A 115,343-nucleotide genomic window follows, 5' to 3' on the forward strand; every position below is an offset into this window, starting at 1 on the left:
AAACACGATGTTGAATGTGCCACGGTGATTATATATGCAAAACCTGCTTTGTCATGTTACTTAGCAAGCGTAATATGAAACCAAGTCCCCTCAGTCTGAGAAGTACATAAAAACTATAGTGTCCGCCACTTAAAAAACATTTTTCAAAATGGTTCATTCCGCAACAAGACACATGTGCGATGCATAAATTTGGCCCATAAGAAAAACTGCAATATTCGCAAAATCACGCCATGTGTATACTGGAGGCCACAGCAGGGGGGATGGCGACCCACCAAAACAAACTGTGAATGGTAACAAATCCTTACTTGAAAAATTACAAAAATGGTATAGAATAATTTAGGATTGCATTATTTCTGCAATCCTAAATTAAGTTTGAGAGGATTTACAATGAGTAAAGTAAGAACACGTTTCGCACCATCACCAACTGGTCGTATGCACGTAGGTAATCTTCGTACAGCTCTTTATGCATATTTAGTAGCAAAGCATGAGGGGGGAGATTTCCTTCTTAGAATCGAAGACACAGATCAGGAGCGTCTTGTTGAGGGTGCTGTTGATATTATCTATAGAACACTTGCAGCTACAGGTCTTATCCATGATGAAGGCCCAGATAAGGACAAGGGCGTAGGACCTTATGTTCAGTCTGAACGTCAGGCTGCCGGTATTTATCTTGAGTACGCTAAGAAGCTCGTTGAAAAAGGCGAGGCATATTATTGCTTCTGTGATGATGAGCGTCTTGCAGAGTGCAAGCAGGTAATTGGCGATAAGGAAATCCATATCTATGACAAGCATTGCCTTAATCTTTCAAAGGAAGAGGTAGAGGCTAATCTTGCAGCTGGAAAGCCTTATGTTATCCGTCAGAACAATCCACGTACAGGCACAACTACATTCGTAGATGAGCTTTACGGAGAGATTACAGTAGATAATGCTGAGCTTGATGATATGATTCTTATCAAGTCTGATGGATATCCTACATACAATTTTGCCAACGTAGTAGATGATCACCTTATGGGAATCACTCACGTTGTTCGTGGTAATGAATACATTTCTTCTTCACCAAAATACAATCGTCTTTATGAGGCATTTGGTTGGGAAGTACCTAAGTACATTCACTGCCCACTTATCACAAATGAGGAGCACCAGAAGCTTTCTAAGCGTTCAGGTCACTCTTCATACGAGGATTTAATCGAGCAGGGCTTCCTTACAGAGGCTGTTGTTAACTTCGTTGCTTTACTTGGTTGGTCACCAGAAAATGATAACGAGATTTTCTCTTTAGAGGAGCTTGTTAAGGAGTTTGATTATCACCGTATTTCAAAGTCACCTGCTGTATTCGATATCACAAAGCTTAAGTGGATGAACGGCGAGTACATGAAGGCTATGGACTTTGATAAGTTCTACGAGATGGCTGAGCCATATCTTAAGGAATACATCAAGGGTGATTATGACCTTAAGAAGATTGCGAAGATGGTTCAGACAAGAATCGAAATCTTCCCAGACATCAAAGATCATGTTGATTTCTTTGATGCTGTACCAGAGTATGACAGCGCAATGTATACTCATAAGAAAATGAAGACAAATGAGGAGTCTTCCCTTGCAGTTCTCAAGGAGCTTTTACCAGTTCTTGAGGCACAGGATGATTATTCAAACGATGCTCTTTACGCACTTCTTTCTGGATTTGCATCAGAGCATGAATATAAAAATGGATACGTTCTCTGGCCAGTGCGTACTGCAGTTTCAGGAAAGCAGATGACACCAGGCGGTGCAACAGAGCTTATGGAAATCCTTGGTAAAGAGGAATCTATTAAACGTATCAAAGCAGCTATTGAAAAGCTTTCTTAATTAAATAATAAGGCTTGGGAACCTTAGATTTACTTTGAGTGCGACTATTAGGAGGAAAATGGAGCTTAATAGTAGCCAATCAGAAGCAGTGAAGCATGTTGATGGACCATGCTTAGTTTTGGCAGGTCCAGGAAGTGGCAAGACTGCCGTTTTAACTACACGAGTATTTGAACTCATCAAATCTGGTATCCCAGCTCACGAGATTTTAGTAATCACATTTACTAAAGCTGCAGCTATTGAAATGAAGGAACGTTTCGATAGGTTATCAGATGATATTTATTCTGTGACCTTCGGAACGTTCCATTCTTTGTTTTGGGGGATTTTACAGAAGGAGAAAGGTTATAGGTCTTCTGATATTTTAATGGGAAGCGCCAGAAGTAAGCTTCTAAAACAGGCAATGAGCATTGCTGGATTTGCAGAAGATGATAATGTCCTTTTGAATGGACTTTCCCAAGAATTATCTAGATACAACAACGCTAGCTGTAGCTTGGCTGAGTATATGCCTAAATATGTTGATAGAGAAGAGCTGAGAGCCTTTGAAAAAGCCTACGAAGGACTAAAAGAAAAATATAGGCTGATTGATTTTGATGATATGCTGACAAAGGCATATCACATGTTTGTCACGCAACCTGATGTTCTTGCAAAATGGCAGGAGAGATATAAGTATTTTCTTGTTGATGAAATGCAGGATATGAATGATATACAGTTCAAGCTGATGATGCTAATTTCGGCTAAGACTAGAAATATATTTGGAGTTGGTGATGATGATCAATCCATTTATGGTTTTAGAGGCGCTAATCCAAGGCTGATGCAAAGATTTTTGGAAGAATATCCAGATGCTAAGCAAATCCTGCTTGATTACAATTATCGCAATCCCTTAAATGTAGTGAAAACTGCGGGAAATCTTATATCTAACAACAAAAACAGATTCCAAAAGATAATAAAAGGAACAGCAGCTGATGGACTCATAGAGATTAATGAGTATAAAAATGAAGAAGAAGAGGCAGAAGCTATTTATATTAGGATAAAAAAGCTAATTGATGAAGGCGTGCAATACGATGAAATAGCAATATTGTATCGAAATCATTCAGATGCCAGGTTTTTAGTTAATAAAATGCTTACTTCTAAAATGCCTTTCTATTTAAAGGAGCAAATGCCTAATATTTATACCCATTTTATTATTAATGATTTGGAGGCTTATTTTCAGATTGCTATAGGAAATTCCACTAGAGCGAGGCTTTTATCGATAATAAATAGACCCAACAGATATTTGCACAGGCGAAGTGTGGAAGAAGGAAATGATTTTAGGGGGATGCTTGATTTCTACAGGGATAATCCATCTTGTTACAGAGCTGTCGAGGCTTTGGCTTCCGATATAAGACTGATTTCTAAAATGTCGCCATGCGCCGCAATTAATTATATTAAAAATGTAATGGGATACGGTGCCTTTTTGAAGGAGGAGGCTTATAGAAATGAGGCTGATTTTAGCGAGTATCAAATGATTTTAGACTTTATTCTCACAGTATTTAAGGGGCTTAGGACTATCAAGCAGGCTATAGATTTATTGAATGAGCTGAGGCTTAAAATTGATTATGAAAATAAAACAAGAAATGTTGATAAAGGCGGTAAAATCGGCATGTACACACTGCATTCCAGCAAAGGACTGGAGTTTAAAAACGTTTTTATTGTAGAAGCTAATGAAGGAATAATTCCTACAAATAAAGTGGAATCAAAGGATGATATAGAAGAGGAGCGACGATTGTTTTATGTTGGCGTTACCAGGACTAAGAGAAACCTGTTTTTGGGCTATACAAACAAAAAAAATCGGGATAAATCCCGATTTTTAGATGAGCTAAATTATTCATCAGCTAAGTCTTCGCCGTAGATTTCGTCGAATTTAGCAGAAACTGCTGCGTATTCTTCATCAGACTCGATGTTATCGAGAGAAGGAGCACCTGTTTCATCTTCGAAATAGCGATAGATATAAACCTCTCCGTCAGCATTAGGCTCGCCGTTTTTATCAAGAGGTAATAGTACGATATAGTCCTGATCCTCTAAATCAAATATTGTGAGAATTTCGCAGGTGACTTCAGAACCATCGTCAAGATTAAGTGTTACAACTACATCATCGTCCTCGTTGTCAACTGGGAATACTTCGTTTTGATCCATTTTTATAATCCTTCCTATTATTTTATTTGTTTAAGACATGTCCTTATGATATAATTCATCAGGAATATTGTCTAGTATTAAAATAGTTTAGACCTATATTTTATCAAAAATCACACAATTTATCTGAAGTGAGGCATATTATGAAAATTTCCAAGGGCGATTTTAGAGAATATGGACCAAGAATTATAAGTAAAAATTCTGTCGTTCTTACAGTTTCAATTAAGTCATATACGAGGGATGCATCAATTCTTGTATACAATAAAACCACAAAAAAACAGCTTCAAGAAATAAATCTTACTAGCGAATATGGAATTGGTCGTGTGTATTCGGTAGTTCTTTCAGATGTGGATGTTGATAATATATGCTATTTGATTAAGGAAGATGAGAATATTTACGTTGATCCATTTGCTACAGCCATTGTAGGCAGGGACAAATGGGCTGATGTTAGTGGCAGAGAGAAGCATGGTTTTAAGATATACTCTGGTATCTCTCATCTCAGTGAAGATTGGAAAGATGAAAAGGTGGAGATAGCACCTTCAGATATGGTTCTTTACAAGCTGCATATGAGGGGCTTTACTGCTGGAAGTGGTGTTACTAAGGCAAAGGTAGGCAGCCACAAAGGTCTTATTTCAAAGCTTCCATATATTAAAGAATTGGGCATTACCAGTATCGAGATTATGCCTGTTTATGATTTCGAGGAGCTTTTCCTTGATAAAAAGATGAATATTTCCCCTAAAGGAAAAATTACAGAGGCTTTAGAATACTCTGGCAAGAAGAACTATTGGGGCTTTGGAGAAGCCTTTTATTTCGCACCGAAGGCATCTTATTTTGGCGATGCTAAGACACCCGCAGATGGCATGAGAGACATGATTGCCACTCTCCATTCGAATGGAATCGAAGTAGTTATGGAGATGGCTTTTGCTGTTGAGACATCTGATGAGGTCATTATTGAGTGTCTCAAGTACTATGTTAGATATTTCCACGTAGATGGTTTCCACATTGTTGGCTGCAATGCACCAATCAAAAGAATTGCTGAGGAACCATATCTTGCAGATACCAAGATTTTCTATGAGTACATTCCAGAGGAAGTTCTTGTAAATGAAAAGGGCAAGAAGCACTTATTTGTTTACAACGATTCCTTCATGAATGTTACAAGACAGATTGAAAACCATATGAATGGAAGCATGGTTCAATTTGCTAATCACATGCGCAGACAGAACGCTTCCTATGGTTTTGTTAACTATATGGCAAATGTTAATGGCTTTTCTTTATGGGATTCTTACTCATATGGAGAAAAGCACAATTTTGACAATGGTGAAGACAACAGAGACGGAACCAATAATAACTATTCTTTCAACTATGGAATTGAAGGAAAGACTACAAATAGAATCATAAATTCTAACAGATTTAGAGAAATGAGAAATGCTTTCACAGCACTTCTTATGTCTCAAAGTGTTCCTCTATTCGTAGCAGCAGATGAAGCGGCAGCTACCCATTTAGGAAACAACAATCCATATTGTCAGGATAATAAAGTAGGATATACTGTATTTTCCAAGACAAAAAATAAAGAAGCTTTAACAGGATTTGTTAAACAGCTTGTTGAATTTAGAAAGAACCACAAGTGCCTTAGAATCGAAGAGCCATTTTATATGAATGACTACAGACATTTGGGGCTCCCAGATATGTCATTCCACGGAACAGAGCCTTGGATGATGTCTATTGGAGAGGAGCAGAAGGCTCTTGGTGTGCTATATAATGGCGCTTATGTTGACGAAGATGAAGAGGTATTCGTTTGCTACAACTTCCACTATGACAGTGTTAGTATGGCACTTCCTCTTTTAGCGCCTGGAAAACGATGGCGTCTATGCTTTAACACCGCAGATTACGTGGATGAAGATTTTTCACCAAAGCCAATACATGATCAGCAATCCATCATTGTGCCTGGCAATTCAATAAGTGTTTTGGTTGGTTTAAAGCTAGTAAAGGGTAAGAATTAATGAAAGCCTGGCAGCATTTTAAAACTATTACACATCACAGACATCTTGTTATGAAGGGGTGCTTTGCAGTAGGACTCTACAAGCAAGGCTTGCTTCACGATTTGTCAAAGTATTCGCCAGTTGAATTTTTGGTTGGTGCTAAATACTATCAGGGCGATAAGAGCCCAAATAACGCTGAAAGAGAAGCTACAGGCGTTTCTCTTGCTTGGTTACATCATAAAGGACGTAATAAGCATCATTTTGAATATTGGATTGATTATGGGCTGGAATCAGGTCATCAGATGTGTGGCATGAAGATGCCTGTAAATTATGTGGTTGAAATGTATTGCGACAGAGTTGCAGCGTGTAAGAACTACCAAAAGGAAGCTTACACCGATTCCAGTGCACTTGAATACTACAACAAAGGCAAGGGCAAGTATCTTATGCATGAGGAGACAGCCGCCCTGTTAGAAGATATGCTTAACCACTTGGCTAAATATGGTGAAAAAGCTACAAATGAATATATTCGTAGAAATATTTTACATAACAAATAATGGAGACAGATAAATGGAAAAGGAAAGAAAAGTATTATATTCTGGTATGCAGGCTACAGGTAAGCTTACCATTGGAAACTATATTGGAGCACTTAAAAACTGGGTTAATTTACATGAGGACTACGATTGCTTCTTTGGCGTAATGGATTTACACTCACTTACAGTTCGCCAGAACCCTACAGAATTCAAGCAGAACGCAAGAAGAATTTACACACAGTATGTTGCAGCTGGTCTTGATCCTAAGAAAAACTGCATTTACTTCCAGTCTCACGTATCTGCACATGCAGAACTTGGCTGGATTTTAGACTGCTTTACATACATGGGCGAGCTTAACCGTATGACACAGTTCAAAGATAAATCAGCTAAGCATGCAGATAATATCAATGCTGGTTTATTTACATATCCAGCGCTTATGGCCGCAGATATTCTTCTTTATCAGTCAGATCTAGTTCCAATCGGTTCTGATCAGAAGCAGCATCTTGAAATCTGCCGTGACGTTGCAGAGCGTTTTAACAACATTTATGGCGATGTATTTACTATTCCTGAGGGATATTTCCCTAAGGCTGGTGCAAGAATTATGTCTCTTGCTGAGCCTACAAAGAAGATGTCAAAATCAGATGAAAATGTTAATGCAACAATCTACCTTGTAGACGACAGAGACACAATAATCAGAAAGTTTAAGAAGGCTGTAACTGACTCTGATGCAGAGGTTAGATACGATGTTGCTAACAAGCCAGGCGTTTCAAATCTTATGGAAATCTATGGCGTTGTAACAGACAAATCTATGGATGAAGTAGCAAAAGAATTTGAGGGAAAAGGCTATGGCGATTTCAAGCTTGCTGTAGGTGAGGCAGTAGCAGATATGCTCGCTCCATTCCATGAAAGATGTGCAGAGCTTGAAAAAGATAAGACATTTATCAATGAATGCATTAAAGAAAATGCTGAAAAGGCATCATATTTTGCTAATAAGACATTACGTAAGGTTCATAAGAAGCTTGGGCTTACAGAGCGTATTCGTTAGTCGCATTACAATTTAACTTGAATATCGAAGACGGGTGTGATAATATAACACTCGTCTTTTTTATTTAATCAATATAAATTCCCCAAGGAGTTAAATTGTATAGTGTTATTAATACCGCTACCATTTATGGTATCGATTCTAAAATGATATCTGTTGAAGCAGATATTTCTGAAGGTATGCCCATTTTTGAGATGGTGGGATATCTTTCATCGGAGGTGAAGGAGGCAAAGGAACGGGTTCGTTCTGCTATGAAAAATGCAGGCTATGCACTTCCAATCAAACGTATTACCGTTAATCTATCCCCAGCAAGCATCAGAAAAACAGGAGCAGGCTTTGATTTGCCTATTGCAGTAGCCATTTTATCGGCCATAGGAATAATTGAATGCGAAAGGCTGGCTTCTATATGTATTTGCGGAGAAATTGGCTTAGATGGCAAAATTCAGCCAATAAACGGTGTTTTATCTATGGCTATAGAGGCAAAACGTAATGGACTAGAGATAATCATGGTTCCAAAGCAGAATTTGGTGGAGGCTAAATTGGTTTCTGATTTAGTTTGCATTGGAGTGGAAAATGTAAGTGAAGTTATAGAAATTTTGAATTCAGGTGATTTTCAGACTAATGGAGAGCTGCTAGCTGAACCTTGTGTTTCAGAGCTTCATTATCAATATGATTTCGAAATGATTAATGGCCAGCAGGCGCTAAGAAGAGCTTGCGAAGTTTCTATTTCAGGTATGCATAATATGCTTATGGTAGGGCCTCCAGGAGCAGGTAAATCAATGATTGCAAAGTGCATCCCATCTATACTGCCGCCGATGGATAGTGATGAACAGCTTGAATTGTCAAAAATATATTCAGTCTGCGGAATGTTTGATGAAAGACAGGGGCTGATAAAGGCGCGTCCTTTTAGAAGTCCTCATCATACAGTGTCTCCACAAGGCCTTGTGGGAGGTGGCCAAAATCCTCATCCAGGAGAAATATCCCTGGCGCATAGAGGTGTTTTGTTTTTAGATGAGCTTACAGAATTTAATAAGAGCACTCTTGAAATCCTAAGGCAGCCTCTTGAAGATAAGAAGGTTCATATTTCCAGGGCCGCAGGAAGCTTTACATATCCAGCGGACTTTGTAATGGTGGCGGCAATGAATCCATGTTCATGCGGATATTATCCTGACTTAAATAGGTGCCACTGCACAAGACAGTCTATCCAAAGATATTTGTCTAGGATATCTCAGCCGCTTTTAGACAGAATTGATATTTGTGTTGAGGCGCCAACCCTTAATTATAGCCAGATAGTCAGCAAAAATAAGAACGAAAGCTCTAAAGATATTAGGGACAGAGTAATGGCCTGCCATAAAATGCAAAGGGACAGATACTTAAACTATGATTTTAAATTTAACAGTCAGATTCCAAGCAGCCTGATTGATAAGTTTTGCAAGTTGGATGAGGAAAAGAGCATCTATATGTCTGCAATGTATGAAAAATACTCATTAACTGCCAGAACGTATCATAAAGTCCTTAGAGTAGCAAGGACTATAGCTGATTTGGACAGCAGCGAAGAAATCGGGTTTGATCATCTTAATGAGGCATTGTGCTATAGAGGATTAGATAAAAGATATTGGGAGGCAGGGGTATAATGGAAAACTATTTATATGAGTTTTGGCTTCTTAAAAACGAGGACATTTCATATGGAAAGAAAGCTAAACTAGTGGATTATTTTTATGACAGCTATAATCTTTATCATGCATCAAAGAGTGAGCTTATTAATTCCAATCTGTTTGAACCTGCAAATCTCGAAGCATTTCTGGCAAATAAAGCAAAATTTGATATAGAAAGTGAATACGAGCTATTTGCCAGCACACCATTTTCCTATATAACAATTGAAAATCCCGCTTATCCATCAAAACTTAAAAATATTTATGACCCACCATATGGGCTGTTTTATATTGGAAAACTTCCAAGCTTTTATAAAACGGTATCTATAGTCGGTGCCAGAAGATGCAGTGCTTACGGCAAGCGAATGGCCCTTGAATTAGGCGAAAAGCTTGGAACTAATGGATTTACAGTGATTAGCGGCATGGCAAGAGGAATTGATTCATACGCCCATAGGGGATGCCTTGACAAAAATGGTATTACCGCGGCAGTTTTAGGCAGCGGATGTGATGTGATTTATCCTACAGACAACAGGCAGCTTTATTCGGATATTATATCTGGAGGAGGTGCTGTTATCTCAGAATATCAAATTGGGACAAGTCCAGTGGCAATGAATTTTCCTCGAAGAAACAGAATTGTTTCAGCACTTTCTGATGTGGTGATAGTGATAGAGGCAAGAGATAAATCCGGCTCCCTTATTACTGCAGATTTTGCGTTAGAACATGGAAAGGACATCTATGTGACACCAGGAAGAATTGGAGACTCATTGAGCCTTGGCACTAATAGATTGATTTCTCAGGGGGCAGGGGTAATATATGATACTGATGCTTTTGTAGGAGAAATGCTTGAAAGATATGGTGAAAAAGCAAATGCTGTGACTAAATCTAGCTCTAATAAGTGCATCCTTAGCCCGGAGCAAAAGAAAGTGTATGATTTGTTTGATGATTATCCAAAAAGTATATCTACAGTATTGGAAGAGAGCGGCATGGATTATCTGAAGCTTCTATCCCTCGTGTTTTCCCTAGAAAAGCTGGGAATGTTAGCGGAAGTCTTCAAAAATAATTATACGAAGGTGGCTTGATTTGTACCTAGATTTTATAATCTTTTTTGAATTGTTTCTTCAATAAACATAATTTTTTCTTGAAAATACAAAAATATTGTTGTATAGTGAAGAACGATTTCTATTTACATCTGATTTATCACGGTTTGATATTTCTTTAGAGATTTACATATATAGATGTTTTATAGATGGCTTAATATAAGTTATTAGGAGCGATTAAATGGCAAAGAATCTAGTTATTGTTGAGTCGCCTGCAAAGGTGCACACTATTAAGAAATTTTTAGGAAGCAGTTATGAAGTTATGGCTTCCCAAGGACATGTTAGGGATATGCCAAAAAGTCAGCTTGGTTTTGATCCTGAAAATGATTTTGAGCCTAAATATATTACAATTCGAGGAAAGGGAGAACTTCTTGCTGCTCTCAGAAAAGAAGTTAAGAAAGCAGATAAAATATATCTGGCAACTGATCCCGACCGTGAGGGAGAAGCTATTTCATGGCATCTTACTCACGCCCTCAATTTGCAAGATAAAAAGGTATACAGAATTACATTTAACGAAATTACAAAAACTGCTGTTAAGAATTCACTTAAGAATCCACGTGAAATTGATATGGATCTTGTTGATGCGCAGCAGGCAAGACGTATGCTCGACAGAATGGTAGGTTATAAGATCTCGCCACTTCTATGGGCAAAGGTTAAGCGCGGCCTTTCAGCTGGTCGTGTTCAGTCAGTAGCTCTTCGTATTATTTGCGACAGAGAAAAAGAGATAGAGCAGTTTATTCCGCAGGAATATTACACATTAGATGTTCTTCTTGATACAAAGGGTGCGAAAAAGCCTATCGTTGCCAAATACTATGGTGACAGCACTGGCAAGAAGGATATTTCTGATAAAGCTAGCCTTGATAAGATTATGGCTGAGCTTAAGGGCGCAGATTTCTCAATTGCCTCTATTAAGAGAGGAACAAGAGAGAAAAAGGTTCCACTTCCTTTTACAACTTCAACTATGCAACAGGAAGCATCAAAGGCTTTGAATTTCTCTATTCAAAAGACTATGAGTGTTGCTCAGCAGCTTTATGAAGGTGTTAGCGTAAAGGGACATGGAACTATCGGTTTGATTACATATCTTCGAACTGATTCTACAAGAGTTTCTGATGAGGCCAGAGCAGCAGCAGAGGAATTCATTACAAATAATTACGGCGAGGAATATCTTTCTGTACAGGCTGGTTCTTCAAAGAAGAATAGCGGCAAGGTTCAGGATGCCCATGAAGCAATCAGACCTGCCAATATCGAGCTTATTCCTTCTGAGATTAAGGATAGCTTAACAAGAGATCAGTTTAGACTCTATCAGCTTGTTTGGAAGCGTTTTGTTGCCAGCCAGATGGCAAATGCTGTTTATGATACAGTGTCACTTAGCGTTGAAGCTAAGAATCATGTGTTTACTGCATCCGATTCATCAATCAAGTTTGATGGATTTATGATGATTTATGTTTCTGCAGATGATGAGGAAGAATCAAAGACTCATCCACTTGCAAAGCTTACAGAAGACACAAAGCTTGAATTTAACAGCTTTGAGGAGAAGCAGCACTTTACACAGCCTGCACCTCACTTTACTGAAGCTTCACTTGTAAAGACTTTAGAGGAGCTTGGAATCGGTCGTCCAAGTACTTACTCACCAACAATCACCACATTGTTGAAACGTCATTACATTACAAAAGAAGCTAGAAACTTGTTTGTGACTGAGCTTGGAGAAGTAGTTAACTCTATTATGGTTGCTTCTTTCCCAATCATCGTTGACGATAAATTCACTGCTAACCTTGAGAAGCTTCTTGACGGAGTTGAAGAGGGAACTGTTGAGTGGAAATCTGTTGTTAGAAACTTCTATCCGGATTTGGAACAGGCGGTTGAAGTAGCAGAGGAAGAGCTTGCCAAGGTAGAAATCCACGATGAAGTAACTGATGTTATCTGCGAGGAATGCGGACGTAACATGGTTATTAAATTTGGTCCACATGGTAAGTTCCTTGCGTGCCCAGGCTTCCCTGAGTGCCGCAACACAAAGCCTTTCTTAGAAAAGATTGGCGTGCCATGTCCAAAGTGTGGCGGTGATGTGGTTATCAGAAAGTCTCAGAAGGGACGTAAATTCTTTGGATGTGCTAATCATCCAGAGTGTGATTTTATTAGCTGGTCACGTCCAACTACTGAAAAGTGCCCTAAGTGCGGTACTTACATGGTAGAAAAGGGCAATAAATTAGTTTGTGCCAACGACGAGTGCCGATTTGTGGAAAATCAGAATAAATAGTTATAATATTCTGAATTTTATTGATATTTACACAACTCGGTGGTATAATACACTCAAATGTCGCAAAATAATGTTTTTTTAATTTATTTGATTTGATTTAGGAGGAAATGATTTTTCATGAGCGTACAATTATTAGATAAGACAAGAAAGATAGGAAAGCTTCTACACAATAACAACTCTTCAAAGGTTGTATTCAACGATATCTGTTCTGTTTTGACAGAGATTCTTGATTCTTCAGTGCTTGTTATTTCAAAGAAGGGTAAAGTACTTGGCTTATCACATCTTCCAAATACTACAGAAATTGGAGAGCTTATTGTTGATGAGGTTGGTGGTTTTATTGATCCACTTCTTAACGAGAGATTACTTTCAATTCTCTCTACAAAGGAGAATGTAAACCTTAAGACATTAGGATTTGAAAAATCTGATATTGATATGTATTCAGCAATCATTGCTCCTATTGATATTGCAGGTGAGAGACTTGGTACTCTTTTTGTTTACAGATTTGACAAGCAGTATGACATTGATGACATCATTCTTACAGAGTACGGCACAACAGTCGTAGGTCTTGAAATGATGCGTTCAGTAAATGAGGAGTCAGCTGAAGAAAACCGTAAGCTTCAGGTAGTTAAGAGTGCTATTTCAACTCTTTCTTACTCAGAGCTTGAAGCTATCATCCACATCTTTGATGAATTAGATGGTAACGAAGGGGTATTGGTTGCATCAAAAATTGCCGATAGAGTAGGTATAACAAGATCAGTTATTGTAAATGCTCTTCGCAAATTTGAATCAGCAGGTGTTATCGAGTCACGTTCTTCAGGTATGAAGGGTACATACATTAAGGTATTAAACGACGTTGTATTTGATGAGCTTGATGAGATTAAAAAGAACAAATAATATAATGGATTTGTGTTTTAAAGGGACTTACAATCGTAGGTCCCTTTTTGTTTATATAAATTAGTATATAAGTCACTTTTTTCATAACTTGTTCACATTATTTGGTTAGAATTAATACAAGGTACAAAATTCACAAAAATGACACTATTTCTAGTGGGTTATTATTTCAGAATATACAATATGATGTAAAAAATACCTTGTGTTTTTTCCTATATAATTTATAATTAAAAGTAATCTAGGAGGGGTGTAAGTATGATTAGTTCAGATGCTTTTGGATTTATAAACATGCTTGATAACACTGCTGATGTCAGTTGGCAGCGTCAAACATTGATTATGAACAATATTTCAAATGATGATACACCTGGCTACAAGAGACAGGATATCGAGTTTGAAAGCGTCCTTAGAAATGAACTTATGGCTACCCATGAGAGGTCATTGGAGCGTGCTGTTAACAAGCTCGACGACGATGATAATCATGTAGAGGGTATAGAATACACAGATTATGAGAACTATTCATACAGGCTAGATGGCAACAATGTTGATATGGATACGGAAAATGTGGAGCTTGCTTCCGAGCAGCTTAGATATCAGACGTTGACCACTAGCGTTTCAAACGAAGTTAGCAGGTTTAAATCAGTACTCCAGTAATTAGTTACTATTTGATGGGGTTTTTAGGAGGTTAGCTATGGGATTATTTCAACCTTTTGATATTGCAGCTTCAGGCATGACAGCACAGCGTTTCAGGATGGATGTCATTTCAGAGAATATCGCTAATGTCAGTACAACACGTACTGAAAATGGTGGGCCTTACAGACGTAAAATTGTTACATTCGAGGAAAAACAGCTTAAAGCAGGTGTTCCTTCGTTTCGTCATATACTAAAGGATAGTACAGCTGCCTATAATGGCAATGGTGTTAAGGTTACAAAGGTTTCAGAGGATACCGAGACTGATTTTATCATGGAATATGATCCTTCGCATCCAGATGCTGATGAAAATGGCTATGTATCATATCCAAATGTTAATACAGTCACAGAAATGACTAACCTTATTGATGCCAGCCGTTCTTATGAGGCTAATGTTACAGCTTTTTCAGCTATTAAATCTATGGCACAGTCCGGAATACAGATTGGACAGTAATTGTATCAGGGCGACCTTGATTATAGGATTTAGGGGAGGAATTAGATGGACGTTACTTCAATTCAGAGCTTATACGGTAGTACACCAATCACAGCAAGCGAAACAAAGGTTGATTCCGAAAAGGGTTTTCAGAGCATGCTGAATTCAGTTATGGGGCTTTTGGATGATACCAATTCACAGATACAGGCAGCACATAAGGAAGAGGTTGCTTTTATGCTAGGTGAGACAGATAACACTCACGACCTTATGATTGCTGAACAAAAGGCTAATATAGCGCTTCAATACACTGTTGCAGTTAGAGACAGAGTAATAGAGGCTTATAACACAATAATGCAGATGCAAGTATAGTTAGGCAGGCGCTTTGCGCCGGGAGACAGTAGTGTATTTACTAACAAAGGGGAGATTATATGCCAGAACAAATTCAAGCGATACTAAATCGAATACTTGAATGGTGGAGGAAGTTTACACGGCGACAGCAGGTTTTGATTATATCAATCACTGCTGTTGTTATTGTGTCGTTCATTATTTTGGCGGTGGTTATTACTCGTCCAAATTACGTTCAGCTGATTGAATGTCAGGACGGAGCCCAAGCTGCTGCTGTCAAAGAGCTTCTTGATGGTGAAAACATAAAATACCAAACAAGTGACGACGGCTTTACATTTTATGTTGAGGACAAGGACTATGGCGATTCAAACGTAGTTTTAGGTTCCAACTCAATCCCTGCTTCTGGCTACACAATCAACGATGCTATCGACGGAAGCTTCTCTACAACAGAGGCTGATAAGCAGAAAAAATATAAGTTATATCTTGAAAATAAATTCGAAGAAGTCTTAGAGACACAGAGTATGGTTGATGATGCAACTGTTACTCTTAATATCCCAGAGCAGGATGGCACATTAATTGCAAAACAGGAGCCTTCATGGGCAACAGTCACCCTCGCCCTCAATTCACCTATCAGTGCAGAAACATCTGCAGGTCTTGCCAGATACGTTGCTACAATGCTTGGCAATGAAAACACCGAAAACATCGCTATCATGGATACTGATGGCAACATGCTTTTCTCCGGTGATGACGAGACCATGACTCTTGGCACAGCCAGTGCAAATCAGGACACTCGCGAAAAAGCCAGCACAGAAATTGCCAACAGAGTTCACACAGTTTTAGATGGAACCAATCTATACGACGATATTTCTGTCGGAGTCAATCTTTCAATGAACTTCGATGAAAATAGTTATGTTAGCTATGATTATTCTGTTGATGAGGGCCGTACAGAAGGCTATCTGGACAGCGAGTCGGGATCCAGTTCCAATTCAGTTGGTGGAGCAGGTGGTGTGCCTGGTACAGATACAAATGATGAAGACACAACATACGTAATGGACGATGGCAGCCAAACCGAAACATCTACAGAAGAATATTTCAGAGATTATCTTCCAGACGAAACAATCACTACTCACAAGGATGAAATGGGTAAGCGTGCCTTAGAAGAATCATCAATCTCTGTTACATGTAAGACATATGCTATCTACAATCAGGATAAGATGGAAGATGATGGCACCCTTGATGAACTGGGACAGACATTCGATGAATTTGTAAAAGCTAATTCTGATCCAGTGCAGATGGAAGTTTCAGATGATATTATTGAAGTAGTTGCAAGGGCCACAGGATTCCCTACTACAAGTGTTAAGGTTGTTGCTTATGAAATTCCAATGTTCCAGTATTCAGAGGGACCTGGAATCAGCATTACAGATATATTACAGATTGTTCTTGCGTTTCTTATTTTCCTTATGCTTGGCTTTGTTGTATTCAGAAGCCTTCGTACAGAGCAGGAGGAACCTGTGGAGCAGGAGCTTACAATTGACGATTTGATTGCTTCTACTCAGGAAGAGGAGGAAGAGGAATTAGAGGATATTGGCTACACTGAAAAATCAGAGGCTCGTATTCTTATTGAAAAATTTGTTGATGAAAAACCAGAGGCTGTTGCACAGCTTCTTAGAAATTGGCTAAACGAAGATTGGGGAGCATAATTTATGGCGACTGAAGATTTAAATGGCGTACAAAAAGCAGCTATACTTTTAATTGCCCTTGGTCCAGAGAAATCAGCTCAAATATTTAAGCATCTCAAGGAAGACGAAATCGAAGAATTGACTCTAGAGATAGCAAATACTAGAAGCATTTCTCCAAATCTCAAGGAAGAGGTAATTGAGGAGTTTTATCAGGTTTGTCTTGCACAGCAGTATATTGCAGAAGGTGGTATTGGCTATGCCAAAGAGCTTTTGGAAAAGGCTTTGGGCGACGACCGAGCACAGGATGTTATCACAAAGCTTACTGCCAGCTTGCAGGTTAGACCTTTCGAATTTATTCGTAAGACAGAACCTTCTCAGGTGCTTAACTTTATACAGGATGAACATCCACAGACTATCGCGATGATTCTTTCTTACCTGTCAGCAGGTCAGGCATCACTTATTATTGGAGCCCTGCCTCCTGAAAAGCAGGCTGATGTTGCAAAACGTATAGCGATGATGGATAGAACTTCGCCTGAGGTAATCAAGGAGGTTGAGCGAGTGCTTGAACGTAAGCTATCATCTCTTATCAATCAGGATTACAGTATCGCCGGAGGTGTTGATGCTGTAGTAAATATCTTGAACACCGTAGACCGTGGTACAGAAAAACGTATCATGGAGTCTTTGGAAATTGAAGAGCCAGAGCTTGCTGAAGAAATCAGAAAGAAGATGTTCGTATTCGAGGATATCTTGCTTCTTGACGATAGAGCTATTCAGCGTGTTCTTAGAGACGTTGATAACTCAGATCTTGGTGTTGCTCTTAAGGGCGCTAATGATGAAGTTCAGGCAGCTATCTTCAAGAACCTTTCATCACGTCTTGCAGCCATGATTAAAGAAGATATGGAATTCATGGGTCCTGTACGTATGAAGGACGTAGAAGAAGCACAACAGAAGATTGTAGGTATTATTAGAAAGCTGGAAGACTCTGCAGAGATTGTAATTTCAAGAGGTGGAGGAGACGAACTTGTTGTCTAGTAGAAATGTTATTTACGGATTTACTGTTGCACCTGATTCCGTTGATGAAGAAGGGGAACGCGAGAAAGCCGTAATTGACTCAAATGAGCTTGCTAAGCAAATCATTTTAAAACAAGAAAATGAATATAAGGCTAAGCTATTAGACGAGGAAAGAGAAAGACGCCTCGCAGCCATGAGAGAATCTGGAGAAGAAATCCCTGAAGGGGTGGATGCCGATGAATTCTTAGGCTTAGTGGATACCATCACTCAAACTGAGGAGCAGCCGGATATGTCTGGCCAGATTGAGGAGATGTTGGCTGAAGCCAGAGAAGAGGCTGAAAGGATTATAGCCGATGCAAATGCTCAGGCTGATGAGATTCTTTCTGCTGCTCAGCTTAATGCTGATGCCATGAAAAATCTGGCCCGGCAGGATGGTGAAAAAGCAGGCTATAACGAAGGTACCCAGCGTGCTGCGATGGAGCTTCATGATGCTCAGACTAACATGCAGGCTGAAATCGACAGAATACAGAATGAATACATGGAGCGTCAGCTTCATATGGAAAGAGAAATTTTAGACATGTGTTTGCCTGTTTTTGAGCATGTTTTTTCAGCTGAGCTTTCCGGTAGAAAAGATGTAATTTATCATCTTTTAGACCATTGTATTATGAAAATTGAACGCACTGGCCAGATGCAGATTAAAGTCAGCGATGCTAATGCGGAATTTATCAAAAGTAAGAAGGATGAAATTCAAGGAAAAATTGGCGCTGAAGTAGGGTTAGATATTATTGCTGATCCTCTTTTAAATGACAGCCAATGCATTATAGAAACAGATGGTGGCATTTTTGATTGTAGCATAGACACAGAGCTAGATAATCTCATTAGAGAGATTAGAGCCTTGAGCTAAGGAGAGAAAATGGACTCGAATTCACTGATGCAGCTTATTGAAAAGGATTATTTTAAATCCCTTGGCAAGGTTGTTAAGGTCGTAGGACTTACAATTGAATCAGTTGGACCGGAGGCAAAGCTTCGCGATTTGTGCGAGATTATTGTGGAAGGCTCCCATGAAAGAATTAAAGCAGAGGTTGTCGGATTTAAGGATAAACGTCTGCTTTTGATGCCTTATGAGAATGTTGAAGGTATTGGAGTAGGCTGTATGGTTGAAAATACTGGACATCCTCTCGAGGTTGCTGTTGGGGATGAACTTCTAGGACATCTTGTGGATGGCCTAGGTGTGCCTTCTGATGTTGATGATTTTTCTGGATTTGAGAATCTTGTTGGGTATCCTGCAGAGGCGGATCCACCTGACCCAATGTCCAGAGTTATCATAAAAGAGCCTTTATCACTTGGCGTAAAGGCTGTGGATGGCCTTATCACTGTTGGTAAGGGGCAGAGAATTGGTATATTTGCAGGCTCAGGTGTTGGTAAATCAACACTTATGGGTATGTTTGCAAGAAATACAAAGGCGGAGATAAATGTTATTGCGCTTATTGGCGAGCGTGGTCGAGAAGTTAGAGAGTTCGTTGAAAACGACTTGGGACCAGAAGGTATGGCTCGCTCAGTGGTTGTTTGTGCCACAAGCGATAAACCAGCACTTATCAGAAAAAAAGCTGCGTTGACTGCGACGGCTATAGCTGAATACTTTAGAGACCAGGGAAGGGATGTTCTTCTTATGATGGATTCCCTCACTCGTTTTTCTATGGCACAGCGCGAGATAGGCCTGGCATCAGGCGAGCCTCCTGTTACTAGAGGTTATCCACCGTCAGTATATTCTGAAATGCCTCGCCTTTTAGAGAGAGCTGGAAATGCTGCTGTTGGCTCTATTACAGGGCTTTATACAGTCCTTGTAGATGGTGATGATTTTAATGAGCCTATCACCGATACAGCTCGTTCTATTTTAGACGGACATATTATGCTAAATCGTAAGTTGGCACAGAAAAATCATTATCCTGCTATTGATGTGCTTCAGTCTATTTCCAGAGTTATGTCCGCTGTGGCAACCCCAGAGCATAAAGCTGTTGCTGGAAAGCTGAAAAATGTTTTGGCCACTTATCAAGAGGCTGAAGATTTGATAAATATTGGCGCATATAAAAATGGTTCAAATAAATCTATTGATTACGCTATCAAAAAGATAGACGCTGTTAATGCTTTCTTGTTACAGCAAACCCATGACAAATTTGAGTATGACGATATCATTGCTCAGATGACTGCTATTTTTGAGGATTAGAGGTAGCTTATGGCAAAGTTTGTTTATAGGATGCAAAATATCCTGGAATTAAAACAAAAGCTCGAAGAGCAGGAAAAAGCAAACTTTGGCATGGCAACTGCGCGCTTTAACGAGGAGCAGCAAAAGCTTCGAGAATTAATGGTTAAGCAGGCGGGGTATGAAAAAAGGCTCAAGGAATTGTCCGTTGGAACAATTGATATAAAAGAGATTAAGACCTGTAAAAATGCAATTACATCTATGAAGGTAGCTTTGAGGGACCAAATGATTGTCTTATCAAAGGCGCAAAAAGCAATGGAGCTTGCTAGAAAAAAGCTTAATGAAGTGATGATGGAAAGAAAAATGCATGAAAAGCTTAGAGAGCATGCCTTTGAGGAATTCTTAGATGAAATTGATTATGAAGAAAGTAAGATCACTGACGAATTAGTTAGTTACTCATATTTTAATGCAGAAAAAGAGGAAGAATAGTTATGGCAGATGTTACAGAAGAAGTAAAGGAAAGTCCTGAGGACAAAAAGGCTGCGAAAAAGGCTGCCAAGGAGGCTAAAAAAGCTGAAAAACTGGCTCGTAAGGAAGCAAAAAAGAATGGTGAGGCATTACCTGAAGATGAGGAGAGCCTGGGTGTTGTAGGGCATCTTATCATGGGCTTTGTTGTACTTCTCATTCTCTTAATATGGCTTGTCATATTTGCATTTCTAGTAAAAATGGATGTGGGCGGTTTTGGTTCGACCGTTCTTTTTCCTGTGCTTAAAGATGTTCCATACGTTAATAGAATCCTTCCTGGTATAGAGGAATACATTCCTGAAGAAGAGGAAGAAGAATTGCCATATAAAACTGTTGAAGAGGCAGTTGATAGAATAAAAGAGCTTGAGGTGGAAATAGAACAGCTTAAGGCTGACGGTTCTGCCAACAGCGATTATATTGCTGAGCTTGAGGCGGCATCTGCGGAGCTGGCTGAATATAAGGCAAACGAGGCTGCATTTGAGGAAGAAAAAGAAAAATTTTACGAAGAGGTTGTTTTTTCGGACAATGCACCCGATATAAAAGAATATAAGACATACTATGAGTCTATTGCGCCCGAAAATGCAGAGGCAATCTACAAACAGGTTGTTTCTCAATTGCAGACAGATGCTGAAATCGAGGATTATGTTAAGACATACTCCAGCATGAAGCCTAAAAATGCAGCTGCCATATTTGACACTATGACAGATGATTTTGATCTTGTATGTGAGATATTAGCATCAATGGACGCTGCTACAAGAGCAGATATTCTTTCTGCCATGAGCGAAGAAAATGCAGCAATTTTAACAAAGATGATGGAACCTTAGATTCTTAGAAGTCTTATAGTAGCTTGAAAACAAAATAGGTGAAAGGAGGAAAATACATGACAAGTAGCAATGTTTCCAACTTGCTCATTCAGGTAAGCAACATCAGTGTAGAGATGCCAGATTCGAAAATGGCTTCCCAGCCTGCTGGTGGCTTATTTGAAAAGACTTTGCAAAACGTTGCTGATTCTAATGTATCTGTGAAGACTACTCCAGGAGACACAGTTTCTAAATCTGGCAAAAGCGAGATAGAAACTGCAGCTGCAAAGCTAAGTAAGACCAAAGAAGCTACAGGAAAGCCACAAGAGGAGCAACCATCTACGGATGCCGAAGTTGTTTCTAAGGTTGAAGAAGTAGTATCTGAGGTGAAGGAAATCATCGAAGAAGAGCTTGGAGTTACTGAGGAAGATATTGAAAATGCAATGGAAACCTTAGGGCTCACAATTATCGATTTACTTAATCCACAAAACTTGGCAGAGGTAGTAGCGAACCTTACAAATCAAGAGGATTCTATTTCTCTTGTAATGAGTGAGGAATTCAAGAACATTTTAGATGCAGTAACAGATTTGTCAGAGCAGTTATTTACCGACACCGGCTTAGATTTTAAAGCTATCAAGGAGATGTTTTTAGAAGCTGGCCAATTACCAGTGCAAGAACCTGTTGAAATGACAGAAGTGATGCCACAGGTAGAAATTCCTAATACTGAGATAGAATCGGAAACTACAATCACAGTAGAGGAAATTACAGATGAGCCGATTTTAGAAGCTATTCCGATACCTGTAGAACCTAAGAAAGCAGATGAGACAAAAGCTGTAGATGTTAAAACAGATGACATAGAGGCGACATCTTCTAAGGAAGAGGAACCTGTTTCAGTTTTAACTAAGACAGAGGACAAACAGGATGCTCCAAAAAAGGAGAATCAAGAATTTACAAACAACAAAGACTTTAATCAGCAGTTAAAGAATACAAAAGTTGAGATTAAAGGCGATTCTGAACCTGTAATTAGAGCGGAAAATGCTGTATTTACACAGCCTAGGGAGGACGTACAGTTCTTGCCAAAGGAACAGATTGTAGCTTTACCAACTGGTGAAACAGTTACAACTGAAGAAATTGTAAATCAGTTTATTGAGCAGGCCAGAGTATTAAACGACGCCGAGACAACCACAATGGAAATGACACTTAACCCAGAAGGTTTAGGAAAGATTTTCATGGAGGTTACTCAAAAGGGTGATGAAATTACTGCAAAAATCTTTACAGAGAACGATGCAGTAAAGCAGGCTCTTGAAACACAAATGGCTAACCTTCGATTCGAGGTTAATCAGACTTCTACTAAAGTTACTTCCATCGAAGTTTCAGTAGGAGCCCATGAATTCGAAAGAAATCTTGAAGAAGATGCCAAAGGTGATGAGAGAAGAGAAAATCAGACAGAGCAGTCTCAGAAGAGAAGCTCTAGAATCAATCTTAACAGCTTAGACGATTTAAGCGGATTGATGTCTGACGAAGATATGCTTATCGCTCAAATGATGAAGGATAATGGAAATACATTAGACTTCCAGGCGTAAAAGGAGAGGAGGAAATTAATGGCGGGATCACTAGTAGGTCAGATTGTTAATGGTGAGTATAAGAAGACAGCGGCTTCCAATGATGCTACAAAAGCAAATAGCACCACTAGCACATCGAAAACGGCCTCAAAAGAGGGGACTCAGTACAACGAAGAAATGTTTTTACAGCTTCTTGTAGCTGAAATGCAATATCAAGATCCACTAGAACCAACTGACAATGGTCAGTATGTTCAACAGCTTGCTTCATTTACACAAATCGAAGCAATTCAGTCAGTACAAAGCGATATGGCTACAATCCAGGCTAATAGCCTAGTTGGTAAAGTAGTTATTATCGACGCAGATAATGAAGAGATACACGGTGTAGTTGATTACGTAACAACAGATGATGATGGCAAAATGTTTGCATCAGTTGATGGTAAGGAATACGAAATCGACGATATCAAATCTGTAGTGAATGAAACATATTACAATGCAGTAATGACAATAGACGCATTTAACACAATGGTAGCAAAACTTCCAACAACAGAAACAGTTACATTGGGAGATGAAAAGGCTATCACAGATGTAATGAATGTCTATAATGCAATGGATTCATATACACAGGGATTTGTATCTAAAGAGACAGTGGATTATATAAAAGCATTGGCAGCTAAGTTTGCAGAGCTAAAGAAAGCAAAGGAAGAGTCCGATAATAATAACGAGACAGTTTCTGAAACGGCTGCAACAAGCAATACTAACACAAATGAAGAGACTACAGAAAGTGCAGAAGAAGAGACCTCAGAGGAAGTTGCCCCTACAGAAACAGAAGGAGCTTAATGAATTAGGAGGTATGCATGAATAACATCAATTTTAATCCGAATTTCACCTCCATTGAGCAAGTAGCTGGAACTTATCTCAATCCAGCAGCTGAGTCTAGACCACTCGGCAACATTAACGGAGCAAGCTTCGAAGATATATTTAAACAGAAGTTACAAAGTGCTTCTGATTTAAAGTTTTCAAAGCATGCAACTCAGAGATTAGATGATAGAAACATCGAACTTACTGAGGAACAATCCCTTAGACTTTCAGAAGGAGTTCAGAAGGCTCAGGAAAAAGGGATTACTGATTCGCTTGTACTTGTAGATACATTGGCTTTTATAGTTAACGTACCTAATCAAACGGTTGTAACTGCAATGGATCAGACAGAATCAGATGAGAACATTTTTACAAATATTGACGGTGCTGTAATAGTTTAGCTGGACCTTATGGAAGCTAATTGCCCCTGACTGACAGATGGGGCAACACAGTCACCTCAATAGCACTATGCTTTGAGGAGGTCATTCATTATGATGAGATCACTTTTCTCTGGTGTAGCAGGTCTTAAGACCCACCAGACAAAGATGGATGTTATTGGTAATAACATCTCTAACGTTAACACAGTTGCGTTCAAATCATCTTCAACAACTTTTTCTGATATTATGTATCAGACCACTTCACAGGCTTCAGGAGCAACAGCTACTCGAGGCGGTACAAATGCTAAGCAGATAGGTCTTGGTGTTACTAATGGTGCAACCAAGATTTCCATCACATCCGCTGGTGCTGCCCAGTCTACTGGTGATGCTCTTGATATCAGACTTACAGATACAAACACAACAAACTTTTTCATCGTAAATAATGGTTCTGAGAACGTATTTACAAGAGCTGGATCTTTCTATCTTGATGGAAATGGTAACCTTGCCATGACAACAACTGGTTATTTAGTTATGGGTTGGCAGGTAGATCCAGGAAATCCTAAGGAAGTAGTAAAGGATACTGTTACACCTCTTAGAGTTATGAAACCTGAGAATCTAACAAGTGCGCCTGAGGCAACAACACAGGCTAATTTCTCTGGTGTAATTGATAAGACTGACAGCCAGTTCAGCTCAACAGGTGGATATGTTCGTTCATTCACATTCTATGATAACCTTGGTTATTCATATACAGCTAAGTTTGCTATTAAGCGTGTTGGCGATGGTACTTCAGGTGAGTATACAATCGGTTTAACAAACGTTTATGATTCCAACAACAAAGATATCCTTGCTGATTATGTGGCAGATGGTGGTACAATCCAAAATATCTTTGGTGAGACAAACCCAACTACATCAGCTTATTCCCTTGCCGAAGGCTTTAAAACACAACAGCAGGGTAACCTTACATATGAGCTTGTAGATGCCAACAACAATGTATTAACATACGATGCAGCTACTAAGACATTTAAGAATGCTGCAGAAACAGTAAGTTATACATTGGCTCAGGTTTGCGGTGCCTCAGGCGACAATGTTACCGGTGCAACAATTGGCAATGGTGTAATCAATGTCACAGAGACCACCATAAGCTATGACTTAAAGTTTGATACCAAAGAGGGTACATTGACAGCTGCTGGAGAGGATGGACAGACACAGCTTCAGTTTAATGCTTCATTGCTTGGACCATACAGAGAAAATGTTCCTGTTACAAACGCTATTTCTAATATCACAATTGACTTTTCACAGCTATTAAACTATGACAATGGCGGAACATCTACTGCAGTAGCAGATGCAGGTGCTACAGATGGAACAACTGGAAGAGGTAAAAAGCTTGGTACTATGACTGGTCTTTCAGTTCAGAATGATGGTAGAATTTACGGATCTTACAGCAATGGTAATACAGTTCTCTTAGGACAGATTGCAGTAGCACAGTTTGCAAATGCATCAGGTCTTGAAGAACTTGGTGACAATTGTTACAAGACAACACTTAACTCTGGCGAATTCGATGGTATTGGTATAGATATTTCTGCTGATGGTTCTTCAATGAACACAGGTCAGCTTGAAATGGCTAACGTAGACCTTTCATCTGAGTTTACAGATATGATTACAACACAGCGTGGATTCCAGGCAAATTCAAGAATCATTACAGTATCAGACACAATGCTTGAAGAACTTATAAACCTCAAGCGTTAATGACAATTTAAAGGATTAAAAATACCCGCTCAGCTTTTAAACTGGGCGGGTATTTTGTGTTATACAGATTGATTTTTAATTATTTCAAAGCCTAATTTCATTGCTTTATCAGGTATATCAGGCTTAGCTATTTTATCAAGCAAAAATGTTGCTCCTTCCATACCGCATTCTCTGTAATAAAAATGTACGGTAGTAAGGCTAGGTGAAAGAATAGAAGAAGGTTTACTTTCGCCAAATCCTGCAACAGCAATATCCTCAGGGATTTTTATTTTGTATTCGTTTAAATATTTGATGGCACCTAAAGCTATAGTATCTGTTGCGCATAAAATAGCATCGATGTTTTTATTCTCACTAAGCAAAGCCTTTGTATTTTCGTAGCCATTATCCATGTAGAAGGAACCGGATTTGATTGTACCTTCAGGAAGCTTGATATTATTCTTTTCTAAGGCATCTAAAAAGCCTTTCTTTCTGTTAACACCTACAGCAATATCTTGTTCTGTAACGCCGATATAGCCAATATTTTTATGGCCTTTACTTAGAATGTAATTTGTTAATTCGAAAGCTGCCGTGTAATCATCGTGGAATATGCAGGTAGATATATCAGTCTGCTGTCCAAGCACCACGTATGGGATAGTAAGGTCCTTAAGAGCTTTTTTGTGCTTTGGAGTAAGTACAGTTCCAAGCAGGATAATTCCATCAACGATGTTCTGTTTGAAGGTGTTAATGAATTCTATTTCTTTTTCATCATGGTTATCAGTGTTTGCCAAAAGCATTTTGTAGCCCTTTTCATTTAGAACATCACCGATACCTGCAACAACTTGTGAAATTGAATCGGAATCGATTTTGGGGATAATTACACCGATGATTTTAGTCTTTTTGGTCCGCAGGGTCTGGGCCTGGGTAGATGGAATATATCCGGTCTCATCTATTACTTTTGCTATGGCTTGCCTCTTTTCTTGGCTTAGGTATCCGTTGTTTAGATATCTGGAAACAGCAGCAGGGGAAACACCAGCAAGCTTTGCTATTTGATTAATATTCATGGTTTGCTCCTAAAATATTATTGAAATCGTTTTCACTACTCATATTATATTTATAAGGGACGACGAAATCAAAGATTTGGGGCAATTATAAGATAATTACAGACTTTTTTGTGAAAAACATATAAAAAACATGTGTAATCGTTATCACACATTACTAATAGGAATTTTTTTCTAAGGGTTATATAATGTCACTATGATATGAAATCGATTTCACATCTTTCACAATCGATTTCAGTTTTATTTAACAAAAGAAAAAATAGAAAGGGAAAAACATGGACTACAGATCATGTGCAAGCCAAATCTACGAGCAGATTGGTGGAAAGGATAATTTAATCTCAGCTGCACACTGTGCAACTAGACTTAGATTAGTAATTGCTGATAACAGCAAGGTAAATGTACCAGCATTAGAGGAGATTGATGGAGTTAAGGGTGTATTTGATGCATCAGGTCAGCTTCAGCTCATCATCGGTACAGGTACCGTTAACAAGGTTTATGATGAGTTTATCGATATAGCAGGTATCGAAGCATCTACAAAGGAAGAGCTTAAGCAGGTTGCTGCAAGCAAAGCACCTTGGTGGAAGCGAGCTATTAAGACTCTTGGTGATATTTTTATCCCAATCATTCCAGCTATTGTTGCAACTGGTCTTTTAAATGGTTTACTTGGCGGCCTTGTACAGGTTTGGCCATCAATGGCTGATTCATATTTCTATAATCTAGTAAATATGTTCTCAAACACAGCACTTACATTCTTGCCAATTCTTATTGCTATTTCAGCAGCTAAGATTTTTGGAGGAAATATTTATCTTGGCGCTGTAATTGGTATGATTATGATTCATCCAAGCTTAGTTAATGCCTGGACAGTGGCAAGCGGAGCAGAGACATCTACACTTTGGTCTTGGTTTGGAGCTTGGAACATTGATAACGTAGGCTACCAGGGACACGTTATTCCTATCGTACTTTCTGTATGGTTGATGTGCGCTATCGAAAAGAAGCTACACAAGATTGTTCCAGAGATGTTTGATTTATTCGTAACACCTCTTTGTTCAGTTCTTGCAGCTGGTTTCATTGCTATGACAGTTATTGGACCAATCTTTGCACAGATTGAAACATGGGTTCTTTCAGGAGCTAAGGCACTTATCGCTATTCCATTTGGTATCGGTGCATTCCTTATGGGTGGTTTCTATGCTCCAACAGTACTTGCTGGTGCTCACCACATGTACAATGCAATCGAGATGATGATGCTTTCAGATAACGGCATGAACATCTGGATGCCAATCGCTACAGCAGCAAATGTTGCACAGGGTGCAGCTGCTCTTGCAGTATCATTAAAGACAAAAAATAAGAAAACAAAGTCAATGGCCCTTCCAGCATCGCTTTCAGCCTTCATGGGTATTACAGAGCCAGCAATCTTCGGTGTTAATATTCGTTACGGAAAGCCATTTATCGCAGGTATGATTGGTGGTGCAGTAGGTGCATGTATTGCTTCTATTGCAGGAGTTTACGCTACAGCAAACGGTATCACAGGTTTATTCGGACTTCTTATCGTAACTGATTGTTTACCAGGATATTTACTTTCATTTGCAGTTGCATCAGTTGTTGCATTTGCAGCATCATGGCTTCTTTACAAGGACGAAGAGAAGGCTGCTTCAGCACCAGCTGATTCAAAGCCTGCTATGAACTTAGAGCCGAATACAGTATATGCTCCTCTTAAGGGTGAAATCATTCCTCTTACAGAGTCTACAGATCCTGTATTTGCAAGTGAGGCACTTGGAAAAGGTATCGCTATTAATCCTTCTGAAGGTAAAGTAGTTGCACCTTTCAACGGTACAGTTGCAATGCTTTATGATACAAAGCATGCTATTGGTCTTGTAAGTGATGATGGCATTGAGGTTCTTATCCACATCGGTCTTGATACAGTTAAGTTAAACGGAGAGCACTTCACAGCCCATGTTGCTCAGGGAGACAAGGTTTCTTGTGGACAGACACTTGTAACATTTGATATGAATGCTATCACAAAAGCTGGATATCCACTTGTTACACCAGTTATCGTTTCTAACACACCAAATTATTCTGAAGTTAACAGCATTAAGATGGGTGAAACAGATTTAAGTGAAAAGATTTTAGCAGTAGCAAAATAAAAGGTGTTTAATAGATGAGTTTAAAAGACAACAAGTATTTAACTCCTAGATTTCATCTTTTTCCAAAAAGCGGCTGGCTTAATGACCCTAACGGCCTTTGCCAGCTTGGTGGCATACATCACATATTTTTCCAGTATTCACCAGATCAGCCTAAGGGCGGCGAGAAAACCTGGGGGCATTACTCCACGAAGGATTTCATCAATTATGAATTTACTGGAGTATTTATGAAGCCTGACATTCCAGAGGATGCAAGTGGTGTTTATTCAGGATGTGCCTATGTAGAAAATGACACGATGTACATTTATTACACAGGAAATGTAAAGCATGCTGGAGACTACGATTACATCCTTGATGGAAGAGAGAGCAATACAACTTTAGTAACTAGTGAGGACGGCATTAACGCCAGCGGAAAAAGAGTATTGCTGAGAAGCCAGAATTATCCTGATAGTCTTACACTTCATGTCAGAGATCCAAAGGTATTATGCCATGATGGTATTTATTACATGACACTTGGTGCAAGAACAAAAAAGGATGAAGGATGCGCTATTGTATTCAAATCTAAGGATAAGATTAATTGGGATTTTAGCCACTTCATAGAAAAAGCAGATTATGGTTATATGTGGGAGTGTCCGGACCTGTTTTATGTAGATGGCAAGCAGTTCCTTTCGATATCACCACAGGGATTGGAAGCGCAGGAATATTGCTTCCAGAACATTTACCAGTCTGGTTATTTTAATACAGATAAGGATTTGCTTTTAGATGGCCAGGGCTTAGGTGAGTTTACAGAGTGGGATTATGGATTCGATTTTTATGCACCACAGACATATGTGGATGAAAAGAAAAGGACAATCCTGATTGCATGGATGGGTATGCCTGATGCAGAATATGGCCATGACGCGTCGATAGAGGATGGCTGGCAGCATATGTTGACACTGCCTAGGGAATTGGTTTATGACAGCGAAACAGGAAAGCTACGCCAGTTGCCTATAGAGGAAATCAAGGGATTAAGAGATAAAAAAATAGATATCAAAGACATTGAAGACACTGAAATTTATGAGTTGGATTTGTCGGACTTCGGAGAAAATGATTTCTCTATTCAGTTAAATAAAGGATTTGATATCAAATTCAGCAAGCTTAAACATGATCTGGTATTTTCTTTTACTGACAAAGAGCTTGGATGTAATAGAACATGCAGAAAGTTAAAGCTGGCTGACGGGGAGAGAGTTGAAAATATGAAGATTTTTGTGGATACATGCAGTATCGAAATCTTCATAAATGATGGTATTTATACATATACAACTAAATATTTTAAGGCTAAGGAAATTAAGAATTGGGTTTCTTTTGAGGGGAGTATCGAAAGTATAAAAGCTTATAGTCTTAGGCCTTTTAATATAAATATATAGTTGAAAAAGGATGACACTTGCTTGTAATGCGAGGGTCATCCTTTTTTATACTTCTTGTTTAATATATAAAAAATGAGCGAAAATTCTAAAAATTTTGTGAAAAAACTATATTTTGTGGTTTGGACATGAAAAAAACACAATAATATGAGACGATTTTACTTATAAAAGTGGACATTAATTTATAAATCTAGTAAAATATACACAAAAGTTAAAACGCGTAATTCATTGACTTTGCTAGGTTTTACTAAAATTTTGCGGAGGTGGTGATAGCTTTGGATATAGCTTCTTTAGCTGGTTTGGTACTGGGTGTTGTAATGGTCATCTTCGGTATCGTTTCTTCAGGTGGTGTAGCAGCCATGGCCAACTTCATAGACGTTCCATCTGTTATTATCACAATCGGCGGTTCATTGTCGTCTTGTATGGCATGTAATAAAATGCCTGACTTCATCGGAGGTCTTAAAGGTATTACTTTAGCTATTAATGAACCAAAGGTCGGTAGTCCAGCAGATAGTATTAGTCAGATTATTAATCTAGCAAATATTTCTAGAAAAGAAGGTATTCTGGCACTTGAAGAAGCTTCCCACAGCATTGAGGATGATTTCCTGAAAAAGGGTATCAACCTTGTAGTTGATGGTACAGATCCAGAGCTTGTTAGAGCGATTCTTGAGACAGATTTGGACTGTATGGAAGATAGACATAAAGTTACAATTAACTTCTGGTCAAAATGGGGTGAAATGGGACCAGCCTGGGGAATGATTGGTACCCTGGTTGGACTTGTAAATATGCTTAAGAACCTTGAGGATGCTTCCACAATCGGACCTAACATGGCCGTAGCGTTACTTACCACACTTTATGGTTCGCTAATCGCCAACTGGCTTACTGGTCCTATCGGAACAAAGCTTGGTGTTAATCATGCCCTGGAGGTTATGACAAAGAGTATCACCGTAGAAGGGTTGCTTTCAATACAAGCTGGTGAGAACCCACGAGTTATTGAAGAAAAGCTTAAGTCCTTCTTACCACCTGCAGCACGTGGTGCTATTGGTGAAGGAGGAGGTGAGGGCTAATGGCAAAGAAGCAAAAGCAAGAAGAAGCTCCTGCTGGTTCTCCTGCCTGGATGGCCACTTTCTCCGACTTGATGAACTTGCTACTATGTTTCTTCGTGTTGCTTTTCTCTATGAGTAGTACCGATACTGAAAAGTTTCAGGAAGTAATTGCAAGTATCCAGTCAAGCTTTAGTATTTTTTCTTCAGGCGGCACCTCTATTGGAGAGGGACAGATGATTTCATCTGGTATTAGCCAGCTTGAAATGTTTGATGATTATTTTAACAGCGTTCATGATGGTGATGATGAGCAATACGAAAAGGAAGGCTCAACAGATACCCAAAATGAAGGTGAACAACAAACTGACGGTTCTGCAACAAATGAAGGAGATCAAACCTCTAACGGAATATCCGTAGAAGAGGCGCAAGAAGCTCTTGAAGAGGCTGGCGCATCAGAAAGCGAATCAATCGCTGAGCGAGTAGAACAAAAGCTTCAGGAATACGGATTGCAGGATCAGGTTGAAGTTGATTTTAATGCAAATTACGTAATGATTACCATAAATGGTGCATTACTTTTTCAATCAGGAAAGGCCGAACTTACAGAAGACGCACTTACAATAGTTGATAACCTTTCAAAGATTTTAGTTGAATACGATAATAACATTATCGAAATTGAGGGCCACACCGATAATGTTCCGATGTCATCTGGCAAATATGCCAACAATGATGTCTTATCTATGTACAGAGCACTTTATGTTGCTGATCGTATTAGGCAGGTGACAAATCTTAATCCTGCTTATATCAAATCAGCTGGTAGAGGTGAATATGTTCCAATAGCTGATAATAGTACAGCCGAGGGACGAGCTAGAAATAGACGTGTCGAAATTAAAATTTACAACTCATATTCATCTGATCTGGGTGAATAAGAAAGGCAAAACATGAAAAAGAATTTGATTACAGTAATAATTCTAGCACTTGTAGTTGTCAATCTTGTTTTAACGGCTGTTTTGACAATCACAATCATACCAGAGACACAAAAAGCTAATGAGCTTATCACAAAGGTTTGCTCAGCCATAGATTTAGATTTGGTAGCTGGAGATACAGCAGGCTCTCTAAGTATCAATGTTGCCGATATGGTTGATTACGCTGTTAATGACGGTGCAAGCATGACAATCAACCTTGCTGATAGTGGTGATGGCAGCTTACACTATGCAGTGCTTGTTATTTCGCTTTCTCTTGACAGTACTAGCGAAGATTACGCTACATTTGGCGATGGCGCTGGAAACTTAGCTGCTCAGGATAATATCATTAGTGATACAATCAAGACAGTAGTTGCAAGTCACACAATTGAAGATATGAGACAAAATGAAGATGCTGTTAAGGAAGAAATTCTTGAAGCACTTCAGGGATTGTTTAAGTCAGCGTTTATTGTAAGAGTTAACTTCTCAAGCGCTACATATCAATAAAGTTGACAAAATAAGGGACGAATGGTGGTGAGAAAACATTGGGTGACGTTCTTTCACAAAACGAAATAGATAACCTCTTAAATGCGTTAACTAGCGGTGAATTAGACGCGGAAGAGATTAAAAACAACAAAGAGAAGCCCGTAAAGAACTATGATTTTGCCAGACCATCCAAGTTTTCGAAGGAACACCTTCGAACCATGGAGATTATATTTGAACATTACGGTCGATTACTTTCAACCAACTTACCAATCTTTTTACGTAAGAACATTCAGGTTGAGGTAATGAACTCCGAAGCAGTTACCTACATGGAGTTTTCAAATTCTCTATCAAATCCGGTATTGCTAGGAGTTGTAGATTTTGCACCTCTTGAGGGCAACATAATAGTTGAAATGGCATCTAATCTTGGCTTTGCCATGGTAGATAGAATGCTAGGCGGAGAGGGCGAACCTCTGGACAAGATTAGAGATTTTTCAGAAATTGAGCTTTTGCTTATAGAAAGAGTCATGAATTCCTGTGTAGAGCTTTTAAGAGAGCCTTGGGAGAACGTTTTAGATGTTCATCCTAGACTTGAAAGAATTGAGACTAATTCTCAGTTCGCACAGATTATATCACCTTCAGAAATGATTGCTATTGTTACAGTCAATATAAAAATTGGTGATGTAGAAGGACTCATGAATATTTGTCTACCTTTTATTACTTTAGAGCCAGTCATGGACAAATTAAACACAAAGTTCTGGTATAGTAGTCAAAAGGAGAAGGCAGGAGAAAGTTATTCCGACACTGTGGAAGCACTTATTAGTCACGCTAAGATTCCAGTTACAGCGGTTTTAGGAAACAGTACTATTACAGTTGCAGATTTTTCACAGCTACAGGTAGGAGATGTGGTTAGACTTAACACAAAGGTTGATCAAGAGCTAGATGTTTTCGTGGGAGACATAAAGAAATTTCAAGCCCTTCCGGGAGCATCAGGTAAGGACTACGCAGTTAGAGTGACACAAATCATAAGGGAGGAGCAGTAGAATGGGCGACGGTGTATTATCACAGGATGAGATAAATGCACTACTTAGTGGGGGCATTCCCGACGCGCCAGCAGGTGAACCTTCATCTGGAGGGGGCGGCGGAGGAGAACTTTCGGAACAGGAGATAGACACAATTGGTGAGGTTGCCAACATTAGTATGGGTTCCGCGGCCACCACGTTATTCTCTCTTGTAAACCAAAAAGTAGAGATTTCAACTCCGGTTGTTAGTGAGACCAATTGGGACGAGCTGGCGGCCAATTATGATAATTCTTGTGTAGTAGTTAGAATTGGCTACACAAAGGGCCTTGATGGTAGTAATATCCTGGTCTTAAAGGAAGACGATGTAAAGGTTATTACAGACCTGATGATGGGTGGAGATGGAACCAATATTGAAGGCGAAATCTCAGATTTACATCTATCAGCTATTTCAGAGGCTATGAACCAGATGATGGGTGCTTCGGCGACATCCCTATCATCAATGCTTAACAAAATGGTCGATATTTCACCACCTACAGCCACACTTACAGATTTGGCTACTATAGATGCTGGTGAAATTGATGAATTCCTAAAGAGCAACTTCGTAAGAATTGCCTTTAAGATGCAGATTGGAACACTTGTAGACAGTGAAATGATGCAGTTGTATCCAATCACGTTGGCTAAGGAGATGTGTGGTTCCGTACTTAATAATATGGAATCGGATTCCAACTCGACTGTTGATGATGGAGCCTTTGATTCGGCAGCACCAGCATCTGAACCAGCACCAGCTCCACAGGCGGCGCCACAAGCGGCAGCTCCGCCACCAGCACAGCCAGCAATGGACCCGAATATGATGGCAGGACAGATGCCACAGGGTCAGCCAATGATGATGCCTCAGTACATGTATCCGCCTCAGCAACAGGTGAATGTACAACCGGCACAGTTCTCACCGTTTGGACCAGGCTTCGCGGCTCAGTTCGCACAGGAGAACATAGACTTGATTCTTGACGTACCTCTCGAGGTTACAGTAGAATTAGGTCGTACCAACAAAACAATCCAAGACATTTTGGATTTTGCTCCAGGTACCATCATCGAGCTAAATAAAATAGCCGGTGAACCAATAGATGTACTTGTTAATGGCAAGTACGTGGCAAAAGGCGAAGTAGTAGTAATCGAAGAGTCTTTTGGTGTACGAATTACAGAAATCATCAAAGAATAAACAATATATTTTTAAGGAGATGAAGACATGGCAAAAAACATTTTAATCTGTGATGACGCTGCTTTCATGAGAATGATGATTAAGGACATTCTCACAAAGAATGGCTACAATGTAGTCGGAGAGGCTGAGAACGGCAAGATTGCTGTTGATAAGTATTCAGAGCTTTCTCCAGATCTTGTTCTTCTTGATATCACAATGCCTGAGATGGATGGTATTGGCGCCCTTAAGGCAATCAAGGAAAAAGATCCTAATGCATGTGTAATTATGTGTTCTGCTATGGGTCAGCAGGCAATGGTTATCGAAGCCATTCAATCAGGCGCAAAAGATTTTATTGTTAAGCCTTTCCAGGCAGAGCGTGTTCTCGAGGCCGTTAAGAAGGTTATAGGTTAGGCATGCTTACTCTTTCGGCAGCGGGAGAGAGTCTTTTCCAACTATTATTTGCGATATTTGTATTTATTGGCGTACTTGCCCTCACTGCGTTTGTTACAAAGTGGATAGCAGGTTACCAAAAGATGCAGGGCCTTAATAGAAACCTTGAGGTTATTGAAGCTATTAGGCTTGCAAATAATAAATATATTCAAATTATTCGAGCTGGTGAGGATAAATACTTCGTCATAGGTGTAGGTAAAGATGAAATTACTAAGCTTGGCGAATTATCCTCATCCCAGCTTAAAGAGATTGAACAGGCTGATTCCTTAATGCAGCCTCAGATGGATTTTAAATCCATATTGGAAAAGCTTTCAAAGAAAGAAAAATAATAATACGGACAAGAATGTTATGAATAAGTTGAAGAAGGCGTATGTTATTTTTAGCTTGATTTTTTCAATCACTGTAATAGCAGTATCGCTTTTTGTTGGTTCTACCACTGTATATGCAACTGAATATAGTACAGAATATGGGGCAGGCAACGAGACTTATGGAGCCACTGAAAATGCGCCAAACGGTTCTGATGAAGTCGTTGGTAATAGGGATGGTTTCACTGTGACATTCGATGGAGAGGATGGTAATTTCTCTGCAACTTTAAGAATGTTGCTGGTTCTCACAATTATCACTTTGTCGCCATCGATTCTGATAATGCTAACATCCTTTACCAGATGCGTCATTGTGCTGCATTTCACACGCGCTGCTATTGGAACCAATACAGCGCCTCCAAATCAAATTTTGATTGGGTTGGCGTTGTTTTTAACATTATTCATTATGTCGCCGGTTTTTACTACCATCAAAACGGAGGCTATTGATCCATTTGATGCGGGGGAGATTACTCAGGAAGAAGCTATTGATAATGCAATTGCTCCTGTCCGCGAGTTTATGTATGGCCAGACTCAGACAAAGGATTTAGATCTTTTCTGCGATATATCTGGCATCACTTATGAAGCAAATGATTATGATTCGGTACCATTTACGGTTATTGTTCCAGCTTTTATTTTATCAGAGCTTAGAACAGCCTTTATCATCGGTTTTTTGATTTACGTACCATTTATCGTAATCGATATGGTTGTTGCATCGGTACTTATGTCAATGGGTATGATGATGTTACCGCCTACTACTATATCTTTACCATTTAAGATTCTTCTGTTCATCCTTGTTGATGGATGGAATTTAGTTATTGGCGGGTTAGTAAAGACTTTTTACTAGTACACAAGGAGAGGATAGGTTATGACTGAAGGACAGGTTTTAGATATCATAAGAAATAGTATCTATATTCTTTTGATTACATCTTTACCACTTTTATTGGTATCGCTTATCATTGGTCTAATTATTAGTATTTTTCAGACAGTCACATCTATTCAAGAGCAGACTCTTACTTTTATTCCAAAGATTATAGGCGTATTTTCAGCGCTTATGTTTTTTGGACCTTGGATGCTTACAGTTCTTACTGAATACATCACAGAACTATGGGCAAATTTCAGTATATACTTAGGCTAGAAATAGATGTTTAGTATTGATTTCACACTACGAAATTTTGAATATTTTTTGCTTCTCCTTACCCGCATATCCATGTTTGTAGTAGTGGCGCCGTTTTTCAACACGAGTAATACACCTGCAAGGGTGAAAATTGGGTTTTCTGCAATAGTAGCCCTGCTGTTATACTTTGTGGTTGATTTTAGCGCGCTGGATTATTCTACAGTAACAGGATATGCTTTTTTAGTTGTTAGAGAAGCAGTTACAGGATTGATAATAGGATTTTCTACATTTTGCTGTAACTTTATCGTTCTTTTGGCAGGTCATATGATTGATATGAACATTGGTTTATCAATGGCGCAGGAATATGATCCAGCCCTCAGAACAGAGACTTCAGTTACAGGTACCTTGTACAACAACTTTATTATGATTTTGCTGATTCTATCGGGAATGCACAGATACATTTTTCAGACTTTCTGTGATGCTTATAAGTTGATACCAATAGGCGGCACAATCTTTAAATGGGATTCGTTATTATCATCGACAATAAAGTTTATTACAGATATTTTTGTTATTGGTTTTAGAATCATTCTACCTGTGTTTGCTGTTATTATGCTTTTAAATGCAATCCTGGGTATTATGGTAAAAGTTGCACCTCAGATTCATATGTTCTCTGTTGGTGCGCAGCTTAAAATCATAGTAGGATTTGTTATTTTATTTTTGACAGTGTTCCTACTTCCTGACATAGCAGCATTTATCTTCAAGGAAATGAAGCTGATGATGTCACTTTACTTACAGGGGCTATATTGATGTATGAAAAATATCCATTGTTAATTCCATATAATCTGCAGTTCTTTGCTCCTGATGGAGAGGGCGGAGAAAAGACAGAGGAACCTACCAGTAAAAAGCTTTCTGATGCCAGAAAGGAAGGTAAGGTTGCCAAAAGTAAAGAGATTGTTAATGGTGTTTCTTTACTTGGATTTTTCTTCTGTCTAAGGGTGTTTACATCCTTTGCTGGCATCCGTCTGGAGGAAATATTTGCGTGGATATATGCTATAATTCCAGATGTAGCCACTATGAATGGAGGCCTTACAATTCAGGCTTTTCATATTATTTTTAAAGATGTTTTAGTTAAAGCGTTAATTATACTTTTGCCCTTTTTTGCAATTGGTTTTATGGTTTCCTTTGTGGGAAATCTTATACAGGTAGGTTGGAAACCTACTTTGAAGCCTTTGGAGCCTAAGCTTTCTAAGTTTAATCCAATTAGTGGTTTTAAAAGAATTTTTTCAAAGCAGTCACTAGTAAATTTAGCTCTTGCTATAGCAAAGATTTTTTTAATTTGCTATATAGCGTATACTAGTATTAAAGATCAGGCGAATAATTTATTTATTCTATATGATGTTAGTTTAAGACAGGCTCTTAGCCTTATTTTCAGGATAATTGTTGATACAGGTCTTAAGATTAGCATAGTGTACATTGTCCTTGGATTTATCGATTACGCCTACCAAAGATGGAAGTTCAGAGACGATATGAAGATGACCAAACAAGAGGTTAAGGACGAGTACAAGAACACTGAAGGAGATCCACAGATTAAAGGTCAACAGAGACGAAGAATGATGGAAAGCTCCCAGCGTCGAATGATGAAAAATGTGCCTCAGGCTGATGTAGTTATTACAAACCCTACACACATCTCTGTGGCTATACTATATGATAATACAAAAGACGATGCGCCTCGCGTTATCGCAAAAGGTGAAGATTATCTGGCTAAAAAAATCAAGGATGTTGCAAAAGAAAACAATGTCCCTATAGTTGAAAACAAGCCTTTGTCCAGAGCATTATATGCTACAGTTGAGATAGATGAAGCAATTCCGCCTGAGTTGTATCAGGCAGTTGCTGAAATCCTGGCAGTAGTCTATACCGAAAGAAATAAAGCGGTAGTCTAAATTTTACGGAAAGGGGGATGACTTATGGATTTAACTGCTTCTGTAAAAAAAGCGGATGTTGGTATTGCGTTGTACTTGCTTGCTGCAGTTACATTCTTTGTAGTCCCAATTCCTAATTTTATATTGGATATAATGATTGCGTTTAATATTTCAATAGCACTCATTATTATGATGAACGTATTGTTTGTTCAGGAAGTTTTGGATATGTCATTCTTCCCGACATTACTTTTGTTTACAACCATTTTTAGAATTTCACTGAACGTATCATCAACAAGACTTATTCTTTCTACTGGAGACCCAGGAAACGTTGTCAGCACATTCGGTAGTTTCGTTGGTGGAAATAATCTTGTTATTGGTGCAATCATTTTCCTTATTCTGATTATCATTCAGTTTATGGTAATCAATAAAGGTTCTGAGCGTGTAGCTGAAGTATCAGCACGATTCACATTGGATGCTATGCCTGGTAAACAGATGGCTATTGATGCCGATCTTAATACCGGTGCCATAGATGATGCAGAAGCCAAAAGACGAAGAGATAAGATTCAGGAAGAATCAGCATTCTTCGGAGCTATGGACGGTGCTACTAAGTACGTAAAAGGAGATGCGACAGCCGGTCTAATCATCACTGCAATCAACCTTGCCGGTGGAACCGTAATGGGTATGATGAACCAAGGCTTACCTGCTGCAGAGGCTATCCAACAGTTCGGCATCCTTACAATTGGTGATGGACTTGTATCTCAGATTCCATCTCTTTTGATTTCACTTTCAACTGGTATTCTTGTAACAAAGGGCTCTAAAGCAGCTGATTTTTCTGGTACACTTGTACGTCAGCTTTTTGGTATACCAAAGGTTCTTTATATCGTTGGCGGTGCCATGGCATTCCTTGGAATTGCAACACCTCTTAACTGGGTGCTTTTTGTAGCTTTTGGTGCAGCATTTATCGTATCCGGCTACTCAATGTCAAAAGCAATCGGTGAAGATGAAATTGAGCAGGAGGTTGCGGCAGAGGAGACAGAAGCAGAAGAAATCAGGAAGCCGGAAAATGTTGTATCCCTTCTACAGGTTGATCCAATAGAGCTCGAATTTGGATACGGAATTATTCCTCTGGCGGATGTAAATCAGGGCGGCGATTTGCTGGATCGAGTGGTTATGATAAGGCGTCAGATAGCGTTAGAACTTGGTACTGTGGTACCGATTATACGACTGCGTGATAACATCCAGCTGAATCCTAATCAGTACATTATCAAAATCAAAGGAATTCAGGTTACAGAAGGAGAAATCCTTTTTGATCATTACATGGCTATGAATCCAGGCTACGTTGAGGAAGAAATAACAGGTATTCCTACCTTTGAACCATCCTTCCATCTTCCAGCTTTATGGATTACAGAAAGCCAAAGAGAGAGGGCGGAATCACTTGGCTATACAGTTGTTGATCCACCTTCAATCATTGCAACACATCTTACTGAAATAATCAGAAGCCACATTGCAGAGCTTCTTACCAGACAGGATGTGCAGAATCTTATTGATAATCTTAAAGAGACAAATCCAGTTATTGTGGATGAGTTGGTACCAAAGCTACTTGGACTTGGGGATGTTCAGAAAGTACTTCAGAATTTGCTTTCAGAAGGTGTATCTATCAGAGATTTGCTTTCAATCTTTGAAGTTTTAGCAGACCATGCTACCACAACCCATGATACTGATGTTTTGACAGAATATGTCCGTCAGGGATTGAAACGTGCAATCTCCGGCAGGTACTTCGCACCTAATGAGGTGACCCAGGTAATCACTGTTGACCCGAAGGTGGAACAGGATATCATGGCATCTATTAAGCAGACGGAACAGGGAGCATACCTTACCCTTGATCCTGAACGAATAAATGCTATCATTGCTTCCCTTGAGGAAGAGATTAAGAAACTGGAAGAGATGGGCAAAACACCTATTGTTGTTACATCTCCAATAGTTCGAATGTATTTCAAGAGTATGACACAAGATTATGTAAAGGACCTTATCGTAGTTTCTTACAACGAAATTGACTCAAATGTAGAGCTTTCTTCAGTAGGCATGGTAACGGGGTAGAATAAATGACAATTAATAAGTACACAGGAAAAACAGAAGACGAGGCAATGGACAAGGTTCGCAAGGAACTTGGAAATGCTGCTATCATCATGAATGTAAAGGTGGTTAAGCCAAAGGGGCTTGGCGGAATCTTTAAAAAGAGTACCTACGAGGTTACAGCGGCTGTTGAGGATGATGGCTTTTCTAAGGATGCCAAGAACCCTGCAACGCCAAATAATGAAAACAAAACAAGCTCTTTTGAGGCGGTAGCAGATGATGAGGCAATCACTTTAAAGAATGCTTTTTCGGCAGTAAACGAAGTCCTTGAAAAGCAGGGGATATCTAGCGAGACAAAGGAGCCTCCAAAGCCTGTACAGGCTGAAAAGAAAGAGTTTGAACAACCTGAAATAAAGGCTGAAGAAAAGGAAGCTCAAAAGCCTTTTGAACCATTGGCAGACAAAGTGGTTCATGCTAATGTTTTTGAACCTACATACTCAAGACCTGCTGGGACACCTGTAGCACCAGTCACTAGAGAGCCAGCTAAAAAGGTTATGGATACGCCTGCAGATGACGATATTCATATTAAGGGTACAAATCATAAACCATCTATTGACGGTGACAATCACGTCTTTGTTAAGATGCTTTATAATGTGCTTTTGGAAAATGAGGTCCAGGAAAAATACATTAATCAGGTGTTAGAGGATATGGATAAAGTCCTTAAAACAAGCCATTCACTTGACAACCTTCTTTCTAATGTTTACCAGAAGATGGTGTTGAAGCTTGGCACACCTACTAAAATCACCATTTCAGACCGTCGTCCAAAGGTAGTATTCTTTGTAGGCCCAACAGGTGTTGGCAAGACTACAACTATTGCTAAAATTGCTTCAAAGTTTAAGGTTGAAGAGGGCAAAAAGGTAGGATTAATCACAGCAGATACCTATCGTATGGCTGCGGCTAATCAGCTTCAGACTTACGCTAATATTTTAGGAGTTCCTCTAAATGTAATTTATTCTCACGAAGAATTGCTTGATACTGTAAAAAAGCAGGTTAGAGAGAACAGCGAATTAGATGTAATTCTTGTTGATACAATTGGTTTTTCTCATAAAAATGAAGAGCAGCGACAGGATACCAAAAATCTTATAAATGCTCTCGATGGTTTTTATGATAGCGAGGTATATCTTGTTTTATCAGCAACCACAAAACATAAAGATTTAATTGATATTGCCAATTCTTACATGGAATTCGCTGATTTCAATTTGATATTTACCAAGCTTGATGAAACAAACTGCCTTGGAAATATCTTTAATTTGAAGCGTCATACCGGTGCTTCGTTATCCTACATTACTGTAGGACAAAATGTTCCTGATGATATAGAAATACTTAACACCCAGAAGCTGGTTAAACAGTTATTGGGAGGAAACTAAATGGATCAAGCTGAGAATCTTAGAAATGTCATAAAGGCAAAAAACATTAGAACTGTTGAAAAAACTAAGGTTATCACGATTACATCAGGTAAGGGTGGTGTTGGTAAGTCTAACATGGCAGTTAACCTGGCTGTTAATTTTACCAATATGGGCAAGAAAGTAATTATTTTAGATGCTGATTTTGGACTTGCCAATGTAGAGGTTATGTTTGGCACCCTTCCAAAACACAATCTTTCTGATGTGATTTTTAATGGTATGAGTATCAGAGATATCATTACAACAGGGCCTATGGGAATTGGGTTTATCTCTGGAGGTTCTGGTGTGGTTGGATTAAATAATCTTAATCGTGAACAAATTGCGTTTTTAGTCCACAATCTATCACTTTTAAATGATTTATGTGATATCCTAATTATAGATACAGGGGCTGGTGTTTCTGACCAGGTCCTTGAGTTTGTTTTGGCCTCTCCGGAGGTTATTCTGGTTTCAACACCAGAGCCAAGCTCACTTACCGATTCTTATTCATTGATGAAGGCGATGTATAAGAGTCCAAAGTATTTAGAAAACGGCACTAATGTTCATTTGGTTGCAAACAAAGTTATGAATGAAGCAGAGGGCAATGCTGTGTTTGCCAAAATGTCTTCAGTCGTACAAAAGTTTTTGGGTGGTGATTTAGATTATTTGGGATATGTATCCTACGATGTTCAGCTTGAAAAAGCTGTTAGAAATCAAAGGGTGGTATCCTTGGAATATCCTTCTTCGAAGGCTGCAAAATGTTTTGAGAGCATAGCAGCCAAGATTCTGAAAAAGGATAAAGATACACATTTTAAATGGGGAGTTTCTCAAATTTTTAGCGCATTGCTTAGAGATAGGGCTTAGTTATGGAAATATATGATCTCAGACCTGGCACTCCAATAGAGTTTTCATTTGCCAGCACAAATTCAGACGTAGAAAACAACATAGAGGAAGACAGGAGTATTTATATTTCCAGTGTTTTTGGTGTTACAAAGAAAGAAGAAATAATATTCCATATTCCTACTCGTAAAGGTCATACAGTTACAATCCCTATGAATGTCCCATTTTATGCGGTCTTTAATACGAAACAAGGAATGTTTCAATTATCTGGAGAGATTACAAAGCGTGGAAGATTGGAAAACTTCCCGGTATATGTATTTGTTCCGGATAGCAAGCTTCAAAAAGTTCAAAGACGAGACTATTTTCGATTTGAATGCTTCATTCCTATAAAAGTTTTACCTGTTCCACGTGAGGTTGCGATTTTGCCAAACATGGTTTTGGTTGAGGATGATTTGGAAAAATATGGCAACACATATGGAAGAGCGGTTGAAGGTAATATTTTAGATATTAGCGGAGGCGGAGCAAAATTTAGCGCCAAAGAAAATGTTGAAACAGATAGATATATGTATGTATCATTTAGACTTAAATCCAAGGCGATTAACCAGACAATCAATGTTATAGCCAGAAGAATTAAATCTGAGTATAAACATGAATACAATATATACGAGCATCGTATAGAATTTCTTTTCAAGGAACCAGAAGATAGAGAGACGATTATTAAATACATTTTTGACGAGGACCGACGTTTAAGGAAAAAAGATCAGGGGTAAAGAATGTATAAGATTTTAGTTGTTGATGACTCTGCACTCATGAGAAGGATTATCTGTGATATTATTAACGCAGATAGTGATTTTCGTGTAATAGACGTCAGTGCAGACGGCGAAGATGCTTACAACAAAATAAAGAAAAATCCATATGATTTGATAGTACTTGATATGGTCCTTCCTAAACTAACTGGTTTAGAATTGTTAGATAGATTGCACAATGAGAGAGCAATTTATAATGCAGTGCTAATTAGTTCATCACTTAAGGAAGATGCCGACAGTACAATGAAAGCCATGGATTTAGGCGCTTTGGATTTCGTTGTCAAACCTATTCGCTCTAGTGGCGAGACTAGGGACATATTCGGAAAACAGCTTTTAGAATCTCTTCATAGCGTTATTAAATCAAGAGCTTTCAAACAAGTCGCACCAAGAGCGCAAGCTGGAGTTACGCCTAGGCCAATAGGTGGTAACGCAGCAACAGCTCCTACAGCTAGAACCACTTCGGAACGTATGGCTGGGATTAGTAGTAGGATGGCAGATGTGAAACAAAGAATAGGTAATGCGCAAACCAATTCTTCTCCAACATCTGAGCGAAAGGTTGAGTCAAGACCGGAACCTAGAACAGAATCTAGAACAGAACCTAGAACAGAATCTAGAACAGAACCTAGAAAAGAGATTAAACCTGAAGCGCTGATGAAAACATCATCAGACAAACCATCTGCTCCGAAAGGCTCAGGAGTAAGGACAAAAAAGTTTATTGCACTTGCTTGCTCCACAGGAGGTCCACAGGCATTACATGAGTTTGTGCCTATGTTACCAGCCAACCTTTCTGTACCGCTAGTATTGGTTCAGCATATGCCGGAGGGCTTTACAGCTTCTCTAGCTGCTCGTCTTAACCAGATTTCAAGTATCAAGGTTAAGGAGGCTGAAGATGGAGAATACTTTTTACCTGGCGTAGTTTACGTCACACCAGGTGGTAAGCACATGAAAATCTGCGAAGACGGAAGTCGTGCAGCCTACTGTCAATTAGATGACAGTCCACCTGTAAACAGCTTGAAACCTTGTGCAGATGTTATGTATCAGTCACTTGCTAAATCAAGCTTTGATGAAATTATTTGTGTAGTGCTTACAGGCATGGGCGCAGATGGTTCAGAAGGTATTAGATACTTGAATCAATATAAAAAGACTTACGTTATATCGCAAGAAGCATCCACATGTGTAGTTTATGGAATGCCGAAGGCTGTGGAACAAGGGGGTCTCTCAAATGAGGTAGTTCCACTTAAATCAGTAGCTAATTCAATAGTAAAGAAACTTGGAGGTTAGTAAGTATGGATGTAAGTCAATATTTGGATATCTTTATCGACGAGACAAGTGGTCATATTCAAAGTCTTTCAGACAACATTATGGAGCTTGAAAAAGAGCCAGATAACAAAGATGTTGTTAATGAAATCTTCCGTTCAGCTCACTCTCTAAAGGGTATGGCTGGTACAATGGGATTCAAGCGAATGCAGCATCTTACCCATGATATGGAAAACGTATTCCAAGAAGTAAGAAATGACAATGTTAAGGTCAATTCTTCACTTATTGATATTCTTTTTAAGTGCCTTGATGCGATTGAGGCATATCTTGACACTGTAAAAGCTACTTCTAACGAAGGTACTGAAGAAAACGAAGCTTTAATTAAGCTTTTGAATGATTATCTTACACAGGCTGAAGGTGGAGAAGCACCTGCTGAGGGTGCTCCTGCGGCTGATGCTGCGCCTGCTGAAGGTGCTCCTGCAGCTGATGACTCAGCTGACGGACCTTTGTTTAAGAAGATGAAGCTTGAGCCTGAATTAATTGAAAAATTAAAGGGCGAAAAACAGCTTTATGGCTTTACAATTCACATCAACAAGGAGTGCTTGCTTAAGGCAGCGAGAGCTTTCCTTGTATTTAAAGCTGTAGAAGAGTTTGGTCAGATTATGGCATTTGATCCAAGTTCTTCTGACATCGAAGACGAGAAATTCGATTTTGACTTTTCATTTATTTTATCAACTGAATCAGAGGTAGATCCAATTCTAGAATCAGTTAAGGCTGTTTCTGAGATTGAATCTGTTGAATATGAAATCGTTACACCTGATATTTACGAGAAGAAAGAAGCAGAGCCAGAGCCAGAGCCAGCACCTGCACCAGCAGAGGCAGCAGCACCTGCAGCTCCAGCTCCAGCAGCACCAGCACCTGCACCAGCTGCTAAGCCGGCAGCACCTGCAGCTAAATCTTCAGGCGGCAAGAATCAGCCTGCTAACAAACCTGTTACATCTCGTACAATTCGTGTAGATATTGAAAAGCTTGATGCTTTAATGAATCAGGTATCCGAGCTTATTATTGCAAAGAACTCACTTGCATCTCAGAGTAGTGCATCTGGTGAAATTGATGGACAGACATTACATGAGAATATTGAATACCTTGAGAGAATCACAACAAACCTTCATGAATCAGTTATGAAGGTTCGAATGGTTCCAATTGAATCAGTAGTAGCTAAGTTCCCACGAATGATTCGTGATCTTGACAGAAAGCTTAATAAGCCAATGGAACTTGTTATGACTGGTGAGGATACAGAGCTTGATAGAACTGTTGTTGATCAGCTTGGTGATCCACTTCAGCATTTGCTTCGTAACTCAGCCGACCACGGTATTGAGTCACCTGAAGACAGACGTGCAGCTGGCAAGCCAGAAAAGGGTACTATTTTCCTTAACGCTTTCCAGGAGGGCAATAACGTTATTATCGAAGTTGGTGATGATGGTGGCGGTATAAACACTGACAAGGTTAGAGATAAGGCTGTTGAAAGAGGTCTTGTTACTCCTGAAGAAGCAGAAAATCTTTCTCAGAAGGAAATTATCGACTTCTTATTTATGCCATCATTCTCTATGGCAAAGCAGATTACAGATATTTCTGGTCGAGGCGTAGGTCTTGACGTTGTTAAGAGTAACATCGAAGCTCTCGGTGGTGATGTAACTGTTAAGTCTACAATGGGCGAAGGTTCAACCTTCACAGTTAGACTTCCACTTACACTTGCTATCATTCAGGCACTTATGGTTGAGATTAGAGACGAGAAATATGCTATCGCTCTTGCATCAATTATGAACATTGAAAATATTCCAGTGTCTGAGATTAAGTACGTTGAGTCAAAAGAGGTTATCCACCTTAGAGGACAGGTTATTCCTCTTATTCATCTTGACAAGATTCTTGATTTCGAGCCAAAGGAAAGTACAGAAGACACTATGACAGTAGTTATCTGTAAGAAGGGTGATACACTTGGTGGTATCATTGTAGATAACCTTATTGGTCAGCTTGAAATCGTTATTAAGTCACTTGGAAAGCTTGACAATAACAAGCTCATCAGCGGCGCTACAATCCTTGGTGATGGCGAAATCGCTATGATTCTTGATGTCAATGCTGTTATTTAATAGGAGGTGAGACCATGTCAGATTTAGCTATGTATGATGTAGTTGAAAAAGTTAAGGTGCAATACATTGTAGTAAAGATAGGTGGCGAACATTATGGTATCGACATTTCCTATATTGATAACATTGTTCGTATGAGTAAGATTACTCGCGTGCCTAAGGCTCCTTCATATTATCGAGGAGTTATCAACCTTCGTGGTGAGGTTGTTCCTGTAATGAGTCTTCGTAGAAGAATGAATCTTGATGATGATGAGTTTACAGATGCATCACGTATCATCATTCTTAAGCTTGATGGTGGCGGATTGATGGGAGTTATTGTTGATGAAGTAAAAGAAGTATTGTCATTATCAGAGGATGATATTGAGGCACCTTCATCTACACTTAAGAGCAAAAATTCATTTATCTGTGGTGTAGGAAAAAATGGTGATGAGCTTATTTCTATCTTTGAGATTGGCTCGATTATCGGAGAGAACGACGCTTCTTAAAGGGAGGTTTTTATGCTCACACTTGACGAGGTTAACTCTAAATATTTTGATGTTCTCAAGGAAATAGGTAATATTGGCGCTGGCAATGCAACAACTGCCATCGCCAATATGCTTGGCCTTAGGATTGATATGAGCGTTCCTGAGGTCGCCTTTTTACCGGTTGAGGAATTAGGCTCTGCTATCGGCGCAGAAGATGAAATCATTGTTGGTATTCTTCTGGGGGTAGAAGAGGATATAGATGGTTCCATGATGTTTTTGATGGACATGGCTAGTGCACATCATATTGTAAATAAGCTTATGATGCGTGATGACAGCTATAGCGAACCATTTGACGAGATGGATTTATCGGCCATAAAAGAAGTTGGTAATATTATTGCTGGCTCTTATCTGTCCGCTTTATCTGGACTTACAAATCTTACGATTGTCCCATCTGTTCCTTTTGTAGCTGTTGATATGGCAGCTGCAATCCTTTCAGTTCCAGCTGTACAGTTTGGAATTTTTGGTGACAATGCGTTGATGATTAATACAGAGTTTTCTGATGATTTAGGAATTAGTGGACACTTTATTCTTATGCCAGAAGAAGATTCATATGCGAAGATATTAACGGCGCTTGGTGTACCAATTTAAGGAGTGTGGATTTATGGGGCAGATGATTAAAGTTGGTATGGCCGATATAAAGATATGCAAGGCTCCTGACAACTTGACCACCATTGGGTTGGGCTCGTGTATTGGAATTGCACTATATGATCCAGGTACCAAAATCACGGGATTGGCTCATATAATGCTACCTGATAGTACAGCTATCAGAAACAATTCTAATATTGCAAAGTTTGCAGATACCGGCATTCAAAAGCTTTATGATGATATGATTAAAGCTGGAGCAAGCAAGACACGTCTTGTTGCTAAGATTGCCGGTGGAGCTAAAATGTTCGAGATGCCTGGCGCTTCGGCTGCAGGTATAAATGTAGGCCAAAGAAATGCGGAGGCTTCTCGAGCAAAATTGAAACAGCTTGGGGTAAGGCTGGTTTCAGAGGATTGTGGTCTTAATTATGGTCGTACTGTAGAAATATATAGTGAAACTGGTGAATACTATATAAAATCAGTTGGCAAACCGCTCAAGATTATTTAAAATGTATGTAAGAGGTCAAAAAGCATGAATACTAAACCCGTACCTGTAATAATTACATTATCGGCAGCACTGTTATCATGCGTCGTATCAATTATTCAGAGGGTAGAGTTTTCTGTATTTGTCAGCCGCTTACTTGTTGTAGTATTGATTTTTTTGGTGATGGGAACCATCATCAAAATGATATTAGATTATTCTTTTAAAACTCTGGAACCAGCTGTTCCTCTTGATGAGGAAATGGATTCAGTTGTTCCAGAAGGACAAGGCTTGGAAGAGTCGCAGGAAAATGTGACTACAGCCGATGAATATTCAGAAGAATCAGAGGAAGGCTAAATATATCTGATTACTACTTTAAGGGGGCATAAATGAAGGCAGGTGACAGAGAAAAGCTTTGGGACAAGTATAAGGTTAATCCTTCTCCTGAGCTTAGAGAACAATTAATTCTTGAATATGCGCCACTTGTAAAGATAGTTGCTGGACGTCTTTGTATGTATCTTGGTAACACAGTTGAGTACGAAGATTTATGCAGCTATGGAATTTTTGGTCTTATTGATGCGATAGACAAGTTTGATTTAGCAAAGGATGTTAAATTCGAAACTTATGCAAGTCTACGTATCAGAGGCTCTATTTTAGACCAGATTAGAAAGATGGACTGGATTCCTCGTACTATTAGACAGAGACAGAGGATGATTGATGATGCCATCAAAACAGTGGAAGCTCGCACCGGGCACAGTGCCTCTGACGAGGAAATCGCATCTGAGTTAAACATTTCTTCTGATGAATTTTTAAAATGGCAATCGCAGCTTAATGTTACAAATGTTGTATCATTAAACGAGTTCGTAGAAGCAGGAAATGAGCCTGTTATGGAGGCTGAAAACAATTCACATTTCATTCAGCCAGAGGATAATATTTCTAAGCAGGAGCTTTCTGCAAAACTAAAAGATGCATTAGATCAACTTACAGAAAAAGAAAAACAAGTTGTCCTTTTATACTACTATGAAGATATGACACTTAAAGAAATAAGTGCAGCGCTGGAAGTATCAGAGTCACGAGTATCTCAGCTTCACACCAAAGCACTACAAAAGATGAGAGGATCACTTGGTGAATATATGGGAATTCTAACTCAATAAAGATTTGGTAATATTTTAATTGTATGGTATTCCATTAGGGAGGGAATGTTATGTCAATTAGTCCAATTAATTTTAACGGGATGATTCAAAATACCAATGAAATTAGCCATACAAAGGCTAATGAAGACCAAAAGCCCATGCTTCAACAGGAAGCGCTTACCAGCGCTGTTGAGAAGCATCAAGAGCAGCAGGCACATCAGGTAAATGACACCTATAATGCCAAGCATGCTGAGAACAATCTTGATAGAGAGGGCAATGGTAAAGGGTATGAAGGCAATAAAAAACGTAAACCTCCTAAAGAAAAAAAAGGTCAGCAGTTGGAAGGTGACGGTTCAGTAAAAGAAAAACCACAACCATCTTTCGATATGCGAGTTTAACAAGGGGGACTAGAATGACAGTACTAGAAATAGCGCTCCTAATCATTGGCTTAGCCTTTTGTATTGGGAGTTTTTTTGTGTCTGAAAGACTTTCACAAAAGGACAGAGAGAATCTTCAAAAGCTAACCAAGGAGCAAATCGAAGAAATAATAAAAGACAAGATGGCAGACGCCAAGGTGGAAATGGAAGACAAGCTTTCTGGCACAATCGATGAAGCAATGGAAGAGCTAGACAGAAAGACAGACAAGGAAACCAATGAAAAAATCATGCAGATTTCCGAGTATTCCGACACTGTACTTGAATCCGTTGACAAGTCACATAAGGAAATCACCTTCATGTATTCCATGCTCAACGAAAAGCAGCAGGATACACTTGATATGACAAAGCAACTCACCGAAATCGAGGACACCCTCACAGCCTTAAATTCATCTATCGCCAAGAAAATGGATTTGCTGCGAGATAAAGAAATAGAAATAGATGCTGAACGAGCCAAACTCGAAGAGGAAAAAGCAAAGCTAGCTGAAGCACCTGCTCCTGAGCCTGTCTCTTTCACAGAGGCTCTTGCAGAAAAGTTTGCTGATGAGACACCAAAGAACAGTCAAAACGACAACATGGAAATCCTCACACTTCACGATGAAGGTCTTACAGAGGTTGAGATTGCCAAAAAGCTTGGCCGAGGTTTAGGCGAAGTTAAATTTGTCCTTGGATTATATCAGGAGGGCAAATAAATGAGACTAAAATACTACCTTAGAGGAATAGGCGTAGGAATCCTTTTTGCCACCTTACTTCTTGCCATCAGTTTTCACTTTGGCAAAGATAATCTAGGTAAAAGAGACCTTACCGAACAGGAAATCATTGCAAGGGCTGAAGCCCTTGGTATGGTAATGCCAGAAGATACTGAGGAAGACGACACATCTGAAGAAGAGACCGATGCTTCCGAAGAACCTACCGAATCACAGGATGAATCTGAAGATGAAGCCGCTGAATCAGAAGTTACTGGCGAAGTTGCCGAAGTTCTTGAGAGTGACGAAGCCAAGGAAGTTGAAGCAAATGACGACTCTGACGAAACCACCGTAACCTACATTCCGTTCTCAGTTCACGGTGGCGAATCATCCGATACAGTAGCTTACCACCTGTATCGTGCAGGCCTCGTCGACTCGTCTGAATCCTTCAACAAATACATGAACAGCATAAAAGTAGACGACCGCATCCAGGCGGGAACCTTCTATATTAAAGAAGGCAGCACCTACGATGACATCGTAGCTCTTCTCGTTAACAAAGATGCCCGCACCACAACACCGCCTACCGAATAAACAGCCCCTCATAGGGCTGTTTTCTATTGCCCCGGCCCACTTAATTTATAAGGCCCCACCGGCCCCGTCGGCTGCTCTGCCTGGGTGCCAAGGTTGCAATTTTGCGAATATTATAGTTTTACAATATGCAAAAAGCGAGCATCACACATGTGTCTTTTGAAGAATGAACCATTTTGAAATATGTTTTACAGCTGGCGGACACCGAATTTTTTCTGTACTTCTTAGACTAAAGGGGACTTGGTTTCATACTCCGTTCGCTAAGTAAAATCACAAAGCAGTTTTTGCATATATAGCCACCGTGCTCCATGCGACGTCGTGTCGCTTACGCACTTGCGCTGCCATCCGTGGCAGCGCATGCCTATATATTGCAAAAACTGCTTTTATTTTACTAAGCTTACTACAAAATCAACCAAGTCCCCTTTAGTCTAAGAAGTACAATTAATCTAGTAAGTGTGTCCGCCAACTGAAAACGTTATTTCAAAATTGTACAGACTTACAAAAGACACATGTTAATAAGGATGCGAGACTTTGCATATATGTAAAACATAATATTCTTGCAATGCAACCTTGGCACCCAGGCAGAGCAGCCGACGGGGCCGGTGGGGCAAAGTCAGGTGTGCGGGCCGGGGCAAATGTTGGAGTAGTGGGTGAGGGGCTGTTTTATTTTATAGTTGCATGTTGCGGGAATTTATGGTAAATTTTAAGAGCTGTTGAAAATACACGTGTGAGGACTGACATTGGTTCCTAACCTATCGTAGGCGGGGTGTTTGTCAGGGAGAATCACGCGGAAGAACAAACCAGGAGGTATTAAAATGAGTGTTATTTCAATGAAGCAGTTACTTGAGGCAGGTGTTCACTTTGGACATCAGACACGTAGATGGAACCCTAAGATGGCTCCTTACATCTACACAGAGCGTAATGGTATCCACATTATCGACCTTCAGAAGTCTGTAGGTATGGTAGACGATGCTTACGATGTTATCTTTGACATCGCACAGCAGGGTGGTAACATCCTTTTCGTAGGTACAAAGAAGCAGGCTCAGGATGCTATCGCTACAGAGGCAGAGCGTTGCGGAATGTTCTATGTAAACGAGAGATGGCTTGGTGGTATGCTCACAAACTTTAAGACAGTTCAGACAAGAATCAACCGTCTTAAGGAAATCGAGAAGATGGAAGCTGATGGTACATTCGATCTTCTTCCAAAGAAGGAAGTTACAGGCCTTAAGAAAGAGCAGGAGAAGCTTACAAAGGTACTTGGCGGTATCAAGGAAATGAAGCGTATTCCTGATGCTATTTTTGTTATTGATCCTAAGAAGGAGCATATCTGTATCCAGGAAGCACACGCACTTGGTATTCCACTTGTTGGTGTTTGTGATACAAACTGTGATCCAGATGAGCTTGATTATGTAATCCCTGGTAACGATGATGCTATCCGTGCAGTTAAGCTTATCGTTGCAAAGATGGCAGATGCTGTTATCGAGGCAAAGCAGGGTGAAATGAATGAGGTTGCTGAGGAGTCAGCAGCTGCAGAAGCAGAACAGGAGGCATAAGATTATGGCAGCTATTACAGCAGCAATGGTAAAGGACCTTCGCGAGCAGTCTGGCGCAGGTATGATGGATTGTAAGAAGGCACTCGCAGAGTGCGATGGAGATATGGATGCAGCTTTCGAGCTTCTTCGTAAGAATGGTGCAGCTAAGGCTGAAAAGAAGGCATCTCGTATCGCAGCAGAGGGTATCTGCAAGGTTGTAGTTGATGGCAATACAGCAGTTGTTCTTGAGGTTAACTCAGAGACTGACTTCGTTGCTAAGAACGAGAAGTTCCAGACTTACGTAGAGAAGGTAGCTAACCAGATTCTTAAGTCTGATGTTAAGACAATCGATGAGTTATTAGCTCAGCCATGGGCAGAGGATTCATCTAAGACAGTTAATGATGTACACGTAGAAATGGTTGCTACAATCGGTGAGAAGCTTTCTCTTCGTCGTTTTGAGAAGGTTACATCTGATGGTTTCGTAGTATCATACACACACGGTGGCGGACGTATCGGCGTTATCGTTGATATGGCTGGCGCAGAGAGCGATGCAGCTAAGGAAGCAGCTACAAATCTTGCTATGCAGATTGCAGCTCTTAATCCTAAGTATGTTAGCCGTGATGAAGTATCAGCTGATTACATCGCACATGAGAAGGAAATCCTTCTTGCTCAGATCATGAACGATCCTAAGGAGTCACAGAAGCCTGAGAAGGTTATCAATGGCATGATCGAAGGTCGTGTATCTAAGGAGCTTAAGGAGATCTGCTTACTTGATCAGGTTTATGTTAAGGCTGAGGATGGAAAGCAGTCAGTTGCTAAGTACTTAGAGCAGGTTTCTAAGGAAACAGGTTCAGAGCTTTCAGTTAAGAGATTCGTTCGTTTTGAGACTGGTGAAGGTCTTGAGAAGAAGAACGAGGATTTCGCAGCTGAGGTTGCTGCTCAGCTTTAATTAAGAGCAGAGCTTAAATGTCGGCGACTTACCCGCGTAGGTGAATTATAATGTCGGCGACTTACCCGCGTAGGTAAATTATTCAGTATTCTAAAGGGTCTACATTTTGTAGGCCCTTTATTTTTTTGCCCTTTATCTTGTAATTCTGATGTGATAAAATATATAAGAATTCGTATTTGGGGAGGATATATTGTGGAAGGTTCAAACGAAGGACTTGAGAGACAGAGAGCTAAGCGTAAGCGTGTAGCCAGAATGAAGAAATTCATTGTTACTACGGTTTTAGCATTTATGTTAATCACTATCACTGTTATGGGATTTTTGGTTTATGAAGTATTCTCATTGCAGAGACAGATTAATGCATTATCAAAGCAAATCTATACGGCTACAGATGTTGCAGATAATGTTGAAATGATAGACGATAGCTATTTGGACGGGGTCTACAAGGTAGAGGATATCGATAATGAGGCACAGGAGGGAGATATACCAAAGGTTTATTTGACTTTTGATGATGGCCCTAGCGATAACACTGATGCGATTTTAGATATCTTGGATGATTACAATGTTAAAGCTACTTTCTTTGTGGTAGGTGATGGTAAGGAAGACTATGCTGAACAGTACAAGCGCATAGTTGACGAAGGCCACACTATAGGTATGCATTCTTATAGTCATGCCTATAAGGATATTTATAGTTCAGAAGAGGCGTTTATCACGGACTATAATAAAATCCACGAAATGATTTTGGATTATACTGGGGTTGATTCAAAACTATACCGATTTCCAGGCGGAAGCTCTACAAATGTTGGCAAAGTTGGAAAGTCAGTATTCATAAATTATCTTAATGAGCAGGGCGTGCAATACTATGATTGGAATGTAGTTTCTGGGGACGCTACATCTCAGGCATACACATCTGAACAGCTTATTGATAATGTTATGACGGATGTGGTAAAATACAAGACGTCTGTAGTATTATTACACGATGCTTCTGATAAAGGAGCAACAGTTGAGGCCTTACCAGGCCTTATTGAGGCGCTTCAAGCACAAGGAGCGATGATATTACCTATTACGGATGAAACAACAGTTATACACCATGTGAATGTTGTTCAATAAATAAACTGGAGGAATAATGATGGGCTTTTTTAAGGATTTTAAAGAGGATTTTAATGACGCTTTAGATGAAATGGCTGGGGTTGAAGAGACTCCTACTGAAGAGGTTATGGTTAACACTCTTGACGGAGATATTGATGTTGAGTCAGAACTTAATAAGCTTGATGGCTTATTAGAGCAGGTTACTAAGAAAGTTGACACTCCTGCTGAGCCTAAGGTGGAGGCACCAGCAGCTGCTGCTGTAGAGCAGAAAGTAGAAAAGAAATCATTCTTTGAGACACAAAAAGAAACAAAAATGGAGGCACCAAAGACAATGGATGTTATGGGAAATGTTGCTGAGGCTAGCAGAACACAGGCAGCTTCAGATGAGAACGCAGTAATTACTGCTGGAATGAAGGTTACAGGTAATATTGAATCTATCGGTTCAGTTGAGGTACAGGGTGAAATCATTGGTGATGTAGCTTGTAACGGAAAGCTTGTTGTAACTGGAAAGGTTAACGGTAATTCACAGTCTTCTGAATTCTTTGCAGATGCTGCTAAGATTGAAGGAGAGGTTGTTACATCTGGAACAGCTAAGGTTGGCGTTGGTTCAGTAATCATTGGTAACATCACAGCTACATCAGCTGTAATCGCTGGTGCTGTAAAGGGTGATATCGATGTTAATGGTCCTGTAGTTGTAGATACATCTGCAGTTGTTATGGGAAATATCAAGTCTCGTTCAGTACAGATTAACAATGGTGCTGTTATCGAAGGTTTCTGCTCACAGAGCTATGCAGACGTAGATGTTAACAGCGTATTTAATATTTAATAAAAAGGATTACTAAAGAATGAAGAGAGTATTACTTAAGCTTAGTGGAGAAGCACTATCAGGGGATAAGGGTTTTGGTTTTGACGAGAGCACTTGTATGATGGTGGCTAAACAGGTTAAACAGCTTGTTGATGATGGAGTTCAGGTTGGCGTTGTTATTGGTGGTGGCAATTTCTGGAGAGGTCGTTCTTCAGAGAATATCGACCGTACAAAGGCTGACCAGATTGGAATGTTAGCTACAGTAATGAATTGTATCTATGTTTCTGAGATTTTCAGAACAGCAGGTATGAAGACATCTGTTCTTACTCCATTTGAGTGTGGCAACTGTTCAAAGCTTTATTCAAAAGACAGAGCAAACAAATACTTCGCTAGAGGCATGGTTGTATTCTTTGCCGGCGGAACAGGTCATCCATATTTTTCAACAGATACAGCAACAGTATTACGTGCAGTAGAAATCGAAGCTGATGTAATTTTACTTGCTAAATCTATTGATGGTGTTTATGATAGCGACCCAGGCAAGAATCCTGACGCTAAGAGATATGACGAAGTTAGTATCGAAGAAGTTATCGCTAAGAAGCTTCAAGTAGTAGATATGACAGCTTCTGTTATTGCTATGGAGCAGAAAATACCTATGTATGTATTCTCTCTTAATGAAGAGAATTCTATAGTAAAAGCTATATCTGGCAAATTTAATGGTACAGTAGTTACTGTATAAGGAGGATTAATGGATAATATACTTTCAATCTATGAAGAAAAAATGACAAAGAGCTATAATAATCTTGAGAGCGAATTTGCTACAATCCGTGCAGGAAGAGCTAATCCACATATCTTAGATAAGATTACAGTTGATTATTACGGAGCACCAACTCCACTTCAGCAGGTAGCAAATATTTCAGTTCCAGAGCCTAGATTGATTCAGATTCAGCCTTGGGAGCCTTCTCTTGTTAAGGAAATCGAAAAGGCTATTAACATGTCTGATATAGGTATTAATCCTACAAACGATGGCAAGCTTATTCGTCTTGTATTTCCTGAGCTTACAGAAGAGCGTCGTAAGGAAATCGCAAAGGATGTTAAGAAGCACGGCGAAGAAGCTAAGGTAGCTATTAGAAATATCAGAAGAGATGCGATTGATTCATTAAAGAAGCACTCTAAGGACGAGGGTGTATCTGAGGATGAGATAAAAGACCTCGAAGATAAGTGCCAAAAGATGACAGATAAATTCGTCGCAGAGGTAGATAAGGCTGTTGAGGCTAAGACAAAAGAGATTATGACTGTATAATTTTAATCTTTTTAAGGGCACATAACTTGTGCCCTTTTTCATATATGAAGGAATCATTTTCGTGGATTCCTTAGAAGCAAGGAGGCTATATGAACGTACCTGAGCATATTGCTATTATTTTAGATGGAAATGGCAGATGGGCCAAATCTAAAGGAATGCCTCGTACATATGGACATACTGTTGGTGCAAAAAATGTTGAGACTATTTGTCGTGCAGCCAATGAGTTAGGTGTAAAGTATGTCACTATGTATGCGTTTTCCACAGAAAACTGGTCTAGACCTGCAGATGAAGTTAAGGCTTTGATGAAGCTTTTAGGGGAATACATTAAGACATGTATGAAGACTGCTAAAAAAGATAATCTTAAGGTTAGATTTATCGGAGATTTATCAAAGCTTGATGATAAGCTGAGAAAGGCTATTGATGAGCTTACAGAATACTCATCACAATTTACTGGACTTACACTCACTATCGCAATTAATTACGGTAGTCGCGATGAAATGACTAGAGCAGTCAAAAAGGTTGCTGAGGATGTTAAGGATGGTAATCTTGAAGTTGATAGTATTGATGAAGCATTATTCTCAAGCTATCTTGATACAAAGGACATACCAGATCCTGATTTTATGATTAGGACATCTGGTGAGCAGAGATTATCAAACTATTTATTGTGGCAGCTTGCTTATGCCGAGTTTTACTTCACACCAGTTCCTTGGCCAGAATTCACTCCTGAGGAATTGAAAAAAGCTGTAGAAGAGTATGATAAGAGAAACCGCCGTTTTGGTGGAATTTAGAAAGGTTTTATTATGTTTATTACTAGATTAGTAAGTGGAATAATACTTGTTGCCCTTTCGTTATTATTCATAATCACAGGTGGAGATTTGCTTTTAGCAGTGATGCTTGTGCTTTCCCTTATTGGAATGTATGAATTATACAAAGTGTTTAACGTAGAGAAAAAGATGCCAGGTATTTTAGGATATTTAGGCTGCATTGCCTATTACTTGGATTTAAAATTCAAGTTCTGTCAGGATAATATGGCTATTCTTCTTGCTTTCTTAATCCTGTTACTTACAGTATTTGTATTTGGCTATCCAAAGTATCACAGTCATCAGATTATGGCTACATTTTTCGGATTGTTTTACGTTGGTGTAATGCTTGCATTTCTTTATCAGACTAGAATGCTTGAAGGCGGCCAGTTTATAGTATGGCTAATTTTCCTTTGTTCATGGGGATGCGACACAGCAGCATATTGTGTAGGTGTTCTCTTCGGAAAGCATAAGATGGCACCTATTCTTTCTCCTAAGAAATCTATCGAAGGGGCAGTAGGCGGTGTTGTTGGAGCGATGCTTCTCACAGGATTATACTGTGTTGTTATTTCAAAAGCATTCCATATGGATGATTTTGTTATACTTCCACTTGTTCTTATTTCAGGCGTGGGGGCCCTTATTTCTATGGTGGGTGATTTGGCTGCATCAGCAATCAAGCGTAATTTTGAAATCAAAGATTACGGTAAGCTTATTCCTGGACATGGTGGAGTACTAGACAGATTTGATAGCGTGATTATTACTGCACCAATCATTTACTTTTTAGCTTATTATTTTTATGTTTAATTGAGGTTTATTATGGCACAGAGATTATCTATTCTTGGTTCCACAGGTTCAATCGGAACACAGACACTTGATATTGTTTCTCAGAATCCTGATGATTTACAGGTTGTTGCAATGTCATGTGGTAGAAATATAGATTTATTTGAAAAGCAGGTAAGAAAATATAAGCCTAGTCTTGTTTCGGTAGGTACTGCTGAGTTAGCTTCAGATTTAAGGACTAGACTTGGTGACATGGATATTACTATTAGCTATGGTATGGAAGGTCTTATTGCTGTAGCTACATACGATAAGGCAGATACAGTTGTTACTGCTGTAGTTGGAATGATTGGTGTTCAGCCTACAATCGCTGCAATCAATGCTGGTAAGACAATTGCCCTAGCAAATAAGGAGACACTTGTTACTGCTGGGCACATCATTATGCCTTTAGCTAAAGAAAAGGGTGTATCTATTCTTCCAGTAGATAGCGAGCATAGTGCGATTTTTCAGTCACTTAATGGAGAACGTCACAACAAGATTTCCAAGATTCTTCTTACAGCTTCTGGTGGTCCATTTAGAGGCAAAACTCTTGAGGACCTTGAAAATGTTAAGCTTGAAGATGCCCTCAAGCATCCTAACTGGTCTATGGGAGCTAAAATTACAATCGATTCAGCTACAATGATAAATAAAGGCCTTGAGGTTATGGAGGCTAAGTGGTTATTTGATGTAAATCTTAACCAGGTTGAGGTTGTTGTGCATCCACAGAGCATCTTGCATTCAGCTGTTGAATTTATGGATGGAGCAGTTATAGGTCAAATGGGAACACCAGATATGCGTCTTCCAATTCTTTACGCTTTATTCTATCCAAATCGTAAGACTCTTTATGCAGAGCCTCTTGATTTATTTAAGGTTGGTACACTCACATTTGAGAAGCCTGATTTAGAGACATTCTATGGTCTTTCACTTGCTTATGATGCAATGGATGCAGGCGGAAATGTGCCTACAGTATTTAATGCTGCAAATGAACGAGCAGTTGCTAAGTTCTTAAAGAATAAGATTAAATTCATAGAGATTCCAGAAATTGTATCAGAGGCTATGATTAATGTAGACTTCATTGAAAATCCTACAATAGATCAGGTTCTTGAGACAGAAAAGCTTACCTATGAGTTTATCGAGAGCAGGTGGTAGATTTGAAGATTATTCTTGCTATTTTAATATTCAGCTTTATAATCATTTTTCATGAGCTTGGGCACTTTCTATTTGCAAAAAAATGTGATGTTAAGGTTAATGAATTTACTCTAGGTCTTGGCCCTACAGTATTGTCTTGGGGAAAAGGCGAAACAAAATATTGTTTGAAGCTTCTTCCTTTTGGCGGTTCATGTGTTATGGAAGGTGAAGACGAGGATAGTGATAGCGATAGAGCCTTCAACAAAAAGTCTAAGTGGGAGAGATTCCAAATAGTTTTTGGCGGGCCATTATTCAATTTTATTCTAGCCTTTTTGATGTCTATTGTTTATATCGCATCGGTTGGTGTTAATGACACCACGATCACAGATGTAACAGAGGGTTACGGAGCAGAAGCGGCTGGCCTACAGGCTGGTGATGAAATCATTAGTATCAACGGTTATCGTGTACATTTTTACAACGAAATAAGCATTTATACATTCCTTCATTCTAAGGAAGATAGTTATGATATTGTTTATAAGCGTGATGGCGAAAAGCATAAAACTACCGTAGAGCTTACATACTCAGAAGATAGTGGTAGAAAAATGCTTGGTATATTAAAAACACCTGAGTATAAAAAGCTTTCACCATTTGGCGTTTTAGAATACTCTGGCTACGAAATTAAATACCAGATTTATTCTACTTTAAGCAGTATTAGATTGCTATTTACTAGAGAGATATCTGTTAACGAAATGTCTGGCCCGGTTGGCGTTGTAAATGTTATTTCAGATGTTTATGATCAGGCAGCACCTAGCGGTGTGTTCTATATTTTTGTAAACCTTCTAAATATAGCGATACTATTATCAGCAAACCTTGGTGTGATGAATCTGCTTCCGTTTCCAGCCCTTGATGGCGGACGAATTGTGCTCATTATTTTTGAGGCAATCAGAGGAAAGAAGATGAAGCCAGAGATTGAAAATGGAATCAATCTAGTTGGATTTGGATTGCTTATGCTCTTAATGGTTGTTGTTATGTACAATGATATTGTTAAGTTATTCTAGAGGAGTATATATGAAAACTACAGAAGTTAAAATAGGAAATAGAGTAATCGGTGGAGATAATCCTATTCTTATCCAATCTATGACAAATACAAAGACTCAGGATGTTGCGGCTACAGTGGCACAGATTAAGGCACTTGAAGCAGCTGGCTGCGATATCATCAGATGTGCAGTTCCTGATATGGATGCAGCTAAGGCTTTATCAAAGATTAAAGAACAGATTAACATCCCGCTTGTTGCAGATATACATTTTGATTATAGATTAGCTATCGCAGCTATCGAAAATGGCGCAGATAAGATTCGTATCAACCCTGGTAATATCGGCAGTGAAGATAGAATCAAGGCTGTTGTTGACGCTGCTAAGGCAAAAAATATTCCAATTCGTGTTGGAGTTAACTCAGGTTCATTAGAGAAGAACCTTGTAGAAAAATATGGTGGAGTTACAGCTGAGGGATTGGTTGAATCTGCCCTTGATAAAGTAGCCATTATTGAGCGTCTAGGCTACGATAATCTTGTTATTAGCATTAAGTCATCAGATGTTATGATGTGTGTTAAGGCACACGAGATTATTGCTGACAAGACAACACATCCACTTCATGTTGGTATCACTGAAGCTGGAACAGTAAAGGCTGGTAATATTAAGAGTGCATGTGGTCTTTCTTTGATTTTATCTCAAGGTATTGGTGATACAATTCGTGTTTCTCTTACAGGTGACCCTATTGAGGAAATCAAGACAGCTAAGCTTATTCTTAGAACACTTGGACTTAGAAAGGGCGGAATAGAAGTTGTATCTTGCCCTACTTGTGGTAGAACACAAATCGATTTGATTGGCCTTGCTAATAAGGTTGAGAATCTTGTTGAAGAATTCTCAGATTTAAATATTAAAGTAGCCGTTATGGGCTGCGTAGTTAATGGACCAGGAGAGGCAAAAGAAGCCGATCTTGGTGTGGCTGGCGGAATAGGCGAAGGTCTTCTCATTAAGCATGGCGAAGTTGTTCGTAAAATGCCTGAAGGGGAGTTGTTAGACGCCTTGAGACAGGAACTCATTTCGTGGCCGCGAGGTTAATAACATAGTAGGAAATGTTATTTGATAATTTAGTGAGCTAGTAGTAAACAAGCTCTTTGTGTTCTAAAGCGAATCGTGTTGATGAGCGTAGAACATTAAGGCTTGTTTACGTAACTAGCGGACTTAGGTTCGGAGATAGTGTTTTATGGATCAGATGAGCTTTTATGATGTGTTTCCGAATATGCAGGCTGGCAACGACCTAGAAACAGCACTTAGTGACGCCACAGTAACTAAGGTTAGTACAGGCCGTAGCAAAGATGATATTCGTATATACGTTACTTTTAATACATTGATTCCTAAGCGCCGAATTTGGCACTTGGAAAAATCAATTAAAAGTCAATTTTTTCCAAATAATGGAGTAACTATTCGTATTTTGGAAGACTTTGATTTATCTAGTCAATATACCCCATCAAATTTGTTGCAATCATATAATGATAGTATTTTAGAGGAGCTGGAAAATATTAGTGCTCTTCTTTTTAACATATATAAAAAAGCAGATGTTGATGTTACAGAGGATGGCCATATTAGAATCACTTTGGAGGATACCATTATCGGCCATGAATCTGAGCATGAGCTTGTAGATATTTTGCATTCCATTCTTTGTACAAGATGTCATCAGAATCTCAAGATAGATGTTGAGTATAAAGAGCCTGTAAAAAGTAAATATCTTGCTAACGCAGAGCGCGAAATCGAAGAACGAATCAAATCTATTAATATGCGTACAGCTGCAGCTGAAGAAAAGGCTGAAGAAAAATCTGATGATAAGGAACAGGCGGAGGAAGAGCCAGAGAAGAAGGTTATTAAGCCTCTTACTAAATCAGAAGACCCTGATGTTATCATGGGTAATGAAATCCTTGAAAATGCTCTTCCTATGGAGGATATCAATGGTGAGCAGCTTGGACCAATCATTATACGTGGCCAGATTGTTGCCCTTGAGTTTAGAGAGACAAAGAAGGGTGGCTATTTCGGTACAGGTTCCATGACCGATTTCACAGATTCTATCAATATTAAGTTCTTCTTTAGTGATGCAGACCAGGGACGAGAGCTTGAAAAGGCTCTTAAGGTAGGGGAGTTCTATAAGATTTCAGGTAAGCTAGATGAGGATATGTATTCTAAAGAGCTTACTGTAGGTCGTATCAATTCGATTATGAAGATACGTGACTTCAGAGTAACCAGACAGGATACTGCAGTTGAGAAGCGTGTTGAATTGCACTGTCATACAAAGATGTCGGATTTCGATGGTGTGTCAGATATTACATCTATCATCAGCCGTGCCAAGGCCTGGGGTCATAAGGCTCTTGCTATTACAGACCATGGTGTTGTTCAGGCGTTCTGTGATGCGGATCATATGAAGGGCTTAGGCGACTTTAAGGTTATCTATGGTTGTGAGATTTATCTTGTTGACGATACAAAAGAAATTGTTACAAACGATAGAGGACAATCATTGCGTAGCGAGTTCGTAGTATTTGATATAGAGACTACAGGCTTCAATCCTCGTACCTGCAAAATTATCGAAATTGGTGCCGTTAAGATTGTAAATGGAGAAGTGGTTGATAGATTTTCTGAGTTTGTTAACCCAGAGGTTCCAATTCCATATCGTATAACCGAATTGACTTCTATCAAGGATGAGATGGTAGAAAGCGCGCCAACAATCGATGTTATTCTTCCTAAGTTCATGGAGTTTTGTAAGGGCACCGTTCTTGTTGCACATAATGCCAGCTTTGATACAAGTTTTATTAGATACAACTGTAAGCAGCTTGGTCTTGAGTACGATTATACTCATGTGGATACAATGGAGATGGCTCGTTACTTGCATCCTAATATGGCTAGATTCAATTTGGATGCAGTTTGTAAAGCTGAGAATCTAGTAAATGAGCATCACCATAGAGCTGTAGATGATGCTGAAGTTACATCAAAGATTTTTGAAAAGTTTATTGTTAAGCTTGAGGCAGAAAAAATATTTAACCTTACTGAGCTTAATGCACATAGCAAGCCGGGGCGTGAGCAGATTAAGAAGATGCGAAGCAATCACTGTATCGTACTTGCGAAGAACGATTTGGGTCGTATCAACCTTTACAGACTTGTGTCTGAGTCGCATCTGTATTATTTCTCTAGACATCCTAGAGTTCCTAAGAGCTTGCTTGAGGAATGTCGAGAAGGTCTGATTATTGGTTCTGCCTGTGAAGCTGGAGAGCTTTACAGTGCTATTGTTGATGGTAGAGATGAATCAGAGATTATGCGTATCGCTAATTTCTATGATTATCTTGAAATTCAGCCAGTTGGAAATAATGAGTTCATGATTCGTTCTGAGAAGAGTCAGTATGAACACATTAATTCTGAGAAGGATTTGCAGGAGATTAACAAACAGATTGTTGCTCTTGGCGACGAGTTAAATAAGCCTGTTGTTGCTACCTGCGACGTCCACTTCCTTGATCCTGAGGATGAAGTATATCGAAGAATTATCATGGCAAATAAGGGCTTTGATGATGCGGATCAGCAGGCACCACTTTATCTACATACGACAGATGAAATGCTTGAGGAGTTTGCATATCTTGGACTTGCCAAGGCTCATGAGGTTGTTATCGAAAATACAAATAAAATCGCCGACATGGTGGAACGTATTCATCCAGTTAGACCAGATAAATGTCCACCAGTTATTGAAAACTCAGAGGAAGATTTACGACGTATTTGCGAAACCAGAGCCCATGAGGTTTATGGACCGGAGCTTCCAGAGATAGTATCAGCCCGCCTGGAGCGAGAGCTTAATTCTATCATCGGTAACGGATATTCCGTTATGTATATCATTGCTCAGAAGCTGGTTTGGAAATCAAACGAGGATGGTTATCTAGTTGGTTCCCGTGGTTCCGTAGGTTCATCTTTTGCCGCCACAATGGCCGGAATCACAGAGGTTAATCCACTTCCTCCTCATTATAGATGTCCTAATTGCTTCTATGTAGATTTTGATGGACCAGAGGTTAAAGAGACAATCGATATGGGACTTTCTGGTGTGGATATGCCAGATAAGATTTGTCCTAAATGCGGTAAGCCTCTTGCAAAAGATGGATTTGATATTCCATTCGAAACATTCCTTGGATTTAAGGGTGATAAGGAGCCTGATATCGATCTTAACTTCTCGAACGAATATCAGTCTAAGGCTCATAAATATACAGAAGTTATTTTCGGTGATGGCCAAACCTTTAAAGCGGGAACAGTTTCTACACTTGCTGATAAGAACGCGGTTGGTTACGTTTTAAAATACTTTGATAAGCGTGATATCAGAAAACGTCGTGCTGAAAATGAACGTCTTGCCAAGGGCGTTGAAGGTGTTAAGTCTACTACAGGTCAGCATCCGGGTGGTGTAGTAGTTCTTCCAAATGGAGAAGATATTTATTCATTTACGCCTGTTCAGCATCCAGCTAATAAGGACACTGATATTGTTACCACCCATTTCGATTACCATAAAATCGATGCCAACCTTCTTAAGCTTGATATTTTAGGACACTTGGATCCTACCATGATCAAGCGCCTGGAGGATTTGACTGGAATAGACGCGACCAAGATTCCTCTTGATGATAAGGGGGTTATGTCTTTATTCCAAAGTACTGAAGCCCTTGGAATTACACCAGATGATATTATGGGAACACCACTAGGTACCCTTGGTATCCCTGAGTTTGGTACTGATTTCGCCATGCAGATGCTTGTTGAGGCCAAGCCTCAATACTTTACTGATTTGGTTCGAATCGCCGGTCTAGCCCACGGTACTGATGTATGGCTGGGCAATGCTCAGGATTTGATTTTAAATGGAATTGCCACTATCACCACAGCAATTTGTACTCGTGATGATATCATGGTTTATCTTATTCATAAGGGACTTGATCCTGCTGAATCATTCACAATTATGGAACGTGTTCGTAAGGGTGTTGTAGCCAAAGGTAAGTGTGATGAATGGCCACAATACAAGCAGGATATGCTCGACCATGGTGTGCCAGAGTGGTACATTGGTTCATGCGAAAAGATTAAGTACATGTTCCCTAAGGCTCATGCTGCTGCCTATGTTATGATGGCTTGGCGTGTTGCTTATTGTAAGATAAATTATCCACTTGCGTATTACGCAGCCTTTTTCTCAATCAGAGCAGGTGGTTTTGATTATGAGAAGTGCTGTCTTGGTAAAGCTAGATGTGAGAAAGAGATTAAGTACTACAAGTCTCAGCCGGATTTATCAGCTACTGATAAAGATATTTTGATTGCCCTGCGACTTTGCCAGGAAATGTATGCCCGTGGATTTGAATTTTTACCAATGGACCTATACCAATCTGACTCAAGATACTTTAAAATAGTAGATGGAAAGCTTTTACCTCCATTCAATGTTATTTCAGGAATGGGTGATAAGGCTGCGGAGCAGTTGCAGATTGCCGCTTCTCAGGGTAAGTTCTTATCACAGGATGAAATAAGAGACAGAGGAAAGGTTTCTCAGACAATACTAGATAAAATGATAGAGCTTGGTATAATCAAGGATTTACCAAAATCTAATCAGCTTTCACTATCTGATTTCTTTAATATTTAATTGGGGAGGGCAGTTACATGAAGGTATTAAAAGGTATTATTATTGCAGTTGTGGCTTTGGGGATTATTGCTGGTCTTGCTTACTACAAGTACATCAATACAGTTACATATCTCAACGAGCCAGGCACTAACGGTAACACCATAGGTAATCTTTATGGGAATGGTCTGTTCTGCGAATATGATGGTGTAGTTTATTTCGCGAACCCTAATGATTTCGATAGGATTTACAAAATGAATCCTGACGAAACTGATATTGAAAAGGTTGCAAACGACAGTGTTTACTTTATTAATGCAGATTCTCATTATCTTTATTACAGTCGTAACAACAATAAAGATAATGCCAATTTTGTATTGGATGTTAACACTGAAAGTTTGTGTAGAATGACCAGGAAAAACCGCAAGGTAATAATACTTGACAGTGAAAACTGTAATGCCGCTGCCCTAGCCGGCAATAGAGTTGTCTATTTACGTTATGATCCTGATGAAGCTACCACTTTATATATGGTTTCTACTGATGGCGAGGAGCGTGAGCAGCTTTCTAAGTCTGCAATCGATCCTAGATGTATGGTAGGGGAAAAGCTATATTTTGCTGGAGTTGAAAAGGATCATAATCTTCATAAACTTAATCTAGACACAAAAGATACAGGTTTTGTGTCAGAGGAAAATTTGTGGATGCCTATCATTGATAAAGACACAATGTACTATATTAGCCTTGATGACCATCATCGAGTATACACTAGTACTATGTCTGGGGATAACAAAAAGGGCATCACAGCATTTGGAGCTCAAAGCTACAATATTTCAGGTAACTATTTGTATTATCAATCTCTCAAGGGCAATCCTGAAGGATTGTACCGGGTAGATTTAATAACAGGTGCAGAAGTACTACTAGCGGAAGGTCAGTACAACAACATTAACGTCACCAGCAGGTACGTTTATTTTGCAGATTACTTATCTGGCACCACTTTTCACATAATCAACGGCAGCACAGAGATAGGAGTATTTGATCCGCCAATACTTGAAGTCAAATAGGAGGAATATGAGAGATTTACTGGAAATTAGGGACGAAATTGATGTTATCGACAAGGACATACTTAATCTGTTCACTAAGAGAATGGAGCTTGCATGCCAGGTGGCTGATTACAAAATCGCCAACGGCAAGGGTGTGTATGATAAAGAAAGAGAAGATGCTAAGCTTGTTAAGCTTTCATCATATGTTGACGATGATGATATCTTTAGCCAAATGGCAGTTAGAGAGCTTTACACTCAGATAATGTCAATCAGTAGAAAAAAGCAGTTTGCTATCTTAAGGGACAAGGGTGTTGAATTTAAAACCGGTTTTACCAAGGTAGATAAATTTGATTTTTCTAATGCAGTTGTTTGTTTCCAGGGCGTGCAGGGAGCATATTCAGAGCTTGCTATGAGAGCCTTCTTCGGTGAATCTATGAAATCTAATTTTCATGTAGATTTATGGCGAGATGCCATGGATGCCATTAGCTCAGGTGAGGCTGATTACGCAGTGCTTCCAATTGAAAACAGTCTTGCTGGATCTATCGAAGAAAATTTTGATTTGCTATCAGAATACAATGTTGTGATTATTGGTGAGCAAATCATTAAAGTTGATCATGCCCTGCTTGGTGTTAAAGGAGCAAAAATAGAAGATATAAAGACAGTTTACTCTCATCCAAAGGCTATTGCACAGTGTGAAAATTACATTCGTAACAATCACATTGAATGGGATGTTAAGAATCTACGTAACACAGCAATGAGTGCTCAAAAGATTCACGATGATAATGATATTACACAAGCTGCTATCGGTAGCACTTACAATGCAAAGCTTTATGATTTAGATATCTTAGAAGAAAGCATTCAGGATGATAAAAATAACGAGACACGTTTTATTATCGTTTCAAAGGATAAGAAATATAAAGAGAGTGCAAATCAAATCAGCTTGTGCTTAGAGATATCCCATGAACCGGGAAGTCTATATAGGATTCTGTCAAACCTTATGTTTAACGGAATCAATATGAATCGAATTGAATCAAGACCAATTAAGGGGGTTAATTGGCAATACAGATTCTTTATCGATATTGATGGAAATCTAGATGACGAGGCAGTGAGAAATGCCTTAACAGGTCTAGCGGAGGAGTGTGTAAGTCTTAGAGTTTTAGGTAACTATTAAATGGGGGAATAGTATGAAATTATTTGCGAGCATTTATATTGGATCTTACGAGACTACCATGAAGGTCTTTGAAATCGGAAAGCAAAAGGGTGTTAAGACAATTGATACTCTTAAGATTCAATCTGATATTATCAAAGACGTTATGAATAACGGTAGTATTCTGCCGGACACAGTCTCAAAGCTTTGTCGCGTCTTAAATGATATGAAGCGCACCATGGAAGGATATAAGGTTGATAGTTATTCAGTGGTTGCAGGTCCTAATATAAAGCTTGCCAGTAATGCATTAATTGTGCTGGAACAGATTAAGGTCAACACCGGTCTTTCTGTTTCAGTTCTTTCAAATTCTGAACAGCGCTTTTTAGGCTATCAGGCTGTAGCATCTACAGACGATTTTGATGAGCTTATTAACGAAAGCGCTGTACTTATTGATATCGGTGGCGTATCACTTCAAATCACTCTTTTTGCCAAAGGCAAAATAATCACTACCCAGCATCTTTCATTGGGTACAGTTTCAATTAGCGAGAATCTTAAAAAGCTTGGTAAGACTGCTGGCAATTATTTTGAGCAGACATACGAGATGATGTACAAGGAGCTTGAGGTATTTAAGACAATGTTTCTTAGGGACATTGAGCCTAAATATATGATTTTGCTTGGCGTTCAGGTAAGTTCTATTGCTGAACGTCTCTCAGGTTTTTCATCTAAAAAAATAAAAAGTAAAGATTACATGGATTTTCTAAACAAGATTGATATGCAGTTCATCAGAGCATTTGAAGCTGACAATGATATTTATCTTGATAATGAAAATCTTATTGAGCCTGTGGTTATGCTTTACAAAGTTCTTGGAGAGACACTTAACCCGGATATTGTGTATGCACCTGGTGTTTCTGTGTGTGAAGGTATGGCATTTAATCATGCTTTCAACAAAAAATGGCTTACTGTAAACCATGATTTTGATAATGATATTATTTCAGCTGCCTGGTCAATTGCAAAGCGTTACGGAAGCTATCAGCCTCATCTTAAGGCACTTTATAAGTTGTCCTCAGAAATATTTGATGCTATGAAAAAATATCATGGCATGGGAAAAAGGGAGCGAGTTTTGATTCAGTGTATTGCCATTTTGCATGATTGTGGTAAATACATTTCCCTTTCAGAGGCATCAAGCTGTTCTTATACAATCATTATGTCCTCTGAAATCCTTGGACTTAGCCATATTGAAAGAGAGCTTATCGCCACAACAGTTGAATTTAACAGAAAGCCTGTTGAGCCATACGAGTATCTTTCTGATAGATTTACCCAGGATGAGTATTTAATCATTCTTAAGCTTTTGGCGATTTTAAAGGTGGCCAATGCCTTAGACAGATCCCATAAGCAAAAGATAAAAAATGTAAGCATGAGAGTGAAGGATAGAGAGCTTTTGATATCAATAGAGGCTAATAGTTCATTGGCTCTTGAAAAGGGATTATTCAAGAAGAATGCTGATTATTTTGAAGAGATTTTTTCTATTAAGCCAGTGCTTAAGGAAAATGGAAGGATATAGGAGGCGTTTATGTCTAATAAAATCAACTATTCAGATGCAAGATATTTTGATAATCGTGAATTAAGCTGGCTAAAGTTTGAACTTAGAGTCCTAGGCGAAGCCCAGGTGAAAGAGCTTCCAATCCTTGAAAGGGTTAAATTTGTCAGTATTACATCTTCAAATCTAGACGAATTTTTCATGGTGCGTGTTGCTTCTTTAAAGGACATGGAGCATGCAGGATATACAAAGCCGGACATTGCTGGAATGACTCCTACAGAACAGCTTATTGCAATAAATGAAAAGACAAGAGAGCTTGTAGATTTGCAATATAACATTTGGGGCAAACATTTAAATCCGGTTTTAAAAGAAAACAATATAATCATTTATGATAAATACGAGGATTTAAATGAAGAGCAGCTAAAATTTATCGACTCATTTTTTATGAGCCAGGTTTATCCTGTTCTTACACCTATGGCATTTGATGCGTCACGCCCATTTCCTCTTATCAGAAATAAATCACTAAATATCGCAGCATTAATCGAAAAAAAGAAGGATGTTGCGGGCGCAGGAAAGGATAACGAGGACGTTGAGTTTGCAACAGTACAGGTGCCATCTGTGCTTCCTAGAATTGTGGCCCTTCCATCAGAAGACAAAAATCAGGATTGCTTTATTTTGCTTGAACAGATAATAGAGCGCAACATGGATAAGCTTTTCTTGAATTATAATGTTGTGGCTGCATCTCCTTACCGTATTATGAGAAATGCCGATTTTTCAATCGATGAGGAAGGCGCAGAAGATTTGCTTCTTGAAATCGAAAAGCAGATTAAGTCTCGTCAATGGGGCGAGGTTATCAGGCTTGAGGTAGAAAGCACAATTAATAAAAGGCTATTATCTATTCTTAAAAAGAATCTTGGTGTCAATGAAATAGATATTTATAAAATCAAAGGACCTATCGACCTTACATTTCTTATGAAGCTTTATGGCATAGAAGGCAGGGATGATTTGCGTCAGCCTTCATTTAAGCCTCAGGAGAATCCAAGGCTTCGTCCTGGTGAGAAGATATTTGATGAAATCAAAAAGGGTGATATTCTTTTGCATCATCCATATGAAACATTTGATCCAGTGGTAGATTTTATTGCTCAGGCTGCATTTGATCCACAGGTGCTGGCTATCAAGCAGACTCTATATAGAGTATCTGGTAATTCACCAATCATTGCCAGCCTTGCTCACGCGGCGGAAAATGGCAAGCAGGTAACAGTTCTCGTTGAGCTTAAGGCTAGATTTGATGAGGAGAATAACATTATTTGGGCAAAGAAGCTTGAAAAAGCTGGTTGCCATGTAATCTATGGATTGGTAGGCCTCAAAACACACTGTAAGATTGCTCTTGTTGTGCGTCGTGAGGATGATGGTATCAGACGCTATGTTCACCTGGGAACAGGAAATTACAACGATTCTACAGCAAAGCTATATACCGACTGCGGTATGTTTACATGTAATGAAACATACGGTGAGGATGCAACTGCAGTATTTAATATGCTTTCTGGTTATTCAGAGCCTGCAAGCTGGAATAAGCTTGTAGTGGCTCCTTTATGGCTGCGTGATACATTCATAACTCTTATCAATAGGGAAATCAGCCATGCCAAGGAAGGCAAGGAAGCTGTCATTATTGCTAAAATGAACTCCTTGTGTGATAAAGAAATAATTGAAAAGCTTTATGAAGCAAGTAGCGTAGGAGTCAAGATTTATCTTATTATCCGTGGTATTTGCTGCCTTCGTACTGGCATACCAGGCGTAAGCGAAAATATCCATGTAATGTCTATTGTTGGAACATATCTGGAGCATGCCCGTATATTCTATTTTTATAACAATGGTGCCGAGGATATCTACATGGGTTCAGCAGACTGGATGCCTAGAAACCTTGATAGACGTGTGGAAATAATCTTCCCGGTTGAGGATGATCAGCTAAAGCTTAAAGTTAAACATATTTTAGATGTTCAGCTTGGAGATACACTTAAAGCATATGAGATGACAGATGAAGGTTCTTATGTTAGAATCAAAGCTGCTCGTGGCAAAAAGCCTGTGGGAGCACAGGATACTTTTTGCAAGGAAGCAAAGAAATCTAGTGAGCCAGAGATTGATTTTCTGAAGAAACGAAGCTTCACACCAATCTTTGCAAGTGAGGTTATTGATGACTAAAAAGATTCTAGCAGTTGATTTAGACGGAACACTATTTGACGACGAAAAAGATATTTGCAAGGCCAATATGGAGGCCCTTGATGCAATGCTTAGCGCAGGACATATTCTTGCAGTTGATACAGGACGTCCTACACATGTAATGAAAAAGATTCTTCATCCATTTGGAATATTCGAAAGAGAAAATGTATATTTACTTGGCTATCAAGGCACAATTGGAACGAAGGCATCTGATGATGAAATAATTTTTGGACATTATCTTGATAATGAAATGGCACTTAAGCTTCTTCATTATTCTAAGGATGCAGGCTATTCTACATTGGCTTTTGAATACGGTAACATCTATTCATTTAGACATGACAGCGCAATCGATAAATACGCAGAGCGTTCTAAAGAAAAGATTACAATTATCAATTCTCCTGAAGAATTGGCAGGGCATAAGCTTACAAAGGTTATTGTTTTGGATTTTGATAATCCAGATTCACTGTTTGATTTTCAGGCAGCTCATGAGGATGAGTTATCATCAGAATTTCTTAGTATGTTTTCTGATGTTTGTTTCCTTGAATACATCGGTAAGAACACAAACAAAGGTGAAGGCCTTAAGGAATTAGCAGCTCACTTGGATATTCCTATGGAAAATACAGTTGCCTGCGGTGATGAGAGAAACGACATCTTCATGGTAAAGATGGCAGGTGTCGGTGTTGCAGTGGCAAATGCACGTGATGAATTAAAGGCTGAGGCCGATTATATCACCACTGTAGATAATAATAATGGAGCAGTGGCAGAGGCTATAAATAAATTTATTTTAAATTAATAGAAACTGTTGACGTTAAAGGATTTATGTGGTAAATTATTAGCGTTGTGAAAACAAAGTAGAGTATCCACTCTCACCTTAGCACGTATTATTTACTGTGACTTGGGTCTTATACTTCACACAAACCTTGTTTGTGATGATTTATGGTGGATATTCTGTATCCACTTTTTTATTTTATGGAGGTAGTACCATTAGCGATTTAATGATTAATGAGCAGATTCGCGACAAAGAAGTTCGTGTAATTGGCTCTGATGGGGAACAGCTTGGCATTATGTCAGCAAGAGAGGCACAGAAGCTTGCCGATGATGAAGGCTTAGATTTAGTTAAAATTTCACCAAAGGCTAATCCACCAGTGTGCAAGATAGTTGATTACGGTAAATTCCGTTATGAGCAGGCACGCAAGGAAAAGGAAGCTAAGAAAAAGCAGCACGTTGTTGAGGTCAAAGAAATTCGTATGTCTCCAAACATCGATGCTAATGATATGAACACTAAAGTAAACGCAGCTAAGAAGTTCATCTCAAAGGGCGACAAAGTAAAGGTAACACTTCGTTTCCGTGGTCGTGAGATGGCTCACATGCAGTCGTCAAAGCATATCTTAGATGATTTTGCAGAGGCACTTGCAGAAGTTGCTGTAGTGGAAAAGGCACCTAAGATTGAAGGTCGTAGTATGAGCTTGGTGCTTACAGAAAAGAAATCGTAATACAGGAGGAAAATTATCATGCCAAAGATGAAGACAAGAAGAGCAGCTGCAAAGCGCTTTAAGGTAACAGGAACAGGAAAGCTTAAGAGAAATAAGGCATACAAGAGCCACATCTTAACCAAGAAGACTACAAAGAGAAAGAGAAATCTTCGTCAGTCAGCTATCGTTGATTCAACAAACGTAAAGAACATGAAGAAAGTACTTCCATATCTCTAAGATTTGGTTGTAGTTAGTTATTTATTTCGGTTAGGAGGAAATTAGAATGGCAAGAGTTAAAGGCGGATTAAACGCTAAGAAAAGACATAATAGAACATTAAAGTTAGCAAAGGGTTACAGAGGCGCTAGAAGCAAGCAGTATCGTGTTGCAAAGCAGTCAGTTATGCGTGCCCTTACATCAGCTTACGCTGGTAGAAAGCAGAGAAAGAGACAGTTCAGAACACTTTGGATCGCTCGTATCAATGCTGCAGCTCGTATCAATGGACTTTCATATTCTAAGTTCATGTACGGTCTTAAGCTTGCAGGTGTTGAGATGAACAGAAAGATGCTCGCTGAGCTCGCTGTTAACGACGCTGAAGGATTTGCAAAGCTTGTAGAAGTTGCAAAGGCTAAGGTAGCTTAATAACGTAATTTGTCGGTCTAGTCATCTGATTAGGCCGATTTTTTTATAAATTTTTTTACAAAAGAGGGACTATAAATGAAGAAATTATTAGTAATGCTTATGTGTATCACAATGCTTTCAATGACAGCATGTGGCAACAAGGACGATGTTGAGGATGTAGAGGAAGTTACAACAGAGACATCAGAAAATGATGTAGAAACATCTAAGGACGTTGAGGAAGAGGAACCTGAGGAAGAAGTTGTAGATTTAGATGATTATGTTGGTTTCTATTATGATGGGGAAAATGATGTAACCATCGAAAAAGCTGGTGATAACTACACAATGGAAGTTGGTATTTTTAGACTCACCACTTTGGATGGTGGTAAAGTGTCTGCCACAGCAGATGGAGTATTATTTGAAACAACAGATGCTGCTGGCGACCCTATAACTGTCTCTTTCTGTAAGGATGGTGAGGATTATACACTTGAAATAGTTGATAGTACTTGGGCATATTTGGAAAATGGACAGAAATATACAGGCTTCTATCAGACAACAGAAGAGGAAGCGTATCCAGCTTCAGAATCAGACCTTGAAGACGGAGAATACTATACAAATCTTGTTAGTCAGCCTTCTCAATATGCCAATGAATATATTACAAGCATTTCTTTTGAAGCTGATTGTATTGTGGTTGATGCTTCATTTGCAAAATATGAAAATGGCGATTTCTCAAATAAGACTTCTTATGAAAAAAAGTCTTATGTATTGTCAATCGATGGTTCTACAAAATACTGCTCAGGTGGTGGAGATGGTGATCCAATCTATATGAGTTCCAGTGAATTCGAGCAGTATGTTAATCAGTGTATGGATTCAGGCCTGGGGCTATCAATCATTATTGAAGGTGGCTTAGTTAAGGAAATTGGAATCTGGTCATAAATCTGCAGTTCATTGTTTTGTGACACTTTTGTGCCTCATGTTTGATATTATATATATAAATGTTATATATCAATATCGATAGGAGGATGTGTATTTATGAAAAGAATAGTTGGTTTAATGCTGATTGTAGTATTGGCGTTAACAGGTTGTGGTGCTAAAAAAGTAGATAATGATAATCAAAGTGCCACTACTACTGAATATTCAAATGACTTGTTTAAGATGGCTTTACCTAGCGAGCTAATAGATATCAGTGAGGTCGAGACTGACGGTAATCGAATTTCTGTTTACTATAAAGAGGCTAAAGATGCAGGCTTTGGAGGTTTTGTATTTTCGGTATGTGCCTATACTTCTCCAGAGGAATATGCTGGAGGCCCTTGTAAAAAGATAGGTGAGCTTACAAATGAAAAGTACGAGATTTATGATATCGTACTTGAGCAAGCTACAGAAATTCAGTGGGATTATAATGAGCCAGATATGCCAGAAGATTACAGTAAGCTTTTGGATGCAACTGACGCCTGCCTTGAAGGCATCGAGGGCATTAACGATAACACTTTCGTTTTTGGCGCAGGAACAAAAGGCGCAGATTTGTACAACAATATTCTTGCAAAATACGTAAAGGCTATCAATGAAGGCTGGGAGCCTGCTAAATACGAAGAAGAGGATATGAGCCCAGAAATTGGTGTTGCAGCTATGCAGGCTGAAAATCCTCTTGATGTAATTGGATTTGCATATCAAGATATTAATGTTGACGGCATTGATGAATTAATGGTAGGCGTAATTTCAGAAGATGAACTAAAGGGTGTCGTATATGATGTTTACACAATGGTAAATCGTGTGCCTGAACATGTAGTATCTGGTACAGCTAGAGATAGATACTACAATTATAACGATGTTTTCCTTTGCAATGAATGGTCTGGCGGCGCTGGAGAAAATGGTATTGATTTATATAACCTAGAGCCAAACTCTACAGAGCTTGTTCTTCAGTATGGGTACAAGTATGATTCCTACACAGACCCTGAAAATCCATGGTATAGAACTTACGACCAGGAAGAATATGAAAGCATAACAGAAGAGGAATATAATGAAGCAGAAAAAATGTCTGATTCTTACGTGTTATTTGATTACACACCTCTTTCAAAGATTAATGATGCAACTACTGAGGATAGTGCAGATAATGGTGCGCTTCCAACTTACGAGTACCCAGGACCAGAGTTATTCTATTCAGTTATGTATGATTATATTGCTGATGAGTTTGGTGCCCATTATGATAAAGCAGATGTGGGAATTCCATGTCCAATTATTGTTGCAGAGGATGAAAGCGACAAGGATGATATAAAGGTTTGGGGTGATTTCTGGTATTTCAATTACACACTGAATGGTGATACTTTAGAGTGTGTTTCTGGAGGTTCATATCCAGGATGTATGCACTTCAAGTACACTGATGAGGGATACGAAGTAACAGAATTTGAAGCAGTGGAAGATGGTTCTAATTTTGATTCATCTGCTAAAAAGATTTTTGGCAAGAATTATGATAAGTTTATCGAAATCAATTCAGATGAAAAGCTTCGCGAGGATACCAGAGCACAGATTATAGCAAATTACGTTTTTGACAAAGATCTTGATATAAAGGCATATAATGATTATGAAGGAGAACCAGTAGAGCTTCCAGAGCAGAATATTGATTCGTTCTATAGTAATCTTTAGGAGTAAAGCATATGATGAATAAGCGAAACATAGAAATTATCTCCTATATATTGATAATATTGGGAGCTATTTTGGCAAGTTTTTCAGTTGCTCTTATATTGCTGCCTAACGATGCGATTGATTATGGAACTGCTGGCGTGGCAATCATAATTAGCAAGAAGACCGGCTTACCACTTGCACCATGTGTTATCGCTGTGTTTGTGCCATTTATTATCCTAGGCTATTTTGTGCTTGGAAGTAGATTTACAATTAAAGCTACAATTGGATCTATCGCATATACGTTAGGAATAAAGTTTTTTGAAGGCATTCCATTTGAGCTTAATACGGAACACTTTTTAGCGGTAGCATTTGGGGGCGCATTGCTTGGCGCTGGTTTATCATTAATTCTAAGAAGTGGCGGCTGTATCGACGGCTCAGAAATTCTAGCAAACATAGTAGTAAAGCGTTTGTCAGATAAGACTGGCCAAAACTATAGCATGACTCCGGTTCTGCTTCTGTTCAATGCCGTGGTTTACATTACTGTGTTTATAACAATAGACGCTACAACAGCTTTATTAAGTTTGCTTGTCTATGTAGTGGCCACAGCTGTTATTGATCATTACACTGACCATTTCGAATCTATAAAGCAGGTAACCATCATCACCAAAGATGCAGAAGGCATTAGCAAAGATATAAAGCTCAGGCTTAACAAAACCTGTACCATTATGGATTCAAGAGGTGCTATTGCAGGCGATAACTATACGCTTATTTGCTATATCAGTTATTTCGAACTGCCTATAATGAAGGACATTATTTCATTCCATACCGGTAGCTTTAGCACGGTATCTACAATTGATGAGATTTTAAGATGATATAGACTATGATATGAGTATCACTTTGGAAGATTTTCGAAGTGGTACTCATTTTTTATACATTCAGTTAGTTGGAGGAATCTAGGAAATTTCATTGAGCCATTTACTGTTTGGTCACTTTAACCGAGAAGTATCACTTTTAGCGATTTTTTCTAAGTGATACTCAATTTTGGTGAAAAATAGGTTGTTTTCATATTTTTGAGTATCACTTTAACCTTATAATTCAAAGTGATACTGATATTTTTGAAATCTCTGTTGATTTTTGCTTTTTCAAGTATCACTATTTAAATCTGGCAAATAGTGATACTTGTTTTGGTGTTTTTTATTGATATTTGGTAGAATCTGAGTATCACTTTTAAAATTGTAAATAAAGTGATACTTTTTTATGCAGCGTTTGAATGGTTGTAAGTGCTTTTCCAATTGTTTTAACTGGAAAAGATTATGAAAGTTGCAACAGCTGGAACCTGCGGTCCTTAGAACGGTAGGATTGATTTCTATTGAAAACATCCAGCCAGGAGATATGGTTTATGCCAAGGAAACAGTTGGTGTAGAACAATCCGTAGATGTAAGTCAGGATGCTGAGACCGCTCCGGTACTTGAAGTATTCTCACATGAGGTTGATGAGACATACATCGTAACTATTGATGGCGAGGATATTGAGACTACTGCAAATCATCCATTCTATGATGAAGATGGCGAGCAGGTAGAGGCTAAAGATCTTGAAGAAGGCGATGAGCTCACAACCGAAGATGGTAGCACAGCTTCAGTAGATTCTGTTGAATGCGTACATCATGATGAACCAGTAACTGTATACAACTTCTGTGTAATGGAAGACCATACTTACTTTGTAGGTGAGCATGGGGTACTGGTGCATAATGAATGTGATGGATCAGCACTTGATAGCTTCGATAAAAAAGTAAAGGAAAGCAGAACAAAATGGGGGAAGGAGCATGGAAAAGGTAATGTTAAGCATAATAATGCGATAGAAGACGAGTTGGATAAGGCTCGCCAGAACCATTAAAAAATATCTTTTGTAAATTCCATTATAAATGCCTTCACATCTTGATATGAAATCTCATCAGATATGAGATTTCTAGTGGTACGCTCGTAATCATTTTCGTAGAAATCTTTATCACAAAATTCTTTGATTGTGGCAGCTATATCTACGCTAGGCTCGGCAGAAGGAGCTACATTATCTTTTATTTCTAATCTATGATTACGAACCTCAGTGACAAGAGATTTGAAATTTTCATCTACTGCAACTTGCTGTCCAAGCTTATAAATATCATATAGATGGCGTGAGTTTCTTGCAGCTTTGTTTTGAATGTAGTAGTCACATAAAGCAAACAGCTTATCAATCAATGTTCGCTCTAAAGATTGCACCTGCATAGGAAATGGCAGAAGATTATACTCTTCAATTAATTCAGGTTCCTCATCTTTTAAAGCTTCATAGATATAGTTTCCTATCATTCTCTCTTCGGTTGGAAAAGCATAAGACATTAGGGCAGTTTCCAGCTTTACATATGTAGTCAAAAAAGGATTATCTACTATGGAGCTATATGCAAAATCGTAGTGATTGTAATCTTTATTACTTTCAATAGAATCCCAGTTTGCTATTGTAAATCCTAATTTATCTGCAATGGATTTTAAGATATCGTATTTAAGATTCTTTCTTCTGCTTTTTCCTAAATGTTCAGTGAATGTAATATCAATATCTTCTGAAAAACGATCTATTACTCCAAAGGCCTTCGAAAGAGAAGTGCCGCCTTTAAAGCAGATAGGATAATCACATGAAGAAAGCTCCTTAAGGATAATTGTGACATAGTAATCCTTCTCTATGATATCTTGGGCTTGACCCATCTTTTCTGCAGTAAGGGCGACGGTATCGCCAAATAATTCTTTATCATTGTGCAAGTACATTGTCTAACCTCAATTCATAATAAAATTTGAATGCTGTGAGTGGAAACTTTCTTATATATTCATCCACGTCGCTTCTTTTTATGTTATGTGATTCAATAAATTTCAAGAAGCATTGTCTGGCTTCTTCATAATCATAATCTAAATATGAGTCTAAATCCGACAATAGATACAGCATTTGTAATATGTATACGTTTTCTTCGGTGATGGCTGTAAGTGGCTTTTTTACATTAAATTTTCTGTTACCAATAATAACATCCCTAGGGGCTGAGTTAGTGTTGTTACTTACTATCTCAACTACATGAGGAACCTGGGTAGAGATGCCAATCTGATTTGCAAAGGTATTTCCTGTATAGAATCCATCAACCTTTCCATTCTTGACTATAAATCTATATTTGGCAACGGTATCTGCTGTTGGTCCAACTGCTGATTTAAGCCTGGTTTTCTTTGGTATATAATAAATGCCATTATCATACTTAGCAAGCACCCCCTTTTTGCATAGCGTAGATAGCTGCTGGGTAAGGGCTGGCTTTGAAATAGTGCCATCATATATATCTGAGAAGAAGATTGGCTCACCTTCTTTATACTTATCTTTTATGTAATTGTATATCATATCATCACCGCCTTAACAATCTGAAATAAAAAATATATTTCGTTAAGTCTATTTTAACATGTTATTAGAATATGTCAAAGAAAAAGTAGTCTCAAGTTGTAAAGGGGGCAGCCTAACTAATGTGGTCAACTTAAGTATCACATTGGGGTTAGACAATCAATCTATAAATTTGAAAAATGACCAACAGAAACATATTGCGTATATCTTGATAATTTGAGATAATATCTTCTGTTGGAAAAATTGTATAGGCTATATACCTATAAAGGCAGATAGCCTAACGAAGGGAGAAAGAAAATGTTTATTTTATTTGGTACAACTGAAAAAACAAAAGTTATGACAGAGATTGAAACTAATGAACTCTGCATGAATTGTAATAATATGGTAAAGCATGGGATTATCAGAAAAAGATCATATTTTACATTATTTTTCATTCCATTGATTCCACTTCATACTCGCTATTCAATTATTTGTCCAGCATGTACTTTTGAAAGAAAGATAAAGAAGGCAGAGGCGAAAGCATTCTGCAATCGTATAGTAACTATGGTTGATAACGAATTCGGTTACAGCGAAAACAAAAAGGGGGCATAAGATATGTTGGATAAAAAGTATAGAAAGAAAAATGGTAAGGCTTATCTTGTAATTTTTTTCAATTCGTTCAGAAGAGTATTTGTAGGTCTATTCCTGTTAATCACATTGTTTTGCTTAGTTGCATTCGCATTAATTCCTGCAGTAGTTTTCTTAGCACTTACTATACTTGAGTTTTATAGATGTAAGGAAATTGATAATGTAACTGATAATCTTCGTGAATACGGAGTATTAATGGTAAATCATCCTGAATATACTGTTTATGATTTCTCTAAGGCATTAAGAAAAGATGTAGAAACAGTAAATTCTGATATTGAGAAGATGCTTAAAAAGAAGGTTTTATTTGGTAATGCTGAGCAAACAAGATTTTGCCTAGATGAGGATTTCAATTTAAGGGTTCTCTTACAACAGAATGGATGGGCTAGTGCAGTATTTGTAAACTAAAAAAGCAATCTTTTATCAAAATATGATGTATTAAAGATGTAAAATATAATAGTATCACTTTGAAAGAATTCAATGTGATACTATTTTTGATATGAGTAATTTGGAGGCGGAATAATTTATGGAAGAAAAAAATGAGTAATATAGGTGAAAGCAAAGTATATAATAAAATATATAATCGTGATGATGTGTTATTGTGGGATGTAATTGAGTTTCAAGATAATACAACTTTAAAAGTTAATATTATATCAACCAATTCGAAATATAAGCAGGGAATCCGGATTGCTGTTGATTTTGGTGATGGCTTAATAGATATTAATGGATTAACCGGTAAAGAGTTTTATCTGATGGAAGATACCTGTCCAAAAGATGCGATAGTAAAAGTGAGTTCAAAAAGGGGAAAACTTAGTGTTTACAATGTTTATGAAAGGACTGATGGAAATCTTCGATCATTAGGTGATTACAGCGGAATGATTGTAAAAGAAAATGGTAAATATAGAGAGTATAGATGTACTACGTCCAGTATAGATGATTTTAATACACTGGTTTTTTCCATAGAGATTACGTAAGTAGTAGAATCTAGAATTTTGAATTTGAATTATTGAATTTGCTATTGTAAATCCTAACTTATCTGCAATGGATTTTAAGATATCGTATTTAAGATTCTTTGAGCCTATGAATTTTTTTCTGTAAATATGGAACTTCTATGATAATTTAGATTTGTGATGGGTGTAGTCAGATTGGCTACATCCTTTTTTAGAACTATACAGTTCCTTGGAAGACAAGTCAAGAAATATTTGTTTTATTCAACTTCTTAGTGTATGCTTTTGAAAACATATACAATCATAGGAGGGCATAAAAAATGGAATCTGAAATGGAACTAGTATAAGGAGGCAACAATGAACATCAAATATACAGATAAGCATAACTTTAATAAAAATGAACTAGAAGAATTATTTTTATCAGTGGATTGGTCTTCAGGTCATTATCCTGAAAAACTCTGTGTAGCAATGAAAAATTTTAATACCGTTTTTTCAGCTTATGATAAGGATAAACTTGTTGGAATGGTATGTGCCATGGATGATGGTGTTATGAATGCATACGTCCATTATTTGTTGGTAAATCCTGATTATCAAGATCAGAAGATTGGCAGGACTTTAATCGAAAAGATTAAAGAAAAGTACGAAAGCTATCTTAGAATAGCTGTAATTGCATATGACAATGAAATGAACTTTTACAACAACTGTGGCTTTGAAAAAAGTAAAGATGCATCACCTATGTTTATAACATCCTTGTGGACATAATTTATAACCATTGAAAGACCTCAATCTCAGTTAAGAGACTGAGGTCATAATTTTTAGTCTGTTAATCTGCCAGCATACATGATTGAAAGCTCTCCACGAACTTTGCCCCAATTTCGGATTGGCATTGTCCATTATTAAATTTACAGAGATTTTTTCAAAGGCTCGTAACTTCAAAAAACCATAACCATGACAGCTTCCTGTTAAGAAGATACAGCACTGTAGCTATAGAGTATGCAATGATATATATAATCAAAATCGAGCCAATTATCATCCATATAGGTAACTTGGTAGGATCCAAAAAAGGATAAGGAATCATATTCATTGGCATAACTTCTGCTGTGAAAAGCTGAATAATTATAAGTCCATATATCGTAATAAACCAGGTTCCGTTAAGTCTCGTAAGAGGTTTTACTTTGCCTATTGGTGAATCATTTGTAATGAATGAAATAACCATAAGAACAGGGAGAATAAAGTGAGTTACAACCTCATCCCACTCATCAAGAGCTGACGGATCTCCCAGGCAGAATCCTATAAATACCACAATCATTATTACCGCCTCTGAAACTGCACAGGAAAGTCTTATAAAATATACCGGAACATGCGTCATTTCTTTACTTGTAACTAATTCATACATGTTAACAACTATAAATATGAGTGAGCCAATCATAGTAAAAAGCGTTCCATCAACAGTGAGCCATCTGAGAGCATATATTCCTGCCTTTTTTGCAAAGACAATATACATCGGAACTATTCCAATCATCACAATAACCATGGATATTACCAGATTTATTGTCTTTTTAAGGCGAAAGCGTCTGTCGAATTTTTCCATTACCCCGTCAAGATTATCAACTTTACTCAATGTGCACATACCCCTTCCATGTTTGTAATGACTTCATCATAGATTTCCAGCGTGCTGTCCACGAAATGTTTATCATCAAACCTCAAAGACATCTCTTTCGCATTTTGGCCAAGTTTAAGCCGCATATCCTCATTTTCTAATATTTTCATGATATATTCACAAAAATCATCTCCAGTTTCAAAGGAATACCCGTTTACTCCGTTTTCCAGAACTCCTTTAAGACACATGTCTTTTCTGCATACTATTGGCAAACTACAGGCCATAGCCTCAATATATGACAAACTGTTAACCTCAAAATCCGATGCCGAAACATAGACTGTTCCTATGTTATAAAAACGATAAATCTGATCAGGAGGAATTCTTCCTGTGAAAAAAACAGAATCATTTATATTTAGTTTAGCTGTCTGTTTTTCCAGTTTTTTCCGGTATAATCCGTCTCCTACGATAACAAGCTGAATCTCCGGATCTTTTTCCAAAAGTTGTTTCATCCAATTCAGGATGTTTGTAATTTTCTTCTCCTTACCAAGACGTGATACCACAAGGAGAATCTTATTATTGTCACGGATGCCGTATTGGCTCATCAACTTTCTGCGCTCTTCTTTGGTCACATTTCTCTGAAACTTTTTTAGATTTATTCCGTTATGTAAAACTGTACACTTATTCTTTACGAATACATGCTGATCGAATGTCAGTGCTTTTTCAGCGGGCAATATAACAAGACTTGCATGTTTATATGCAAAAAGCCCCCACACTATCGGAATCAATGTGATTGGAAAAATTTTGGAAACTTTTCCAAACACATATTTTGAATAATCTGTATGAGACGTCATGACAATAGGCGCACCACAAATATCAGAAATCATATTAGCTATGATCCCGGTAGGACCTTCTGTGTGAATATGGATAATGTCAGGCTTCCATGCAACAATTTCATCGATAAATGCATGTCTTCTGATATGACTCTTTTTCCATTCAGGATAAAAGATTGATCTATATGATTGCAGGTAATAATCATCACCATTTTTATAACTTATATTCTGGTCGGATAAAGTAAGAACTTTCACTTCAATTCCACGCCTTCTCATTTCATCAGCGTAAACTGCTACTATCTGGGCAACGCCATTTATATCGTCCCTATATCCATCAGAAGTAATTAGAACCTTCAATTGCACCATCCCCCTCCAGATTGTCCGTCTCAAATAATACAGCCTTACTTTTTAACTTTATTTCTGGTAGTGTATCAAATCGGTATGATTAATTTGTTAAAAATAAATATCTTGCAGTATTTGCGCCAAAAACAGACAGGGATAGATGTACAATGCTTGAGGGAAGTGCTCTTGAGGGAGAATGGACAAAGCAACTTCCAAAGCATGATATGAATATTGTAGTTATGGAGAATAAAAAATCCTAAGTAAATAATATAATCAAATACCCTTCTGTGATATATTAGAAAGAAAAAATATAGCAAAGGGATTATTTATGAAAAAGACGTTAGTTACATTATTATTGGCTTGTATGCTTGTGGGCTGTGGAAATAAGCAGAGTGATGAGATAATTGGTGGGGCAGATGAGCCTACAAGTATTATATTAGAATCGGATTCAACAAAAGATGATGAGAGCGGTGCAGATTCAATTACTGATGATGAGGCTTTTAATGCTATAAAAAACTACTGCTATGAGAATTATCCTGATGTAAAAGAATTAGAAGAGTCTGGAGAGTATGAGGTTTACTGGAATATTGAGTCTAGTGATGACAAGCAGATAGTTGTTGCATTTAGATCCTATACTGCAGCGATTGTTCGTTTTTACATTGATACCGCCACAGGAGAAACCTACATAACAGAATATGTTTCAGGCATTACTGATAAGGAGGAGCCTACTGGAGAGACTTTTAATGTAAAAGACTATTTTGAAATAGGTGAATAATGATATGGAACGTGATGAGTTAAAAGAAGCCATTCTTAGAGATCTAAATGCAGAGGAATATCCTTTTATTATAGAAGTTAAAGGAAACACCATTATTGGAAGATGGAAGACTCAGGAGATTCTTGAAGGTGCTAATCCAAAAAGATATCGTCCCTTTTCTGTAGAATATAAGCTCCGTGCAGACGGAACATTTTATGGCGGGGAAATGACAGTCCACTGTGATGAGTACAAGCCACCTATATCAGCAGAGTCTAGAGGGATGTATTCTGTTACTGCCAATGAAAATTTGAAGTGGAGGAAAAAGGTGGATGTTAAAGACTGGTCTACTATTGACCACGACGAGCAAAAGCTTTTTTCAATAATAGAGCATTATTTGATAGATAAAGGTTTTTCCTATCGACCAGGTGTATGGAAGCATGCTTATATAGGTTGGAGACAAGGATATTACTTACGATTAGTAGGTGCATTACTATTGTTTGTTGGTACCTTTATTTTTATAGGCTCACTAGGTACTGGAAACTTATTTCTTAATCTATTTCCTTGGATTCACATCCTAGTTGGTGCTTGGGTTCTTCTTATAGGATTAGGGAAGATTCCGTTTTACCATCTTAGGAATGACATACTGATAAAAGTGATTATTGGAACCATTGCAATTTGCTGGTTGCTAGTCTTTGCCTGTATGTTTTTTGATATAGATCCACTTGGATTCCTTTTTAGATAAATAATATTGTCCAACAAATTACCCTTCTATGTAAAGGGGTCAGGCACTCCGTCTTTCAATTTATGATCTTACATACCATTTTTTGAACACATTATTATGATAGGATTTTTTATGTAATTAGTATTCAATAGTTTTGTGGCATTATAGTTAATCTTTTATGGGTTGAAGAGGTATTTATTATGCTTGGAATATTAAAAAACAGCTTATTAAAAGATATTTATAAGAACAGGACTACGTACTTGTTGATGGTTTTGTTTATTTCTGTCGGTATGTATGTAGCTGCGACATTGGCATCTATTACATATTCTTATAATATAGTTTGCAATGCAAATTATATCACATCAAATTATCAAGATGGTCAATTTTCACTTAGAGCCCCTTTAAAAGAAAAAACGGAAATATCTTTGGAAAAAAATGGAGGGGTTACTCTAGAACGTATATTTTCATTTGATTTAAAAATTGATAATGATAGTATTCTTCGTATATTTAAACTTCGCAAAAATATTGATTTAGTAGTATTAGACAAAGGTGTTTATCCTAAGAAAAATAATGAGGTAGTATTAGATAAATGTTTTGCTGCCAATCATAATCTATTGGTAGGGGATGTTATTAGCATTAATTCCAAAGAATATTTTATAACAGGGCTAGGTTCAGTGACTGATTATGATGAACCAGATAGGAATATTTCAGATTATGGTTCAAATAGTTTAGTATTTGGCTTAGCTTTTTTAACAGATGAAGCATATGCGTCGCTATTATCAGAAGCAGGAATGGCGACTAGACAGGAGTATGTATATTCTTATAAGTTAGAAAAAGGCGCAACAGACGAAAATCTAAGACTCGAATTAATGGCTCTATTAGAATCGGATGACATGGTCATGACATTTATTCCTCGAAATAATAATGGAAGAATGTGTAGTGCAGTTGAGGATGGTTTCGCGTATGAAATATGCGGATTTGCTGTCGGTATAGGTCTCTTATTTCTTGTATCTGTTATATTTTATCTAAATATAAAGAAAACTATTGAAAAAGAAAGCTCATCAATTGGTGCTCTTTATGCCATGGGAGTAAAAAAAATTGAAGTAATCTTTATGTATCTTGCGCCACCTACACTAGTTTCCTTTGTAGCAGGCTTACTGGGATGGCTCGGTAGTGTTTGTTTTAGTGCTACAGAGCTGGTTTCCAATTCGAATTATTATTGTGTACCATATGTACCTCTTAAAACATCTCCATTTATATTTGTGTATTGTGTATTAATGCCTCCAACAAGTTGCTTTTTGATCAATGTAATTATACTTAATAAAAGCTTTTCAAAGCCACCAGTAATCTTGCTAAAAGGTACTATGGATATTAACGAAAAATGCTATAAGGGGCACGATAACAAAGGGATTATGTTTAACCTGATATGTTCACGTATTTCTAAAGATTTTGGTTTATTCATAGTTCTTTTTATAGGTTCGTTAGTAGCTGGCATAATATATATGCTTGGATGCGGGCTTGGTCAATTTGTCGGCAACATTCAGAATAGACTGCCACAAGAAATTAGGTATAAATATGTATATGATTTGCTAGATGAAACGTATGAGCCACTTAATAACGGGGAAGCAGTTTATAAAAAGACTTTTAAATATGATAATCTGGGATATGTGCTTGATATTGAGTTTTTGGGTATCGAATCCTCGAGTGAATATTTTGATGTAAGTACAGATAATTTAAATGGTCGAATTATAATTAGTAAAGCTATTGCTAATAGATATGGATTACAAAAAGATGATAGTTTAACAGTATATGATGGTGTGACAGGAAAAAAGTACATTTTTATCATTGCTGGAATAGCTGATTATAAGGTAATGTATACTGCATTTATGGATATAGATGATTTGCGTAATCTTTTGGGGCGAGGAAATGTATATAATTCTATATATTCTGATGTGGTGTGTAATTATAGTCCTAGAGAATTGCTAGGTTCATATAGTAGGGAAGATTATTTGAATCCTATCGATAGTTTTGCTGAGGAAGCAGGTAGTATGAAAGTGTTCTTTATAGTTGTGTCTGTATTCTTCTTCGCTGCGATGATTATTTATATTGTGAGATTTTCAATAAATGGTGCAACGCGGCATATTGCCATTTACTCTGTGCTTGGATATAGCAACGTTGAACTGCAAATAGTATTCCTTTCAAGTACAGCATTATATTCAATAGTATGTGGAGTTATGGGGTTAATTATTGGATTTGAGTTTTCAAAGATTGCGGTACCTTATCTTTTAGCAACAACACCTATAGGAATATTTTTGACGTATTCCATTAAGAGATTTATACGAGATATTCTGATAATTATTCTAATATACTTGATAGCTGTAGTTGTTTCGTTTAAACAAATTAAAGATATAGACGAGTTACAGTATATTAGGGCGAGGGAATAGTGAAAGGTGGTTAGTGGTATATGGTTATTGTAAGAAATATAAAGAAAGCATATGGAAGCGGAACAGGTACGGTTCATGCATTGAAGGGTGTGTCTTGTGAAATTCAGTCTGGTGAAAAATGTGCAATCATAGGCGCTTCAGGAAGTGGAAAGTCAACATTACTTAATAGTATAGGTGGATTAGAGAAAGTGGATGAAGGAGAAATAATAATTGATGAAACAAATATAAATAGCCTTAATAAAGAAGAACTAAGGCGTTTTAGACGAGATAAACTGGGCTTTGTGTTTCAGTTTTACAATCTTTTACCTAATTTATGTGTAAGAGACAATATAAAGGTTGGAGAAAAGCTTAGTAAGTCACCAATGAATTACGAAGGACTTCTGAGTACCCTTGGACTGAAACAGTTCGAAAACATGTATCCTCCAGAATTATCTGGAGGTCAGCAGCAGAGAGTATCTATTGCGCGAGCATTGATTAAAAATTCACCCATACTTTTATGTGATGAACCGACTGGCGCATTGGATTCAACTACTTCCAAAGAAATATTGAAACTGCTAGAAGAAATCAATAGAAAGTATGGTACAACAATCATTTTTGTCACGCATAATAATGCTATTACACAGATGATGGACACAACAATAATAATGAAAGATGGAATGATTATTGATGTAATAAAAAATCCAAATCCTGTATCGGCAGAGGAATTGGATAATCTGTGACAATTATTTAGCTTTATAAAATATGCTAAATTGCGTAAAGGGGTCAGGCACTGAAGAAGGTGCAAGTGAGCAACCTTTCTTTATTCCTTTAAATTAATGTCATTTTTCTAAGGCTGGGTAGTTTTAAATGAAACATCATCCAAAGCACTGCTATTTTTAACTTTGATTAAAATGCGTAAGAATATATTATCCTCATCAGAGATAACAAAATTCTTACAATATAGAATTTGGCCGTTTTTATCTAGAATACTATAAGTTTCAATATATCCACTAAAACTCTGATCACGATATTCTTCAAAGGAATAGTCAGATACTTCATTACCCATTTTATTCGCAGAATCTTTAGTAGTTGACTCGGCGGTGGTACCAGACATATCGAAATCAGAATATGGCTTTGCCCATACCATAACTACGCCATAGTCATCCTTTGAAAATACATAATTATCCGAATAAGAATCGTGAGTCTCTTTTTCAATAGCTTCATATAATCCTTCTGAAAAGTTTAGATTGATGGTGCTTCCATGGGACTCGAAAGAGTAATTGGTCAATTCCTTATTTGTAATACTATCCTTAGAATCTATGTTAGTAGAATCATTTTTTGATTTCGCGTCATCTTGACTATTATTTCCAGCTTCCTCATTTACAAATCCTGCTTCTATTTTATCTCTTTCGATTGCAGTATTTTGATAATCATTTTTGAAACTGCATGAGCAAAATAATAGAGAAGACAGTAAAAAAATAATGGCTGTCTTTTTCATAAACTTAGTTCCATTCATTTAAAAATTACTTGCACATTATCGTATATATGAATCTAAATATCAACATATTGATAGCTGATAAGTATCACTTTAAAAATTTCAAATAAAGTGATACTTTAAAATTAAATGTGAAGGCGAATTTGCCAAAGGCAGATATTTGCAGATAATTTCATTGTTGAATCATTTGAGCAGCATTTTAAAACATTATTAAAAGAAGGAAGTAGATAAATATGAATCATTTTTATTTTATTAGACATGGGGAAACTGTTTGGAATGTCGAAAACAAGATTTGCGGAGTGACAGATATTGAACTAACAGAAAGAGGTCATGAGCAGGCTATTGAAACAGGAAAAAAGATATTAGAACAGGGAATTACTGCAGATGTAATACTTGCATCCCCTCTTGTAAGGGCAAAAGAAACAGCAAGACATATCTCTGAGATTACAGGAATCCCTGTGGAAATTGAGCCAAGACTTAAGGAGCAGAATTTTGGTAGATTTGAGTCTACTCCTAGGGATGGAGCAGAATTCCATGAAGCAAAAAAGGATATGGCAAGCAGATTTGGAACAGGTGAATCAATGCTACATTTGGCCCAGAGAATTTACAATCTTATAGATGATATAAAAAAGTCTGACAGGGAAGTTATATTGGTAGCCCATAATGGAATTGCAAGGATGGTAGAATCATACTTTAGGGAAATGAATAACGAAGAGTTTTCTTCTTGTGGAATTAAGAATTGCGAGATTAAGAGGTATGATTTTTAAAATGATTATACGAGGGGATATAAGTGATGGAATAAAAAAAATAGTGGCAAGCTTAATAGATGACTTCTTGCTGACAATTTCATTGTTTTGTAAGCAAGAAGTCATAGTTTTATCACAAGCTAACGTAACAATGTGGCCTCTTAGACAATTTGCGATACGAATTCAGCAAATATTGTCATTTTTTATCGCAAAGTTTGTCGGAGCCAGCATTTATTTGTTTGCTTGTGATAAAAAATGGGGTTTTTCTTTATTTTTGTATCGCAAATCATACTTAATGCCGCATGTTATCGTTGGAATGTGATATTCTGGTATAGCATTTGTGCCTGACTCAGATAAATCTACTGAATTTTATGAGAATCTATCTGATGAAGCAGATTTTGAGCTGTAGTTGTTTATTGTAAACAGATTGCAAAGGTTCATAAGCGTATGGGGCGATGATAGAATTCGTACCCAGAATATATTTTTTGTGTAAAATAGCTATATTATGGTCGCTTTTGCAAAAAAATCTATACTTAATTTACTTTAATTCTTAAGTGCTTTCTGCTAAGCTAATACCGGATAGAAACATAAGGAGGATATTTTTATGGCTATTTTAGTTACAGGCGGTGCTGGTTTCATCGGAAGCCACACATGTGTAGAGCTTCAGCAGGCTGGATATGATGTTGTTGTTTATGATAATCTTAGCAACGCATCTGAAAAATCACTTGAAAGAGTAGAGGCTATCACAGGAAAGCCAGTAAAGTTTTACAAAGGTGATATTTTAGATCGTGATAGATTAAATGAGGTTTTTGAGAAGGAGCAGCTTGATTCATGTATTCATTTTGCAGGTCTTAAGGCTGTTGGTGAATCAGTTCAGAAGCCTTGGGAATATTATGAAAATAATATTGCAGGTACACTTACACTTGTTGATGTTATGAGACAGCATAACTGCAAGAACATCATTTTCTCATCATCAGCTACAGTTTATGGTGACCCAGCAGAGATTCCTATTACAGAAAAGTGCCCTAAGGGACAGTGCACAAACCCATATGGATGGACAAAGTCTATGCTTGAGCAGATTCTTTCAGATATCCAGAAGGCTGATAACGAGTGGAATGTAGTTCTTCTTCGTTACTTCAATCCAATTGGAGCTCATCCATCAGGAACAATGGGAGAGAATCCTAACGGAATTCCAAACAACCTTATGCCTTATATTACACAGGTTGCAGTTGGAAAGCTTCCTGAGCTTGGTGTATTCGGTAACGATTACGATACTCCAGATGGCACAGGTGTCCGTGATTACATCCATGTTGTAGACCTTGCAAAGGGACATGTTAAGGCGCTTAAGAAGATTCAGGACAATTCAGGTCTTAGCATTTACAATCTTGGTACAGGTGTTGGTTATTCAGTTCTTGATATTGTTAAGAACTTCGAAGAAGCAAATGACATCAAAATCCCATATTCAATCAAGCCTCGTCGTGCAGGTGATATTGCTACATGTTATTCTGATGCTACAAAGGCTAAAGAAGAGCTTGGATGGGAAGCTGAGTTTGGCATTAAAGAAATGTGTGCTGACTCATGGAGATGGCAGAAGAACAACCCTAACGGATACGACGATTAATTCAAAACATAATAGTTGTACAAATAAAGTCACCAAAGGATTCTTTGGTGACTTTTTAATATATATGTGTTATGATTAGACGGATTATATTACGGAGATTGTTATGTACGGAGTAGATTTTACAAAGAAAAAAAGGGTAGTCATAAAGGTTGGTTCATCAACCATTACACATGAGGCTACAGGAAATATCGATTATACAAAATTAGAAAGGCTTGTTAGACAGCTATGTGACCTTAGGGCTCAGGGCAAGGATGTTTGTCTTGTGTCATCAGGTGCTATTGCAGTAGGTCGCTATGCTATAGGGCTTAAAGAACGTCCACATGATTTAGCAACCAAGCAGGCTTGCGCCTCTATTGGGCAGGCTTATCTTATGTCTGTTTATCAGAAGCTGTTTTCAGAGTATAATCAAAGGGCTGGTCAGATTCTTATCACCAAAAAGACTATGACTGATCCTGAATCTCGCGAGAACGCTAAGAACACTTTCGAGCAGCTTTTTGAGCTTGGTGTTATTCCAGTTGTTAATGAGAATGATACTGTTGCCACACATGAAATCCAGTTTGGTGATAATGATTCTTTGTCGGCTATCGTTTCTGCACTTGTAAAGGCAGATGCTTTGGTACTACTTTCTGATATCGATGGTCTATATACTGATGACCCTAGCACCAATCCAGATGCAGAGTTTGTACCTATTGTTGAAGATATAGACGCTGTTGCAAATATGGCTAGTGGAGATAGCACTTCAGATGTTGGTACAGGCGGTATGACTGCAAAGATTCGCGCAGCACAGATTGCAACATACTCCGGCGCAGATATGGTCATTACAAATGGAAAACACATTGGTAATGTCCACCGTATTTTCGAAAATAAAGACAAGGGCACTCTTTTTGTTGCAAACAAAAGGGACGATGTCCATGTATTAGATTTGTTAGAGGATTAATGATGATTACAGAGAAAGATATTACAAGAATTAACGAGCTTTATCACAAGAGTAAAGCAGAAGGTCTAAATGAAGCTGAAAAAGAAGAGCAGGCTGCTCTTAGAAAGGCATATATTGCTGCGATTAGAGGCAATATTAGAGCACAGCTCAATAATATTGATATTGTTGATGAAAATGGAAATGTAGAAAATCTTGGCGAAAAATATGGAAAGAAATCAAAGTAAGGAACTTAGATTAATACATAAAAAGCTTAGAGATAATATGTCTGCTGAGGAACATGCTTTAAAATCTGCAGATATTTCACGAAATGTTTTGGCTCTTTTAGAATCTGATTTTAAAGGAGCTAATATTTTTTTATGCTTTTATCCTTTTGGTTCGGAAGTGGCTTTGTTGCCGCTATATGAACATCTTTTAGAATTAGGAAAATCTCTGTATTTTCCAGTTTCTGACATTAAAGAACATACACTCACTTTTTATAAAATATCGCATATACGAAATGATTTTCATAAAGGCGCCTATGATATTATGGAGCCCAATAATGGCTTAGCCCCTTTTGATTATGAAAATTCAAAATCCGAAAATGTTATTTGCATTACACCAGGTCTTGTTTTTGATAAAAATCTTAATCGTCTAGGGTATGGCGCCGGGTTTTACGATAGATTTTTATGTGATAAGCCAGGTATAGTTAAAATAGCCCCGTGTTTTACAAATCAAATTTTAGACAATATAAAAGCTATGCCTCATGATATCAGGATGGATGTAGTTGTGACGGAAGATTATCAAATTGGATAAACTTAGGAGGAGATAATGATGACATTAATTGAACTTGCTACAAAGGCTAAAGAAGCGAAATATTTGGTTGCTTTACTTTCTACAGAAGTGAAAAATAAAGCAATTCTTGCGGTTGCAGATGCACTTGAAAAAAATAGCGGTGATATTGTTAAAGCAAACGCTATTGATATGGAAAATGGTGAGAAAAAGGGGCTATCTCAGGGGCTACTTGATAGATTAAAACTTGATGAAAGCAGAATTCATGGTATGGCAGAAGGACTTCGTCAGGTAGTTGACTTAGATGATCCAATCGGAAAGATTACAGAGGAATGGGAACGTCCTAATGGTTTAAAGATAGCAAAAAGACTTGTACCAATTGGAGTTGTTGGTGTAATATATGAGGCTAGGCCAAATGTTACGGCAGATGTTTTTGGCTTATGCTTTAAGACTGGTAACTCAGTAATTCTTAAGGGTGGCAGCGATGCCTTAGAGTCTAATAAAGCTATTGTAAAGGTTATCAAGTCTACACTTGAGAAGGAAAATGTACCTGTTGACGCAATCACTCTTATAGAAGATACCACAAGGGAATCCACCAATCAGCTTATGCGTATGAATGACTATGTGGACGTGTTGATTCCTCGTGGCGGCGCTGGACTTATAAAATCAGTTGTTGAAAATGCATCTGTGCCAGTTATCGAGACAGGCTCAGGCAACTGCCATATTTATGTTGATCATGTTGCTGATATTGATATGGCCATTAACATTATCGTAAATGCGAAGACACAGCGTATAGGTGTTTGTAATGCATGTGAATCTCTTGTTATTCATGAGGAAATTGCGGCAGAGCTTTTGCCAAAGCTTACTGTAGCTTTAAGAGAACACGGGGTTCAGATTTTCGCTGATGAAAAAGCAAAGGCTTTAATGGAAGGTGCTGAAGCTGCAACAGAAAAAGATTTTGGTACAGAGTATTTAGATTATATAATTTCTGTTAAGACGGTATCGTCGGTTGAAGAGGCAATTGCCCACATCAACAAATATAATACAGGACATTCAGAAGCAATCATTACAAAGGATGAGGTAAATGCAAACAAATTCCTTGATGGAATTGATGCATCTTGCGTTTATGTAAATGCCTCAACAAGATTTACTGATGGCTTTGAATTTGGCTTTGGTGCAGAAATAGGTATCAGTACACAAAAGCTTCATGCAAGAGGACCAATGGGACTCCTTGCTTTAACAAGCTATAAATATACAATCCATGGGAATGGACAGGTTAGAAAATAATATTAGATAGGAATTGAAATGAGTATTACAGATTTATTAAACAATGCTCCAACAGAGGAGCCAGAGCGTCAGTATTATTTCATAGCTGAGGCAAAGAAAATAATTGAAAAGAAGGAAGCTGAGCTTGGTCGCAAGCTTACATGTTGCGTCACCACATTTGGTTGCCAGATGAATGCTAGAGATTCCGAAAAGCTTCTTGGCGTTCTTAAAGAAATCGGATATGTTGAGACTGAAAGTGAAAATGCAGATTTTGTAATTTATAACACATGTACTGTTAGAGAAAACGCCAACAACAAGGTATATGGTCACCTTGGTATTCTTCATGGTTACAAGAAAAAGAATAAAGATATGATGATTGGGCTCTGCGGCTGCATGATGCAGGAACCTTCAGTTATCGAGCATCTTCAGAATAATTACAAGTTTGTAGATCTTATTTTTGGTACTCATAATCTTTATAAATTTGCTGAGCTTTTCACAACAGCTCTTCTTAATAAAAAGGGTATGATTATCGATATTTGGAAGGATACAGATAAGATTGTTGAGAATCTTCCAATTTCGCGTAAATACCCATTTAAGTCTGGTGTTAACATCAGCTTTGGCTGCAATAATTTCTGTACATACTGTATTGTTCCGTATGTTCGTGGACGTGAGCGTTCAAGAAAGCCAGAGGACATTGTAAATGAAATCAAAGGCTTAGTGGCAGACGGCGTTGTTGAGATTATGCTTTTAGGACAGAACGTAAACTCTTACGGTGTTGGCCTTGAAGAAAAGGTTACTTTTGCAGAATTACTTCGTATGGTTAATGACATCGAAGGCTTAAAGCGTATTCGTTTCATGACACCTCATCCAAAGGATTTATCAGATGAATTGATTGAGGCTATGGCTACACTACCTAAGGTTTGTCATCATATGCACTTGCCACTTCAGTCAGGAAGCTCTGAAATCCTTAAGAAAATGAATCGACGTTACACAAAGGAGCACTATCTTGAACTTGTAGATAAGCTTAAGGCACGTATTCCTGATGTGGCAATTACAACAGATATTATTGTTGGGTTCCCTGGCGAAACAGAAGAAGATTTCCTTGAGACAATGGATGTAGTAGATAAGGTTCACTACGACAGCGCATTCACCTTCATCTATTCAAAACGTACAGGTACTCCTGCTGCAACAATGGATAATCAGGTTCCAGAGGATGTAATCAAAGATAGATTCGACAGACTTCTTGCCCTTGTGCAAAAGCATGGCCATGATAAGGTGAAATCTTTGGAAGGTACAGTTCAGGAAGTTCTTGTTGAGGAAGTTAATGAGCAGGATTCAGCTCTTGTTTCTGGTAAGCTTGCAAATAACGTAACAGTTCATTTCCCAGGAGATGAATCTATGATTGGCAAATTAGTCAATGTTAGGTTAAACTGTTGTAAGGGATTCTATTTCATTGGTGAGATTGCCGAGTAGAATCATTATTTCGTTCGATTGGGAGAATAATTATGTTTGCTTACATCAGAGGAACACTTGCTGATATTGATGATAATAATGTTATTGTAGAGAATAATGGGGTTGGTTATAGTATTAGCTCATCTATGAACACAATCAGGCAGCTGCCTGCAATCGGCTCAGAGGTGAAGCTTAATACAAAGCTAATTCCAAAAGAAGATTCTCTTACATTATATGGTTTTTACGATAAGGAGGAGCTTAAGATGTTTGAGCTTCTTCTTTCTGTTAGTGGTATCGGTCCAAAAGGAGCCCTTGCCATTCTTAGCAATATGACTGTTTCAGATATTCAGTTTGCAGTTGCTGGAGGTGATGCAAAAGCGTTTGCTGCGGCTCCAGGTGTTGGTAAAAAGACAGCAGAGAGAGTCATTATTGATCTTAAAGATAAAGTGGATATTATCGGCGCGTTCGAAGCGAAAATCACATCTGATTTATCTGGAGCATCTAAGAAGGTTGCACCAACAACTACTGTTAAAGAAGAAGTGTTAGAGGCCCTTGTTGCTTTAGGATATTCCGCAAGCAATGCGGCTAGAGCTTTGGACAAAATGACTATTACGGAATCCACTACTACAGAACAACTGCTTTCTGATACATTGAAGCAGATGTCATTCTTATAAAAGGTGAATGAAATGCTTACTAACAAACAGATTACGTCAACAATAGCAAGTCACGAAGATCTTGTTAATGATAATGCCTTAAGACCTAAGTCTTTTGATGGATACATCGGTCAGACTAAGGTTAAGGAAAATATGAAAATATATATTGAGGCTGCTAAGAATCGAGGAGATGCTCTTGATCATGTGCTTTTATATGGCCCTCCAGGTCTTGGAAAGACTACACTTGCTGGCATTGTAGCAGGAGAGATGGGCTCCAATATCAAGGTCACATCAGGCCCTGCTATCACAATTCCAGGAGAGATTGTGGCAGTTCTTATGACGCTTAAGGATGGAGATATTCTTTTTATAGATGAGATTCATCGCCTTTCAAAGCCTGTGGAGGAGACTCTATATTCGGCTATGGAAGATTTTGCTGTAGATATTGTAATGGGCAAGGATACAACGGCTCGTTCTATTCACACAAAGCTTCCACGGTTCACTTTAATTGGTGCTACCACACGTCCGGGACTTCTTTCGGCACCACTTCGTGATCGTTTTGGAATTATTGGGCATATGGATTACTACACTCCAGAGGAGCTTTCCACAATCGTTACAGCTTCTGCTGGAAAGCTTAATGCGCCTATTGATTACGAAGGTGCATATCAGATTGCACTTAGATCTAGAGGCACCCCACGTCTTGCTAATCGCTATCTTAAGCGAGTTCGCGATTATGCTGAAGTAAGATACGATGGAAGGATTTCAAAAGAGGTAGCTGCAGCTACACTTGATTCACTAGAAGTAGATACACTTGGACTGGACAACAACGATAGAAATATATTGCTTGCCATTATCGAAAGATTTGGCGGAGGCCCTGTAGGACTGGATAATTTAGCTGCTACAGTGGGAGAAGATTCAGGCACAATAGAGGATGTTTACGAACCATATTTACTGCAGCATGGTCTTATTATCCGAACACCAAAGGGAAGAGTTGCAACTAAGCTTGCATATGAACATTTTAATATGCCGATTCCCGAAAATGTACTGTAAAATCTTTACAAGTAGCTTGTTTTTGCAATAGAAGAAAGTTATAATAAAACTTGAATTTTAGGCGGGAGGATAGTATATGGTTTCCGAAAAGAGCGCAAAGGTGCTTATAGGCGGAAAAGTTTATACGTTGAGTGGCTACGAGAGCGAAGAATACCTTCAAAAGGTGGCCAACTACATTAATGCTAAGCTTGATGAGTTCAATTCAATAGATGATTACAAACGTATATCAGCGGATTTGAAAGCTACATTATTAGAGCTTAACATTGCAGATGACTATTTCAAAGCACGTACTCAGGTCGAATCATTAGAATCTGATTTAGAGATTAGAGATAAAGAAATATACAATTTGAAGCACGATTTGATATCTGCTCAGCTCAAAACTCAAACCTTAGAAGAGACAATTGATAAATTGGAAAAGGAGAATAAAGAGCTTCTACTTAACAAGACAAAGCTTGAAGCTTCCCTTGAGGATGCTCTTTTAGGTTCTATATCAGATAATTAACAGGGGCTCCCAAGAGGGAGCTTCTTTTTACTTAATAGGAGTCATATTGATGAATAAACTGGAACTTTTATCACCAGCCGGTGATTTACAAATATATAAGGCTGTTGTAAATGCAGGAGCAGACGCTGTATATTTTGGCGGCGATTTATTTGGCGCCAGAGCATACGCTAAGAATTTTTCTATGGATGATGCAAAAGAAGCTATTGAATATGGACACCTGCACGGTGCACAGTCTTATCTTACTGTTAATACACTTCTTAAGAATCCGGAAATCGAAGATAAGCTATATGATTATCTTAGAACATATGTAGAAAACGGTATTGATGCATTTATAGTACAGGACTTTGGTGTTTTTAATTTTATTAGGACATTTTTCCCTGATACTGATATTCACGTCAGCACCCAGGCCAGCCTTTGCACACCTTATGGTGCAAAGTTTTTTGAGGATTTAGGTGCTAGTCGAATTGTCACTGCCAGAGAAATCTCTATCGAAGAGATTGCAAAGATTAATAAAGCTTGTCCGGATCTTGAAATTGAGAGCTTTATTCATGGTGCTCTTTGTGTATGCTATTCTGGTCAATGTCTTATGTCATCAATGCTTGGCGGCCGTTCTGGCAATAGAGGTCGATGCGCACAGCCTTGTCGTCTTCCTTATGAGGCTTTTGATGATAAAGGTAAAAAGCTTAATAAAAAGGGAAATTATATTCTTTCACCAAAGGATTTTTGTACTATAGAATACTTGCCTCAGATGATTGAAGCTGGAGTTATGTCTTTTAAAATCGAAGGCAGAATGAAGCAGCTTGATTATGCTGCAGGTGTAGTCAGTGTCTATAGACACTATCTTGATCAGTATTTATATAAAGGTGCTAATAACTATTCAGTTACGGAGGAAGATATTAATCGCCTTCTTGATTTGGGAAATAGATGCGGATTCACATCATTGTATTTAAAAGATAAAAATGGCCCTGAAATGATTACATTTGAGGCGCCTGGTCATACTAAGGCAGAGTCAACAAAGGCAGAATATCCAGAACAAAAAATCAAAGTTGACTGTAAGGTAGAGGCCTGCCTTGGAAAAGAATTTACTATTACCTTTACAGATGAAAAGGGCAATGTCGGACGCTGCGTTTCTAATGTTGTTGAAGCGGCTCAAAACAGGGCTACATCAAAGCAGGATATAGAAAAAGCGGTATCAGGCCTCGGAAATACAGTCTTTGCAATAGATAAACTAAACATATCATATGATGATAATATTTTCTTGCCTGTATCGTTGATTAAAAACGCCAGAAGAACCGCAATTCAGGAGCTTTCAGATAGTCTTTTGAATTTAGGCGAAAAGCGTATTTTACCTTATGAAAAAATAGATAAGCGATACAATGAAATGCAAAACGCTAGATGTTTTGTTGCAGTTTTATCGAAAGAGCAACTTAATGCTGTTTCCAAGTTTTCATTTGTTGATGCAATTGCTGTTCCAATAAAGCTATTTGACGATGCTAAAAAGCTTTTTGATGGAAAAGTTTTTGTCTATCTACCACCGATACTTAGGGATAGATTCATAGCTGATATCAAAATCGATGAAAGAGCAGACGGCGTTATAGCGTGCTCCTATGATGAGTTGGGTCTTCTTTCTGATATGGGTTATCCGAAAGATAAAATCATTCTCGACCATAGGCTTTACACTTTTAACAATAGAAGCCTTGCGGGATTTGAGAAGGAAGACTACAAGTACAACTGTATTCCTTATGAGCTTTCCTTAAAGGAGCTTAAGCATCGCGACAATCATAATTCACAGATGATTATTTACAGCAGAATACCTATGATGATTACTGCTAATTGCACGGTGAAAAATACAGTAGGCTGTAATAAGTCTAATCAGGTAATCAATCTTGTTGATAGAAAGAATGTACAGTCACTTGTTACATGTAATTGCGACTATTGCTACAATACAATTTACAACAGTAGAAAATATATTGCTTTTGATTTAAAGAAGGATATCCTTGAATTGGGAATCAAAGAAGTAAGAATTGATTTTACTGTCGAAGATTCAAAAGAAGTAGAGCAAGTGCTTAATGCATTTGAGGATTCCTTCTTAAATGATAATCCATATCACTTTACAGAAGACTTTACAAAGGGACATTTAAAAAGAGGAGTGGAATAGATTTGATTAGCGTTCTTATTTCGTTTTCGAGAATCACAATTTTATCATTTATACTAGTTTTTACGCTGATTGATTTAATTCAGATATTTGAGTTCAAACTGGGAGAAGTGGTTTCAGGCATTTTAACCACCATTCAGGCTGTGATGGTAGTTCTGTTTCTGATTAATACTTCTGTAATCCTGTATTTGGTCAAAGAAGAACCTACTATTTTGTTACTCCTTGTACTGCAGTTGTTATTATTTGCTGCTATAGGTTTGACTATTAACAGGCTTACAATACCGCCATCTAAGGCACTGATTAATAATGTTTTGCTGTTTCTAAGCATGAGCTTTATATTCCTTGAGCGACTTGGAATGACAAGCGCTGTAAGGCAGTTTATATTTGCTTGTGGTTCCATTGTTGTGGCGGCACTTGCTGTATATATTCTTAGAAATATTCGTCACATTGAAAGACTTATGTTTGTTTTTGCTGGAATCGGAGTTTTGTTGCTGCTATTAGTTTGCTTTATGGGTAGAGTAGAATACGGTGCAAAACTATCACTTACATTTGGTTCTATAAGTATTCAGCCTAGCGAGTTTGTTAAGCTTACGTTTTTGTTATTTATCAGTGGATGCATCGTCACTTATCGCGATTTTAGAGGATTTATGTTTGCCTCTATTGGAGCTGCAATACATGTAATCGTACTTGTGTTATCAAAAGATTTAGGTACAGCTTCAATTTTCCTTGTGACATATTTACTGCTGATTTTTATTGCTTACAAAAATTATATCGTTCTTGGTATGGAGCTTCTTGTAGCTTCTGTTGGGGCGGTATATGCATACAATAAATTTCCGCATATTCAGTCCAGATTTATTGCCTGGTCTGATCCTTTATCTGTAGTCGATGATAAGGGCTACCAAATATCTCAATCTTTGTTTGCTATAGGTACAGGAGGGTGGCTTGGTTCTGGATTTACCAAAGGCTCGCCTCTAAAAATTCCAGTAGTAACAAAGGATTTTATATTTGCTGCAATCTCAGAGGAATTGGGCTGCATAGCAGCGATATGCTTGATTATTTGCCTAATGTGTACTTGCGTATTTTTGTTTAACATTGCATTCAACTGCAACGACAGTTTTTATATGCTTGTTACCAATGGCATTGCTATTATTTTTTCAATACAGACTATTCTCAATATTGGTGGTGTAATCAAATTTATCCCATCTACAGGTGTGACTTTACCATTTATCAGTTACGGTGGAAGTTCCCTTCTTTCTATGCTGATATGCCTGTACATTGCTGAATGTTCCGATGATTTATTCTACATTGAGAAGGACAGAAGATATGCGAAAAAATACTAATTCAAAAAGAACAATCAGAAGAGAAATATACGTTGTAGCTGTATTATTTGCCCTTGTGTTTATTGCGATGATAATTTACTTGGCTCGCTATGTGCAGGTCGGTTCAAGGGATTTTATTTATAATTCATACAACTCCCGATTTTCTGTATTTGCAGATGATGTAACCAGAGGCTCAATTTATACGGCAGATGGCCATGTGATTGCCAAAACGTCTCTTGATAGCGAAAGAAATCAGGTAAGAGAGTATCCAGATGAGAGGCTTTTTTGTCATTCTGTTGGTTATGTTGGAAAGGGGATGGCTGGTCTTGAGGCAGAATATTCCTTTGATCTGCTAAAAAGCCATATAACGCTATCTGAGCAGATTAACAACTCTTTGACGGGGCAGCGCAGTCCAGGTGATGATTTATATACCACATTCGATTACGATACCCAAAAAGCAGCTTTTGAGGGGCTGGGGATGTTTGATGGTGCTGTTATAGCTATTGAGCCAGAGACTGGGAAAGTTGTTGCTATGGTTTCTAAGCCAGACTACGATCCCAACACAATCGCTACTTATTGGGATGATATTACAGACGAAACTAAAAATAATTCGGCTCTTTTGAATCGTGCTATTGCTGGAGCATATCCTCCAGGTTCTACCTTTAAAATTGTTACCACTATTGCATATCTAAGAGATAACGATGGTGATGATTCCTTTAGTTATAAATGTAATGGCTCTATGGCTGTTGATGATTATACGATTCATTGTAGTGGTAGAAAATCCCATGGCACAGAAGATTTACTAAAGGCATTTTCTAATTCCTGCAATAGCGCATATGCCTATATTGGCGTCAATCTTGATTTAGATAAATATAATAAGACAGCTGAGGATTTGTTATTTAACACAAAGCTTCCGACAGATTTAGGCAGTACGAAAAAATCAAAATTTTCTTTATCTGACGAATCATCAAAGAGTCTTATTGCCCAGACTGCAATAGGCCAAGGTGACACTACAGTATCACCTTTACATATGTGTATGCTTGTTTCTGCTATTGCCAATGGTGGAGAGCTTATGGAACCATATATGGCTGATAAAATTGTCAGTGTTGAAGGAGATGTGGTGAGCGAACATGAGCCTGTAAGCTATGGAACTATCATGTCAGATGAGGAAGTAGAGCTTTTAAATCAATACATGGAGGCTGTTGTTATGGATGGAACTGCAGACAGTGTTGATTTTGGCGATTTAAATGTATATGGTAAGACAGGAACAGCAGAGTACACCACAAATAAAAGTGTTACTCATTCATGGTTCGTGGGATATGCTACTGATGAAAATGGTAATAAGCTGGCAATTGCAGTAATTATGGAAGGTGCAGGATACGGAAGTAAGTACGCTGCGCCACTAGCAGCAAAGGTTTTTAATGCCTACTTTGAATAAATTAATATTTTATTTAAGAATTACTCAAAAAAGCGTTGCAATTTATGAATTGCTTTGCTATAATTTCTTCGTTGCGAATTTTGCAACGTGCTTTTGAAAATTATTACAAGGAGGTGCAATCATGGCAAAATGTGCAGTTTGTGGAAAAGGCGCTCATTTCGGTAACAATGTGAGCCATTCTCATAGAAGATCCAATCATATGTGGAAGTCTAATGTGAAGTCCGTTAAGTGTAATGTGAATGGAACACCTAAGAAGTTATATGTATGTACTTCTTGTTTACGTTCTGGCAAGGTTGAGCGTGCTTAATCTTACATGACACGATATTGAAAGTCACTCGAAAGGGTGGCTTTTATTTTTGCTTTAGTATATAATAGTTGCATACTATGACAAAATATGCGAATTTTGGAGGTACGTTATGCAAGGTCAGATGGAAACAGAGCTTGGTAAAATTGTTATAGACACAGATGTAATTGCGACCTATGCAGGTTCGGTTGCTGTAGAGTGCTTCGGTATTGTAGGCATGGCCGCTGTCAATATGAAAGATGGTTTGGTAAAGCTTCTTAAGAAGGATTATTTAAACCATGGAATTAGCGTTAACATTGACGAGGAAAACAACATTTCTTTAGATTTCCATGTTATCGTTTCATACGGTATTAGCATTGAGGCAGTAGCAGCAAATCTCATGGAAACAGTAAAGTATAAAGTATCGTCTTTTACAGGCTTGACAGTTGATACAATAAATATTTATGTTGAAGGCGTCAGAGTTATTGACTAAGGAGGAATTATACGTGGAGATTCAAACAATCGATGCGTCTTTATTAGCAAAGATGTTCCTTGCAGGAGCAAAGAATCTTGAAGCTAAAAAGGAATGGATAAATGAATTAAATGTTTTCCCTGTACCAGATGGTGATACAGGAACAAACATGACTATGACTATTATGTCAGCTGCTAATGCAGTAATGGAACTTGATAACCCAGATATGAAGACATTGTCTAAGGCAATTTCTTCAGGTTCTCTTAGAGGAGCTAGAGGTAACTCTGGTGTTATCTTATCTCAGCTTTTCCGTGGCTTTACAAAGGTAATATCTAGCCATGAAGAGGTTGATGTGCCATTGCTTAACGAAGCTTTTGAAAAGGCTGTACAGACAGCTTATAAGGCTGTTATGCAACCAAAGGAAGGTACAATCCTTACAGTTGCACGTGCTGCTGCAGATAAGGCTGCCGTAATGTCTAAAAAGACAAAGGATGTTGTTGAGTTTGCTGAGGCAGTTATCGCTGAAGCAGAAGATACATTAGCACGTACTCCTGATATGCTTCCTGTATTAAAGCAGGCAGGTGTAGTTGATTCCGGCGGACAGGGTCTCGTTGAGGTTCTTAAGGGTGGTTTTGACGCTCTTATTGGTAAGGAAGTTGATTATACTGCTGAGGCAGTAGAGGCACCTAAGGCTAAGCCAGCTATTTCTAAATATGCTGTAGAGTTCGTTATCGAATCAGAGAAGCCACTTGCTGCATACCAGATTAAGGAATTAAAGGCTAAGCTTGAAAAGTTAGCTTCAGGCAAGGTTTCAGATCTTACAATCACAGAGACAAACTCTGATGAAGTTGTATTTACTAGCGAAAAGGATGGTGAGGAGGCTTCTCCTAAGTTTACAGAGCCAGCTAAGGAAATGGGATTCGTTTCAATAGCTACAGGTGAGGGGCTTACATCAATCTTTACAGAGCTGGGTTGTGACTACATGATTCCAGGTGGTCAGACAATGAACCCTAGTACAGATGATATTTTAAGTGCTGTTGCACATGTTAATGCTAAGACAGTATTTGTTTTACCAAACAACAAAAATATCATTCTTGCAGCTAATCAGGCTGCAGCAATTTGTGAGGATAAGAAGCTTGTTGTTATCCCTACAAAGACTATTCCTCAGGGTATTACAGCTCTTATTTCATTCGCTGCAGATGCTAGCGTTGAAGAAAATGAGTCTGCTATGACAGAGGAAATCGCTAATGTTAAGACAGGCCAGGTTACATATGCCGTTCGCGATACTATGATTGACAATAAGGAAATCACAAAGAACGACTGGATGGGCATGGGCGATTCAGGCCTCTTATCAGTAAATGCTGATATTGATGTTGCATTCAAAGAGATGGTTGATCAGATGGTTACTGAAGATTCATCTGTTATCTCAATTTACTGGGGCGAAGGCAGTGATCAGTCTAAGGCTGAGGCTCTTGGAGCTGCTGTTCAGGAAAAATATCCTGATCTAGAGGTTGAAATCTCTGAAGGTGGCCAGGCTGTATACGCATACATTGTTTCAGTGGAGTAATTAAATGGAATTGTTATCACCAGTAGACACAATAAAAGGTGTTGGAGAAAAGATAACTAAATTATTAAATAAGTTAGGAGTATATACCATAGAGGATATACTCCTTTTTTTTCCGCGCACCTACTTAATATATCCATCACCATCGGTGCCAAATCCTGATAGTGTAGGAAGCTTAATTAGTATTTCAGGAAGAATAAAATATAGCCCTAAGGCTTTTCGTTCTAAAAGCAGGATGGATATTCTTTCTGTTACTGCTTATGTTGGAGATATACCAGTTGATTTGGTATGGTTCAATTCGAATTATCTAAAAGGGACATTCGAGCCAGGTAAAATATATGTGTTTTATGGCAGATTAATCAATGATAATGGCCATTACAAGATGTCTCAGCCACAGGTATTTGAGCAGGATAAATACGAGGCTATAAAGCAGCAAATTCTACCTATTTATCCCCTTTCTAAGGGTCTTAGCAATAATACCGTTACGAAGGCAGTGCGAGAGGCTTTGGAGCACTGTAGGGTTTCTGATGATAGATTGCCTATAGAGCTTGAAAACAAAAATCAATTTATGCCATATAGCCAAGCTATAAGCACATATCATTTCCCGGAAAGCTTTGATAAGCTTGTGCTTGCTAGAAAGCGTCTTGCTTATGAGGAAATGTTTTTCTTTATCTTAAATTCAAGGCTACAGGAAAACAATGTTGCTGCTTATCCTAATCAATTTGAGATTAGTCATCATAAAGAAGTAGATGATTTTATGGCGCAGTTGCCTTTTTCATTGACTAATGATCAACAAAAGGTTTTAGATGATATTCGCGAAGATTTGCTAGGTGAATTTGTTTCCCAACGATTGATACAAGGAGATGTAGGAAGCGGTAAAACGATTGTGGCTTTCCTTGCGATGCTTGATGCAGCGCTGTCAGGATATCAGTCTGCAATTATGGCACCAACAGAAGTTCTTGCAAAGCAGCATTACTACACATTTTCTAAATGGGTGGAGGATTCAGGGCTTGATATACCGGTTGCCTTATTTACAGGTTCAATGAAGGTCTCTGAGAAAAAAGCAATGCAAAAGCTTGTGGACGATAATTCTAATTGTATGATAATTGGAACACATGCTCTTATTTCTGAGGGAAGAGAGTTTAGGGAACTGGCTCTTGTAATCACAGATGAACAGCACCGTTTTGGTGTTCAGCAAAGAGATAAGCTTTCGGGAAAGGGCAATCATCCTCATATAATTGTAATGTCAGCTACACCAATTCCTCGTACACTTGCTATGATTCTATATGGAAATATGCACGTTTCAGCCATAAAAGAATTGCCAGCTAACAGACTTCCGATTAAGACCTGTGTAATCAAGGAAAGTATGAGAAAAAGCGCCTACAAATTCGTTGTAGATGAAATTGCAAAGGGGCATCAAGTGTATATTATTTGTCCTCTTGTGGAAGCATCAGAGACAACTGAAGCACAGAATGTAACTGACTATAGCAAAAAGCTTAAGGATTATCTTGGGGACGATTATCGTATAGGCGTATTACATGGCAAAATGAAGCCTGCTGAAAAGAATCAGGTTATGGATGAATTTGCAAGGCATGAGACAGATATTTTGGTTTCTACCACTGTTGTTGAGGTAGGCGTAAATGTACCTAATGCCACAGTAATGATGATTGAAAATGCCAATAGATTTGGACTTGCAGCTCTACATCAGCTTAGAGGAAGAGTTGGTAGAGGTGATGCACAAAGCTATTGTATTCTCATGAATGCCAGCCCTGACAATAGAGAATCGGAACGACTCAATATAATGCTTAAATCAAATGATGGATTTTATATTGCTAAGGAGGACTTAAAGCTTAGAGGTCCAGGAGATATGTTTGGCGTGCGACAAAGTGGTGAATTTAGCTTTAGGGTAGCAGATATATATCAGGATGCTGACGAATTAGAAATGGCTTCAGAAGATGTTGATATGATAATAAAAGAAGACCCAAACTTAGAATCACATCCTAAGCTTAGGTCCACACTTAACTCATTCCTCGCCGACCAGTTTTACGTGCTCTAGAGTTGGAGTTGCTATTAATGAATAATTAGTATAATAAACTACAAAGCCTGCTACTGAGCTAGCGGGCTTTTTTACGTTCTTCTTTTGGAGATAATCTATCTCGACTTTATCAGTGTCTCGTCCAGAAGAGTAGTAAGCTGCAAGCTCCGCTGCGTATTCGTACGTGCTGTCAGGCAATTCTTTTCCATTTGTTTTAACGATAACATGACTGCCATGGATTTTCTTGGTATGGAACCACCAATCGTTTCCTGTAGCAAATTTAAATGTGAGTTCATCATTTTGATAATTGTTTTTACCCACGTAAATATCAAAGCCATTGTCATCAATAAAGTGAAGAGGCTTGCTCTTTTTTGATTTTTCTTTTTTATTTCCTGCATGCTTTTTGATAAAACCATGGTCGGAAAGCTCGCGTCTGATATCTGCCAAATCTGTTTCATTTTCAGCAATATTAAGTGCAGCTTCGATTGATTTTAAAAGCTCTAATTCCTGCTTTGATTGTTCGATATAAGTATCAAGTGCTTCGGCAGTACGTTTAAGCTTTGCGTATTTATCGAAATATTTTTTTGCATTTTCTGATGCTGATAAATCAGGATCCAGGGGAATAGTGAGCTCATTGTTATCATAGTAATTGATTACTGTGATTGATTTATCCTGAGGCTTTGCACTATAACCGTAGGTGTGAAGCATTTCACCGTAAAGCTTATACTTATCGCGTTTTTGTGTATCTTTTAGTTGTTTGAGCTGTAAATCTAATTTTTTAGAAGCACGCTCAATGTGGTTTGAAATAATCTTTCGCAGATCAGATGATTTCTGCCTGATATTTGTGTAAGCATTTCTTTTAGCGTAAAACTCTACAAGCACCTGAGACATTGTAGGGTAATCTTTAGATTCCATATCTGCATACATAGAAAGTGGAATTGGAGCATACTCAAGTGGCTTATCGGTGCTTTGATCGATAACGATGTTGTAGCTGTAATTATTGTTATTGATATCATCCATCAATCCACTAAAAGCTGCATACAAGCGGTCTTTGTGCTCGTCGAATAAAGAAGCGTTGCTTGCATCTGAATCTATTGAAGCTCTATAACAGATTTCGTTGGCAATTGTAGGACTGATTCCAATAAAAGAAGACATAATAGCCTTGAATACTGAATTGCTTTGTTTTAGAACAACATTTTTAAAATAGTCTTCAGTTGCTTCGAAAGGATTGATTTTACCTTCCTGAGCAGGAATAAAATAATCTCTTCCAGGTAAAACTTCTCTGACTGAGCTGACTGATGCAGGAATATGCTTGATAGAATCGAGGATCATATTATCTTCGTTGCAGAAAATTATATTGGAATGCTTACCCATAATTTCTACATAAAGATATTTGAATGTGATATCGCCCATTTCATTCAAATGCTGAATTTTAAATCTCACTGCACGTTCAAGGCCAAGCTGACTGATTTCGATGATGCGTCCGGCGCCAATATGCTTTCTGAGAAGCATGCAAAAACCAGGTGCTGTCGCTGGAGCAGGTTTGTTATCTGAAGTGAGATACATAAAAGGGAGAGAAGCGTTGGCTGAGATTAGTAAACGCTTATTTCCATCTGGTGTATTTATTGTAATAAGTAGTTCTTCGCGCTCAGGCTGAGAAATTTTATTTATCTTTCCGTTTAATAATTTTTCGTTAAATTCATGCACAAGAGCATGAATTGAAATACCATCTAGTGCCATAGTTTAGTCCTTTCTCATATTGACTATAATCATACATTTAATTATAATAATTTACAACTATGTACACTTCAGATTATTGTCGAAAGAAATAGTCTAAAGTCTACTTATTTCGTTAAGGAGACACTTATGGTTCGTAGTATGACAGGATATGGCAAGGGCTTTGCAGAGAATAGTGATGCTCGTGTCACAATCGAAATGAAATCTGTTAATCACAGATATTTAGATTTAAATATCAAGCTTCCAAAGAAACTTAATTTCTTAGAAAGTCAAATTAGAAACAAAATCAGCGAAAGTATTTTCAGGGGTAAGGTAGATCTTTATATCACGCTAAATGAGCATGCAGATGCTTGCTATACAGTATCTGTTAATAATGCTATGGCCAAATCTTACTTAGATGCTATTTCAGATATGGCATCATCACTTGGCATTGATAACGATATGAAGGCTAGCAACATCGTCAGACTTCCTGATGTTATTGAGCTTGAGGAGAGCGATTCTGATGAGGATAGCTTAAAAGAGCTTGTAATGAGCGCTCTTTCGGATTGTATTGCTCAGTTTGTTGAATCGCGTATTGCAGAGGGCAAGCGCCTTCAGGCGGATCTTGTTTCTAAGATGGATGAAATGCTTACACTTGTAGATAAGCTTGAGGCCCGCAGCCCACAGATTATCGAGGAATACAAGGCTAAACTTTCAGCTAAGATAAAAGAGCTTCTTGATGACAATAAAATCGATGAGAATCGTATTGCTCAGGAAGTTACTATCTATGCAGATAAGGTTTGCATTGATGAGGAAATGGTTCGTCTTAAGAGCCATGTTGTGGAGACTCGCTCAGTATTTGATTTAGATAAAGAGGTTGGTAGAAAGCTTGACTTCCTTGCTCAGGAGCTCAATCGCGAAGCTAACACAATCCTTTCTAAATCTACCGATGTAGAAATCGCTGACATAGGTATCACTCTTAAGACACTTATTGAGAAAGTTAGAGAACAGATTCAGAATATAGAATAATATGTCATTTATTAATATTGGTTTTGGAAATATAATTAATAGTACAAAGATTGTATCTATGGTTACCTCCGACTCGGCACCTGCCAAGAGAATCGTTGCGAACGCAAAAGAAAAGGGCAATATCATCGATGCCACACAAGGACGTAGGACTAGGTGTGTGATTATATGCGACGATCACGTTGTTTTATCAGCACTAATGCCGGATACAATTGCAAATAGAATTAGCGATAATTCGTTTAAGGAGGACTTCGATAATGATTAATGATAAGGGCCTTGTTATTGTTCTTTCAGGCTTTTCAGGAGCCGGCAAAGGCACAATCATGAAGCATCTTTTAGATGCACATCCAAACGACTATAATCTTTCAATTTCTGCTACTACACGTAACATACGTGCAGGTGAGCAGGATGGTAGAGAATACTTCTTTAAGACTAGAGAAGAATTCGATTCCATGATAGAGAATGATGAGTTGCTTGAGTATGCCACATTCAATGGCAATTCTTACGGCACACCACGTGCTTATGTAGAGCAGCTTATTGAAAGAAAAAAGGATGTTATCCTTGAGATTGAGATTCAGGGTGCTCTTCAGGTTAAGAAAATGTACCCAGATGCATTGTTACTTTTCACAATGCCACCATCTGCCAAGGAGCTTGAAAACAGACTCGTAGGTAGAGGCACAGAGACACCTGAGGTTATTGCACAGCGTCTTGCAATTTCATGCAAGGAATCGCAGTACATGGGTCAGTATGATTACCTGATTGTAAATGATTCTTTAGAGAGAGCTGTAGATCAGGTTCATAATATAATTCAAGCTGAACATTTTAGAGTTGATAGAAATCGTTCAGCAATCAAAGAAATGCAAGAACAATTAAAGATGTTTGAAAGGAGCAATTAATTATGATACATCCATCTTATGTAGAACTTATGGAAAAGGTAAATGAGAACGTAGAGGTTGGCGAGGAGCCAGTTGTTAATAGTCGTTACACAATCGTTGCTGCAACAGCAAAGCGTGCACGTCAGATTATCGACGGTGCAGATCCACTTATCCCAGCTGAAAAGGGTGAAAAGCCACTTTCAATTGCTGTAAATGAGCTTAACGAAGGTGCTATCAAGATTATTAATGAGGATGCAAATAACTAATATATGAATGTACTATTTGTTTCTTTAGGTTGTGATAAAAACCTTGTTGATTCCGAGCATATGCTTGGTGATTTGATGGATAACGGATTTAGCATTTGTGACAGCGAAGAGGATGCAGATATCATTGTTGTCAACACATGTTCTTTTATAGCAGATGCTATGGAGGAAAGCATCCAGACCATCATCGATTTAGGCGCATACAAAGAAAACGGCCGTCTCAAAGGCTTGATTGTTACAGGTTGTTTGGGACAGCGTTTCACAGAAGATATTCTCAAGGATTTGCCAGAGGTTGATGCTATTATCGGCACCAATTCTTATGATGAGCTTGTTAATGCTATCAATATCATCCTTGAGAAACATGATGAAGTTCCTGTATTTAAGAAGGATTTAGTGGGGCTTCCTAGAGATGGCCGTAGAGTTCTTACTACAGGTGGTCATTATGCTTACCTTAAGATTGCAGAAGGCTGCAACAAACGTTGCACCTATTGTGCAATCCCATATATCCGTGGTAATTACCGTTCAGTTCCTATGGAACAGCTTATTGCAGAAGCCAAAGAACTGGTAGCTGGTGGTGTTAAGGAGCTTATCCTTGTTGCCCAGGAGACTACAGTTTACGGTATTGATATTTATGGCGGCAAAAGCCTTACAAAGCTTTTACACGAGCTGTGCAAAATCGAAGATCTTCAATGGATACGTATTCTTTATGCTTATCCAGAAGAAATCACTGATGAGTTGATTCAGTGTATGGCCACAGAGCCAAAGATTTGTCACTACATCGATATGCCTATACAGCATTGTAATGATGATATTCTTAAATCGATGGGTCGAAAGACCAACAAAGCAGATATTATGAATATCGCTGCAAGGCTAAGAAACGCCATGCCTGATATTTCTCTCAGAACTACACTTATTTGTGGTTTTCCTGGAGAGACAGAGGCTATGCATGAGGAGCTTCTTCAGTTTATTAAGGATATGTCATTTGATAGACTTGGTGCTTTCGCTTATTCCCGTGAAGATGGCACAGTAGCTGCCGAAATGGAGAATCAAGTGGAAGATTCCCTCAAGGAAAAATGGCTTGAAGAAGTTATGCTTTGTCAGAAAGATATTTCGCTTTCTAACAATGAAAAATACATCGGTCGTACATTAAAGGTTTTCATTGAGGGTAAGTTACCTGAAGATGGAGTCTTCATTGGTAGAACATATCGAGATACACCATCAGTTGATGGATTTATTTTTGTAAACAGTGAAACCGAGCTTGTTAGTGGTCAGTTCGTAGAAGTGACTGTTACAGGCTTTGATGAATATGATTTAATAGGAGATGTAAAGTTATGAATTTACCAAACAAATTAACACTATTTAGAGTAATTTTAATTCCTTTTTTTGTATTCTTTTTACTTTTAGGCAACGCTCTTGACGACAATCTTGCTCTTAGAATTTTGGCAGATTTAGTATTTATCGTTGCATCACTTACAGATATGCTTGATGGTAAGATTGCCAGAAAGTACAATCTTGTAACTAACTTTGGAAAGTTTATGGATCCACTTGCTGATAAGCTTTTGGTTTGCTCAGCTATGATTTGTCTTGTTGCAACAAAACAGCTTTATGCATGGTTCGTAATCATTATTGTAGCAAGAGAGTTTATTATCTCAGGCTTCAGACTTATTGCTGCTGAAAATGGTATTGTAATTGCAGCCAATATCTTTGGTAAGATTAAGACAGTTACTCAGATGATTATGATTATTATCTTAGTAGCTGTTGCAGGAAAGACACCTACATTCCTTTATGTACTTGGACAGATTTTTGTTTGGGTATCACTTGTAATGACAGTTCTTTCACTTGTTATTTATATTTACCAGAACAGCGAAGTTCTTAAGGAGCAGAAATAATGTCTATTTTGGAAGTTGTTAACAAGCTCAGTTCATTAAATAAATCAGTTGCCACTGCAGAATCCTGCACAGGTGGTTTGATTGCAAGCACAATAGTAGATGTGCCAGGGGCATCAGATTGTTTTAACGAGGGCTATGTTACTTATTCCAATGAAGCTAAAATGAAAAATCTTGGCGTAAGCCAGGAGACACTTGCTTCCTATGGTGCTGTCAGCAAACAGACTGCCTGCGAAATGGCCAGAGGAGTTAGGAATAGAGCCGGTGCCGATTTAGGTATAGCTTCAACAGGCATTGCAGGTCCAGGGGGCGGCACAGTAGAAAAGCCAGTTGGCCTTGTATATATTGCCTGTGCCTACAGCGATGACAAATGCACCTTTAGAGAACTGCACTTATCAGGCGACAGAAGTCAGGTGAGAAAAGCAGCAGCCAATGAGGCGATTAAACTATTAGCAGAATGTTTGGATTCATCCAATTAACATTGAGGGATTAGCGTGAGAGTAATTTCTGGAAATAATCGTGGTATGACATTACTTGCTCCAGAGGGCATGGATACACGTCCTACCACAGACAGAATCAAAGAAACACTTTTCAATATGATTGCCTACGATGTTCCAGAAGCCATTTTTTTAGATCTGTTTTCTGGAAGTGGTCAAATAGGTATCGAAGCTCTTAGTAGGGGCGCA

Annotated in this window: 115 protein-coding genes (1 of these 115 cut by a window edge); 107 read left to right on the plus strand and 8 right to left on the minus strand. The window is 38.3% G+C overall.

Features of this window, described 5'->3' with window-relative positions:
* Positions 1 to 387: 387 nt before the first annotated feature.
* A complete protein-coding gene (gene gltX / locus T498_RS0112825) occupies positions 388 to 1,836 on the plus strand; it encodes a glutamate--tRNA ligase (protein ID WP_028236263.1) in 1,449 nt (482 codons plus the stop codon).
* Between the two features lie 58 nt (positions 1,837 to 1,894).
* On the plus strand, positions 1,895 to 3,721 hold the full coding sequence (locus T498_RS0112830) for an ATP-dependent helicase (RefSeq protein WP_028236264.1): 1,827 nt from the start codon (positions 1,895 to 1,897) through the stop codon (positions 3,719 to 3,721).
* On the opposite strand, the gene T498_RS0112835 is transcribed toward T498_RS0112830, so the two are convergent.
* The gene (locus T498_RS0112835; RefSeq protein WP_028236265.1) at positions 3,694 to 4,005 is read right to left on the minus strand and encodes a DUF1292 domain-containing protein; all 312 of its coding nucleotides are present in this window, start codon (positions 4,003 to 4,005) and stop codon (positions 3,694 to 3,696) included. The two genes, T498_RS0112830 and T498_RS0112835, sit on opposite strands and share 28 nt — an antisense overlap.
* A gap of 140 nt (positions 4,006 to 4,145) precedes the next feature.
* On the opposite strand from T498_RS0112835, the gene T498_RS0112840 reads away from it, so the two are divergent.
* The 20 genes from T498_RS0112840 to T498_RS0112935 all read left to right on the plus strand — a co-directional run bounded on the left by T498_RS0112840 (position 4,146) and on the right by T498_RS0112935 (position 25,667).
* Positions 4,146 to 6,002 (plus strand): alpha-amylase family glycosyl hydrolase, encoded by a 1,857-nt coding sequence (locus T498_RS0112840; RefSeq protein ID WP_028236266.1) that lies wholly within the window; start codon positions 4,146 to 4,148, stop codon positions 6,000 to 6,002.
* Positions 6,002 to 6,535 carry a DUF5662 family protein gene (locus tag T498_RS0112845; protein ID WP_028236267.1) on the plus strand — a complete coding sequence of 178 codons (534 nt, stop codon included), beginning with the start codon at positions 6,002 to 6,004 and terminating at the stop codon, positions 6,533 to 6,535. Before T498_RS0112840 ends, T498_RS0112845 begins: the two co-directional genes overlap by 1 nt.
* Positions 6,536 to 6,548: 13 nt before the next feature.
* Positions 6,549 to 7,556 carry a tryptophan--tRNA ligase gene (trpS, locus tag T498_RS0112850; protein ID WP_028236268.1) on the plus strand — a complete coding sequence of 336 codons (1,008 nt, stop codon included), beginning with the start codon at positions 6,549 to 6,551 and terminating at the stop codon, positions 7,554 to 7,556.
* A gap of 95 nt (positions 7,557 to 7,651) precedes the next feature.
* Positions 7,652 to 9,187 (plus strand): YifB family Mg chelatase-like AAA ATPase, encoded by a 1,536-nt coding sequence (locus T498_RS0112855; RefSeq protein ID WP_028236269.1) that lies wholly within the window; start codon positions 7,652 to 7,654, stop codon positions 9,185 to 9,187.
* On the plus strand, positions 9,187 to 10,284 hold the full coding sequence (gene dprA / locus T498_RS0112860; protein WP_028236270.1) for a DNA-processing protein DprA: 1,098 nt from the start codon (positions 9,187 to 9,189) through the stop codon (positions 10,282 to 10,284). Before T498_RS0112855 ends, dprA begins: the two co-directional genes overlap by 1 nt.
* 199 nt (positions 10,285 to 10,483) lie before the next feature.
* Positions 10,484 to 12,556: a type I DNA topoisomerase gene (gene topA, locus T498_RS0112865; RefSeq protein WP_028236271.1), complete on the plus strand. Its 2,073-nt coding sequence runs from the start codon at positions 10,484 to 10,486 to the stop codon at positions 12,554 to 12,556.
* A 117-nt stretch (positions 12,557 to 12,673) separates the two neighbouring features.
* Entirely contained in the window at positions 12,674 to 13,450 is a 777-nt protein-coding gene (gene codY / locus T498_RS0112870) for a GTP-sensing pleiotropic transcriptional regulator CodY (protein ID WP_028236272.1), read from the plus strand.
* A gap of 252 nt (positions 13,451 to 13,702) precedes the next feature.
* Positions 13,703 to 14,098, plus strand: coding sequence for a flagellar basal body rod protein FlgB (gene flgB, locus T498_RS0112875; protein WP_028236273.1), 396 nt, complete (start codon positions 13,703 to 13,705; stop codon positions 14,096 to 14,098).
* Positions 14,099 to 14,135: 37 nt separating this feature from the next.
* A complete protein-coding gene (flgC, locus tag T498_RS0112880) occupies positions 14,136 to 14,588 on the plus strand; it encodes a flagellar basal body rod protein FlgC (RefSeq protein ID WP_028236274.1) in 453 nt (150 codons plus the stop codon).
* Between the two features lie 45 nt (positions 14,589 to 14,633).
* Positions 14,634 to 14,936, plus strand: a complete 303-nt coding sequence (gene fliE / locus T498_RS0112885; protein WP_028236275.1) for a flagellar hook-basal body complex protein FliE — start codon at positions 14,634 to 14,636, stop codon at positions 14,934 to 14,936.
* A 59-nt stretch (positions 14,937 to 14,995) separates the two neighbouring features.
* Positions 14,996 to 16,612 (plus strand): flagellar M-ring protein FliF C-terminal domain-containing protein, encoded by a 1,617-nt coding sequence (locus T498_RS0112890; protein WP_028236276.1) that lies wholly within the window; start codon positions 14,996 to 14,998, stop codon positions 16,610 to 16,612.
* Positions 16,613 to 16,615: 3 nt separating this feature from the next.
* Positions 16,616 to 17,623 carry a flagellar motor switch protein FliG gene (gene fliG / locus T498_RS0112895; RefSeq protein WP_028236277.1) on the plus strand — a complete coding sequence of 336 codons (1,008 nt, stop codon included), beginning with the start codon at positions 16,616 to 16,618 and terminating at the stop codon, positions 17,621 to 17,623.
* Complete coding sequence (locus tag T498_RS16380; protein ID WP_051524802.1) at positions 17,616 to 18,506, plus strand: FliH/SctL family protein; 891 nt, start codon at positions 17,616 to 17,618, stop codon at positions 18,504 to 18,506. The genes fliG and T498_RS16380 overlap by 8 nt, the downstream gene beginning before the upstream one ends.
* 9 nt (positions 18,507 to 18,515) lie before the next feature.
* Complete coding sequence (gene fliI / locus T498_RS0112905; RefSeq protein WP_028236279.1) at positions 18,516 to 19,826, plus strand: flagellar protein export ATPase FliI; 1,311 nt, start codon at positions 18,516 to 18,518, stop codon at positions 19,824 to 19,826.
* Positions 19,827 to 19,835: 9 nt separating this feature from the next.
* The gene (fliJ, locus tag T498_RS0112910; RefSeq protein ID WP_028236280.1) at positions 19,836 to 20,291 is read left to right on the plus strand and encodes a flagellar export protein FliJ; all 456 of its coding nucleotides are present in this window, start codon (positions 19,836 to 19,838) and stop codon (positions 20,289 to 20,291) included.
* Between the two features lie 2 nt (positions 20,292 to 20,293).
* Positions 20,294 to 21,151: a MotE family protein gene (locus tag T498_RS0112915; RefSeq protein ID WP_028236281.1), complete on the plus strand. Its 858-nt coding sequence runs from the start codon at positions 20,294 to 20,296 to the stop codon at positions 21,149 to 21,151.
* A gap of 56 nt (positions 21,152 to 21,207) precedes the next feature.
* A complete protein-coding gene (locus tag T498_RS0112920; RefSeq protein ID WP_028236282.1) occupies positions 21,208 to 22,710 on the plus strand; it encodes a flagellar hook-length control protein FliK in 1,503 nt (500 codons plus the stop codon).
* An 18-nt stretch (positions 22,711 to 22,728) separates the two neighbouring features.
* Positions 22,729 to 23,526 (plus strand): flagellar hook assembly protein FlgD, encoded by a 798-nt coding sequence (locus T498_RS0112925; RefSeq protein ID WP_028236283.1) that lies wholly within the window; start codon positions 22,729 to 22,731, stop codon positions 23,524 to 23,526.
* 17 nt (positions 23,527 to 23,543) lie between these two features.
* A complete protein-coding gene (locus T498_RS0112930; protein ID WP_028236284.1) occupies positions 23,544 to 23,945 on the plus strand; it encodes a TIGR02530 family flagellar biosynthesis protein in 402 nt (133 codons plus the stop codon).
* Between the two features lie 90 nt (positions 23,946 to 24,035).
* A complete protein-coding gene (locus T498_RS0112935) occupies positions 24,036 to 25,667 on the plus strand; it encodes a flagellar hook protein FlgE (RefSeq protein ID WP_028236285.1) in 1,632 nt (543 codons plus the stop codon).
* Between the two features lie 59 nt (positions 25,668 to 25,726).
* Here T498_RS0112935 and T498_RS0112940 read toward each other — a convergent pair whose 3' ends face one another.
* Positions 25,727 to 26,707 carry a LacI family DNA-binding transcriptional regulator gene (locus T498_RS0112940; protein WP_028236286.1) on the minus strand — a complete coding sequence of 327 codons (981 nt, stop codon included), beginning with the start codon at positions 26,705 to 26,707 and terminating at the stop codon, positions 25,727 to 25,729.
* 272 nt (positions 26,708 to 26,979) lie between these two features.
* Here T498_RS0112940 and T498_RS0112945 point away from each other — a divergent pair, with 272 nt between their 5' ends.
* The 51 genes from T498_RS0112945 (at position 26,980) to T498_RS15860 (ending at position 79,391) form a co-directional block, all read left to right on the plus strand.
* Positions 26,980 to 28,845: a PTS beta-glucoside transporter subunit IIBCA gene (locus tag T498_RS0112945; protein WP_028236287.1), complete on the plus strand. Its 1,866-nt coding sequence runs from the start codon at positions 26,980 to 26,982 to the stop codon at positions 28,843 to 28,845.
* 14 nt (positions 28,846 to 28,859) lie between these two features.
* Complete coding sequence (locus T498_RS15845; protein ID WP_051524805.1) at positions 28,860 to 30,248, plus strand: glycoside hydrolase family 32 protein; 1,389 nt, start codon at positions 28,860 to 28,862, stop codon at positions 30,246 to 30,248.
* A gap of 263 nt (positions 30,249 to 30,511) precedes the next feature.
* Positions 30,512 to 31,312, plus strand: coding sequence for a motility protein A (locus tag T498_RS0112955; RefSeq protein WP_334291530.1), 801 nt, complete (start codon positions 30,512 to 30,514; stop codon positions 31,310 to 31,312).
* Positions 31,312 to 32,214 (plus strand): OmpA/MotB family protein, encoded by a 903-nt coding sequence (locus T498_RS0112960; RefSeq protein ID WP_028236289.1) that lies wholly within the window; start codon positions 31,312 to 31,314, stop codon positions 32,212 to 32,214. Before T498_RS0112955 ends, T498_RS0112960 begins: the two co-directional genes overlap by 1 nt.
* Positions 32,215 to 32,226: 12 nt before the next feature.
* On the plus strand, positions 32,227 to 32,754 hold the full coding sequence (locus T498_RS0112965; RefSeq protein WP_028236290.1) for a flagellar basal body-associated FliL family protein: 528 nt from the start codon (positions 32,227 to 32,229) through the stop codon (positions 32,752 to 32,754).
* A 38-nt stretch (positions 32,755 to 32,792) separates the two neighbouring features.
* A complete protein-coding gene (fliM, locus tag T498_RS0112970) occupies positions 32,793 to 33,773 on the plus strand; it encodes a flagellar motor switch protein FliM (protein ID WP_028236291.1) in 981 nt (326 codons plus the stop codon).
* Between the two features lies 1 nt (position 33,774).
* On the plus strand, positions 33,775 to 34,968 hold the full coding sequence (fliY, locus tag T498_RS0112975; protein ID WP_028236292.1) for a flagellar motor switch phosphatase FliY: 1,194 nt from the start codon (positions 33,775 to 33,777) through the stop codon (positions 34,966 to 34,968).
* A 27-nt stretch (positions 34,969 to 34,995) separates the two neighbouring features.
* Complete coding sequence (locus T498_RS0112980) at positions 34,996 to 35,358, plus strand: response regulator (RefSeq protein ID WP_028236293.1); 363 nt, start codon at positions 34,996 to 34,998, stop codon at positions 35,356 to 35,358.
* A 2-nt stretch (positions 35,359 to 35,360) separates the two neighbouring features.
* Positions 35,361 to 35,726, plus strand: coding sequence for a flagellar biosynthetic protein FliO (locus tag T498_RS0112985; RefSeq protein WP_028236294.1), 366 nt, complete (start codon positions 35,361 to 35,363; stop codon positions 35,724 to 35,726).
* Positions 35,727 to 35,745: 19 nt separating this feature from the next.
* Complete coding sequence (fliP, locus tag T498_RS0112990) at positions 35,746 to 36,603, plus strand: flagellar type III secretion system pore protein FliP (protein WP_028236295.1); 858 nt, start codon at positions 35,746 to 35,748, stop codon at positions 36,601 to 36,603.
* Positions 36,604 to 36,624: 21 nt separating this feature from the next.
* Positions 36,625 to 36,894 carry a flagellar biosynthesis protein FliQ gene (fliQ, locus tag T498_RS0112995; RefSeq protein ID WP_028236296.1) on the plus strand — a complete coding sequence of 90 codons (270 nt, stop codon included), beginning with the start codon at positions 36,625 to 36,627 and terminating at the stop codon, positions 36,892 to 36,894.
* Positions 36,895 to 36,900: 6 nt separating this feature from the next.
* Positions 36,901 to 37,680, plus strand: a complete 780-nt coding sequence (locus tag T498_RS0113000) for a flagellar biosynthetic protein FliR (protein WP_028236297.1) — start codon at positions 36,901 to 36,903, stop codon at positions 37,678 to 37,680.
* A complete protein-coding gene (gene flhB, locus T498_RS0113005) occupies positions 37,680 to 38,813 on the plus strand; it encodes a flagellar biosynthesis protein FlhB (RefSeq protein ID WP_028236298.1) in 1,134 nt (377 codons plus the stop codon). The genes T498_RS0113000 and flhB overlap by 1 nt, the downstream gene beginning before the upstream one ends.
* 24 nt (positions 38,814 to 38,837) lie before the next feature.
* Positions 38,838 to 40,889 carry a flagellar biosynthesis protein FlhA gene (gene flhA / locus T498_RS0113010; protein WP_028236299.1) on the plus strand — a complete coding sequence of 684 codons (2,052 nt, stop codon included), beginning with the start codon at positions 38,838 to 38,840 and terminating at the stop codon, positions 40,887 to 40,889.
* A gap of 5 nt (positions 40,890 to 40,894) precedes the next feature.
* Positions 40,895 to 42,292 carry a flagellar biosynthesis protein FlhF gene (gene flhF, locus T498_RS0113015; protein WP_028236300.1) on the plus strand — a complete coding sequence of 466 codons (1,398 nt, stop codon included), beginning with the start codon at positions 40,895 to 40,897 and terminating at the stop codon, positions 42,290 to 42,292.
* Complete coding sequence (locus T498_RS0113020) at positions 42,293 to 43,168, plus strand: MinD/ParA family protein (RefSeq protein WP_028236301.1); 876 nt, start codon at positions 42,293 to 42,295, stop codon at positions 43,166 to 43,168.
* Positions 43,169 to 43,170: 2 nt separating this feature from the next.
* Entirely contained in the window at positions 43,171 to 43,914 is a 744-nt protein-coding gene (locus T498_RS0113025) for a flagellar brake protein (protein WP_028236302.1), read from the plus strand.
* A 3-nt stretch (positions 43,915 to 43,917) separates the two neighbouring features.
* Complete coding sequence (gene cheB / locus T498_RS0113030) at positions 43,918 to 45,231, plus strand: chemotaxis-specific protein-glutamate methyltransferase CheB (protein WP_028236303.1); 1,314 nt, start codon at positions 43,918 to 43,920, stop codon at positions 45,229 to 45,231.
* A 5-nt stretch (positions 45,232 to 45,236) separates the two neighbouring features.
* Positions 45,237 to 47,354: a chemotaxis protein CheA gene (locus T498_RS0113035; protein ID WP_028236304.1), complete on the plus strand. Its 2,118-nt coding sequence runs from the start codon at positions 45,237 to 45,239 to the stop codon at positions 47,352 to 47,354.
* 14 nt (positions 47,355 to 47,368) lie between these two features.
* A complete protein-coding gene (locus T498_RS0113040) occupies positions 47,369 to 47,836 on the plus strand; it encodes a chemotaxis protein CheW (protein WP_028236305.1) in 468 nt (155 codons plus the stop codon).
* A gap of 12 nt (positions 47,837 to 47,848) precedes the next feature.
* Positions 47,849 to 48,463, plus strand: a complete 615-nt coding sequence (locus T498_RS0113045) for a chemotaxis protein CheC (RefSeq protein WP_028236306.1) — start codon at positions 47,849 to 47,851, stop codon at positions 48,461 to 48,463.
* 13 nt (positions 48,464 to 48,476) lie between these two features.
* On the plus strand, positions 48,477 to 48,965 hold the full coding sequence (locus tag T498_RS0113050; RefSeq protein ID WP_028236307.1) for a chemotaxis protein CheD: 489 nt from the start codon (positions 48,477 to 48,479) through the stop codon (positions 48,963 to 48,965).
* 24 nt (positions 48,966 to 48,989) lie between these two features.
* The gene (locus T498_RS0113055; RefSeq protein WP_028236308.1) at positions 48,990 to 49,295 is read left to right on the plus strand and encodes a hypothetical protein; all 306 of its coding nucleotides are present in this window, start codon (positions 48,990 to 48,992) and stop codon (positions 49,293 to 49,295) included.
* Positions 49,296 to 49,327: 32 nt separating this feature from the next.
* A complete protein-coding gene (locus T498_RS0113060; protein WP_028236309.1) occupies positions 49,328 to 50,092 on the plus strand; it encodes a FliA/WhiG family RNA polymerase sigma factor in 765 nt (254 codons plus the stop codon).
* A gap of 50 nt (positions 50,093 to 50,142) precedes the next feature.
* The gene (locus T498_RS0113065; protein ID WP_028236310.1) at positions 50,143 to 50,469 is read left to right on the plus strand and encodes a hypothetical protein; all 327 of its coding nucleotides are present in this window, start codon (positions 50,143 to 50,145) and stop codon (positions 50,467 to 50,469) included.
* A gap of 77 nt (positions 50,470 to 50,546) precedes the next feature.
* Complete coding sequence (locus tag T498_RS16385; protein ID WP_155951076.1) at positions 50,547 to 51,197, plus strand: DUF6115 domain-containing protein; 651 nt, start codon at positions 50,547 to 50,549, stop codon at positions 51,195 to 51,197.
* Positions 51,198 to 51,782 carry an endolytic transglycosylase MltG gene (locus T498_RS0113075; protein WP_028236311.1) on the plus strand — a complete coding sequence of 195 codons (585 nt, stop codon included), beginning with the start codon at positions 51,198 to 51,200 and terminating at the stop codon, positions 51,780 to 51,782.
* An 812-nt stretch (positions 51,783 to 52,594) separates the two neighbouring features.
* Positions 52,595 to 53,332: a 30S ribosomal protein S2 gene (rpsB, locus tag T498_RS0113080; RefSeq protein WP_028236312.1), complete on the plus strand. Its 738-nt coding sequence runs from the start codon at positions 52,595 to 52,597 to the stop codon at positions 53,330 to 53,332.
* Positions 53,333 to 53,336: 4 nt separating this feature from the next.
* A complete protein-coding gene (tsf, locus tag T498_RS0113085) occupies positions 53,337 to 54,260 on the plus strand; it encodes a translation elongation factor Ts (RefSeq protein ID WP_028236313.1) in 924 nt (307 codons plus the stop codon).
* A gap of 192 nt (positions 54,261 to 54,452) precedes the next feature.
* Positions 54,453 to 55,367 carry a polysaccharide deacetylase family protein gene (locus T498_RS0113090; protein ID WP_242839237.1) on the plus strand — a complete coding sequence of 305 codons (915 nt, stop codon included), beginning with the start codon at positions 54,453 to 54,455 and terminating at the stop codon, positions 55,365 to 55,367.
* Positions 55,368 to 55,386: 19 nt separating this feature from the next.
* The gene (locus tag T498_RS0113095; protein WP_028236315.1) at positions 55,387 to 56,172 is read left to right on the plus strand and encodes a polymer-forming cytoskeletal protein; all 786 of its coding nucleotides are present in this window, start codon (positions 55,387 to 55,389) and stop codon (positions 56,170 to 56,172) included.
* 19 nt (positions 56,173 to 56,191) lie between these two features.
* Positions 56,192 to 56,887, plus strand: coding sequence for a UMP kinase (gene pyrH / locus T498_RS0113100; protein ID WP_028236316.1), 696 nt, complete (start codon positions 56,192 to 56,194; stop codon positions 56,885 to 56,887).
* A 9-nt stretch (positions 56,888 to 56,896) separates the two neighbouring features.
* Positions 56,897 to 57,451 (plus strand): ribosome recycling factor, encoded by a 555-nt coding sequence (gene frr / locus T498_RS0113105; RefSeq protein ID WP_028236317.1) that lies wholly within the window; start codon positions 56,897 to 56,899, stop codon positions 57,449 to 57,451.
* A gap of 89 nt (positions 57,452 to 57,540) precedes the next feature.
* A complete protein-coding gene (locus T498_RS0113110) occupies positions 57,541 to 58,239 on the plus strand; it encodes an isoprenyl transferase (RefSeq protein ID WP_028236318.1) in 699 nt (232 codons plus the stop codon).
* A 12-nt stretch (positions 58,240 to 58,251) separates the two neighbouring features.
* Entirely contained in the window at positions 58,252 to 59,055 is an 804-nt protein-coding gene (locus T498_RS0113115) for a phosphatidate cytidylyltransferase (RefSeq protein ID WP_028236319.1), read from the plus strand.
* 12 nt (positions 59,056 to 59,067) lie between these two features.
* A complete protein-coding gene (locus T498_RS0113120; RefSeq protein WP_028236320.1) occupies positions 59,068 to 60,216 on the plus strand; it encodes a 1-deoxy-D-xylulose-5-phosphate reductoisomerase in 1,149 nt (382 codons plus the stop codon).
* A 2-nt stretch (positions 60,217 to 60,218) separates the two neighbouring features.
* Entirely contained in the window at positions 60,219 to 61,253 is a 1,035-nt protein-coding gene (rseP, locus tag T498_RS0113125; protein ID WP_028236321.1) for an RIP metalloprotease RseP, read from the plus strand.
* 10 nt (positions 61,254 to 61,263) lie between these two features.
* Complete coding sequence (gene ispG, locus T498_RS0113130) at positions 61,264 to 62,316, plus strand: flavodoxin-dependent (E)-4-hydroxy-3-methylbut-2-enyl-diphosphate synthase (protein WP_028236322.1); 1,053 nt, start codon at positions 61,264 to 61,266, stop codon at positions 62,314 to 62,316.
* A 145-nt stretch (positions 62,317 to 62,461) separates the two neighbouring features.
* Positions 62,462 to 66,880: a PolC-type DNA polymerase III gene (locus T498_RS0113135; protein ID WP_028236323.1), complete on the plus strand. Its 4,419-nt coding sequence runs from the start codon at positions 62,462 to 62,464 to the stop codon at positions 66,878 to 66,880.
* A gap of 17 nt (positions 66,881 to 66,897) precedes the next feature.
* On the plus strand, positions 66,898 to 67,911 hold the full coding sequence (locus T498_RS0113140; protein WP_028236324.1) for a DUF5050 domain-containing protein: 1,014 nt from the start codon (positions 66,898 to 66,900) through the stop codon (positions 67,909 to 67,911).
* 7 nt (positions 67,912 to 67,918) lie between these two features.
* Positions 67,919 to 69,061 carry a prephenate dehydratase gene (gene pheA, locus T498_RS0113145; protein ID WP_028236325.1) on the plus strand — a complete coding sequence of 381 codons (1,143 nt, stop codon included), beginning with the start codon at positions 67,919 to 67,921 and terminating at the stop codon, positions 69,059 to 69,061.
* Positions 69,062 to 69,074: 13 nt separating this feature from the next.
* Positions 69,075 to 70,598 carry a Ppx/GppA phosphatase family protein gene (locus tag T498_RS0113150; protein WP_028236326.1) on the plus strand — a complete coding sequence of 508 codons (1,524 nt, stop codon included), beginning with the start codon at positions 69,075 to 69,077 and terminating at the stop codon, positions 70,596 to 70,598.
* A 9-nt stretch (positions 70,599 to 70,607) separates the two neighbouring features.
* Positions 70,608 to 72,773, plus strand: coding sequence for an RNA degradosome polyphosphate kinase (locus tag T498_RS0113155; RefSeq protein ID WP_028236327.1), 2,166 nt, complete (start codon positions 70,608 to 70,610; stop codon positions 72,771 to 72,773).
* Complete coding sequence (locus T498_RS0113160; protein ID WP_028236328.1) at positions 72,766 to 73,584, plus strand: Cof-type HAD-IIB family hydrolase; 819 nt, start codon at positions 72,766 to 72,768, stop codon at positions 73,582 to 73,584. Before T498_RS0113155 ends, T498_RS0113160 begins: the two co-directional genes overlap by 8 nt.
* Before the next feature lie 202 nt (positions 73,585 to 73,786).
* Positions 73,787 to 74,284 (plus strand): translation initiation factor IF-3, encoded by a 498-nt coding sequence (infC, locus tag T498_RS0113165; protein WP_028236329.1) that lies wholly within the window; start codon positions 73,787 to 73,789, stop codon positions 74,282 to 74,284.
* A gap of 18 nt (positions 74,285 to 74,302) precedes the next feature.
* A complete protein-coding gene (gene rpmI, locus T498_RS0113170; protein ID WP_028236330.1) occupies positions 74,303 to 74,500 on the plus strand; it encodes a 50S ribosomal protein L35 in 198 nt (65 codons plus the stop codon).
* Between the two features lie 46 nt (positions 74,501 to 74,546).
* On the plus strand, positions 74,547 to 74,903 hold the full coding sequence (gene rplT / locus T498_RS0113175; RefSeq protein WP_028236331.1) for a 50S ribosomal protein L20: 357 nt from the start codon (positions 74,547 to 74,549) through the stop codon (positions 74,901 to 74,903).
* A 75-nt stretch (positions 74,904 to 74,978) separates the two neighbouring features.
* Entirely contained in the window at positions 74,979 to 75,815 is an 837-nt protein-coding gene (locus tag T498_RS16390; protein ID WP_051524813.1) for a hypothetical protein, read from the plus strand.
* 96 nt (positions 75,816 to 75,911) lie between these two features.
* Positions 75,912 to 77,519, plus strand: a complete 1,608-nt coding sequence (locus T498_RS0113185) for a hypothetical protein (RefSeq protein WP_028236332.1) — start codon at positions 75,912 to 75,914, stop codon at positions 77,517 to 77,519.
* A gap of 11 nt (positions 77,520 to 77,530) precedes the next feature.
* Positions 77,531 to 78,370, plus strand: coding sequence for a YitT family protein (locus tag T498_RS0113190; protein WP_028236333.1), 840 nt, complete (start codon positions 77,531 to 77,533; stop codon positions 78,368 to 78,370).
* Positions 78,371 to 78,818: 448 nt separating this feature from the next.
* Entirely contained in the window at positions 78,819 to 79,391 is a 573-nt protein-coding gene (locus tag T498_RS15860; RefSeq protein WP_155951077.1) for a polymorphic toxin-type HINT domain-containing protein, read from the plus strand.
* On the opposite strand, the gene T498_RS0113200 is transcribed toward T498_RS15860, so the two are convergent.
* Both T498_RS0113200 and T498_RS0113205 read right to left on the minus strand, forming a co-directional pair.
* Positions 79,388 to 80,290: a nucleotidyl transferase AbiEii/AbiGii toxin family protein gene (locus T498_RS0113200; RefSeq protein WP_028236334.1), complete on the minus strand. Its 903-nt coding sequence runs from the start codon at positions 80,288 to 80,290 to the stop codon at positions 79,388 to 79,390. The genes T498_RS15860 and T498_RS0113200 overlap by 4 nt on opposite strands.
* Entirely contained in the window at positions 80,274 to 80,900 is a 627-nt protein-coding gene (locus tag T498_RS0113205; RefSeq protein ID WP_028236335.1) for a DUF6088 family protein, read from the minus strand. Before T498_RS0113205 ends, T498_RS0113200 begins: the two co-directional genes overlap by 17 nt.
* 294 nt (positions 80,901 to 81,194) lie before the next feature.
* On the opposite strand from T498_RS0113205, the gene T498_RS15865 reads away from it, so the two are divergent.
* From T498_RS15865 to T498_RS0113225, 4 genes are all read left to right on the plus strand, one after another.
* A complete protein-coding gene (locus T498_RS15865; protein ID WP_051524818.1) occupies positions 81,195 to 81,488 on the plus strand; it encodes a zinc-ribbon domain-containing protein in 294 nt (97 codons plus the stop codon).
* Positions 81,489 to 81,491: 3 nt separating this feature from the next.
* The gene (locus T498_RS0113215) at positions 81,492 to 81,929 is read left to right on the plus strand and encodes a hypothetical protein (protein WP_028236336.1); all 438 of its coding nucleotides are present in this window, start codon (positions 81,492 to 81,494) and stop codon (positions 81,927 to 81,929) included.
* Between the two features lie 131 nt (positions 81,930 to 82,060).
* The gene (locus T498_RS0113220) at positions 82,061 to 82,495 is read left to right on the plus strand and encodes a hypothetical protein (protein ID WP_028236337.1); all 435 of its coding nucleotides are present in this window, start codon (positions 82,061 to 82,063) and stop codon (positions 82,493 to 82,495) included.
* 330 nt (positions 82,496 to 82,825) lie between these two features.
* Positions 82,826 to 83,230 carry a GNAT family N-acetyltransferase gene (locus T498_RS0113225; RefSeq protein WP_028236338.1) on the plus strand — a complete coding sequence of 135 codons (405 nt, stop codon included), beginning with the start codon at positions 82,826 to 82,828 and terminating at the stop codon, positions 83,228 to 83,230.
* Between the two features lie 154 nt (positions 83,231 to 83,384).
* Here the strand turns inward: T498_RS0113225 and T498_RS0113230 are convergent, their stop codons facing one another.
* Together T498_RS0113230 and T498_RS0113235 are read right to left on the minus strand one after the other, a co-directional pair.
* The gene (locus T498_RS0113230; protein ID WP_155951078.1) at positions 83,385 to 84,089 is read right to left on the minus strand and encodes a hypothetical protein; all 705 of its coding nucleotides are present in this window, start codon (positions 84,087 to 84,089) and stop codon (positions 83,385 to 83,387) included.
* Positions 84,086 to 85,255 carry a glycosyltransferase gene (locus T498_RS0113235; protein WP_197019973.1) on the minus strand — a complete coding sequence of 390 codons (1,170 nt, stop codon included), beginning with the start codon at positions 85,253 to 85,255 and terminating at the stop codon, positions 84,086 to 84,088. The genes T498_RS0113230 and T498_RS0113235 overlap by 4 nt, the downstream gene beginning before the upstream one ends.
* A gap of 313 nt (positions 85,256 to 85,568) precedes the next feature.
* Here T498_RS0113235 and T498_RS0113245 point away from each other — a divergent pair, with 313 nt between their 5' ends.
* The 4 genes from T498_RS0113245 to T498_RS0113260 all read left to right on the plus strand — a co-directional run bounded on the left by T498_RS0113245 (position 85,569) and on the right by T498_RS0113260 (position 89,878).
* Entirely contained in the window at positions 85,569 to 86,015 is a 447-nt protein-coding gene (locus T498_RS0113245) for a hypothetical protein (RefSeq protein ID WP_028236341.1), read from the plus strand.
* Between the two features lie 4 nt (positions 86,016 to 86,019).
* Positions 86,020 to 86,736: a hypothetical protein gene (locus T498_RS0113250; protein ID WP_155951079.1), complete on the plus strand. Its 717-nt coding sequence runs from the start codon at positions 86,020 to 86,022 to the stop codon at positions 86,734 to 86,736.
* Positions 86,737 to 86,915: 179 nt separating this feature from the next.
* Positions 86,916 to 89,159 carry an FtsX-like permease family protein gene (locus T498_RS0113255; RefSeq protein ID WP_028236343.1) on the plus strand — a complete coding sequence of 748 codons (2,244 nt, stop codon included), beginning with the start codon at positions 86,916 to 86,918 and terminating at the stop codon, positions 89,157 to 89,159.
* A gap of 20 nt (positions 89,160 to 89,179) precedes the next feature.
* Positions 89,180 to 89,878, plus strand: a complete 699-nt coding sequence (locus tag T498_RS0113260) for an ABC transporter ATP-binding protein (RefSeq protein ID WP_028236344.1) — start codon at positions 89,180 to 89,182, stop codon at positions 89,876 to 89,878.
* A 107-nt stretch (positions 89,879 to 89,985) separates the two neighbouring features.
* Here T498_RS0113260 and T498_RS0113265 read toward each other — a convergent pair whose 3' ends face one another.
* The gene (locus T498_RS0113265; RefSeq protein ID WP_155951080.1) at positions 89,986 to 90,654 is read right to left on the minus strand and encodes a hypothetical protein; all 669 of its coding nucleotides are present in this window, start codon (positions 90,652 to 90,654) and stop codon (positions 89,986 to 89,988) included.
* Between the two features lie 212 nt (positions 90,655 to 90,866).
* On the opposite strand from T498_RS0113265, the gene T498_RS0113270 reads away from it, so the two are divergent.
* From T498_RS0113270 to recG, 18 genes are all read left to right on the plus strand, one after another.
* On the plus strand, positions 90,867 to 91,400 hold the full coding sequence (locus T498_RS0113270) for a histidine phosphatase family protein (RefSeq protein ID WP_028236346.1): 534 nt from the start codon (positions 90,867 to 90,869) through the stop codon (positions 91,398 to 91,400).
* Positions 91,390 to 91,701 carry a hypothetical protein gene (locus T498_RS0113275; RefSeq protein ID WP_028236347.1) on the plus strand — a complete coding sequence of 104 codons (312 nt, stop codon included), beginning with the start codon at positions 91,390 to 91,392 and terminating at the stop codon, positions 91,699 to 91,701. Before T498_RS0113270 ends, T498_RS0113275 begins: the two co-directional genes overlap by 11 nt.
* 282 nt (positions 91,702 to 91,983) lie before the next feature.
* Complete coding sequence (galE, locus tag T498_RS0113280; RefSeq protein ID WP_028236348.1) at positions 91,984 to 93,000, plus strand: UDP-glucose 4-epimerase GalE; 1,017 nt, start codon at positions 91,984 to 91,986, stop codon at positions 92,998 to 93,000.
* Positions 93,001 to 93,103: 103 nt separating this feature from the next.
* Complete coding sequence (proB, locus tag T498_RS0113285) at positions 93,104 to 93,937, plus strand: glutamate 5-kinase (RefSeq protein ID WP_028236349.1); 834 nt, start codon at positions 93,104 to 93,106, stop codon at positions 93,935 to 93,937.
* A gap of 2 nt (positions 93,938 to 93,939) precedes the next feature.
* The gene (locus T498_RS0113290) at positions 93,940 to 94,161 is read left to right on the plus strand and encodes a DUF896 domain-containing protein (protein ID WP_197019974.1); all 222 of its coding nucleotides are present in this window, start codon (positions 93,940 to 93,942) and stop codon (positions 94,159 to 94,161) included.
* A complete protein-coding gene (locus tag T498_RS0113295) occupies positions 94,142 to 94,729 on the plus strand; it encodes a 5-formyltetrahydrofolate cyclo-ligase (protein ID WP_028236351.1) in 588 nt (195 codons plus the stop codon). The genes T498_RS0113290 and T498_RS0113295 overlap by 20 nt, the downstream gene beginning before the upstream one ends.
* 18 nt (positions 94,730 to 94,747) lie before the next feature.
* On the plus strand, positions 94,748 to 95,992 hold the full coding sequence (locus T498_RS0113300; protein ID WP_028236352.1) for a glutamate-5-semialdehyde dehydrogenase: 1,245 nt from the start codon (positions 94,748 to 94,750) through the stop codon (positions 95,990 to 95,992).
* Between the two features lie 18 nt (positions 95,993 to 96,010).
* Entirely contained in the window at positions 96,011 to 97,444 is a 1,434-nt protein-coding gene (gene miaB, locus T498_RS0113305; protein ID WP_051524819.1) for a tRNA (N6-isopentenyl adenosine(37)-C2)-methylthiotransferase MiaB, read from the plus strand.
* 32 nt (positions 97,445 to 97,476) lie between these two features.
* Entirely contained in the window at positions 97,477 to 98,097 is a 621-nt protein-coding gene (gene ruvA, locus T498_RS0113310) for a Holliday junction branch migration protein RuvA (RefSeq protein WP_028236354.1), read from the plus strand.
* A gap of 12 nt (positions 98,098 to 98,109) precedes the next feature.
* A complete protein-coding gene (ruvB, locus tag T498_RS0113315; protein WP_028236355.1) occupies positions 98,110 to 99,123 on the plus strand; it encodes a Holliday junction branch migration DNA helicase RuvB in 1,014 nt (337 codons plus the stop codon).
* A 76-nt stretch (positions 99,124 to 99,199) separates the two neighbouring features.
* Positions 99,200 to 99,625, plus strand: coding sequence for a cell division protein ZapA (gene zapA, locus T498_RS0113320; protein ID WP_028236356.1), 426 nt, complete (start codon positions 99,200 to 99,202; stop codon positions 99,623 to 99,625).
* A gap of 49 nt (positions 99,626 to 99,674) precedes the next feature.
* A complete protein-coding gene (locus T498_RS0113325; protein WP_028236357.1) occupies positions 99,675 to 101,783 on the plus strand; it encodes a peptidase U32 family protein in 2,109 nt (702 codons plus the stop codon).
* A 2-nt stretch (positions 101,784 to 101,785) separates the two neighbouring features.
* Positions 101,786 to 103,120, plus strand: coding sequence for an FtsW/RodA/SpoVE family cell cycle protein (locus tag T498_RS15870; RefSeq protein WP_051524821.1), 1,335 nt, complete (start codon positions 101,786 to 101,788; stop codon positions 103,118 to 103,120).
* Positions 103,104 to 104,537 carry a peptidoglycan D,D-transpeptidase FtsI family protein gene (locus tag T498_RS0113335; RefSeq protein WP_028236358.1) on the plus strand — a complete coding sequence of 478 codons (1,434 nt, stop codon included), beginning with the start codon at positions 103,104 to 103,106 and terminating at the stop codon, positions 104,535 to 104,537. Before T498_RS15870 ends, T498_RS0113335 begins: the two co-directional genes overlap by 17 nt.
* Positions 104,538 to 104,658: 121 nt before the next feature.
* The gene (rpmB, locus tag T498_RS0113340) at positions 104,659 to 104,844 is read left to right on the plus strand and encodes a 50S ribosomal protein L28 (RefSeq protein ID WP_015549663.1); all 186 of its coding nucleotides are present in this window, start codon (positions 104,659 to 104,661) and stop codon (positions 104,842 to 104,844) included.
* A 109-nt stretch (positions 104,845 to 104,953) separates the two neighbouring features.
* Positions 104,954 to 105,313, plus strand: a complete 360-nt coding sequence (locus T498_RS0113345; RefSeq protein WP_028236359.1) for an Asp23/Gls24 family envelope stress response protein — start codon at positions 104,954 to 104,956, stop codon at positions 105,311 to 105,313.
* Positions 105,314 to 105,326: 13 nt separating this feature from the next.
* The gene (locus tag T498_RS0113350; protein ID WP_028236360.1) at positions 105,327 to 106,859 is read left to right on the plus strand and encodes a DAK2 domain-containing protein; all 1,533 of its coding nucleotides are present in this window, start codon (positions 105,327 to 105,329) and stop codon (positions 106,857 to 106,859) included.
* A gap of 4 nt (positions 106,860 to 106,863) precedes the next feature.
* Positions 106,864 to 108,912 carry an ATP-dependent DNA helicase RecG gene (gene recG / locus T498_RS0113355; RefSeq protein ID WP_028236361.1) on the plus strand — a complete coding sequence of 683 codons (2,049 nt, stop codon included), beginning with the start codon at positions 106,864 to 106,866 and terminating at the stop codon, positions 108,910 to 108,912.
* Here recG and T498_RS0113360 read toward each other — a convergent pair.
* Positions 108,880 to 110,631, minus strand: coding sequence for an Rqc2 family fibronectin-binding protein (locus T498_RS0113360; RefSeq protein ID WP_028236362.1), 1,752 nt, complete (start codon positions 110,629 to 110,631; stop codon positions 108,880 to 108,882). The genes recG and T498_RS0113360 overlap by 33 nt on opposite strands.
* Before the next feature lie 126 nt (positions 110,632 to 110,757).
* On the opposite strand from T498_RS0113360, the gene T498_RS0113365 reads away from it, so the two are divergent.
* The 8 genes in view from T498_RS0113365 to rsmD are tightly spaced (at most 15 nt apart) and all read left to right on the plus strand, a layout consistent with a single transcriptional unit that may run on beyond the window.
* Positions 110,758 to 111,636, plus strand: a complete 879-nt coding sequence (locus tag T498_RS0113365) for a YicC/YloC family endoribonuclease (protein WP_028236363.1) — start codon at positions 110,758 to 110,760, stop codon at positions 111,634 to 111,636.
* Position 111,637: 1 nt separating this feature from the next.
* On the plus strand, positions 111,638 to 111,898 hold the full coding sequence (locus tag T498_RS0113370; RefSeq protein WP_028236364.1) for an extracellular matrix/biofilm biosynthesis regulator RemA family protein: 261 nt from the start codon (positions 111,638 to 111,640) through the stop codon (positions 111,896 to 111,898).
* Positions 111,891 to 112,529, plus strand: a complete 639-nt coding sequence (gmk, locus tag T498_RS0113375; protein WP_330372371.1) for a guanylate kinase — start codon at positions 111,891 to 111,893, stop codon at positions 112,527 to 112,529. Before T498_RS0113370 ends, gmk begins: the two co-directional genes overlap by 8 nt.
* Before the next feature lie 2 nt (positions 112,530 to 112,531).
* Complete coding sequence (gene rpoZ / locus T498_RS0113380) at positions 112,532 to 112,774, plus strand: DNA-directed RNA polymerase subunit omega (RefSeq protein ID WP_028236366.1); 243 nt, start codon at positions 112,532 to 112,534, stop codon at positions 112,772 to 112,774.
* A 3-nt stretch (positions 112,775 to 112,777) separates the two neighbouring features.
* On the plus strand, positions 112,778 to 114,106 hold the full coding sequence (gene rimO / locus T498_RS0113385; RefSeq protein WP_028236367.1) for a 30S ribosomal protein S12 methylthiotransferase RimO: 1,329 nt from the start codon (positions 112,778 to 112,780) through the stop codon (positions 114,104 to 114,106).
* On the plus strand, positions 114,103 to 114,660 hold the full coding sequence (pgsA, locus tag T498_RS0113390; RefSeq protein ID WP_028236368.1) for a CDP-diacylglycerol--glycerol-3-phosphate 3-phosphatidyltransferase: 558 nt from the start codon (positions 114,103 to 114,105) through the stop codon (positions 114,658 to 114,660). The genes rimO and pgsA overlap by 4 nt, the downstream gene beginning before the upstream one ends.
* Positions 114,660 to 115,136 (plus strand): CinA family protein, encoded by a 477-nt coding sequence (locus tag T498_RS0113395; protein WP_028236369.1) that lies wholly within the window; start codon positions 114,660 to 114,662, stop codon positions 115,134 to 115,136. The genes pgsA and T498_RS0113395 overlap by 1 nt, the downstream gene beginning before the upstream one ends.
* 15 nt (positions 115,137 to 115,151) lie before the next feature.
* Positions 115,152 to 115,343, plus strand: the 5' end (the start) of a protein-coding gene (gene rsmD / locus T498_RS0113400; protein ID WP_028236370.1) for a 16S rRNA (guanine(966)-N(2))-methyltransferase RsmD. The gene runs 360 nt beyond the window's last position; the window shows 192 of its 552 coding nt (coding positions 1-192); it begins with the start codon at positions 115,152 to 115,154; its stop codon lies beyond the right edge, outside the window.

Origin of the sequence: Pseudobutyrivibrio sp. MD2005 (assembly GCF_000621865.1) — a bacterium.
In the GTDB taxonomy this organism is placed as follows: domain Bacteria; phylum Bacillota; class Clostridia; order Lachnospirales; family Lachnospiraceae; genus Pseudobutyrivibrio.

Coding starts and splice junctions, on each gene's coding strand:
- T498_RS0113055 (WP_028236308.1), top strand. CDS start 48,990: ATGAATACTAAACCCGTACCTGTAATAATTACATTATCGGCAGCACTG.
- T498_RS0113140 (WP_028236324.1), top strand. CDS start 66,898: ATGAAGGTATTAAAAGGTATTATTATTGCAGTTGTGGCTTTGGGGATT.
- T498_RS15845 (WP_051524805.1), top strand. CDS start 28,860: ATGAGTTTAAAAGACAACAAGTATTTAACTCCTAGATTTCATCTTTTT.
- rpmB (WP_015549663.1), top strand. CDS start 104,659: ATGGCAAAATGTGCAGTTTGTGGAAAAGGCGCTCATTTCGGTAACAAT.
- topA (WP_028236271.1), top strand. CDS start 10,484: ATGGCAAAGAATCTAGTTATTGTTGAGTCGCCTGCAAAGGTGCACACT.
- frr (WP_028236317.1), top strand. CDS start 56,897: ATGGATAATATACTTTCAATCTATGAAGAAAAAATGACAAAGAGCTAT.
- T498_RS0113300 (WP_028236352.1), top strand. CDS start 94,748: ATGACATTAATTGAACTTGCTACAAAGGCTAAAGAAGCGAAATATTTG.
- zapA (WP_028236356.1), top strand. CDS start 99,200: ATGGTTTCCGAAAAGAGCGCAAAGGTGCTTATAGGCGGAAAAGTTTAT.
- fliE (WP_028236275.1), top strand. CDS start 14,634: ATGGACGTTACTTCAATTCAGAGCTTATACGGTAGTACACCAATCACA.
- flgB (WP_028236273.1), top strand. CDS start 13,703: ATGATTAGTTCAGATGCTTTTGGATTTATAAACATGCTTGATAACACT.
- T498_RS0113325 (WP_028236357.1), top strand. CDS start 99,675: ATGAATAAACTGGAACTTTTATCACCAGCCGGTGATTTACAAATATAT.
- T498_RS0113115 (WP_028236319.1), top strand. CDS start 58,252: ATGTTTATTACTAGATTAGTAAGTGGAATAATACTTGTTGCCCTTTCG.
- T498_RS0113205 (WP_028236335.1), bottom strand. CDS start 80,900: ATGATATACAATTACATAAAAGATAAGTATAAAGAAGGTGAGCCAATC.
- flhB (WP_028236298.1), top strand. CDS start 37,680: ATGTATGAAAAATATCCATTGTTAATTCCATATAATCTGCAGTTCTTT.
- T498_RS0113395 (WP_028236369.1), top strand. CDS start 114,660: ATGTCTATTTTGGAAGTTGTTAACAAGCTCAGTTCATTAAATAAATCA.
- rpsB (WP_028236312.1), top strand. CDS start 52,595: ATGAGTGTTATTTCAATGAAGCAGTTACTTGAGGCAGGTGTTCACTTT.
- T498_RS0113190 (WP_028236333.1), top strand. CDS start 77,531: ATGATGAATAAGCGAAACATAGAAATTATCTCCTATATATTGATAATA.
- fliJ (WP_028236280.1), top strand. CDS start 19,836: ATGGCAAAGTTTGTTTATAGGATGCAAAATATCCTGGAATTAAAACAA.
- T498_RS0113220 (WP_028236337.1), top strand. CDS start 82,061: ATGAGTAATATAGGTGAAAGCAAAGTATATAATAAAATATATAATCGT.
- T498_RS0112980 (WP_028236293.1), top strand. CDS start 34,996: ATGGCAAAAAACATTTTAATCTGTGATGACGCTGCTTTCATGAGAATG.
- T498_RS0113245 (WP_028236341.1), top strand. CDS start 85,569: ATGAAAAAGACGTTAGTTACATTATTATTGGCTTGTATGCTTGTGGGC.
- rimO (WP_028236367.1), top strand. CDS start 112,778: ATGAATGTACTATTTGTTTCTTTAGGTTGTGATAAAAACCTTGTTGAT.
- T498_RS0113200 (WP_028236334.1), bottom strand. CDS start 80,290: ATGTACTTGCACAATGATAAAGAATTATTTGGCGATACCGTCGCCCTT.
- T498_RS0113020 (WP_028236301.1), top strand. CDS start 42,293: ATGGATCAAGCTGAGAATCTTAGAAATGTCATAAAGGCAAAAAACATT.
- T498_RS0113290 (WP_197019974.1), top strand. CDS start 93,940: ATGATTACAGAGAAAGATATTACAAGAATTAACGAGCTTTATCACAAG.
- rpoZ (WP_028236366.1), top strand. CDS start 112,532: ATGATACATCCATCTTATGTAGAACTTATGGAAAAGGTAAATGAGAAC.
- T498_RS0112920 (WP_028236282.1), top strand. CDS start 21,208: ATGACAAGTAGCAATGTTTCCAACTTGCTCATTCAGGTAAGCAACATC.
- T498_RS0113050 (WP_028236307.1), top strand. CDS start 48,477: ATGGGGCAGATGATTAAAGTTGGTATGGCCGATATAAAGATATGCAAG.
- proB (WP_028236349.1), top strand. CDS start 93,104: ATGTACGGAGTAGATTTTACAAAGAAAAAAAGGGTAGTCATAAAGGTT.
- T498_RS0113120 (WP_028236320.1), top strand. CDS start 59,068: ATGGCACAGAGATTATCTATTCTTGGTTCCACAGGTTCAATCGGAACA.
- T498_RS15865 (WP_051524818.1), top strand. CDS start 81,195: ATGTTTATTTTATTTGGTACAACTGAAAAAACAAAAGTTATGACAGAG.
- T498_RS0112845 (WP_028236267.1), top strand. CDS start 6,002: ATGAAAGCCTGGCAGCATTTTAAAACTATTACACATCACAGACATCTT.
- pgsA (WP_028236368.1), top strand. CDS start 114,103: ATGAATTTACCAAACAAATTAACACTATTTAGAGTAATTTTAATTCCT.
- miaB (WP_051524819.1), top strand. CDS start 96,011: ATGAGTATTACAGATTTATTAAACAATGCTCCAACAGAGGAGCCAGAG.
- T498_RS0112945 (WP_028236287.1), top strand. CDS start 26,980: ATGGACTACAGATCATGTGCAAGCCAAATCTACGAGCAGATTGGTGGA.
- T498_RS0112935 (WP_028236285.1), top strand. CDS start 24,036: ATGATGAGATCACTTTTCTCTGGTGTAGCAGGTCTTAAGACCCACCAG.
- ruvA (WP_028236354.1), top strand. CDS start 97,477: ATGTTTGCTTACATCAGAGGAACACTTGCTGATATTGATGATAATAAT.
- T498_RS0113225 (WP_028236338.1), top strand. CDS start 82,826: ATGAACATCAAATATACAGATAAGCATAACTTTAATAAAAATGAACTA.
- T498_RS0113275 (WP_028236347.1), top strand. CDS start 91,390: ATGATTTTTAAAATGATTATACGAGGGGATATAAGTGATGGAATAAAA.
- T498_RS0112830 (WP_028236264.1), top strand. CDS start 1,895: ATGGAGCTTAATAGTAGCCAATCAGAAGCAGTGAAGCATGTTGATGGA.
- ispG (WP_028236322.1), top strand. CDS start 61,264: ATGAAAACTACAGAAGTTAAAATAGGAAATAGAGTAATCGGTGGAGAT.
- T498_RS0112840 (WP_028236266.1), top strand. CDS start 4,146: ATGAAAATTTCCAAGGGCGATTTTAGAGAATATGGACCAAGAATTATA.
- T498_RS0113295 (WP_028236351.1), top strand. CDS start 94,142: ATGGAAAGAAATCAAAGTAAGGAACTTAGATTAATACATAAAAAGCTT.
- T498_RS0112915 (WP_028236281.1), top strand. CDS start 20,294: ATGGCAGATGTTACAGAAGAAGTAAAGGAAAGTCCTGAGGACAAAAAG.
- fliQ (WP_028236296.1), top strand. CDS start 36,625: ATGACTGAAGGACAGGTTTTAGATATCATAAGAAATAGTATCTATATT.
- galE (WP_028236348.1), top strand. CDS start 91,984: ATGGCTATTTTAGTTACAGGCGGTGCTGGTTTCATCGGAAGCCACACA.
- T498_RS0112835 (WP_028236265.1), bottom strand. CDS start 4,005: ATGGATCAAAACGAAGTATTCCCAGTTGACAACGAGGACGATGATGTA.
- T498_RS0113045 (WP_028236306.1), top strand. CDS start 47,849: ATGCTCACACTTGACGAGGTTAACTCTAAATATTTTGATGTTCTCAAG.
- T498_RS0113040 (WP_028236305.1), top strand. CDS start 47,369: ATGTCAGATTTAGCTATGTATGATGTAGTTGAAAAAGTTAAGGTGCAA.
- T498_RS0113150 (WP_028236326.1), top strand. CDS start 69,075: ATGAAATTATTTGCGAGCATTTATATTGGATCTTACGAGACTACCATG.
- T498_RS0113155 (WP_028236327.1), top strand. CDS start 70,608: ATGTCTAATAAAATCAACTATTCAGATGCAAGATATTTTGATAATCGT.
- trpS (WP_028236268.1), top strand. CDS start 6,549: ATGGAAAAGGAAAGAAAAGTATTATATTCTGGTATGCAGGCTACAGGT.
- gltX (WP_028236263.1), top strand. CDS start 388: ATGAGTAAAGTAAGAACACGTTTCGCACCATCACCAACTGGTCGTATG.
- T498_RS0113075 (WP_028236311.1), top strand. CDS start 51,198: ATGAGACTAAAATACTACCTTAGAGGAATAGGCGTAGGAATCCTTTTT.
- T498_RS0113270 (WP_028236346.1), top strand. CDS start 90,867: ATGAATCATTTTTATTTTATTAGACATGGGGAAACTGTTTGGAATGTC.
- T498_RS0113065 (WP_028236310.1), top strand. CDS start 50,143: ATGTCAATTAGTCCAATTAATTTTAACGGGATGATTCAAAATACCAAT.
- T498_RS0112890 (WP_028236276.1), top strand. CDS start 14,996: ATGCCAGAACAAATTCAAGCGATACTAAATCGAATACTTGAATGGTGG.
- T498_RS0113000 (WP_028236297.1), top strand. CDS start 36,901: ATGTTTAGTATTGATTTCACACTACGAAATTTTGAATATTTTTTGCTT.
- T498_RS0112965 (WP_028236290.1), top strand. CDS start 32,227: ATGAAAAAGAATTTGATTACAGTAATAATTCTAGCACTTGTAGTTGTC.
- T498_RS0113160 (WP_028236328.1), top strand. CDS start 72,766: ATGACTAAAAAGATTCTAGCAGTTGATTTAGACGGAACACTATTTGAC.
- flhF (WP_028236300.1), top strand. CDS start 40,895: ATGACAATTAATAAGTACACAGGAAAAACAGAAGACGAGGCAATGGAC.
- T498_RS0113250 (WP_155951079.1), top strand. CDS start 86,020: ATGGAACGTGATGAGTTAAAAGAAGCCATTCTTAGAGATCTAAATGCA.
- T498_RS0113265 (WP_155951080.1), bottom strand. CDS start 90,654: ATGAATGGAACTAAGTTTATGAAAAAGACAGCCATTATTTTTTTACTG.
- T498_RS0113025 (WP_028236302.1), top strand. CDS start 43,171: ATGGAAATATATGATCTCAGACCTGGCACTCCAATAGAGTTTTCATTT.
- T498_RS0112940 (WP_028236286.1), bottom strand. CDS start 26,707: ATGAATATTAATCAAATAGCAAAGCTTGCTGGTGTTTCCCCTGCTGCT.
- gmk (WP_330372371.1), top strand. CDS start 111,891: ATGATTAATGATAAGGGCCTTGTTATTGTTCTTTCAGGCTTTTCAGGA.
- dprA (WP_028236270.1), top strand. CDS start 9,187: ATGGAAAACTATTTATATGAGTTTTGGCTTCTTAAAAACGAGGACATT.
- rplT (WP_028236331.1), top strand. CDS start 74,547: ATGGCAAGAGTTAAAGGCGGATTAAACGCTAAGAAAAGACATAATAGA.
- T498_RS0113035 (WP_028236304.1), top strand. CDS start 45,237: ATGGATGTAAGTCAATATTTGGATATCTTTATCGACGAGACAAGTGGT.
- rpmI (WP_028236330.1), top strand. CDS start 74,303: ATGCCAAAGATGAAGACAAGAAGAGCAGCTGCAAAGCGCTTTAAGGTA.
- flgC (WP_028236274.1), top strand. CDS start 14,136: ATGGGATTATTTCAACCTTTTGATATTGCAGCTTCAGGCATGACAGCA.
- pheA (WP_028236325.1), top strand. CDS start 67,919: ATGAGAGATTTACTGGAAATTAGGGACGAAATTGATGTTATCGACAAG.
- recG (WP_028236361.1), top strand. CDS start 106,864: ATGGAATTGTTATCACCAGTAGACACAATAAAAGGTGTTGGAGAAAAG.
- cheB (WP_028236303.1), top strand. CDS start 43,918: ATGTATAAGATTTTAGTTGTTGATGACTCTGCACTCATGAGAAGGATT.
- T498_RS0112960 (WP_028236289.1), top strand. CDS start 31,312: ATGGCAAAGAAGCAAAAGCAAGAAGAAGCTCCTGCTGGTTCTCCTGCC.
- T498_RS0113260 (WP_028236344.1), top strand. CDS start 89,180: ATGGTTATTGTAAGAAATATAAAGAAAGCATATGGAAGCGGAACAGGT.
- T498_RS0112985 (WP_028236294.1), top strand. CDS start 35,361: ATGCTTACTCTTTCGGCAGCGGGAGAGAGTCTTTTCCAACTATTATTT.
- T498_RS0112930 (WP_028236284.1), top strand. CDS start 23,544: ATGAATAACATCAATTTTAATCCGAATTTCACCTCCATTGAGCAAGTA.
- infC (WP_028236329.1), top strand. CDS start 73,787: ATGATTAATGAGCAGATTCGCGACAAAGAAGTTCGTGTAATTGGCTCT.
- fliY (WP_028236292.1), top strand. CDS start 33,775: ATGGGCGACGGTGTATTATCACAGGATGAGATAAATGCACTACTTAGT.
- codY (WP_028236272.1), top strand. CDS start 12,674: ATGAGCGTACAATTATTAGATAAGACAAGAAAGATAGGAAAGCTTCTA.
- T498_RS0113060 (WP_028236309.1), top strand. CDS start 49,328: ATGAAGGCAGGTGACAGAGAAAAGCTTTGGGACAAGTATAAGGTTAAT.
- tsf (WP_028236313.1), top strand. CDS start 53,337: ATGGCAGCTATTACAGCAGCAATGGTAAAGGACCTTCGCGAGCAGTCT.
- T498_RS0113365 (WP_028236363.1), top strand. CDS start 110,758: ATGGTTCGTAGTATGACAGGATATGGCAAGGGCTTTGCAGAGAATAGT.
- T498_RS0113335 (WP_028236358.1), top strand. CDS start 103,104: ATGCGAAAAAATACTAATTCAAAAAGAACAATCAGAAGAGAAATATAC.
- pyrH (WP_028236316.1), top strand. CDS start 56,192: ATGAAGAGAGTATTACTTAAGCTTAGTGGAGAAGCACTATCAGGGGAT.
- fliI (WP_028236279.1), top strand. CDS start 18,516: ATGGACTCGAATTCACTGATGCAGCTTATTGAAAAGGATTATTTTAAA.
- T498_RS0113135 (WP_028236323.1), top strand. CDS start 62,462: ATGGATCAGATGAGCTTTTATGATGTGTTTCCGAATATGCAGGCTGGC.
- T498_RS0113185 (WP_028236332.1), top strand. CDS start 75,912: ATGAAAAGAATAGTTGGTTTAATGCTGATTGTAGTATTGGCGTTAACA.
- flhA (WP_028236299.1), top strand. CDS start 38,838: ATGGATTTAACTGCTTCTGTAAAAAAAGCGGATGTTGGTATTGCGTTG.
- fliG (WP_028236277.1), top strand. CDS start 16,616: ATGGCGACTGAAGATTTAAATGGCGTACAAAAAGCAGCTATACTTTTA.
- ruvB (WP_028236355.1), top strand. CDS start 98,110: ATGCTTACTAACAAACAGATTACGTCAACAATAGCAAGTCACGAAGAT.
- T498_RS0113110 (WP_028236318.1), top strand. CDS start 57,541: ATGAACGTACCTGAGCATATTGCTATTATTTTAGATGGAAATGGCAGA.
- fliP (WP_028236295.1), top strand. CDS start 35,746: ATGAATAAGTTGAAGAAGGCGTATGTTATTTTTAGCTTGATTTTTTCA.
- T498_RS0113215 (WP_028236336.1), top strand. CDS start 81,492: ATGTTGGATAAAAAGTATAGAAAGAAAAATGGTAAGGCTTATCTTGTA.
- T498_RS0113095 (WP_028236315.1), top strand. CDS start 55,387: ATGGGCTTTTTTAAGGATTTTAAAGAGGATTTTAATGACGCTTTAGAT.
- T498_RS0113255 (WP_028236343.1), top strand. CDS start 86,916: ATGCTTGGAATATTAAAAAACAGCTTATTAAAAGATATTTATAAGAAC.
- T498_RS0112925 (WP_028236283.1), top strand. CDS start 22,729: ATGGCGGGATCACTAGTAGGTCAGATTGTTAATGGTGAGTATAAGAAG.
- T498_RS16390 (WP_051524813.1), top strand. CDS start 74,979: ATGAAGAAATTATTAGTAATGCTTATGTGTATCACAATGCTTTCAATG.
- T498_RS0113370 (WP_028236364.1), top strand. CDS start 111,638: ATGTCATTTATTAATATTGGTTTTGGAAATATAATTAATAGTACAAAG.
- T498_RS0113345 (WP_028236359.1), top strand. CDS start 104,954: ATGCAAGGTCAGATGGAAACAGAGCTTGGTAAAATTGTTATAGACACA.
- T498_RS0113360 (WP_028236362.1), bottom strand. CDS start 110,631: ATGGCACTAGATGGTATTTCAATTCATGCTCTTGTGCATGAATTTAAC.